Origin of the sequence: Vibrio sp. NFR (assembly GCF_027587095.1) — a bacterium.
GTDB classification, from domain to species: Bacteria; Pseudomonadota; Gammaproteobacteria; order Enterobacterales; family Vibrionaceae; genus Vibrio; species Vibrio harveyi.
On the sequence record NZ_JAPPTN010000011.1, the window covers coordinates 1 to 115343 of the forward strand.

Here is a 115343-nt window from a genome sequence, read left to right on the forward strand (position 1 = left end):
GACAGGACCAAGACCGGTCACATCTACCGTAAAGTTCTCTGGACCTTCGTAGACTTCGTCATCAATCGAAGTGATTCGTACATCGAACTCAGTTAAGCCTGCTGGCACAGTCACTACGCCATCGACAGGAACGGCTACCCAACCTGAACCGGTGTTGTATTCGAGAGTACCGAGGTCGCCTGCTTCGGTATCACCGAGGTTAAGATCCAGTTGAACCTCAACTGGGGCTTCAGAAGCGTTAGTTAACGAGACAACAAAGTTAGCGGTGTTGCCTTCGTTGATCGTGCCTGCATCACTAATAGATACCGTCGGACGGTCATCATCTGGCTCAGGCTCTGGCCCCGTACCATCGTCAACAATGGTTGCGGTACCCGTATCAGTGCCCAGGACAGGACCGAGACCAGTCACGTCTACCGTGAAGTTCTCTGGACCTTCGTAGACTTCATCATCAATAGAAGTGATTCGTACATCGAACTGAGTCATACCAGCAGGAATGCTTACTATGCCATCGACAGGCACTGCAACCCAACCTGAGCCGGTGTTGTATTCAAGTGCGCCTAAATCGCCAGCTTCCGTGTTACCAAGGTTAAGGTCGAGCTGAACCTCCACTGGCACTTCAGAGGCATTGGTCAGTGAGACAACGAAGTTGGCGGTGTCGCCTTCGTTAATCGTGCCAGCGTCACTGATAGATACCGTTGGACGGTCATCATCCGGATCGGGGTCAGGGCCCGTACCATCGTCAACAATGGTTGCGCTACCCGTATCAGTGCCTTGGACAGGACCGAGACCTGTTACGTCTACCGTGAAGTTCTCTGGACCTTCATAAACTTCGTCATCAATCGATGCAATTCGTACATTGAACTCAGTTAACCCTGCTGGCACAGTCACTACGCCATCGACAGGAACAGCTACCCAACCAGAGCCGGTGTTGTACTCAAAAGTACCGAGGTCACCTGTTTCCGTGTCACCGAGATTAAGGTCGAGTTGAACTTCAACTGGGGCTTCAGAAGCGTTAGTTAACGAGACAACGAAGTTAGCGGTATCGCCTTCGTTAATCGTACCTGCATCACTGATAGATACCGTTGGACGGTCGTCATCCGGATCGGGACTAGGACCAGTATTGTCATCGACAATCGTTGCACTACCTGAATCAGAACCTTGAACTGAGTCCAAACCTGTCACACTAACACTGAACTCTTCAGGACCTTCAAACACTTCGTCATCAATAGTAGCAACGCGAACATCAAACTCGCTTAATCCCGCAGGTACCGTAACTACACCATCGTTTGGAACGGCAACCCAACCTGAACCAGTGTTGTATTCTAGGACGCCAAGATCGCCCGTTTCGGTATCACCAAGATCAAGACCTAGTTCTACTTGGACTGGAGAATCAGCTTCATTAGTTAGAGACACAACGAAGTTTGCCGTATCACCTTCATTAACAACTCCCGCATCGCTAATGGATACCGTTGGACGGTCGTCATCAGGGTCAGGTCCCGGGCCAGTACCATCATCAATAATGGTCCCTGTTCCCATTTGAGGAATCGCTTGATTGCCAGTGTTTCCAGACAAAGTAAATGTTTCTGAGCCTTCAAAGAGGTCGTCATCAGTCGTACTAATAGTGACACTGTAGCTTATATTATTCGCTGGCACGGATACATCAAAGCTACCATCTGGATTGATGTTTACGACTTGAGTGCTGTTGTCTTCGAAAGTAATCGTAACAGACGTGTTGGTGTAATCTATTCCACCTTCAGCGCTACCATCAGCCAGATTCATACTGACCACAGTATCGGTCGTACTTAGGTTACTAAGCGTCACATCTAATATGGCTAAATCGCCCTCATTAACCGTAGTATCACTAATAGATGCAACTGTCGGTCTATCGTCATCCGGATTGGGACCGGGACCAGAACCGTCATCAACGATGGTTCCCGTTCCTGACGTTGTGCCATTTTGATTCTCTGTTGAGCCCGATAACGTAAACGTCTCCGTTCCTTCAAACAAATCATCGTCTATTGTATTTATCGTGACATTGTAACTAACCTCATTCGCAGGGACAGTGACAGCAAAACTACCGTCTGGGTTTACATTAACAATCTGAGTGCTGTTATCCTCGAACGTAATAGTGACGGAAGTGTTTGTGTAATCTAATCCACCCTCCGCAGTTCCATCAGATAACGTCATGTTCACCGTCGTTTCTGACGTACTCGGGTTGCTAAGCGTTACCTCAAGCACAGCTTCCTCACCCTCGTTTACGGTTGTATCGCTTACAGAAGTAACGGTCGGTCGATCGTCATCAGGCTCTTCCCCCGGACCAGTGCCATCATCTGTTATTGTTGCCACACCTGTAACGGGTTCAGGTTGGCTCTCCGTACCACCGCTCAATGTGAAGGTTTCGTTTCCTTCAAATACGTCGTCATCAATCGTATCCACCGTGATTACGAACGACTCATCTCCAATGGGGATTGAAACAGAAAACGTCCCATCTTCTCCGACATTTATTTGATCCGTACTTCCATCTTCAAAAGTAATAGTAATAACCGAGTTGTCGTAATCAGCTCCTCCTGTCGCAGAATCATCACTAAGGGATAATGTCACCTCAGTCTCTTGCTGTGTGGGCTGGTCGAGAGTGACTTCAAAAGACGCTTGATCACCTTCGTTTATTGTCGGGCTGGATATGTCCTGAACGATAACCTGAGCAGGGATAATTATTTGTTGGTTGATAAACTCAAGCAACGAAAGCTCTTGAGTTTCTGATAGGGGTATTGCTGTACCGACCGTTTCGAAATCCGTACTAGCAAGGGCCTCTGCGCCTGTACGATCAATTGCTCCAGTCGACTGTGGACTCGAACCATCGCTTTCACCCGCTGCAGGTTCAAAGTCACCTTCAAGCTGTGCAGGGTCTTCCCCGGCTGCGATTGCCTCAATTAGTGCGGTGATATCGTCCGTTACATTAATTGAGCTGCCATCAGGGGCTATTTGTTCGAAATTCAATTGAGAAGTGTCAGACACTTCAGTGATAACCAATTCCCCAGATGCAGGGACCTGACCTGGTTCTAAGGTCCTAATTTCCCCGTCAATTCCAATAACTACGATATTACTCGCAAGCGAGCTAAAGGTTACTCGATCCATAAATCACCCCACCAGGCTTTCAAGTTGTCAAAAGTTTGTCACCCCAACAAATACGACTATAGTTTAGTCAAAATCATCGTGTTTTCTTTGTATATGGCGACAACGAGATGGGAACGAGTTCCATAGGCGGGGATCGTTTTACTTTAGGCGCGAAACAGGTTGTAGGACGCTATGATATTAAGAATTCAAGCTTTTCTTCTGATAAAGGCTGCCAACCAAATGAGCACTCTGGCTCATATGTGCTAAGGTTTTATTAGGCAGATCACTGGATTTTCTGAATAAAAGCCTAGGGTTAACAGAATGTTGATTAATTCATCGACGATAAGCTGTTATTTGTGATGTTTCGTCTCAATCTTGAGATGAAATAACTAAAAAGCTATACAAATTTTCTAGGAGAACCACTGTGAAATGGAATCGACTAAAAATAGCTTGCTGCTGCAGTTTCATTTTGACGTCACCCGTGTTCGGTCAAACTTTAGAGCAAGCCGTAGCGCTCACGTTGAAGAATAACCCAGACATCAAGAGTGCGTTCAATGAGTTCAACAGTCGTAAATACATCAACGAAGCCTCATCTGGAGCATATTTACCATCCATAGACTTGGATGCGGGCATCGGTTATGAAGGGATTGACCCGGCTGAAGAAGTGAGCCGTGGAGACACGGATTTAACACGAAAGGAAGCGTCCATCACTTTAACCCAGCTCATATGGGATGGCAGCGCAACACTGAATGATATGGACCGAACTGCAGCAGATGCTGAATCGGTAAGGTTTCAACTACTCGCTGACGCTTCAGACACCGCGTTAGAAGTAACCAGAGTTTATTTAGACTCAGTGAAAGCGTACGAAATATTAACGCTGTCAGAGAACAACCTTGCAGTGCATAAGAAAATTTACGCAGATATTAAAAAGCGCGTAAATTCTGGGATTGGATCGACTGCCGATTTAACGCAAGTTGAAGCTCGTTTAGCGAAAGCGCACGGTAACTTGGCGGCTGCACAAAACAACCTTTTCGATTCTCATACCATGTTCACTCGTTTAGTGGGTCAAACACCACAAGGTTTGATCTTTCCACGTGCCGATGAAAACTTCCTTCCTTACACCGTGGACGAAGCAATCGGATTAGCATTTGAAGTCCACCCAGTCATCCAAGTTGCGTTAGCTGATGTGGATTCCGCAAAGTTCCAGTACAAACAATCTAAGGGCGTTAACTACCCAACCATCTCAATTGAAGCTTCTCAGACTTGGCGTGATGATGCGGACGGTCTAAAAGGCAGAAGCGACGAAACACTGGCTATGCTCAGATTGCGTTATAACCTTTACAACGGTGGTAGCGACGCAGCGAACTCTGAAAACTTCGCTTACCAACTCAATAAAGCAAAAGACCTTCGTGAAGGTGCATATCAAAATGTTGAAGAAGGTTTAAGGCTGTCTTGGAGCGCATTGGATCTTACGCTGCAGCAAAAAGAGTTCCTATCCGATCACGTAGATTCAGCCGCAAAAACAGTCATTGCCTACGAGAAACAATATCGTATTGGTAAGCGTACCCTACTCGATTTGCTCAACACAGAAAATGAGCTGTTTGAAGCACGTAAGGACTACTTGGATGCCAAATATGCTGAGCAATACGCAAAATACCGCGTAATGAACGCAACCGGTCAACTGCTTAACTCTTTGCGTATCGATATACCACGAGAGTGGCTAGAGAAAGTGGAGTATTAATATGAAAGTAATACCTATTTTTTTCATGGTTGGTTTGATTTCCGCTTGTAGTGGCTCTAATTCAAACAGAGTAACCGGTGATGAATACGAATACATGGAAACACCGACAGCTAACCAGATTGCTGACTTAATCGACGATGACAGAGACGGTGTTATTAATGCACGAGACCTGTGTCCTGGAACACCAGAAGGCTCTTTGATCGATAACGACGGCTGTGGGGAATACGCGAAATCATCCCAAGAAATGCAGATTCGAGTTCTATTTGCTAACGACTCTTCTGAAATCAACCCTGTCTTTGCTCAGCAAATTAGCGACCTTTCTGATTTCCTTAAAGAGTACCCAACAACGTCAATTGAACTGCAAGGTTACACCAGTATCACTGGTACGGATGAATACAATCTTGCCCTTTCGAAACGCAGAGCAGAAAGCGTTCGCAACGAGCTGATTCAAAATGGGATATCACCAGATCGTCTAAGAATCGTCGGCTTTGGTGAAACCAAGCTTGCTGCTCAAGGGACAGATGAAAGAAGCCATGCACTCAATCGCCGTGTAACCGCAACCGTGGTCGGATACAAAGGTGAAGTCGAGAAAGAATGGACTATCTTCACAACGCTACCTAAGAATTAATAGTTAATAATTAATAGTTAAAGCCACTCTGTTAGGTAACCATCTCAAGCAATAACAAAAAAGCCAGCAAGATATCATTGCTGGCTTTCGTTTGGGCTTTCTACACCGAACTGACCAAAGGTACTTCAATCATAGATGAGTGGTAAAACTTGTAGCGCCCCTTCCCTAGTTGTTTTGCGCGGTACACCGCCATGTCTGAGCAATGGAGAAGCGTCTCAATATCTCGCTCTACATCCTCAGTCATCACAACACCAATCGACGCGGTTAGATTAATATCAATACCTAAACGGTCTGCGGTTGCTTGGAGTTGGTGAAGAAACTGATCCAACTTTAATTCTAGCTCTCGCTTACTATTAAACTCTTGAGTTAGAACAACAAACTCATCCCCACCAAAACGACCGATGAGGTCTCGTTTGTGAGCAAAGTGTTCTCGCAAGACTGCCACAAACAACGCAATCACTTTATCCCCAGCCATATGACCATAGGTGTCGTTGATAAACTTCAGGTTGTCCATATCAAAGAAGATACATGCTTTAGGACTGTTACTGAGCGACAGTGACTTTTCAGCGCCACGCAAGAAGTATTCACGAGTCAGCAAGCCACTTCGTGAGCAAAAAACACCATTCCGACTTGCTTGAAGAACTTGTTCAAAATGTTCCTTTAGCTCCATGGACGTGTCGTTGAACACAACTTGGCTCTCTTCTAAAAATCGGTCAAGGGGCTGGGTCAAACCAACCACTTGTTTCCCCATCATACGAGCAATCACAACGTAAATAGCAATGATCATGAGAACATTCACACCAAACATCATGGTGCCTTCACCCAACAAACTGCTGAACTTAGCTTTGGATAACAGAATCCAAGGTGTTCCATCTACTTTAGTGAATTCAACGTAAGATAGATCAAATGGCGAACTGTAAGTAAAGAATCCCCCATTATTTGCCCCGGTAAGTGCTTTCAGATTCCCTTCGCGATCAAACAGCTTCTCATAACCGTAGTTGAATAAGTTTACCCCTACATAGAACTCATCTTTAGAGTGGCTAATGATATTCAGATCTTCGTCCAGCAAAACGCTGTAGATATCATTTTCGCTATCGCTTTGGAGCGCGGTTTGAATTTCGCTAAAATGAATAGAAGCTGAGATGGTACCCATTAGGTCTCCCAATTCATCGAACATAGGGCGACATAACACGTATACGATATTGCCGTTTGAGATATCAGTGAGAACGTCGGTCATCACTGCTTTTTTACTGCGAATCACTTGATGAAAGTAATCTCGATGAGCGATGGAGTGCACCTTATTGTTGTGCGTGCTCACCATGTTCCCGACTCCATCACTAAAGCCAATACCCGCAAGCTCAAAGGCTTGCTTGTAAGGGACCGCACGATTTGCCCGTTCTTGCAACGTAATATCGGGTTCGATGAAGTGTTCGTCTTTGCTCATTGCTCGTAGTAAATCGCGGTATCCATCGACGATGGTTCCTAGGTTGATCTCCGCCGATTTTACATGGTATCGAGCTAGGTTTTTCGCCTCATCAACTTGTTGATACGCCCAATAAGTAAAGTTAGTAAAGAGTGCTATCAACACTATTGGGACAGTGTAACGCAGGGTGACTGACTGAAGACTTCGAGATACGTTCATGATTTAGTTATTGTTATTTGCCATCGATTAGCGGTTTATTTAAGCCTTTTTCCAGCTCATGGGCCTTGAATGTTGGCGTACAGATTTTAAAAAATACAAGTACGTTTACACTACGGTCTCACCAGCAAGAAAATCCGCCAATTATACTCACCCCTGTATATCGAAACAGACATTTTAGTAGTCTTGACGACAAAACATTTTAATCATTCAACAAATGAATTTTGTTTATAAATATCAGTAAATTGAATAATTCTCACTGAATGAGAAACGCAGTTTTTATTGATAGATTTAAAGTTTTATATCCTTAACAAATCGAACTTTTGTCGCAGGTGTCACAGTTTTCATATGGCAAAAGTACGAATTTTTGTGCTGAATTTCTAACAATTGAGATAGTTAGCCTACACTTTTCATATCAACTTATTGGATATGGACGTGCACAGTGGTCGGATCGTTTTCATGGAATAACCTATCGGTAAAACACAAGCTATTTAGCTTGGTTTTCTTACCCATCATTTTGCTTCTCTTTCTAGCCGGACAGCAAGTTCATCGACTATCTAGCCAAGCGCAAGATCTTGAGAAAGCGCAACTGTTCTCTGACTATATGGACAAAGTCTCTTATCTCTATAATTTGCCGAATAACACTGAAGTTACCGATGTTGAAACAGAAATAAAATCGGTAACTCAATCACTCAGCAATGGTGCCAATGGCATTTTCTTGGATAAAGGCGCTGAGATGAAAGACCTTCTTTCTAGCCTCGAAGAAGCGAACCTCTCTCTGTCGGCAGCCACCGACATGGACGAGCGTCTCGATATCGCAGAGTGGCGTGCAGATACCTACAAACAGATTTTATTGGCATTAGAAAAGGTGCCATTCAATGATGCAACCTTTGAAATTCAAGCTCACCTTTCAGCATTGATGCAAATTGAGTGGTTAATGTTCTGGTCTCAAGAAGAAAACCTGCTCAGTCAATATTTGATTTACTCTATTGAACAAAATCAAAGCTATGACGTAGATGTCAGCAGCGAGATCGACTCCTTAGTTAAGAATCAGCAACTGTTCTTAGAACGCTTCGTCACATTAAACGCTAACCAACAGCAAGTTGAATTGCTTATTGAAACCTTCACCAATGACGTCTTTGTACGCAGTCAAGAATTTAGAAGCTTCCTTTTAAATGAAGAAGCACTTAGTACACTTCCACCACAAGAAATCGCAGCTGGTTTAACAGCTCTAAACGGTCGACTCGCTCTGCTTAAGGCGGTCGACAACAAAATGACGGAGCAATTGCAAGCAGACGTAGAACATGCCATTTCCGCGGCAAACCAACAACGACTGATGTTCATTAGCGTCATGTCAGTCATGACAATTCTCGTCGTGAGCTTAGCCGTGCGTTTGGTTCGAAAAGTAACCAGTAATCTTCAACTGGTTCTTGAGTTCTTACGTCGTGACAGTTACAGCGAAGAATCCCCCCTTGTCGAATTAGTCAAAGGTAAAGACGAACTGAGTAAGTTTGCCCAAGAAGTCGAGAGACTCAGTTATGAACGAGAACAAGCCAAGGTTAAATTAACTCAAGCGAAAGAAGACGCAGAGCGCGCAAAAGACGATGCAATTAAAGCAAGCAAAGCGAAAAGCAGCTTCTTAGCCAACATGTCCCATGAAATCCGCACCCCTCTTAATGGCGTTATTGGTATTTCTGAAGTGCTATCTGATACATCATTAACCGCAACACAGCGCGACTATGTTGATACGATTGAAACGTCCTCCCAACTATTACTTAGCTTGATTAACGACATACTCGATTTCTCTAAGATTGAATCAGGTATGTTATTGATCAGTCCGCACTCGACCTGTGTGCGTGAATCCATTTACGATATTGCTTCTATCGTTTCACCAAAAGCAAAAGAGAAAGGCATCGACCTTAAAGTAAACATCAGCCGCAACACGCCTTTCCGCTTAATGATCGACGATCACCGTTTACGCCAAGTCGTAATGAACTTTATGTCTAACGCCGTTAAATTTACTGATAAAGGAACGGTGCTCCTCTCTGTTACAACTCATGTTGTTTCTGGTTCAAATGCCGTAATGGAGTTTTCTGTTCAAGATTCCGGTATTGGTATTGATGAGCAACAACAGAAAAAGATCTTCGAACCATTCGCACAAGAAGATGACTCCACTACCCGCCAATTTGGCGGTACTGGGCTGGGCTTAGCCATCAGCACTCAACTGGTTGAGTTAATGGGTGGGCAAATTCAACTTGAATCAGAAAAAGGCAAAGGTAGCCGCTTCTTCTTCCAACTGAACCCTTCTGTTGTTCAACTCGACTTTGATGCAAAACACACCGCAAATTATGGACAAATTTGGTTGGTCTGCGACGACACCAACATGGAAACAACGCTTCGTGATGAATTGAACTTCTACCGTATCGCTGTTCACCAATCGGTTACGAGTTTAGATAGTTTACCAACATGGATTAATGACAATGAGCACATCATTGTTATCTACGCTGAAACTCGACCAAATGCTGCAATGGAAAGCGAAGATCACTTCAACAAGCTTGAATCGCAGAACGTCCGCTTATGCTTGGTTAAACACCTTCATAGTGACCAATTTGATTTTGGTGAAAGTGTCAGTGCCATCATTACGCAACCTCTTCTTGGGCAACGTCTGGTCAAAGCGCTTGAAAATTGCGAGACCAAATTCAACCAAGCAAATTTACAAGCAGTGGTGGGTACATCAGAACCGTCGCAAAGTAAGATTTTGGTGGTCGACGATAACACCGTAAACCAGAAAATCGCAGGTTTGCATGTAACCAAAGCGGGTTTTACTTTTGACCTAGCAGCAAATGGACTAGAAGCGGTCGAGATGTTCAAAAAGAATCAATACTCCTTGATTCTTATGGATTGCATGATGCCAGTTATGGATGGATTTGAGGCCACGCAGAAAATCCGACAGCTGGAACACGAACAAAATCGCAGTGTGAAGATCCCAATTATCGCGTTAACGGCAAGTGTGGTCGATGACGACATTCAGAAGTGTTTTGATGTTGGCATGGATGATTACGTACCGAAACCTTTCAAAGCCAACATATTGAAAGAGAAATTAGCAAAAGCGACGGCTGTTCCAATCGTTGAAGACAACGTATCGTCTGCCTTCTCTGGTACTGGCATTAGCGCGAAATCTAAACCGCAAGATAAACCGGAACCGACCTCTATCAATACGCTTCCAAGTCGTTCTGAGCGCATTTTGCTTGTAGAAGATAATACGGTGAACCAGAAAGTTGCCTCGTTATTGCTGAGTAAAGCTGGGTATCAGTTTGAGATTGCCGAAAATGGTCAGATCGCCGTTGATATGTTTCAACAAGATAACGGTTTCGACATCATTTTGATGGATTGCATGATGCCTGTAATGGACGGCTTCGAAGCGACTAAAGAAATCCGTGCTTACGAAAAAAATTCGGGATTACCCAAAACGCCGATTATTGCACTGACAGCAAGTGTTGTGGACGATGATATCCAGCGTTGCTACGACTCTGGCATGGATGCATACGTACCGAAGCCTGTCAGAAAAGAAAAACTTCTGCACCAGATTGAAAGCGTCATTTAAGGGGTAATAGTATGGATACCCACTTCTCTATAGCTAAAAATAACGTTCTCAAATCGCTCTCTACAGCTTTGATGGCTTTTGCTTTGCTGATGTCGTTCGATAGTGAAGCTCTCGCAGCCGATAGCTATGCGATTTTTTCCCTCGACTCTAATTTTGATGAGCTCAACATAACCAAAGCGAGAAAACTGTATCGTGGTAAAACCAAGCGTTTACAAGGTAAGCGAATCGAACTGTCTGATTGGCCGGATGCGTCATCTGAACGTTCAGAGTTCTACCGTTATTTACTCAATAAAAACGCGGCGCAAATGAATGCGCACTGGGCTAGCTTGTCGTTTTCAGGTAAAGCTCGCCCACCGAAAGTCATTGATAATTCCAGTATGGAAGCCCTTTTAGAATGGATGAAAGAAAAGCCTAACCGCATTGGGTATGCACCAGTGAGTAGCCTTCCTTCAAATGCTCAAATCCTCTACGTTGTAAGTTCGGAGAAATAATATGAAGAAAACACTCATCGCATCCATCACGGCAACAACACTAAGTAGCGTCGCTTTCCCGAGCTTGGCAGCAATCGAACTCACCGATAACTTATCGTTAAGTGGCTTTGGCTCAACCTCATGGGCGACAACAGACAACAAAACGCCAGTATTAGTGAATCGTTTTATCGATGACGAAAACTGTTATGACTGTGACACCACATTAGGTGTTCAACTGGATTTTTACTACGACGCGTTTAAAGCATCCGCGCAGGTGGTGAAAAGACCGCAAGACCATTGGAGTGACCCGCAACTAGAGTGGGCTTACCTCGCCTATACCTATGGCAATATTGAGTTTCGTGGCGGTCGTCTAAGAATGCCCGTGTTCTTAGCCTCTGAATACTACTATGTCGGACACGCATTTACCCCTGCTCGCCCACCAAATGAAGTTTATGACAGTATCTTAGGCATCACCGCGTTTAACGGCATTTCATTCTTGTGGAACTATGACATCAATGACAGCATGACACTGACGACTACACCATTTGTCGGCTTCCACGATGAAAGTACGGTCGACTTCAATGATAGTACTGAGCTCACCTTCAAGACCAATGAAATGTACGGTATTAACTTCATCTTAAGTGGCGATTACTATCGTTGGAATTTCACGTATTTGGATTCGAACTATGACCAAGAAACCAAGTTAACTAACTTCCCGGTTCAAGCGCCTGATGGCTCAATCATTATTCTTCCGTCATACACTGATAAGTTGAAAAATGAGAGCATTAAATTGTATTCATTAGGTGCTGAGTACGAGTTTGATGCCTTCACGCTAACCGTCGAAGGTCAAACCAACGATATCGCTTCCGCTTGGTACGCTCAAGGCGCGTATAACCTGAACAAATTTACCCCTTACGTGACTTATGGTCAGCAGTTTGATGACCACGAGCACAAGGTTGGGGACAGCTACCTACTTGGTGTGAGATACGATCTTCACTACAATGTGTCACTCAATGCAGAATGGCAACACTTCAAAGCTTATCGCAATGCATCTGGCGCATTCGTCGATACACCAGAGGATGATAATGCAAACATGTACACCATCATGGTGAACTTTGTCTTTTAGCGCCATGGCAGGTCGAGTAATACCGACCTGCCCGCTTTTCCGAAATGCTCAAACGATGTTCATGTAACGGGCTAACCATTAAACATGTTTTGCTCAATCTTACGATCTCTAAAGTAAAACTCTTTATCGTGCTCGCCGATTTCTCGTAATACTCGACAAGGATTGCCAACCGCAACAACATTAGCTGGGATATCCTTTGTCACGACACTCCCCGCGCCAATTACGGAGTTTTCGCCGATTGTCACACCCGGTAATACCACCGAGTTCGCCCCTATCCAAACGTTATTACCAATATGAACTGGGATATTAAACTGAGCGATGTCGCGCCTTAGTTCCGGATCAATTGGGTGCCCAGCAGTCGCGATGGTGACATTCGGTCCAATCATGACATGATCGCCGATATAAATATGAGTGTCGTCAACTAAAGTCAGATTAAAGTTAGCGTAAACATTGTCACCTAGGTGAGTATGGCAGCCCCAGTTAGCTCTCAATGGCGGTTCGATGTAGCAATTCTTTCCAACCGATGCGAGCAAGTGATTCAATATGTTAGAGCGCTTCTCTCCCTCCGAAGGACGTGTTTGATTGTAGTCGTATAAGGTCTCTAGACATTCAGTTTGCATTGCTGCCAACGCTTCATCATTGCAGAAGTACACCTGTTGGCTGTGTAACATGATTTTCTTATCCATTGCCGTTCCTGTTTAGGATGTTCTTTGCAAAAATTTAGCAAAGAGACGCTCAAAGAATCTTGGCAAAAATCATGAAAGTAGCACCGCATCGCAATCAGAAATAAATAATGCCATCAAGCGCACAATTTCACGCGATACGAGCAACAGACAAAAATGGGAGATGGTTAAACACTAATTGAATGGAGATGAGACAAGACGAAAGAATGAAACGTTGAAATGAAAGTTGCCATCAAAAATGCCGCGAAAATTGAATCTTACGGTTTACGTCCAAGTGACTTTGATATGCGGAGTTTAGAGTGTTGTCATTGATTCGAGGTTACTTGGGTATGTTATCAAACGGTCTTATTTCTTCTTTTTGCGGTTTTCTAATCGAGCTTTAAACTTCTTGTTTCGACGCTTTAGAGCACGGAAAAATTTAGACTCTTCGTGATACCAACCTATCACGCTAATCGGAAAGCCCACCAGCATCACGATAAATAAATCCGCAGGAAACTGCTCCGTGATGTCTTTAAAGGTTTGCAGCTCACCGAATATAAACAAGCCAATGACTTTGCCAAGCAGCAACGCACAGCAGATCATCAAGAAAGACTTAATAATATAGTGCCACTTGCCTTTCTTGCGCTCTTCTCGCCAATACACGTATTTGTGCTCGCGGTTGTACATTGCCCCTCCAAGTTCGTGACATTGTCACGGACACTATCGCGAATGGTTACCTATTTTGTTAATGGGCTTAGGCGCATTGCTTACGCACTACTTCTAATCATAGTGCTGTTGGAGGGAGTTGCTTGTCAGACCAATAAGAAATGACGTGAATTTTACCTAGACTGCCACATCTGCTTGTATGAACGGAACTCCTTGTTCGACTCATCCAAACCAAAACGTGCCGCAAGCGCTTCTAACTCTTGCTTATAACGAACAAGTGAACTTTCGTCATCGGTCATAATGGCGAATTCCGCAAAGTGCCCAATGCCTTCTAGATGGTCGAGAGTAATATGGAATGAGCCGATAAAGTAAATGCTGCGTACTTTTTTGGTTTGAAGAATCACTTCGTAGCCCATGTTTCCTAGCATACTTTTGGCAGCATGTGACTTAGTAATATCGGTGGCTTCACAGCGATCCTCTTCCGGTCCTTTGACAATCCAAAGTTTGATACCAGACGGCTCGATTTCTCGGATTACCAGACTTTTTCCTTCATGACTGAGTTTGCGTTCTGGCGTGTCGTAGAACCAATCAGACTCTTGATTGTCTTCAAACATGACTTCATGTTCTAAACCACTCAACACTGCTAAAAAAGCTTGTTTATCTTGTACACGGTATTTCAATTCGACTTCAAACTGACCTTGAAAATGCTGATCTGCACTCATGTGGCAACCTCATTACTGCTCTACACCTCATACCTCTGGGTGTTTCAAAGCAGCAGGATGGTAGCACAGCCTAAGTCGCGAATCTGATAAACAGACCTTTCTTTTAATGTTTACGAAAGACCCAGATTGGTCCTATCAAAAGAAACTGAATATCTTCGAAAAACGAGGGCTTCTTCCCCTCTATCTTGTGCCCGATAAACTGGAATATCCAAAGGATTCCAAATAGCAGCATTGAGATGTGGAGTACCGGCCAACCGAGTATCTCCATTGACCATATCAAGCCAATACACGCAACCGTGTAGCCGATCATCATCATAAATACGCTTAGTGAGAGTCGGAAATAAAAGATCCAAGCTGGTAACGCCGCCAGCCATACCCAATTGAGATTGAACCCAAACAAAGGAATCTGCGGAATGGACCATATCAACCCGACGACAGAAAGAAAGATGCCAGGGACAGCAACTTTATGAATTTTCTGGTTGATTGGATTTTGATGGCTTTCACCGTAAGCTTCTAACCATTCAGAGAGTGCACGCATAACTTCACCTTTAACATCACCATAACATTTATATAGTCGGTGCGAGTTAAAGGTGCGAGTTTTTGTTTATTGATATTGATAATAAGCCGAATATCTGTGAGCAATAACAAACTATCTTACTGATATCCAAATGAAATACGCTGAGCTTTGGTTAATTTGGCGACCACAAGATCATATGAGCGTTCACACAAATTTTGTACTAACCCGTCTTCAGGCGTTACTTTAACGCTTACGTACTCTCTCCCATTTCACTCGGCTAGAATGGCGAGCATCTTCCCTTTGATTTTAAAAACCAACGCATCAGGACCGAACGGAAAGTCACTTTCTGCACACATCAATGTATCGAGAAACTGCGCTAACTATCTAATGCTCGCGATTCATCCCTATCCTAAACCTTTGAATTCATTTATTCATACTGAGGCAATAACAATTTTAATGCCTGATTAACCTGTGCTCTTTCGTCACGAGTCAACGACCCCATTAATTCATGCTGAGCCTGTAAATGTTGCTCAATAAGCGCATCGATCAGTTCAAAACCTTTTGAAGTAAGCTGAACACTCACACTGCGGCGATCTTCTTTGCTGTGCTCGCGAGCGATCAATCCTTTTTTTTCCAGCTTGTCGAGTCGATTGGTCATGGCACCAGACGTCAGCATCATCGATGAGATCAACTCCGAAGGGGTTAAACGATAAGGTTCACCACTACGACGCAACGTAGCTAATACATCAAACTCACCCATTTTAAGATCGTAGCGCTTATGTACCTCGGCAACGTGGTTTTCCATATATTTAGCAATCCGCATTAAACGCCCCATGATCGCCATTGGCTCGGTATCGAGATCAGGCTTTTCCTTAGCCCACTGACTTACCACTCTATCAATTGCGTCCATTTATCCTTTTATCTCCAAAGATATTTTGATTGACCAATTTATTTTAACATAAAGATACTTTACAAGAAGCAATAACGAGCGTACCTTTACAACAAATTATCTCAACGTAAAGATATTTAACATGAACATTTTACTCGCGATGATTCCGGCGTTCTTCTGGGGTACAACGTACGCTGTGACACAGTTTACTTTGCCAGACTGGCCGCCAGTGTTACTTGGTGCACTGCGAGCATTGCCAGCTGGTCTATTGCTACTTGCTATCAAACCTTCTTTACCAAAGAAACAAGATTGGAAGATCTTGCTTGTGCTTGGCACGATTAATATTGCCCTCTTTTTTGGTCTCATTTTCGTGATGGCGTTAACCTTGCCTTCTGCAATCTCTGGTGTGGGTATGATTTCAGTACCTGTCTTTGCCATGCTGTTTGGGTGGGTGGTTTACAACCGCCAACCGAGCCTTATTCAAGGAGTCAGCGGTGCCACCCTTATCGCCCTGGCTTGGTTTTTGTTCGACCCAAGCTCGATTACGCTAAACCCGATCGGTCTAGTGGCTATGCTCTCTGCCATTATGTGTATTGTGATCGGCAGCAGCGTAACTAAGTCTCTAGGTTCAAGAATGCATTGGTGGACAGTACTCACTTGGCAACTTATTTTAGGCGGCGTTGTTTTATCTATCGCGGCAGGTGTACTAGCAAGCATTAACCCTGAGCCATACGTTCAAGCAGTCGAAAACATCACTCTAAGAAACCTAAGTGGACTACTGTGGGTCATCATACTCAACACCGCACTTGGCTACGGCATGTACGTGTGGTTATTGCAGCGTATGTCGGTTGTGGACTTTACTTTCGGTGGCATTGCTAACCCTGTTGCGGGCATTGTCTCTGGTTTGGTTTTAATGGGTGAAAGCTTCACGCCTATTCAATACAGCCTAATGATCGGCATGATTACGATGTCACTTGTGCCTCAGTTGGTTCTTTCATTCAAAGAAAAGCGCAATGTCAGCCTCACTAAACCTTATGAATCCAAATAACGCAGAGCGTTAACAGATCTCATTAATTCACAATAAAAGCCCGAGTTGATGATCGGGCTTTTTGTTGTTTCGTTAATCCCTTCACCTTTATCGTTCTATAAAAAATGCCCACCGAATCGGCAGGCACTTTGTACTGTTCTATACCCAAGTAACCTCGAGATAGTAGATGGCGCTCTTTAAGAGAGCTTCTTCATTTGCATCCCCATAAAGATAAAGCTAATGCCTTCAATCAATAATGAGATACCAACAAAAGTGCCTAGCAATGTAGTCGAGAACGCAGGATCGTCGAGCAACATAAAGAAGTAGCCACCAATCAGAACAGAAATCACGCCACTGAGCACGATCACATTACTGCTTGGTAAACTGCGATTACTTAAGCCGAAAAATACACGGGTTAAACCATTTAGAATCATCACGATCACCATCAACATAGTAATGGTCACCAAACCTGCCAATGGTTTAAACAGAATGAACAGACCGCCGACAATATACAGCACAGCACTTAATACGTACCAAAGCTTCTCTTTCCACACATTAATAGAAAACGTGTGGTATGCCTGAACCAAACCACTGAACAGTAGTACCGCACCTACTATAGTCGATATCGTTACGCCCGCAAGCACTGGCAAACTCATAGCACCAATGCCCATTAAAGAGATAATAACGCCAACGATAACGAAGTATTTCCAGCCTTTAGACAAAAATGTAGGCTGTTGTGATTGATTAGAATTTTCCATTGAATGCCTCTTGAATTAAACGCGAGCCGCCTTCTCAGTCTAGTCTAATAAAACATAGGGAGTTCACAGACTTAACAGAAATACGTGTCCCGTTTGCATAATTGGATGTTAAACCTGTATCACATCATCGGCTATACGCTATTTTTGAATAATAAGTTTCAAGATTGCTGGATTAAACCAGTGCAAAACAAAGAGATGGAGAGTAGGATGAGCGGCTTTCTAACGCCTGTTGCCTGACCTCTTCAAAGAAGTTCTCACTTCTTCATTCAGGTTACATTTTGAGGATGACATTTTGCTCGATCATCACATTCGCACTTTCATAGCAGACAAACTCAGTTCCGTGGGCATCAATAGTGACCCTTATGGCATCGAACTCACAACCGTTTTCATTCTTGCGAGCTTAACCGCAGCAGCGATCAGCTACTTGATAGTGCATCACCTGATCGTGCGGTCAGTCAATAATGTTCTACAAAAAGCCAATAAACCACTCGCTGAAAGCTTGGCGAAGTATGATGTCTTAGAAAAGCTCTCATTACTGATCCCAATCATGGTGTTGGATGTCTTTATCCCTCTCGCCGTAGGTCACTACGATTGGTTAGCGAACATCTTTGACCGGATTCTAAGCATCTCTATTTTAGTCATTTTTATCTGGATGATCTTTGCCCTGCTTGATGCGTTAAATGACATTGCGACGTTTAAAGGCATCACGAGAAGAATGCCGATCAAAAGCTTCGTCCAACTGATAAAACTGTTCACCTTCTTTGTTGGTATTGTGGTTTCCATGTCGATTCTTGCCAACGAATCACCGGTGATTTTCCTATCAGGTCTAGGCGTTGCGACGGGCTTCGTCATGTTGGTGTTTAAGGATACGATATTGGGCTTTGTTGCAGGCATTCAACTATCTGCAAACCGCATGATCAGCCTGAACGATTGGATTCAAATGGACTCTTACGGTGCGAATGGCACAGTAGAGGAAATCTCACTCACCACAGTAAAAGTTCGAAACTTCGATAACACCGTGAGCATGCTGCCTGCTTACGCATTGGTGCAAAACGCCTTCATTAACTGGCAAGGCATGTCAGATTCTGGCGGTCGCCGTATCAAGCGGTCCGTGAATGTTGATGTCACATCAATTCGCTTCTTATCTGATGAAGAAATTGAAAAGCTAAAAAGCATCCGAATCCTTCGTCAGTACATTTATGAAAAATCGCGTGAAATCAGTGATTACAATCAAGAAATGAGTGAGGAACCCGCCTTCGGCAACCTACGTCAAATGACCAACTTAGGTATGTTCCGCGCTTACATTAATGCTTACTTGAAAGCGAACAAAGACATTCACCAGTACATGCTGATTATGGTGAGGCAACTAGAGCCGACACCAGAGGGTATTCCGTTGCAGGTTTACGCTTTTACCAATAATACTGACTGGGCTTACTATGAAGGTGTGCAAGCGGACTTGTTCGATCATATCTACTCAATCATGCCTTTGTTTGGTCTGCGTCCATACCAAATGTTCACAAGTAATGATGCTAAACAAATCGCTTTAGAAAAAGTAACCAGCAAAAGCAATTCATAAGACATCTTAGAGAGTGGAGCTTACTCTTCACTCTCTAAATTTAGGCTAAGACGTTTTCGATCATAACGATGCTCGGCAAGCACGCCCCCTTCTACCTTATATCTCAAGCCATATTTACCAATACAGCCTCGCAACCTTAAACGGGTTAAGTCCGACAAATCAGAAGCAGTGCCAGCTTTATCAACCAACTGAATCCAATATCTCTCCATTTTATCCTTCACGCTACTTCCCCAACTAACATTTATATATTTAGGGAGATTCTGGCAAATATCCGAGGAAGTCTGGATAGCATACGCTAGAACATTTCTGAAAGAATGCCTATGAGAATCGCATAAAACCGAATTAAAAGGCTAAAAACAGCACTTTCTGCCTGATTTTCTAATCTTAGCTATATACCTCGAGATACCTGATTCAGCGAGAACGACTGGGTTTAAACACGCGGCGGCGATTTAAAGGTCTAGTGGGTCTAAATCAAGAATCGGCTACAAAGCATGCAAGCCAAGCCCCTTACTATTTGCAAAGAGTACCCTTTGGGAGCTTGTCGTTGAAAAAGAGAGATTTACGAAAAGATAAGGGAAAGAAAAGGAAAATGATTGAAAGAGAACAGGCTCTCACCTGCTCTCTTGGTTTTATGAATTAAAGACGGATTTCTTCAACTGTAAACGAGCCGTTATCAAGCTGACGTTTAAGCTCCTGCTTTTGGTTAAAGTCTATCTTTTTCAAATCAACCTTTTTAATTCGGCTGTCATGCATGGTTGTGTAGTAAAGCGCACCATTTCCTTGGTCGATCACTGATGTCCATTGAGTGGCACTTGGCAAATTTGGGATATGCTCACGATATTCGGCGTTAAACTCAGTACCAATTGGAATATCGAAGTTGTTTAGAATATGGAACGCTTGAGAGACCGCTTCTTGCGAGTTTTTTGATTCTGGCGCGGTATTAACAAAGAACGCAGCACGAACAAAACGTGATGGCGGCGTAATGTCTCCCGGCAAACCTAAGAAACCAGAGCCAATACCAAAAGATTTCGCTTCAACGTCACCAAACTTGGTCGGCGCACTGGTGCCCGGTTGCAGATGGATGTAGTTGTTCAAGTTCGTTACTTGCCATGGGAAGGTTGGCGAATTAGTCAGTACACCCACCTCATTGTCGTAAATATGTACCTGACCACCATCCATAATTTCAATTACGATGTTGTTGCCTGCTTTATCAGTAACACGCCAATGTCCGGTTGGTGATGGCTGCCCTTTTTCATCGATATACACTGGCACAATATCGATGTTTTTCATTGCGGTTTTCACTTCTTCAACGGTTTTAAATTGTGACAACATCCAACGGACAAAGTCCATATCAGCGATACTATTTGCGCGATCTTTCGGGTTGTAAGCCTTTAAAGAACCGTACCCTTTAAAGTAGAACAAACCAGCTGTTAGCCCTTCTTCGTTAATACCTTCGCCAATAAAGCGGTCATCACTCACTGAAATACCAACAAATCCATATTTGCTCTCCCAGCTTAAACCGTGCTTTTGGTCTGGCATGGTTGATGTGAACGTATAGTCACGCGGGGCGACAATCAGTTTACTATTGAGATCGCTCTCGCCCCACTCAATCGTTCGAGCGTGAATATGGTCATTTGCAGTAGTTGAAAGAGAGATGCCAGTACAAGCGATTGCAGGCGCAATAATACTGGCAGAAAGTGCCATAGCTAGGAGGGTTTTCTTTATCATTTTTAGATCCACCAAGAAGGGGTAACATTTCGCGATTGTATTCCTTTTTAAGTAACTTACAATCGAAAATATATAAAATCGGTAGAATATAGAGAATGAACAACTAAAGCGCTCAAAGTGATTAGCTTTGAGCGGATACCTAGCTAAGACAAAAGACTATAAGTAAAAAGTGACACTGTCATTGATTTCCAAGGTATAAGAAATCGTCCTCTAACCCAGTCCCTCCCAATTGAAATCACAACAACCCCTAGTTATTACAATCGTAACTAATGCCCTCATACATGGTACTTATGTCGATGTACTTTTCGTAGTTCAGGTACGCGACAATTCGAGCATCGGTATTGAACATCAATCGATTTACCGCATGTATCGCATCATAAAGATCTTTACCGTCCACCCCGGCTTCCTTAAAGCAATGTCTGACATAACGGTAATCTTTGTAGATCTCGTATGCCAAGAGCTGATTATTCGCATCGTTACTCGAGAAGTCGTGTTGCAAAATGCTTGAAGAATATTGTACGTAACGCAAAAGAAAATCGTGATTAATTTCACTGATTTTGAGTGCTTTCAACACTGCTTCCACGTCGTCACGGATGTGATTGTGATTCTTGTCGATTCCTAACAATGAATCGGATACGTCCTTCTTAATGGAAGGATTTGATATCACCCTCTCTAACTGCGAACTCATACTTGGTCCAATAATGAGCTCCGCTGAATATATTGGGTGGCTAATGAATAGAAAAAAGGTAGAAGCGATAACGCATCGAGAAATAGACATTTTAATTATCGTTGTATAAAAACAAAATTAAATGCTATCGATTAATGATTGAAAAATGAAATAGACATTTATTATTCCATAATAAATATCAGTAATAAAAGAGCTTGGTAAGTACCAAGCTCTTTTACTAAACAACCCCACTTAATAGTGAGCACATAAAAATTATAATGACAACAGCAAACAGTGGATTACACATTAGTCTATCGTTAATACAACTCGACGGTTACAGCCAGATACTTTGTTTTCATTTACCTTACAAATCGGTGCAGACTCACCGAATGCTTTTTCAACAATCCTGTTGCCTAGACCTAACCCTTGTTTCAGGTATGTTGTTGCGGCATTCGCGCGACGAGCAGACAAGCCTTTGTTATAAGCTTGAGAGCCGACTTCATCAGTATGCCCTTCAACAAGAACACGAGTACCTTCGTCAACCAGTTCCAAGTATTGCGAAATCGCTTGTTTGTGAGTGTCTGTTAAACGATATTTATCAGTATCATAGTTGAGGATCAACGACATCGAGTTCTTATCAAAGGTGCAGCTGTCGGTCGCATTCAACCCTTCAACCTTAACTACTCTCTTATCCTGTACAATAGAGCGTTCTTCATTTACCGTCACCGCTAACTTACCAACAACCTGAGTGACTTTTGTTTCGGAACTTTTAAGAATTTTAGAGCTCACGTAGTTTTCATCATGATTAATACAATTAGCGAGTGCGACATTTGAGGTAAAAATAATCGCGATTGATAATAATTTTTTCATTTTAATCTTTTAATCGTCCTGTCTCTTCGTTAATCAGATTTAATATGTATTTGTAGACATCTTTACCATTTTTTGCGTGATAAATATTTTTCTCGCCAACACAATCACCGAATCCATCGTCCTTTTGTACGTTGTAGTTAACACCTATAACGCCCATAGTGACTTTTGTTTTTTCACCTTCTAACTTCGCGTGTTCACTTTGAAACTTATTTTCTTTGCTAGAAATTCTTTTCTTGAGCTGTTCACAAAGGTTGTGTTCACGCACTAATGACTTCAAGAACTTGTCGTAAACTTGTTGATACTGAATATAACCATAACTGTCTCGATAACTTTTCGTGACCACGTCGTATTTGTTTCTATACGTACTGTTTCGATGGAGATAGTCAGGGAATCGTACGTCTGTATCTGCACCATCAGAAAGGAAGATAAACACCTGTTCTGGGTTACGCTCTTCTTTCTTAACTTTGTCTGCCTCTTTCGCTGCTGCAATCAGACCTAACCAAGAATTGGTGCCGCCACCCCTAGCAGGCATTACCTTGTTCGAATTCAAGATATTGATAAATTCCTGATAGTTGTCTGTTATTGGAATATCTCGTGCCTGATTGTAATAACTAGAGTGGTACACGTTTTGTTCATCCACAGACTGGTCAAACATATCATCGACAATGCTTTGGAAAGATGCTTCTGTGTGAGAAAACTCACTTGCATAGTCGTAGAATTTTAGTCTGCGATCTTTTTTATCGTATTTCACGTTGTAGGCGTTGTAAGTCAACAAGGCAACGCGACTCTTCTTATTCTCACCGGTTTTGAAGTCCTTCAAATCTTCGACAACTTTGGTGATCGTTTCCTTCACCACCTGCATCTGGGTTTTGTTGTTTTGCCCATACCACAGGTTACTCATCGATTGACTGGTATCCAGTATGAAGTAGATATCCACCGGTTGAGGTAAGTATTTCCGGGTGATCGAGTCGCCAGACACTTTGAATTTTGGCTCTACGCCGATTTCATTATGTGAAATCCATGAATCATGCTCAGAGGTCGCAACCACGGTGAAGTCTGCAAATGGCGATAACTCATTGGCTTTCTGAACGCAACCGTCTTTGTACTCACACTTCTTGGTCGATACGTTGATCTGAATGTCGCTAATATTGTCGGTAATATATAAGTCGACAATTCTCTGCGCATAGTCTTTGTCTTCTTGATTGTCTTTGCCTGGACTTGCAATCAAGGCAAGACTCGCAACTTCAGCCGCCTCCTCTATTTTTGAGTGCGCAAGCAAACGTTGCGTATAGCCAACAGAAAACGAGAAAGTGATGATTAATATAGGGAGAAACGAAAGAAATATGATCCCAGCAACCCCTTTTTGCTTAGTGAAGCGCTTCATATTAAATCCTTGCAAATGAATAGGAACTGGTCACGACTTTGATCGGCTCACCGCTCATAAGACCGATAATGTTAAACGGCGTTTTGTAGCAAAGAGACACATGATAAAGAGGAAGGCGTCGGTTTTGCGTGGTCAAAGGCAATAGTTTTGTTGCTTTTTCCACTGTAATTTCCTCTAGATCCGGAAAATTACACCCCGCCGTCATGCCTTTTAAAGCGGTGGTTCTAACAAGCTTCTTATCTTTATCAATCAAAGATAGCTCTATGACTCGCATCCCCAGCTCATTTTCGTCAAAATCTGGTAGTGTGCGTTTCAACATGCCTTTCGCCATATCGAACGAATTGTTCATGTGTGTCTCGCACTGCTTACCTCCTGCGCCACAAATATCGAGCTCATTGGCAAACAACTGTCGGCGTTCACTAATAACACTGACGATCGAATACACAACCCTATCCAACTGCCCTTTTTTATTAACGGCGATGGTGTAGTTGATATGCATGGCAATAATGGAGCCAAAAAAGAGTAAGACCAATGCAAGCTCAACAATAAAAGCACCGGTTTGCTTTGACTTAGTTACCACAACTGATCTCCTCTCCTAACTTGAACGTACAGCGCTCGTACTCCTGAACCGCGACCATCTCGCGACTAATGTTCATGCTTGGCATAACAAAGTTAAACAGAGGCTGATAGGTGAAGCTCAATTGGTATATGGCAATTGGCATGTTGACTGAGTTTTCAGCAGTGTCGCCTTTCTTGATGTTTGGGCATTCACTCAACACTTTTCCACTGCGATTACAATGGATAAAGTCAGTTAGGTTTTTAAAGTAATAAACCGATGCCGAAACCGTTGAGTGATCAACAACTTTTGACCATAGTGCACCACCACTTGATTCAAGCTTGGTTTTTATTACGTCTTGGTAATCAATTTTTTCAGTACTGTGAGAGCTGCCTTGCTTTTTACTGCTCATCACTGCTGTGGTTAATGCATGATCCGTCACACCCATTGAGTACGTTAAAACCGACAAGTCAAACCAAGTAAACAGAACCATTAGTAAAACTGGCAAGCCCATTGCGGTCTCGACCGTCAAACTTCCCTTTTGAAACTTGATCATAGCTCGACGTACCTTTTCTTCGTGTAATCAACAACAAAGGCACCTTTGACATCCATGTTTTCAAGAAATTTCTTTGCGTCATTGATGTCACTGAACTCACCAATGCAGTAACGCTTCCATAAGCCGTGCGTGTAGGAATACACACTTCCATAATTGCCTTTCAGATAGTTTAAGTAATCCGAAGGAATCACCTTATAGGTTGCCAAAACTTGAATTCGGTAAATTGACGGCGCTTTAGGGCGTAAATTTTTTGGATCTAGAACTGAGCGTGCTACGTACTTTGGTTTCAAATCGACTGATTTCGTTTCCATTTCCATATTTTTCTTTTCCTTTACTTTAGCGACCTGCTTTGGTGGAGCTTTTTTCGTTACTTTTTTAGGAAGCGGTTTGACGCTCTGCATGAGTTTTTTCAGTTTGACTCGCGCTTCTTGTTCACTGCTGTCGTGCTTTAACACTTCCAATGCCACATCAGGTCGGTGTGATCGAGTCGAAGCTAATAGAAGATTTGAACGGACTTTTTCATCGTTCGGATTAGCCGCAAACAAGCTGTATAGCAGCTCCATTGCAGGTTCTGGACGACCTTGCAGCATCATCACGACGGCAATATTGTTATTCGCTTCTCGGTCAGACGCGCCGTTTTTCTTGCTGTCGTTGAAGTTGGCGATTGCACCGCTGTAGTCTTTCTTACGCGCTAAAATCTTACCTTTTAATAGATAATAATTACCTTCCGGACCACCATTTTCTAAATAATCATCTAAATAACGATCACTTGCGTCATAATTACGTTTTAGATATTCCAACTTAGCTAAGATATAAATAATCTCTGGGTCTTCGAGGTCTTTTTTCTCAAGAGTATTTATATATAATTCGGCAGACTTTTGATCTTTGTTATCGAGATATAAGTTAATCAGTTTTATCTTATAGCTTGGAACCTCAACCAAATTTGCTTTATAAAACTCGATCAATTGTTCAGTTTGTCCAGAATTAGTTAGTAGTTTTTCTTTGGTTACTAATTCCTGATTGATGGTGGAACACCCACTTAAAAGCAATAAAACAAAAAGGGAGATATAGTTTTTTACATTCATTATCCTAGCATCCTCATTATCCCTGGCGCTGCGATTAGAACAACAATAGGAACCATGATAAAAGTGATCATTGGTATGGACATTTTTGCCCCCATCTTTCCTATTCTTTCTTCCAAATCGAGCATGTTTATTTCTCGAATATCAGAAGCGAGGGAGGCTAATACCGCACCTACTGATGAGCCGTACTTCAAGCTTTGAGTAAGTGTCATAACAAAGCTTTGTGCCTCTGGGGTTGGAACCAGATCATAGAACTCAGTAAGTGCTCGATCCAAACCAACAATTTTGGCTCGTTCTGACGTTTTTTTAACAACATAAGCCAGGTTTTCATCGACTGTTTTTAACTCGTTCGATAAATATTCCAAGCTCGCTTCGAGCGTCATCCCGGTATGCACACACACGTTCATTAAGTCGAGTAAGAAAGGCAGTCGACTACTCACGTGACGAACATTCGCATTCCCTTTCGAAGAGATGTACATATCTGGCGCAATCAAACACACAAGCATCGAGACTGAGAATGAAATAAACGCAGATGAAAATTCCATGTCTCCTTGCATGTAAGAATAGCCAATAAATGCTAAACAAAATAACAGCGGTATAATCTTCAGCAGGTAATAGGCCTGTGCAATAAAATCACTATGAATCCCTGCTCTAACTAAGTTGTTTTTCGTTTCTTCTTTATTAAAAGACAGACGCGAAAGTTGTACTGCTAACTTTTCTGAAAAAGGCGTCTTTTCTTGGGTTGAGTCAATGATCTTTTTTGTCGAAATATTCGCTTTGGTTTTATCAAACACTTTTAATGAGTAATACGCGACAGATAATGAAATAAACAACCCTAATCCTAAAAAGATTAATTTTATATCGACCACTACTTCACCCCTCTTAATATCATGTAGATAAAGAAGAATCCGATAGCTTCACTGATCAACACGTAATAGAAAATAGGCTTCCCCCCATCTTCGAACATCACGAAGTTATAGTTATCTGGGCTTGTGAACTTCAAAATCATGATAAAGATAACTGGCAGAGCCGCGATGATTTTTGCTGAAGCACGCGCCTCTGACGTCAGTGCATTTTTCTTCTTCTCGATCGCCCTTGCTTCAAACATGATTCGGTTGATACGGTTAATGACGTCTTTTAGTTGGCCACCTCGACTCAAGTTGATTCGAATCGTCGCCGCAAAGAAAAAGTACTCAACATAAGGGAACGACGCAGCACTTCGCGCCAATACATCATCTGGGTCTTCACCGATAAGTAGACGCTCTGACATCTTCTTGAACTCTTCGCCTACTTCATTATCAAGCTGAGTACCCACGTATTCGAACGCATGGACAATACTCTGACCCGAGGAGAGCGCACCAGAAAGAATGTTCAGCGCATCCGGGAAGTTATCCTTGAATCGCTGCGCTTGGATGCCACTAAGTTTGAGAATAAACATCACAAACAATATTGGCTCCAAAGCAAGCAGCACTTTCCAATACTCAAACATGAAGAACCAATCGTTAACGAAGTAAACCGCTAATGAAGATCCCGCGAAAAAGCCAATCAATTTGATTCCTGCATTAGGACTCAACAGCTTTTTCAACTGCTTAAATTTATCCTTAATCTTTTTTCGGTAGCTGATATCAAAGCTTTCTGAATCGATAACCGCTCGAGAGCCAGAAACGCCCTCGAACGTATTAGATTGCTCAATGATTGATGTGATTTCTTTCTGTTTTTTCGAATGCCCAATAAACAGAAACAACGCAACTACAACCCATAGCAAAATGACAATCAGCATCATGAGAACAGCTCCTGCAGCGCCCCATCCAAGCCAAAGAACTTCGCGCGCTCATAAATTACAGAGCGCTTAGAAAGACCTGGCGTTCGAAATTCGCCCGAGATTTTGCCTTCATCACCCATTCCGTTGTTTTCAAACCGGAAGATATCTTCCATAACAACGTTGTCACCTTCGAGACCAACAATTTCACTGATAAACAAGAGCTTACGACTACCATCATGGAGTCGTCGTACTTGGACTATCAGGTCAACCGCACTCACGATGGTTCGACGAATCGCCTCAAGCGGTAGACTGGCTGTCGCCATCATTACCATACTCTCCACACGAGCAATCGCATCACGAGGGGTGTTCGCGTGAAGCGTAGACATTGAGCCATCGTGACCAGTGTTCATTGCTTGAAGCATTTCAAACGCTTCACCACCACGACACTCACCAACAATGATTCTATCTGGTCGCATACGCAGGGCGTTGATTACCAAATCTCGCGCAGTGATTTCACCCGTCCCTTCAACACTTGCTTGACGAGTTTCCAATCGAACAATGTGTGGTTGTTGCAATTGAAGTTCGGCCGCATCTTCAATGGTAACGATACGTTCACCACTACCAATGAAACCGGACAATGCGTTCAACAAGGTTGTTTTACCTGAACCCGTACCCCCAGAGATAAGGATGTTGCACTTACAATGGCTGGCAATCGAAAGCAGCTTTGCCATTTCAACCGATAGCGCGCCAAACTGAACCAAGTTTTCTAGCTTGATTTTTTGCTCTTTGAACTTACGAATCGAAATGGATGTCCCATCGATTGCAAGAGGCGGAATAACAATGTTTACACGACTTCCATCTTCCAAACGAGCATCACAAAGCGGTTTTGATTCATCAATTCGACGCCCCACATTTGAGGCAATACGCTTAGCAATGGTGTTGAGCTGTTTCTCGTTAACAAACTGAATTGGTGATTTTTCTACCTTACCGTTCAATTCGATAAAGATGTCCGAAGGACCATTGATCATGATGTCCGAGATTTCATCGTTATCGACCAACGCTTGAAGGGGACCAAGACCTTTCAACTCGTCAAGCAGTGCTTTAACCAGCTCTAAACGCTTTAAGCTACTGATTTGAAGTTGCTTCTTCTCAATAAGAATATTAACGGAGTCTTTTAGCTGGCTCTCAAGCTCCAACGGTTCAACGTCAACTAACGAGGCTGCATCTAAGGCGTCAAAGATCTCATCTCGAATTTCAATATAAACTTCTTTCAAGTGATTCATTTCTTAAACCACGCGAACTTTTTCTGCACTTTGACTTTTTTACCCGTCAACGAATTCACAATATTGGCAATAGCAGGTGCAAACTTAAGCTTTGCCGTATTTTGAATGCCTTGTTGAATAATGAGCTTCTCTAGATTGGCTTCATAAGCAAAATCAATCGCGTCTTTGGCTTTGATTTTCTCTTTCGCCCCTTGAAGCGGCATCATGTAGTCCTTCTGAGATCGCGTCATCGAGAAAATCACTCGATGCTCAGACTTACCCAGCTTCTTCTTGATCGAGTGGTACGCTCTTAGTGACGCCACAGAAGGTTCGCAAACAATAAAAATACGGTTGTATCGGTCACTGATGTCTTCTGCTGTCAGCTCATCAATCGCACTAAGCGGCATGGAATCAATGATAAAGTTGTATTGATCAACCAGTTCGTTAGAGATGCGAAACAACGAATCTACATGATCGCTCAAGCAAGCAACGTTCTTTTCTAATGTGAGGAAGTTGAGCTTATCTTTAACGGGTTTTACATAGCTTCCAGCAATCGCGGCATCCAGTTCAGACTGGTTCAAATCAATGCTGTTTTGCTGCGCTTTTAGCCCTTTTAAGCCTAGAAATATGTCTGAGTTTAGTGCGATGGTGTCATGCTCAACAAGCAAGGTTTTTAAGTTCGCTTGTTGACTCAAACTGTGTGAAAGAAAGGCACTGATCGTCGACACGCCCACCCCACCTTTGCTACCAAGCACTAAGACTCGCTTGGCAATGCGAGACTTCTTCTTAACTGTTGGTGAGAATGTCGCAGCACTTGACTCTTTAAGCGCCCCTAACAAACCATCGAGTTCAGGGTCCCAAAGAATGTAGTTGGCACCCAATGACAGGACTTTATCTCGCATCAGTATTGAGTCCATGTTACTCACTACAATAAGAGAAATGCTGACGTCTAATCTTGAAGAGATCTCCGCAACTTCTGAAATCAACTCACCACATGCTCTTAAGTCAAGAATGACATGTTTTATTTCAGCGTTAGTTTTATGCCAACTTTCGTCATCAATATCGTCGACTTTTAAAGGTGAAGCGAAACCTTCGATTGCATAGAGCTCGTCGATTGCTTGAAGAAAAGCCAAATCATCTGAAACAACCAGATCAATGGTGTTGTTCTTCTTATCTTTGCTTGATGAAGTCGTTTTGAATAGGTTATCTAAATCCATTTTTTACTCCGCCACAGGATTCGTCATACTCAAGCGTCTGTTGTATTCCAAGCTGCACCCAAATGGATGATGTTTAAGGGTGTTGAATGAAACAGCATCACAAGTTTGCTCTTGCATCTTGTGGTATTTCGCAACGATTTTTACGCCTTTGCTTTCGCTGTTTGCGTTTAGGGTATAACGCAACTTGTTTACGCCTTTGGCCTTGATTTCTTTCACAAAGCCATCAACAAACTGACTTTCTTTGGCGTCGTAGTTGATTGCAAATGTCGACTTCGGATACTGAAGATTGATTTGATTGACGAAGTTAACCGATTTATCCATCGCCACTTCTTTGTTTGTGACTCGAAACTCAAAGGTTTCTACAATTGTGTCTACGGTTGTTTTGTTTGGTGTTACCGATACCGAGCAACCCGAGAGTAATACAGAAACCACCAACAATAGGTTTGCCTTCATTAGTTAAAGCCTCCCGCCTTTATCGTATTTTCCAGCTCTTCGTCATCAACATTTGAAAGATCAAGTTTCAACAAACGCTCAAGGTCACTCGTTCGTTTGAACTTCGGCAGTTTAATATCGGTTTCTTTAACAGGATCGACGAGGTTAACTGTCGCTACGATAATCAGCTCAGTCTTTCTTCTTTCAGTATTGGTTTTACTAAACAGCGCACCCAAAATCGGGATATCACCCAGGTAAGGGATTTTGGCTAATGATTCCTGTTCTTCTGATGTCAACAGACCCGCTAGAACAAAGCTTTGACCATCTTTCAATTGCACGGTCGTTTGGGCTTTGCGAGTCCTCAAAGAAGGCACGCTGACTAGACCAGTGTTCACGCCATTTGTCTTATCAATAGAGCTCACTTCCGGTAGCAGTGACAAACGAATGTTTTCAGAATCCGTTACCTTAGCCACCATCGACAGCTTTACGCCGTACTCTTTGTAAGTAACAGAGATGCCGTCGTTATCGCGAACTGTAATAGGAATTTCACCACCAACTAAAAAGCTTGCGGACTCACCGGAAATCACAGATAAATTTGGCTCGGCAAGCACTTGTCCAATGCTGTCATTGCCACTCGCTGAAATAACCGCAACGATATCCTCAGCAGTAAAGTCCAAAATCTTATTGACGAACTGACCAGCAGTACCAACAGTCTTACCGTTTGTTTCGGCGTATGAAACTCCCAATTCGGTCAAGAATGAACTGGAGACTTCTGCAACCGTCAGTTTTACGTTGATTTGCTCTGTCGTGAGAACTTTCAGGTTGTTAATAATGTCTTCATACACATAGCTCGCTGTGTAATCGAGAGGGTCGCCATCTTCGCCGTTTGCGTTAGTAAGCTCAAAAGTATTTCTTTCTTTGCTCTTTTTCAGCATTTCACCTACGTGGCGATACACCTTGTTTTTGATTTCTTCGCTGCTCACGACACCATCAATGACAACCTGCTCACCAATGTTGGTCAGCTTAATATCTTCATCGGGATATCTTGCAATAAGTGTTTGTTTTAAAAGCCTTAAGCTTTTATTTACGACCACTTCTGCGTTGTAAATTTCGTTTCCTGCTCGGTCGTAAGCGATAATGGAAGTGGCACCACGGCCAATGCCGTAAATCACTAATTTCCCGTTTGCGATGACCTTGTAATCCGCAATTTGGGTATCCGCGACAAACACGGTATCAATGTTGCGTTTTACATTAATCGTCTTCGCTGCACCTTTATCAAGGCTTAATAGATCCCCAGCTGACGCGGAAGCTGGGAGAAGCAAAACCAATCCCAGCGTGACTGATAATATATTTTTATTGAACACCCTTAATTCCCTCTCAGCTGTCGAACGCCAAATCGATGCTCAATCAAATCGCTACTTTTGACAGATAAGTATTTATGAACCATCTTTGCTGGAACCAAGGTAATGGCTCCGATCTTCTGCGCCATTTCTAGCTTAAGTACCTGTTTAACGGTCAACGCGATAATCAAGCCATATTCTTCATTTGATGAATCATCATCTTCAGCAACGTTCATCGCTTGCAAGACCAAAGCCCCGTCAATGATGACGTTGCTTGTTAAGCTATCGATATCGGAATAGCCACTTTCTAATAAATTGGATTGAGATGAGGTTGTGGCTACAAAACTGACGCGATCGCCAGGTTGAATAGGAAGCGCTTCCACAATGCTACTGCCTTGCGACAAGTAGTAATAAGGCACTTGGTCTTTTTTAAGTGAAAGATACATGTAATCTTTTTCACCAGGATTAGAAACCAAGTCTGGTGTTAATTGCATACCTTCTTTGACGTCTTTCGCCCATAGCGCACCTGAATCAATCTTAATGCTCGAGTAAGGAACGTATGAATGCTGTTTTGCTTCCGACTCGGGAAACTCACGAATATCTATTGCATTGGCGTTAACCGGCTCAGCTTTGTTTACAGCTTGATTAACGAATGCGACCTCTACAAACACTTCATTTTCGACCACTGCCACTGGCTCAGGCTGATCAAAAAAATCGCTGACGTAGAAAAAAGCCAAAAACATAGTGATGGCAACAAATACAAAAACTAATGCTCTACTCATAGAATAAAAACCTTAAAAGAGAGGGAATCCCCTCTCTAGGCGCTTTAATTTTATAATTGCCCGTTCGTATAATTAAACAGACCCTTTTCCACTATTTTGCAGCGCTACTCATCGAAGTCTTAATTGCAGTCATGGCTTCAGTAAGAGTGTCTGATAATGTGCCATTCTTGAACACAAGCAAAATGATTGATGACATTGCAACCGCGATGATTGCGTATTCCACCGCAGTTACACCACGTTTGTCTGCCTTGAATTTATTACGGATATTACGAAGTTTAGAATTGATATTTAAAAGCATGTTTACCTCTATTTATTTAAATTAGCCACTCATTTAGTGAACGTAGAAAATCTACCTCAATAGAAACAATCACACCAATTAAGCTTTTTTATTCATTTATAAATAGTTGTTATAAACACATGTAATCCGTTACATAATAATTTATTATTAGGAAGCAATTGAATTCCAATCTCCCTCCATTAAAATAGTAAAATGAATTATATAAAATTTATCTTTTGGCTAACCTGCCTTGCCAGCGTGATGTGTATTTTTTATGGTGATATTCGCTATAGGATTGTGAAGCATCGATTCATTTTTCTTATCAGTGTTACCTCACTAGCTAGCTTGTATTATTCTCCAGCTCCTTTTAATCAAGTTCTGGTGAGTACATGTATTTTTATTGCATTCTTTTTGCTTTGGATGATGAACGTAGTTGGAGGTGGGGATGTAAAATTAATCGGTGCACTATTTTTAGGTGTACATAGTGAATATATGTTATTAGCAATGATTGCTATTGGATTATTGGGCGGAATTCAAATTCTTTTGATGTGGATGACGGCCATTTTTCGTCAAACTACTCCTTTTAAAAATGGTATTCCTTACACAATACCGATCGGTATTAGTGGACTTTTTTTCTTTTATCTATCCCTTGTTTCTTGACTATAAATACAAACGCCATGCCTATTTATAATAGGCATGGCGTTTTACTACATTACTTCACAACTGGTCAGTAAGGAAGTGGGAGGTTTTCTACTTACCACTCCTTTAGATGTGAGTCGGAAAGTTTCGGTAATCAAACTTCTTAAACGTTCTTGATCAATTTTCTTGGCTGCCGAATCGTTGCACCAAACATACATCTCAATGTATTTTGGTAATAAATATTGGCTACATTTGTGATCACCTAAGGTCCAACTTGGACAAACGACAAACGTGTTTGCTGCTTGTAGTTCGTTAATCATCAGTCGTGATGATGAGGTCGTAAGCCAATGTTTTACCTTAGAAATATCTACACCAAAAGAATCAAGAAGCACCTCGGCATCTCGCCTAGAAAGAGAGTTGCAAAAGACGATTCGCTCGGGATAGCACTCTTCAGGATCAACCGCGCAGTCACAAGCTAAAATGTATTGTTCTCTGTTTAGGGGAAATACACGCCCTTCCACAGATGTGGTATCACCGATGGCAAACACCAAATCGTGGTTTTCTTTATCGACACAATTAAGGTCGCTATAACTTGTCACAGCCAACTCGACGTCGTTATATACTCTGAAAGAACTGATTACTTTTGCGACTAACTCAGGGGCGAATGAATCAGAAATCGCAATAGAATACCGATCAAACATATCAACTTGAGCCAACTCATCAAATAATTGATCATATAACGACATCGTCTGATCCGTATAATCTAGTAATATTTGACCATGTTTAGTCAAGTTAAAACCATCCTTTCGGTCAAAGACTTCTGCGCCTATAGTACATTCAAGTTTTTTAATATGTTGTGAAACGGCTGGTTGGGTTAAATATAGACTTTCTGCAGCTGCAGTAAAACTTCTATGTCTTGCAACATGTGAAAAAGTGCGTAAGTACTTTACATCAATGGTTCGTTTATTAGCTTTCATTTAATTAACACCAAGACCCAATAATTATCCGATAGTTATAATTGTTATACATCCATAAAGCTACACATTGAGCCAGTTAATAATTGGCTTCCCGCTATAACTCAGCGTCTTATTCTACGTCTAACTATTCAACAGTTGTATAAGAAACACGTTGCTTATTTCTCAAATTTGCAACTGATCAGAGGAGATTTATTCTGGTGTAAATGACTGTTTTATTTATTATTTCGCGTTGCGAAATAATTAGTTAAAAAAAGATAATTTTATAATATTGTGTCTTAATCACCCCCTTTATGAGGCCTAAACCCCCCCTTTATATTTCGAGTGACTACTTAATAATATGCATACAGTTTTAATTTATAACAAACGATATACATTATAAGAACGACAATATTATTAATGGAAATTAAGTCATTATAAGTATCCATGTGTGTGAGTATAAGCTAACGTTATTAAAAATCAATCTAAAACCAACTCATTTATATTCGAACGAAAATAGCAAACGTTTGCTATTTTCGTTCGAATGACCGAGTAAGCATTAAACGACTAAAGAAATGATAATATTATTAATAACATTACATGTAGAGTGGCTATAGGTCATAAGATAAATTTATAATTAGACTTTTGCTTGCTTTTTCTTGCGATATTCAAGTGGTGAGCAATCATTTTCTCTCTTGAATATCTGCCTGAAAAATTGTGTATCAACATAGCCAGAACGACTAGCGACCTCATCAATGGACAGTTTTGTTGATCTCAACAACTCTTTAGCGAAAGACAAACGACCTAGTTGAATAAACTTAAGTGGACTAATCGAGGTCGCATCTTTAAAACGGCGCTTTAATTGCCTCTCTGACAAACAAGCTTCATTCGCTAGGTCGCTGATGGTAACGATGTCCAGATCCATAGTAAGAATCCATTTTTGGATTTTAAGAATTAGCTCATCCTTGTGTTGCATGTAGCGAAAGACATCACAATATGAATGCGAGTTTCCACTCCCTTCTATTGTGCTTAAGAATTGGTTACCTAGGTTTCTAGTCTGTTTTCCGAAGTACTCTTCGACAATCTCCAACATGACGTTTGAGTGAGAGTACGGTCCTGAAGATAAGTAGAGATTCCCATCGATGAGCGCTTTCTGCTCAGTCACTAACATGATCTCTGGGAAAAGCTCTCTAAAAAGGTGGGCGAAGTATGAGTGCATTACCGCTTTGTTCTGCTGCAAAAGCCCCGCCTTCGCAACGACAAAAATACCGGTATCAATGGCAACTATTTTGCTGCCTTTTTTATGTAATTTTTTGATCCAATCAACCAGTGCAGGATCAATCTTATCAAGCGATTCTAATGGGTCTCCTATGGAGCCAATAATTAGTATGTTAGTAAAATCAAAAGATTGCCATTGGGAAGTTGGTTGAACGCTTATCCCTCCTCGACCGCTCAATGGCCGGTTGTTTGGCGTTACGATATGTGTCATGAAACCCGGGAACTCAGCAAACTCAGCCGCTGTTTCTAGGATCTCTAATGAGCTTATTATTGACGCAAAATACCTCCCTGTCGGAGCTAATGCTACGACACGGAGGTTTTTCTTATTGTTTTCCTTCAATCTGCATTCATCCTGTGCATATAAGGCAATGAATTATAATGCTTTTCTACGGAATATCATTCCTTATTATGAATCTGTACAAATTATTACTCTTTGTTCTTAGGCTAATTAGCATCATACACAAAGTAATCCACAAGCCCATTGAGCCACCTTCTTCACTTTTACCAGGATCGGTTTCCGACACAACAGCTTGCTTAACGACCACTTCAACGGTTTTGGTAATGATCGCGCCATCTTTGTCGTTTACCGCCACTTCAAACGTCAGCTTTTCACTTTTCTTGCTGACTTTCGGTAAAGTCACTTCCACATTTGGTGTCTCTGTGGTGGTAAACTTAGCGGTGGTTCCTGAAACTTGGCGCCATTTGAACGAGTGATCAGCTGAGTCAACATCTTTTAGATCAAGGGCTGATAATGTGACTTTGTCGTTTTCTAGACCTTCTTTACGGCTTGCTTTTACCGCAAACGTTGGTTCATCATTGACCGCTTCAATCGTTATTACAGCCGTTGCAGTGTTAGATTCACGCCCGTTTTCTTTCACAATTGCAAATTCAAACTGGTCGTTACCAAAATAGTTTTCATCACTTTGGTAGGTATCGCCATCTAACTTACCATGCTTAGGCGCGGTTTTAATCACGATGGTGTCACCCTTCTCCAATCCTTGCTGCTGACGCAATTCAAGTGCTAAAGGCTTGTCTTCTTGGGTTTTGTATTGAAGGTTGCTCGCTGTGACAACTGGAGAATTGACGGTGATAACAACTTCACCTTCAGCCGTCGTACCAAAATCGTCAGACACTTGATACTTCATCACTGTTCTCTGCTCAGGAATATCTGAAACAGGTACTGAGTAACGAATTTTCTGCCCAGCAATTTCTGCACTGCCAATCGCTGGTTTTGTTGTGATTTTGTCCAACTTAATGGTGTTATTTGCATCAGAAGAACGATCGTTCGCTAATACATCAATCGTAACGCTTTCACCACTCATCAACGTCACAGAGTCTCTCTGGGCAGTAATGCTCGGTTTTGCTTGAGGTTTTTCTAACAAAGCAGCAAACGGATAGTTACGACCACGACCTTCGCTTAAACCATTCGTCTTGTACGTATTTGTAGTACCGAAAAACTGTTTCTTTTTCTGTCCGTTAGACAAGTAAGCATCCAAAAATGAGTAGCTGTATTCCGGCTTTGCGTTTTCTAATTCAATCACCAACAGCTGTTCGCCGTCATCAATCTCAAATGGTGCAGCAAACATCACTCGACCGCCCGAATCAGGAATCGCACCCGATGACACTTCAACTTGTGTATCAACGTTTATAGATGCATTCCCCCAGCGGTTAGTCGTTAAGTCATACTTAAACATGCGGTAGCGCATATCGGCATTTGGCTGAATTGGTTTCGCATACAAGTAGAAACCTACCAATGTCTTGTAACCTTCGTTGTTATCTAACCCAAACCCTATTGTGTTATTGCGTGAGTCTTCATAAACGTAAGTTCTTGACAGTGAGGTGATCCACGCCGATTTATTGTTTGAAGAAGGAATTGACGCTCGTAGCGATCCATTTTGCGCTGTGCTCGCAATATCATTAATTGAGATATTGGTTTCGCGCCCGCCAGTGATTGTTTTTAGCGAAGGCGATGTATCGTCCGTAACTGTCACTACATTGCTTGAACCAGGGAACACGTCCCCCTGATCAGACCAACCACGCGTTTGTAATTCATCAAGCCCATCCGCTTGGAAAACCTGTACTTGCATTGGACCATTGTCGTTAAAGCGATTGTCCACGCTCACTGCTGTGATTAGTAGCCCTTCACCAGATAACGCACGGTCATATTGGTTTTTGCGGCGGTTTTCGAAGTACGCTCTAGGTCCTTGTTGCTTCAAGTAAGGGTCGAGATACATCACTCCCTCGCCTTGTGCCGTTTCAATGGTCGCGGAACCAGAAGTATCAATGACCTTAGGTTTAATGAAACCAGCAGCTTCCTTACTCCATGCCAGCATATTGACCGGAGTTTCCCCTGCGTAGCTATCGCCTTGTTTTCTTGCCCAGCTTCCTCCGCCCATAAGACCCCATTGGCCCACGGAACCAGAATGCTTGTAGGAGTATAAATCCGGTAGTCCAAGCATCAAGTGTCCAAGCTCATGGGCAATGACCCCCATCGTAGACTGATGATTGCCTTGGAAGTCCGCAAACAAACAGTAATCACGGATCGTCTTACCATCGATCTCAACTGTATTGTGACTGAAGCGGTGAGGCCAGATATATGGTGAGTTAATTGAGCCCGCAGATTTATCGTATCCTGCAAATACAAACATCACCGACAGCTCATCAGGGCTAATTTTGTCATCGTTGTTATCGTCGTAAGTCGACAAATCTACGTAACGATCTAACTTATCGTAAGCCGCCTTGAACGCCGCTTTTAGCTTACCATCACACGTCGAATCATTTTTTGAATGGCAATTCGGATGTGCAATGTCCAGCGTAATATCGATAACACCATCATTCGCTGTGCCTTGTGTTTCTCTTGCCGGTTCAACGATATAACGTCCGTAACTGTTCTTGTGGAAGTAGTCTTTGACGCTTTGTTGGTTGTCACCAAAAATCACATCGGTAAAGTCGTTCACAAACGCTTCATCATTGAAGCTTACTTGGACAACCAACAAAGGCTGATGCTTTGGGTCATCTGTCGCGTTAACCGCTCGAAGTGGCGTTTGCTCAAAATAGGCATCGCTTAGCGGATCAATACGACTAGCAGGTACTAAAGAGGACGTCGGACTGACTTTTTCTTTTAACAGTGCTTTCACTGATTGTGGTGTTTCTAATTTGGCTTCCACACCAATTGAAGTCGCAACAAAGCGACCATCAACCACTTCGTGTTGACCATAAAACCATCCTGTATCTTCGTCATAGACGTAGATAATGCCTTCCCGGTCTTGATACCAAAAAGATTCTTGGTCGCCATAAAGTTTTAGCTCTTTCCTAGAGCCGTCATTTAATTGGAATTCATGCCAAGTAGGTGCAGGTAACGTATTAGCATGGGCAAAAGAAGCCATCAGTGTACTGATGATCGGAAAATATATTTTTTTCATATACTCGTCGACTAAGGTTAAAAAGTGACGTTATGTATATCAAAATCAATTTTTCCTTCCCAATTAACAATTCTACTAACGTTATAAAAAATGGTTATCTGATTAATATCACATTTAAATATCCTCAAGGATCATAAGACATATTTATTTTCTTATTAAATCCTATTATTTAACTATGGATTAGTAAAAATATATATTTAAATCCCATTTTAATTACAATACTAATTCTATGAAAAATATTACAACCGCATGTCTTCTTTTATCCATGCTTGGTGTTTTAACTGGATGTGGTGGCGATGATTCTTCCGGAGGTGTCACGACGGTTCCTATCGCTGATGTGGATTCCGGCGATAAAAATGATGACACCACTGACGCAGATTCAGATTCAGATTCAGATTCAGATTCTACAGCAGATGATGACGATACGGATACTGTCAACGATGACGACACCGTTACCGATGATGATACAACATCAGACGATGATAAAGACTCAGATGATGACACTACGGGTGATGATGACTCTACCAAAGACGACGGAACCACTGACGACGATACTGACGTAGATGACGATACCGAGCTTTTCCCACACAAAGGAAAATGTACTGTTACGGAACTTAACCTTGACCGAGTTAATATCGAATCACGTGTCGCCAACAGCGACTACGAGTGTATGAGAACTTGGTTCTCCCCTTCTGCTGAACAAGCAGATACCGTTTTTAGCACATTGAGTGTCACACGAATTAACGCTGGCTTAAAAAAAGCAATTGAAGCTTATAAAGGGAAAAAGGAACAAGCTCAGCAGATTTATTACTTGGGCGAGTTTATCAAAGCAGCGTATAAGAACCGACACGACACGTTTGCACGAGACTTACAGCCTTTCCCTTCGGAATTGGGCGCAGAGATCGCCGCTACGATCCAAGAGTTTTTACGCTCACCACACGCATTAACAGATGGACGTGAACAACAAGAAGCACTGGCATCCATGTTGATTGTTGTTGATAGCATTAGACAACTTGCCATTGCCGCTCCCGATGTTTTCGCTGTTCTCGATACCTTTTCTGAAGACAAAAGCGAGAGCTACTATTATCGCAAAGCGATCAACAATGTTTTTATCGCTATGGCAGGGCATTCCCAAACCAAAGCGTTTTACGATCTTATCGAGTCTGACCCACGTTATATTCATCGTTTGAGTGCTTTTATAACCCACAACGAATGGGCGATCGGAACGGATTCTGAACAATTACTCGGCAACGCCGCACGTGAGCTCGCTAGACTTGTCAAAACCCAAGATGCGAGCACAAAACAAGTCGTCATCGATACTTTACGTAGCTTGTTGGCACGTTACCCACTCGGTGGTAAATCGGACCGAATATGGGTTGGTATTGCTGAAATGGTCAATGCTTATGCGCCGGATTACCTAGAACAACTCGGGCTTGGTAATGCGAAGCAAGATCTAAAACAGAAAATCATGACATTCAGTTACGACTGTCGTGGACCTGCGCAAATACTCGCTCAGGAAATGACTGAAGCTCAAGCAGTGACAAGCTGCGAAACATTGAACCTGAAAGAAGATGACTTCCACCAAATTGTTAACACGGGATATCAGCCTGTCGCTGATGATCATAGCGACAGTGTTGACGTTATTGTTTTTAAAACCAAAAACGACTATTCAACCTACTCTAGCTTCCTATTCGGCAACACGACCAACAACGGCGGACAATTCCTCGAGCGAGACCCTTCCAAGCAAGGAAATGTACCTCGATTCGTCGCTTATCAAAACGGATGGGATGACGACTTTTCGATTCTAAACTTAGAGCATGAATACATTCACTATTTGGACGGACGATTTAACCAATACGGTGACTTCCACGAGACAATGCGCGAAGGTAGCATCGTTTGGTGGTTGGAAGGCTTCGCTGAATACATGCACTACAAAGACGGCTATACTGCGGCATTAGTACTTGGTAAAGACAAAACTCACACTTTAGATGAAGTGTTCCGTACCAACTACAGCGACGGTTTGAATCGTGTTTACCGTTGGGGCTACCTAGCCGTACGCTTTATGTTAGAAAAGCACCCTGAAGACGTAACCGAGCTTTTGGGATATTCACGTACCGGACAATACAAAGAGTGGGTTAAACTCCTTGAACGACTCGGTCCTGCCTACAATACAGAGTTTCACTCATGGCTAGATGAAGTAACCAAAGACATCGATGACACGGACATTTCTAAGCCGAAGCCAAAAGAAAAACCGAAGAAAATTGAGCTCAATACCAGCGTTCAAGTTAGTGGTGAAAAGTTCGCAGAGAAACTTTTCTTCGTCGACGTGACGCAGAGCTTCAATCAATTGGAAGTATCGATTACCGGTAGCGGTGACGCCGATTTATATGCTTGTTATGACAAAGTCTGTCACTACTTTGAGTACGAGTGGACCAACTTTACTCATGGCAGTAACGAATCCATTTCGATTCCAAAGAATGAAGACGGCACCATAAAAACGGGTCAATACTATTTCAGCATCAGTGGTCGTGACGAGTTCGACGTCGAACTATCAGTGGTCGCGAAATAAGCCACTCTCAACCTTCATTAAGCACCTGCTTTCCTTACGGTGCTTAATGAACATTAAATATAATTTATAGCGCTATTATAATTCTTAATTTCCTGAAGCAATTACTTTGGATATAAAATGCAAAACAATGCTTAAGTGTAACGTCGTAATATTAAATTGAAAAAGTGAATAATATGCAAAGGAATAAGCCTTACCTGCCTAACTTCAAATTGACTGACTTTGATATAGAAACATTAGCACAACCTATCATTTGCCCTAAAAGTCAAGAAATTCAATATTACGAAACGTTATCGAAGATTTGTACTTTTGACAAAAATAACATTAATAACGACGTCTTCTTTTCAATTGTAGATAATTCGTTTATTCAAACGCTCGCTTTACAGCAAATTCAATTTTCTCTCGCCCAATACCCACACCAGCGACACTCATTTAATATTAAGCTTTCATGTTTGGCTGACGAGCACTTTGTACAAAAGCTCTTAAGCTTCAACGGAGCCAAGTTCGCATTAGAAATCAGTGAGCTTGATTGCTATACCGAATCGAAAGAAATACACCATAACTTGTCGCAGTTACAGGCAAACAACATCGAAATTTGGTTGGATGATTATCATAGCAACAACAAACTCGCCAATATGTCGCTCGACACCATCTTTTGGGACCGTATTAAAATCGACAAAAGCTTCCTCAAGTACGCGGATCTAGAGTCTATACAAGCGTTAGAGTACTTCTTAGCACCATTTTGTTCTCGTGGTTTGATTTTTGAAGGTGTCGAAGACACTCAACATCATGAGATGCTTAAAGAGTGCCACTCTTTGGTCCAAGGCTACCACTATTCGCGCCCTTACCCATTGCAGTCTGAACAAGCTGTTTCGTTGTGTTCTTAACAAACGTCTTTCTTTTCCTAGCCATTCCTCCAGATAACGAAACGCCCAAAGATTCCCTCTTTGGGCGTTTTCATTTTCAAGCCGCGTTCAAACTCAATCATCCGTAATCTAGCTAAGGTATTGATCTCAGTTTGCACATCCAATTTATGTTGTTTCAGGTCAAGTAACCACACTATAAACATGGAAATATTACCTTTCTGATACAACACTTAATAAAAAGGAGGTGCGTATGAAAAGATTCAAAAACATCTTGTTCGTTAGCCAAGGATTGGCTGGCAAAAGTGACTCACTGGAACAAGCAATGAAACTTGCCACAATCCATGACGCTCGCTTATCTGGGCTTATCGTGTGCCCTGAGATGCCATCCAATATGCGCGAATACCAACAGACCTACGAAAATTCTCTGATAGACTCACTATTTACTGACATTAAAACCGCACAGTTGAATGATCCTTTCTCTGACGATGTAGAGCCGTTCCCAATCAGCGTTGAGAGTGGTGACAAACCTGTTGTCTCTATCATTCAACAAGTTAATAAACACCACTACGATCTGGTAATCAAAGATGCTGAGCCACTGGATGAGGGAACAAAAGGGTTTAAAGCGCTCGATATGAAATTATTGCGTAAATGCCCTTGCCCTGTATGGCTAAACCGAGCAGCAAAACATGTAACGGTATCGAAACGAGTGGCGGTGGCTATCGATCCCATCATTTCCAGTGAAGAGCAACAAGAGTTAACAGTTCATCTTCTCCAGTTAGCCCACTCCATCGCAGACTCCTACAACCAACAATTGCACATCGTGTCTTGTTGGGAGTATCAGATGGAAAGCTATCTAAGGCATCATATTTGGATTCAGATTGAAGATGAAGTGCTCGATCAACAAATCGAGTCTCACCGAATCGCACACCGTGAAGCATTGGATTCCATCATCCAAATTTCTGAAATTGATGGTGAGTTCTTTATCCATCACTTACACGGCTCCGCTGATGAGCAGATACCAAACTGGGTCAATAAAGAGGATGTAGATGTGCTTGTAATGGGCACCATTGCTCGAACGGGCATTCAAGGTATGGTCATTGGTAATACTGCCGAGAATGTCTTGCAGTCACTTGACTGTTCTTTGGTGGCGTTAAAACCAAAGAGTTTCGTTTCTCCCCTTTCGGTTTGAGTCAAAACACCAACACCTGGAGGGAATATAAGGACGAAATATGCCTATATGCCCAAGTGACTTCAAGGTATGGATTCTGCGCGTTACGTTAGATTTGAACCCAAGGAACACAGGTTGCAACGGTCATTAAAAAAGGATGCCACTTGGCATCCTTTTGTTTTAAATCACTAAAGCGCAATTAAACGTCGTAAGTTGTCGACGCTGTGTTACCGCCTGTACCAGTCCAGTTTGTGTGGAAGAATTCACCACGTGGACGATCCGTACGCTCGTAAGTGTGAGCACCGAAGTAGTCACGTTGAGCTTGAAGCAGGTTCGCTGGTAGACGAGCAGTTGTGTAACCATCTAGGAAAGATAGCGCAGAAATCGTACATGGCATTGGGATACCAGACTCTAGAGATTTCGCTGCTACTTTACGCCATGCCGCTAGGCTGCCTTGTAGGATGTTTTTGAAGTACTCATCAGAACCTAGGAATGCGATATCTGGGTTCGCTTCGTACGCATCACGAATGTTGCCTAGGAACGCAGAACGGATGATACAACCACCACGCCACATTAGTGCTACGTTACCGTAGTTTAGGTCCCAACCATTTTCGTTCGATGCTTCGCGCATTAGCATGAAGCCTTGAGCGTAAGAGATGATTTTAGATGCCAGTAGTGCTTGACGTAGTGCATCAACCCACTCTTGCTTGTCGCCTTCAACTGGTGTGATTGTCTTACCGAATAGAGACTCAGCTTCAACACGTTGGTCTTTCAATGCAGATAGGCAACGAGAGAATACAGATTCAGAGATAAGAGTCAGTGGAATACCTAAGTCTAGTGCGTTGATACCAGTCCATTTACCAGTACCTTTTTGGCCCGCTGTATCTAGGATCTTCTCTACTAGTGGTTCACCGTCTTCATCTTTGTAGCCAAGGATGTCAGCAGTGATTTCAACAAGGTAGCTATCTAGCTCAGTCTTGTTCCAATCTGCGAATACAGCTTGCATCTCATCTGCAGACATACCAAGACCATCTTTCATGAACTGGTAAGCTTCGGTGATAAGCTGCATGTCGCCGTATTCAATACCGTTGTGTACCATCTTAACGAAGTGACCTGCACCATCGTTACCAACCCAGTCACAACAAGGCTCACCAGCGTCAGTTTTCGCTGCAATACCTTGGAAGATAGGCTTAACAGCTTCCCATGCTTCAGCAGAACCACCAGGCATAATAGATGGACCAAAACGAGCACCTTCTTCACCACCAGATACACCAGTGCCGATGAAGTGGATGCCTTTTTCACGTAGTGCAGCAACGCGACGGTTTGTATCTGGGTAATTAGTGTTACCACCGTCAATAATGATGTCGCCTTTGTCTAGTAGAGGTACTAGAGCTTCGATGAACTTGTCTACAACTTCACCTGCGCGAACCATCAACATCACTTTACGTGGCGCTTCTAGCTTCTCTACTAGTTCTTCTAGAGAGTATGCACCGATGATGTTTGTGCCTTTCGCCGGACCTTCCAGGAACTCGTCTACTTTAGCAGCAGTACGGTTGTGAGCCACAACTTTAAAGCCGTGGTCGTTCATGTTTAGGATAAGGTTTTGACCCATTACAGCAAGGCCGATTACACCGATATCACCTTTCATTGTTTCTCTCCAATTGTCTTTTATTCGACCAGCGACCGTCTTAAACGATTTTCGCCGCTGCGTCTAAATCTAAATACCATTCCGTCAGACCCGATGTCGCTTGGATCTTCGCCGCCGGATATGGAAGTACGCGTGCTGGTGAGCTGTTAATCTCTTCAATGATATCTGCTTTACCAGCACCAAGTACTAAGTAACTGATGCGCTTCGCTGCTTCTAATACGCGTGCCGTCTTTGATACGCGAATCTGACCAGACTCAGGATGAGACGCCAACACTGATAGGTTCTCATCATCGTAGTTTGTCTGACCCGGGAACAGTGATGCAGTATGACCATCTGCGCCAACACCAAGCAAGATCCAATCAAACACAGGAGTGCCATTTTCAGTTGGAATCACTTCTGCCATCTCTTTCGCAAAACGTTCTGCTTCTACTTTTGGCTCTTCTTCACCACGGATACGGTGAATGTTCTCAGCAGGAATATTGACCTGCGTAAAGAGTAGAGCATTTGCTTCGCCATAGTTGCTTTCTGCATCATCAGGCGCAACGCAGCGCTCATCACCCCACCAGAAGTGGAGGTTTTGCCACTGAATTGACGTCGCGTAAACCTCTGTTGCCAGAAGCTTAAACAGCATTTTAGGTGTGCTGCCGCCAGAAAGAGAGATGTGAACAGGTCGGCCCATTTCGCTAAACGCTTTCATATCGTTAGCAAGGCTTTCTACTACCTGCTCTGCTGTTTGGTAGATCTTGTGGTTGATCATAGTTCGCAGTAGTCCGTATCTGTTAGGTTTTTACAAGGGAAACGCCATGCGCGGTTAGCTCGCTGTAGCAAGTCGTCCGCTTCTTTTGGTCCCCATGTACCACATGCGTATCCGAATAGCGCTTGTGGGTCTTGCTTGAAATCTAGAATTGGTTGCACGTATTTCCAACACGCTTCAACCGCATCGCTACGAGCAAATAGCGTCGCATCACCATTTAAGGCATCAAGAAGTAGACGCTCATAAGCAGTCAGCATTTGGGTTTCTTGCAGATCAGCGTAATGGAAGTTCATTTTCACTTCCTTCGCTTTAAAGCCTGCGCCCGGCTCTTTCAGACCAAAGCTCATTTGGATGCCTTCGTCTGGCTGAATACGAATAATCAGCTTGTTCTCTGGTGCGTTTTGTCCAAACACTGGGTGTGGTGTTTGTTTAAAGTGGATAACCACTTCTGTCACGCGAGTCGGTAGACGCTTACCTGTACGTACGTAGAAAGGCACGCCATTCCAACGCCAGTTGTTGATGTAAGCTTTCAGACCGATGTAAGTCTCAGTACGAGAATCGTCTGCTACGCCGTTCTCTTCACGGTAACCTGGAAGTTGTTGACCACGAACTTCAGACGCCGTGTACTGACCCAATACAAGGTCGTTGCGAAGTGCGTCTTCATCCAGTGGTTTAAGACACTGAAGCACTTTCACGACTTCATCACGCATCGCGTCAGCATTGATTTGTGCAGGTGGCTCCATACCAACCATTGCCAGTACTTGTAGCAAGTGGTTTTGGAACATGTCGCGAACCGCACCTGAACCATCGTAGTAACCGCCACGCTCTTCTACGCCTAAGAATTCTGCGCCTGTGATTTCCACGTAATCAATGAAGTTACGGTTCCACAACGGCTCAAACATCGCGTTAGAGAAACGAAGTACAAGCAGGTTTTGAACCGTTTCTTTACCTAGGTAGTGGTCGATACGGTAGATCTGATGCTCTTGGAAGTGTTCGTGGATCTCTTTATCCAGTGAACGCGCTGATTCAAGGTCGTACCCGAATGGTTTCTCAATGATCAGACGCTTCCAACCATCTTCCTCATTGTTCAGACCGTGAGCTGCAAGGCTTGCAGGAATCACGCTGTATAGGCTTGGTGGCGTTGCAAGATAGAAAAGCGTATTACGTTGTTCGAATTGGTATTCGTTTGCCAGTTGGTCTAAGCGTGTCGCCAACTTGCTGTAATCTTGTGTGTCAGAAGTATTGATTGCTTGGTAATGCAGGTGATTGATAAATGCATTAAGCGTTTCTGGCTCAGTTTTCTCCATTTCCTGAAGCGATTTTTTCAGCTTTTCGCGGTAAGAATCGTCGCTGTACTCAGTACGACTTACGCCAAGAATGGCAAAATTCTCTGGAAGCTGTTTGTTCGCATAGAGGTGGTAGAGAGCAGGAATTAACTTACGGTACGTAAGGTCACCTGAAGCACCAAAAATAACGATGCTGCTGTTTTCTGGTATTACCATCATCTTTCCCTTAAAAACGAGGTACTTATTGTGTGCCCGGATACGGCTAAAGGATTGAGCCAACCCTATCAATGGCACTCAAAAATAGAAAATTGGTCTTACCTATTACGTTGATAGGTAAAGCCTATAGTCTCAAATCACTACAACTACTGAGCCCCTTAAACATAGTCTGGTTCTCAACATTTGGAGGTCATATAAGACGCTTATGTCTCTCGAGTACAACCTTGCACTCTTCGGAGGAGATTTCCGACACGGGGGCGTATTGTCTACGACTATTTGATTTACATCAACACTTGGCGGTGCAAACGTTTAAATAATTTACACAAATCATCATAATTAATTGAATTAAAAGAAATAAACACCCTGCCCAGTCTAGTGATAAAATTTAAGCAAAAACTCTAAAAAGATTATTTATTGTTCAACTTTGCAATCCATTACATAAGCTCTGTGCACTATGCAGAATTTACAACTCTACTTCATAGTTGTTGATAATGATACTTAATTAAAGATAATGGAGAATTCTATCAACACACGTTAGGACTGCTATGAATCAGGGCTCAGCAAAACAGCAATCGACGCATCGTATTCAAGGCGTATTGGATTACATTCATAGTAATCTTGATTCCCCTTTGAGCGTTGATGACATCTCGCAACAAAGTTGCTGGTCTCGCTGGCAGTTGCAGCGCGTGTTTCAGCAGCAAACAGGACTTTCGGTTGCAAACTACGTTAGAGAGCTTAAGTTAAGCTACGCAGCAGAGCGATTAGTCGGCGGAAGTGAGCGCTCTTTGGATATTGCGCTGGAAATGGGGTTTGCCTCCGAGCACGCATTCAGCCGCGCATTCAAGCAGATGTTTTCTGTCAGCCCTCGCGAATATAGAAAGAACCAACAGTTATCAGGGTTACGTAAACCATTTACGTTACGCCACCTTCCAGAAGCGTCGCACAATGACGGGCACTTTATCGAAGTAAAGATAGAAACGAAACCAAGCTTTTATCTACAGGGGCTTTCTCAACCAATCAGCGGTTTGTTCTCCCCTTCTCCAAACTTCCATTACAAAGTCCCGCAGTTGTGGCTTCAGCTTTCTCTTATTGCCGATCAAGTCGAAGAGCCACCAGTTCGCCATCTCGGTGTTATTGATGTTACCCACCCTCACTTTGATGGTTCGAATCTTCAATATTGGGCAGGTTATGAACTCGACGACAATGTCCATTTACCAAGCATTCCAAATGCAGTGTCCGATCAACTAGAGACATTATTCGTACCACAGCAAACTTATGCCGTGATCACTCACATCGGTAAGGCAGCGAAACTTGCGCAAACCCTTGAGTGGTTCATCATGTGTTGGTTACCTGCTTCAAATTATCGCGGTGTCGATGGGTATGAGCTTGAAAATTATCCGGCAGACTACCAGCCAAACAGTGATAACGCCCAAATGCAATACTGGTTACCCGTAGAGCGTTGTTACAGCCGATACTCGAAGTAAGAGAAAAGTCCTATCCTTTAGAGCGAGTTGCACCAAATTGTTAACTTTTCTATTTTTCCTATCTATAAAATACAAATAACAATCATTATCAATAACTAGAAAAAGTAGTGGAATCAGGAAAAATGGAAACCCCGATTAAATTTCATCGCTCAACACTTGCAGTTGTTGTTTCTGCGCTGATCGCAGGACACGCTGTTGCTGACGAAGACGTAACTCAACTCGAAACAATGACCGTATTAGGTAAGACTTACCGAAATACGGCAACAAAAACGTCATTAGAACCAGAAGAAACCCCACAGGCAATCACCATCATCACGAAGGATGAAATGGATTTACGCGGAGTGAGCACGGTCAGCGAAGCACTTCGTTACTCATCTGGTGTAAATACCGAACTACGCGGTGGTGCCGTTACGCGTCTAGACCTATTCAATATCCGTGGTTTCATTAACTACACCAACTTCTACGATGGTCTCCCTCTCTTATTCAACGGTTGGAACTTACAGCCACAAATTGATGCAGCTGCGGTTGAGCAAGTTGAAGTGTTCAAAGGACCTACGTCTGTTTTATATGGAAACATTCCACCAGGCGGCATGGTCAACATCATCGCAAAGACTCCGCAATCTGAGCCAGCTAACACGGTATCAGTCAGTACTGGCACCAACAGCCTGAAAGAAGTGAACTTCGACACCACGGGGCAAATTGGTGATTCAAACGTGAACTACCGCATCGTAGGGATGGCGAAACAGCGAGATGGGCAAGCAGAGACATCAGAAGACGAGCGTTATCTGATTGCGCCGTCATTCGACTGGCAAGCGACAGACAACACGCTTGTTAATGTCAACGTGTACTACCAAAACGATCCTTCGGCAGGTATTTACACCACAGTTCCAGCAGCGGGCTCCGTTCTCGATAACCCACTCGGTTCGTTGTCTCCTGATACTTACTTGGGCGACAAAAACTGGAACACCTATGAACGTGAAGTGTTGATGATTGGCTACAAAATTCTGCACGACTTCAACAACAACTGGCAGTTCTTGCAAAATGCACGCTACATGACAGCTGACTCGTACCAAGAAAACACGTACAACAGCCCATTAGCCGCTGATAATCGCACGATTGGTCGTAATGCTTACCTCACGGATGAAGACTCAACTTCATTTGTGATTGATAACCAATTATCAGGCTACGTTGCCCATGGCAATTTCGAGCATAACTTGCTACTTGGGTTAGATTACCAATACCTAGATTCTGATGTGAAATACAAAGACACCTTAGGTTACTCACTTACGCAAGACATCTTTAATCCTAATCACAATCAGATTGACCGCGACGCTCTAAAGTTCGCTTACCAGCAGGCACTGGATATCAAGACGAAACAGCTTGGCGTTTACTTCCAAGACCAACTTCGCTACAACAACCTTGTGATGATTGCCGGACTTCGCTGGGATAAATACGAATCCGACACCAACACTGTGAGTGATTACCTAGGCACAGTCACACCGAGCAAGGAAAAGCTTGATGAAAACAACGTATCTTTCCGAGTTGGTGCGTTATACGAGCTTGATTTTGGTCTGTCTCCTTACCTGACTTACTCAGAGAGTTTTGAACCAATCGCGGGGGCTGATGCATCAGGTAAAGCGTTCGACCCTTCTACTGGTCATCAATGGGAGCTGGGCTTCAAATACGCCCCTCTGGGTGGTGACGTATCAGGCAACCTAGCGCTGTTCCATATCACCAAGAAAAACGCGATCTTGACCGATCCTAACAACCCATACGCACCGCAATACCAAGCTGGTGAAGTGGTTTCTCAAGGTGCAGAGCTAGAAGCGAAATGGCAAGCAACGCCGCAAGCTGACCTAACGCTAAACTACACCTATATCAATATGGAAATTAAAGAAGACAGCTATTACCACCAAGAAGGCAAAACGCCAGTGTGGGTACCAGAACAAACCGCTTCTTTATGGGCAAATTACTACTATGAAGGTACTTTAACAGGGCTTCGCACTAGTGCTGGCGTTCGTTACGTAGGTAAAACAGAAATGGATGCACAAAATAGTGACCAAGTGCCAGATTACACCTTGGTTGACCTAGCGGCGAGCTATGACTTATCGGCGGCTTCACAATCACTCGACGGCGCAAGCGTCACGCTGTCTGCGAGCAATATCTTTGATGAGGAATACTACAGCTGTTACGACAAGAACAACTGTTGGTTTGGTGCTGAACGATCTATCGAAGCGAAGCTTGAGTACAAGTTCTAACGCCTAACAAGCCGCTCAAACAAGGTCTTTTTCGAGAACATAAAAACAAGCTGTATATTTCACAAATGAAAAGCGGTGGCTACCAATAAGCCACCGCTTTTCATTTCTCTTAGCTTTTACTACAGAGCGCTTCTGAACAGTATTTAAAGTTCGAGTTGAGTTACCTTGTCACTTTTCTGTAGCAACGCTCAGGTCGCCCTACCGTGCCATAATTTAAGTCTGCCTCTAATTCACCAGAACTGATCAAGTATTCCAAATAACGTCTGGCCGTTGTTCGGCTGGCACCAATTTGCTCTCCAGCGTCATCCGCCGTATACATCTCTTCACCGACGAACAATCCTCGAATTTTATCCAAAGTTACCCCATCAATCCCTTTGGGCAATCTGTGCGACGACGTGTCTGGTACCACATTTGATTGCAGCATCTTATCAACTAAATTCTGGTCCAAGCTTTCTGCGACATGGAGTTGTTGGCGTTGCGAAATGTACTTTTGCAATGCAGCCTCCAACCTTGGAAACATCACTGGCTTAAGCAGATAATCAACTACACCACCTCGCATCGCTTGTTGCAGTGTATCTACGTCTCTTGCCGCGGTAATTAAAATCACATCACAAGTTTGATTGTTCGCACGAAGCGTATTGAGGATCTCTAATCCTGTTCCATCGGGTAAATACACATCCATGAGCAGCAAATCAGGCTTGAGCACCTCAAGCTGTAATTCTGCTTCCATCCGTGTCGTTGCAATGCCCACCACTTCCAAGCCAGAGAGTTGGCTCAGATATTTATGATGTAGCTCTGCAATGGCAATATCATCCTCGATGATCATGACTCGCGTTGCCGTATTCATACTTGTTCTTCCTTAGGCAAATACACGGTAATTCTCGTTCCATGTTCTGTATTTGGTAGCATCTCAACATAGCCGTGATAACGCGTCGCCAGTTGATTAACAAGATGCAATCCCACACCTCGATTCTGACGCGACTTGGTTGAAATGCCCTTTTTCAAAAGCTCTTGTGGCTCAATGTTTTCCGGCAGTCCACACCCTTGGTCGACAACCTCTAAAATCACTTCGTTGCCATAATCACTGATCGACACATCAATGCTGCGGCGCTCTAATGCAAACGCAGACTCAACACGAATAGAAGACAGCGTCGCATCGAAAGCGTTGTCGATTAGGTTGCCAAGTACCGTGACCAGATCTTCTGCATTTAACCACTCAGGTAATGGCTCCAATCGACTGCCTTCTTCTACCACTAACTGTAATCCCAGTTCACGTGCACGCTCGGTTTTACCCAGTAACATGCCAGCAATAAGCGGGTCTTTGATGGTATCGCGTAAAAACTCTATCATCGCTTGATAGTGTGCTGTCTCTTGCCCAATCAATTGTTGAACCGCTTCGAGTTCCCCCATCTGAACCAATCCGCTGATCGTATTGAGCTTATTTCTGTGCTCGTGAGTCTGAGAACGAAGCAAATCAGCGTATTCTTTAGTTTGCGAAAGCTGTTCAGTAAGTTCGTTTATTTCATCACGCAGACGGAAACTGGAAACCGCACCGACGATTTTTCCTTCGACGTAGATTGGCGAACGGTTGGCAATTAAACGCTTGTGATTAAGGAAGATCTCGATATCGTGATCTTCTTGCCCTGTTTCCAGCACGGTATACAAATCGCTGTCTCGCAGGGTATCTGTCAGCGGTTTATTCAGAGCCGATTCCCTTTCAATACCTAAAATCTGACACGCACTTCGGTTGATGGAACGCAATACACCTTGGGCATCAATACTTAATACCCCTTCTTTAATAGTGCTCATGGTGACGTCGAGTTCACCGTACAAACGTCCAATTTCCTCTGGTTCAAAACCCAAAATGGCACGCTGAAATTTTCGGGATGCATAGTTGGAAACAATCGCGTTGGCAGCAACAACGATCAATGCCATTAAGATAAGGAATGCAAAGAAAGGCTCGATGCGGTCTTGTAAGCGTTCCAGCAAATAACCGACCGAAACCACACCAATGATGTTGTCTTGTTGATCGAAAATTGCCGCTTTACCACGGACGGAATAACCCAATGATCCTTGAGCCGTCGAGATGTATGACTTACCTTCCACCAGCGCTCGTTGGTTGTCGCCGCCTTTCATTGGCTTACCGATGCGCTCGTCGACAGGGTGAATCAAACGCACACCATTTTTATCCCCAATCACAATGAACGCAGCACCAAGTGCCTCAGTCATTTCACGAAACCGCTGTTGATAAGGATCGGTATTCTGAGACTCAATCATTTCGCGAACAATATGAGAAGTAGACAAGAAACGAGCAACGCCAAGCGCTTTCTCCCCCATCTCTTGTTCTTGGTCGAATTTTAGGTAGGTAAAGCCCGCAGCCACCAGAATAAGAAGTTCGATCAAACCCGACAGCGTCATAATAATAAGCATGCGCTTACGAAAGCTGATCCGACTCCAACTCATTGATATTTCCTTTATCTTCGCCAGTTTTCCACGTCACTGTGGCACACTTGCCTAAGTTAACACTGAGTTAACATGCTCGCTCTAATCAAATGACAAATCTGTGAACAGACGAAACGTTCTGAACGGTTTACGGTTAATTTGTAGGCGTGCCGTGCTTTCTTCAGTTCGAACAAACCCGTTCCAACACTTAGCTTTGTCACTCATGGCTCATTTAGCGCATTTATAGCCGCCGTGAAATATCAAAATTCAATCATAATGCTAACGAAATAATGTTGTAATTTATTCAACATCATACATAAATTGCCATCTAAATCTTGAACATGATCACACCAAATTTAGCGGTTTTTGAGGCGTTTTTAGACTTTCGATCGTATAATTTTTAGTCAAGAAGCCTAGCAGAGCTTCGAACAAAGAAAGCAGCCAACTGGAAGTCTATTTAACGCTCAACACTTGCGTCAGTAAATTGAAGATACATTGATAAAAATACAAATACTGACCGTAGGACAACCACTTAGACACCATCTGCAATTGCAATAACTATAAACAGAGGTGCTTTTATAGTTAGAAGGAACACCAAAACATGGAACGCGATACATTTGGAATTTGCCTGAATAAGGCTATGCTGTCAGAGAATATGTATTCAACGTTTACGCACGTCAGGGCTTATGAAAAGAGTGACACCAGTTCTTCTGATCTCAAGGTGCTGCTTTCATTCCCACAGATGAGTGGTAAAGACTTACTGAATACTATGCGAGGCTCTCGTCAGCTTGAGTGGAGAGCAGAATTTCACTGCCCTTCGATGAAGTGAATCAGTACAAGTCACACAACAACGGTGCGTCCAGCTAAGCCCCACCTAACTGGGCGCAACATTTAACCAACATTTCTTTTGCCCAATCACTTAACACTTTGTAGTGAATACTTTATATTAGAGCTTATACTCTAAAGAAAAGTAGCCACTATGAAACAAACCGGAAAGTTCTGGATTTTGGGTCTTCTCAGCAGCTCAATTTCTCTTGCCTGTCACTCGGCTCCCATCACATTCGATGATGCATGGAATTTGTTGTTAGAAAACAACTATTCCCTTAAAGCACAACGTGCCAATGTTGAAAGCTACGAATACCAACAAAGCGCAACTGATAACCTCAATTTACCGCAAGTCAGTATTGGTGCGAACTACACACGCTTAGATACCGACGTAACACTGTCTGGTCAGCAAATTCTCGACAGCACTGGGCAACACATTAGCGTGCCACCTGTTTTCCAACCTATTTTTAGCGCTCTTGCGAGTACCACATCGACGATCACCGAACGCGACATCTTCTCTTCTTCGATTCGTGCTATCTGGCCGATCTTTACTGGCGGTCGCATCAATGCAGCTCAAACCGCCGCGGAAGGTAAAACGGACGAGGCAAAAAGCCAACTCGCAATGGAGCAGCAAGCTCGCTTTGAAGATCTCTCCAAATACTACTTCTCGGTCGTGCTTGCCAAAGAAGTATTAGCAACACGTCAAGCCGTAGAAAAAGGCTTAACCAAGCACCGTGATTTTGCGATTAAAATGGAAGAGCAAGGTCAAATCGCCCGTGTTGAGCGCCTTCAAGCGGAAGCGTCATTAGACAAAGCTAAGGTCGAGACGCGCAAAGCTGCCAGTGACCTGAGTATTGCTCAAGCGGCTTTGGGCAAGATCTTAGCGCAGAGCGATTCTGTAGAACCTTCAGAAACGCTGTTTATCAACAACAACCTTCCACCGTTGAGTGCGTTTGTTGATCAAACACTACTGACCTACCCCGGCTTAGATTTGTTGGATGCCAAGCACAAACAAGCGTCGAGCTTAATCAAAGCCGAGAAAGGCAAATACTATCCGGAAGTTTACCTATACGGTGATTACAGCCTATATGAAGACGATTCCCTTGCCAGCCAAATGAAACCGGATTGGCTAGTGGGTGTTGGCGTTAACATCCCTCTGATTGAGTCCACTGGTCGTAGCGAGAAAGTAAAAGCAGCACAAAGCATGGTCACCCAAGTAAATGCGCTGAAATCACAAGCGAAGCAAGACTTGTCGCTTCTGGTACAAAAGACCTACCTAGAAGCACAACAAGCCATTGATGAAGTGCAAGGTCTAGAATCTAGTATCGCCCTTGCGGACGAGAACCTACGCTTGCGCGAAAAAGCATTCACTCAGGGCTTATCGTCCTCTTTGGATGTCGTTGACGCGCAACTGTATGTCGCCAGCGTAGAAACACAGCAATCAGCGGCACGTTTCCGTTATCTGATTTCATTAACCAAACTATTAGCACTGAGCAGCGAAATGAACAGCTTCGCTCAATACCAACATACTGCTTACGTTCCAGCATCAGCATCCAAAGAGGCAAAATAAGTCATGGCAGCAAAATCTCTAAAACCCGCTCTACTATCACTTTGCGCTTTGGGTGTCGCTTCTTGGGTTGGCTACCAGTTCTACCAAGCATATCAACCAGAACCGGCACGTTTACAGGGGTTGATTGAAGCGCAGCAATACAGCATCTCTTCTAAAGTTCCTGGTCGTATTGATGAAGTCATGGTGCGCAAAGGCGATGATGTCGAAAAAGGTCAGTTGATCTTTACCCTTCACAGCCCAGAAATCGAAGCAAAATTGGAGCAAGCCAAGGCAGGTGAAAAAGCCGCTGGCGCATTGGCCCTAGAAGCAGAAAAAGGGGCACGAGAGCAACAAATCCAAGCCGCAAAAGACCAATGGTTGAAAGCGAAAGCGGCTGCAGATTTGATGGAAAAGACCTACCAACGTGTAAACAACCTTTATAAAGATGGCGTAGTCGCGGAGCAAAAACGCGACGAAGCCATGACGCAATGGCAAGCATCTAAATACACAGAAAGCGCTGCATTCCAAATGTACAACATGGCGAAAGAAGGCGCGCGTAGCGAAACCAAAGTCGCAGCAGCAGAGAAAGCACGCATGGCGGCTGGCGCAGTAGCGGAAGTAGAAGCGTACGCCAAAGACACGCAAATCTTCAGCTGGTTTGATGGTGAAGTTTCTCAAGTTCTACTGCAAAGCGGCGAACTTGCACCTCAAGGCTTCCCGGTTGTGACGGTTATTGATACCCAAGATTCTTGGGCAACACTGAACGTACGCGAAGATTTGCTCAAACACTTCACCAAAGGCACGACCTTTAAAGCTTACCTACCAGCATTGGATAAAGACGTTGAGTTTAAAGTCACCCATGTTGCCGTAATGGGCGATTTCGCTACATGGCGCGCGACAGACGCATCGAAAGGTTTTGATCTTCGCACATTCGAAGTGGAAGCTCGCCCTACCCAACCAGAGCCTGAGCTACGCATGGGCATGAGTGTTGTGGTTGAGCTGTAATCGCGTTGGCTTAAGATTATGACGATTCAAATCTCACAACGACAAATCCTGCGGCGCGATAAGTGGTTGTTATCTTGCCTGACATGGGTGCCGATCTTATTGGCCGTCACTATTTGGGGTGTTTTCTCTGCAGGTATTGCAAGAGATCTCCCGATTGGTGTGGTTGATTTGCAGCACTCGCAGTTGTCACGCAAGATGATTCAATCTCTTGATGCCTCTTCCACTCTTTCTGTTGATTATCACTACACTAGTTCAACAGAAGCGAAGAACGCGATGATCGAGGGTGATATCTACGCTTATGCTGTGATTCCCCCTCAATTCGACCAAGACATTCTTTTGCATCGACAACCGCAACTATCGGTCTTCTTTAACAGCCAATACATTTTGGTTGCCAAGTTGATTAACTCAGCGGTCGCGCAGTCTCAAGGGTATTTTGATGCGCAGCTAGAAACCATGGGTAACCTAGCAAAAGGCAACACCACAACACTTGCAGCTATTGGTCAAGCCGTGCCGATTTCCACCCAGATTACAGCCTTGTTTAACCGCAACACCAACTACGCTCAGTTTTTGGTAACAGCGATTGTTCCGGCGATCTGGCAGATCTGTGTCGTGGTCAGCACCATTTTGATCCTCGCAGCGCATTTTCGTCTTTATGGAAATGGCAACAACAGCTTCGCGTTCTTAGGCGATCGCCCTTTCACTCGACTAAGCAAAATTCTAAGCCAGTACATTCCTGTCTTTATGGCACAAGGCGCACTGTTCTTAGTCTGGTTCTACATGGTGCTTGATTGGCCGATGGAAGGCAGTTATCTGGTGATGCTATTAGCGCAGTTCGTAACGACTATCGCATGCATCATCATGGGAGCATTGTTCTTCTTCCTATCGATGGACCCAGCTCGCGCGATGAGCTTTGCTGGCGCATTTACCGCGCCTAGCTTCGCGTTTATGGGTATTACTTTCCCCGTTTCAGACATGAATGCTCTTGCCCATGCATGGAGAGGATTGCTGCCAATTACGCATTACATCGAAGTTCAAGTGGACCAAGCAAGCTACGGCGCAAGTGCGGCACAATCTATCGGCTCACTCTGGCCGATGGTTGGGTACATTATCCCGCTGCTGATGACGGCAGCTTTATTAGCAAAACATCGCAACACAGCTTTGCTAAACAGCGCATCTTCAACAGATAGCAAACAGGAGGTTGTATGACACTGTGGCAACTGATTAAAACAGAACTTCGCTCAGTGATGACCAACCCTGTCGTGGTACTGACGGTCTTTGGTGGCGTGGTATTTTACTCCTTCTTATACCCACTTCCATACGCACAACAAACACCGAGGGAACAGCCAATAGCGATTGTGAATCTCGATGGAAGCCAAACCAGTCTAACCTTAGAGCGCATGGTCGATGCCACGCCTCAGGTTAAGGTAGTGACACGTTTACATACTATTGCCGATGCGAAACAAGCATTCTTAAACCGAGAGATAACTGGCTTCTTGGTGATTCCAGAACACTTCTACAAAGACTTGATGCTTGGCAGCAGCCCTACTCTGGCTTATGCCGCCGACGCTTCTTACTTCTTGGTGTACGGCACAGTCGTCGAAGGTTTAGCACAAGCTGGTGGTACGCTTGGCGCTCAAGTTAAAGTAAGCAAGATGGTAATCGATGGAGTGCCACTAAGCATGGCGAGCCATGACTACTCTGCAATCAAACTCAACATGAAGCCAACCTTCAACCCAACCATGGGCTACATCGAATACGTAGTGCCAGCGGTGTTTGTATTGATCCTTCAACAAACATTGATCATGGCAGTCGGGTTGCAAACCGGTACTCAGCGCCATGGTCGTGGGTATTGGTCACAGGTGCCAACGGGTGCTCTGTTGCTGGCCAGAACCTTGGTCTTCGTTGCTATCTACTACTTGCTCAGCGCCTACTATTTTGGCTTCAGTTTTGAACGCTTGAACGTCAATCATGTTGCCAATGCCGGTGAATTGTTGACCTTGCTGTTGCCGTTCTTGCTCGGCTGTTGTGGTTTAGGTTTATGGCTCGGTTACTTGTTACCAAGACGCGAGTTGGTGACATTGGTCGTGCTGGTTAGCTCAATGCCATTAATCTTCTTAGCAGGCTTTATTTGGCCGGTTGAGTCGATTCCTGCCCCGCTGCTTTGGTTTGCTGATTTGAGCCCGAGCACGTGGGCAATCAAAGGCTTTTTAGCACTCAACCAAATGGGCGCAACGTGGCAACAAGTCGCTAAACACTGGACTGCTCTTTGGGTGCTTACAGTTCTTTGGGGCGGCGTTGCTTACTGGATTGCCAAACGCAATACCAAACCAGTAGTAACAGAAAGCTTAGGTTAACGGCTGTTTATCCAATAAAGCAAAGGGGCTCACGTAGCCCCTTTTTGTTTGTGTGGGTGTTCTAGTGACAGAGTTGAGTAGAAGAGTTGTTGGCTCGTTATTGGACAAAATTGAGTTAAGTAATATGCCTTACTAATTTTGGTGGTAAATAAACTAGTTGAAGTATAGAAGTTTCACTCGCATCGATAACTGTTCAATATTGCTGATGCAGGTAATTTTTTAGCTCCAATGGAAAGGATACACTCCTGTGTCCCTCACTTGGTCACACATGAGGTTTTATGTCACCTAACACTATAAGTTGAGGTTAATGGCATCCACGCGAACCTATTGCTACCTTACTGCTCATGAGCCTTTTCGTAAGATTGTTCTTGAAGAAGTTTAAGAGATTTTTGATACATTCTAAGTGCAGTTTGGATGTTACCATTTTTTCTTACATCCTCACGTAATCTCTGTGTTTGCCTCATCATGAATGAAATTCTTTTATTTAGAGTGTTGCGTTGCTCGTTATCCCATTTATGGTAATGTACAGCCACTACACGATATATCCCACTAGTTGAGGTATATGGATGCCTATATTGAGTGTTATCTATGCACTGATTTTTAATCATATCAAATGCCTCAATACAATTATCAAATGCTAGCAACGCACTACCAGACTCAGTAGCTTCAGATATGAGATGTCTCGCGTAAGTCGTATAAATCTGATAAGGAGCCCACTTGCCTTTGAATCCCTTTTTGCGATTGAAATTTTTGCCGAAAGCAAGTGCATTTTCAAGGTGGTAACCAGCAGTTGTATGATGTCCTAGACTATGTTCTGCTATCGAGTATTGTAACCAAAATAGTGGGTGTTCTGAGAAGTAATCAATATTTTGGATTCTCTCATAGAAGTCAACCAATGCAGCTTCTCGGCCTACATTAGGCAACAACTTTTCTATTTGACCAAAGTTTACGAGTCTTTCGCAAAGCCAAGTGTAATCTAGGTCTGACTCCATAAGGTACTCTAGATTTTCAATCACGGTAGCAATGACTTCCGTAATCTCACTTGTACTATCGGAGTTATTAAGAATATATCTTGCTACAATCGAAGACTTGAAACGGATTTCATTGGTTTCAAAATCTATAATATTTCGCAACTTTTTATCTTTAACCAGCGCCTGATAATCTTTGTTGTCAAATCCAAAACAATAACCTAGCAAGTTTTCATTAACAGACAGTTCTGACATAGCGAGATGCTTTTCACTTACTTCAAAGCGATTCCCACTACTTTCAATCCGAGACTCACTCGTACTCTTGATACAAGTAAGTATACAAATCAAAGTTAATACATCTTTGTAAAATGGATTACTTGTAAAAGGTTGAGTGATCTCTAGTAGTTTGTTCTGAATATTTTTTGACTTTAATAGCTCGAGAAGTAAGTCTGAGAGACGGGATTTACATTCACGCCTAATAAAACTGTTTTTTTCGAGGTTAGAATCGTCCGCTCTCAAGCCCCATACAGCCCGTTTATTAAAGAGCTCTACGAACCTATTTATCTCACTTTTATCTAAGTGCTCCACATCAAAAAGGTGAGCTTTACCCCATTTTTCACAATAGTCCAAAGTAACATCAGAAGAAACTTGGAAAGTATCTGTTCTTTCAGCAAGTACAATTGAGCATCCACTACTCGCGTTTTCAAAGAAAGCATGGACAGCGTCTTTGTCTTTCTGATAACTGTCAATTATCAAAACAAATGGATCTCTACGATTACAAAGCTTGACGACTTCACTTGTAGCATTGCTAAAACCAACTCTATGAAAAACATCAATACCTGAACGATGAGCTTGTATCGCTATACGCTGTAAGAGGACTGTCTTGCCACTACCAAAACCACCATGAACAAATACACCAGCGCCTCCCGAAGATATGCAGTGAAAGATTTCATCTTCTATTGTTCTTGCGACTGTATAACGCCCGTCCTCAGTCGCAGATTGTATGTAATTGCTATTTACCTCACCTTGGACAATTAATGAAAGAAAGTCGTCAAAAGTAGATTTGGATTCAGCTCTTCTTTGGTTAAGTTCAAGCCTTTGAAAATATCTATAGGACTCTCTTTTTTCTGTTGGTTTCCAACTCTTTTTTCGCTCTTTTATTTTTTCTATGAGGCCTTCAATTCCGATCTTTAGCACTTGCCCATATTGAGAAAGCTCAAACTCGCTAAGCTCGTCTAACTCTGGTCGATCAACAAAAAACACTTTTCGCTTTATTCGTTCGATTGAGCTGATAAAACGGAGGACGTCAATATCTGCAAGAGAGTAACCTAGAAAGATGATCGCCTTTGCGTTATTGAGATCGGCTTCAAATACACGTGATACAGGACTATCATTGAATATCTTTGATGCATAATCACGACTTGTGAGCACAAAGTCATCAGGTAGATTGAATGTTGAAGATCCTAGCTTACCATTGATATGGATGACTTCCTGCGATTTTGACTCACTCCTTCTAGTTTTCGTGTCATAGGTATTTATTGTATAACTTGAAAAAGCTTTATTTATAGACGCGCAAGATTTTTCATACGAGTTCTCATAATTAGTTGTCCAAACTCTAACCCAGTCAGGCTCAGCAATTTCTTTAAAACAAGTTGCGACTGATTCGACATCCAAGTGCGCGCGTAGGAGCTTTACTAACGTTGATTCCCCCCTTTTCTCTTTATAAAAATTACTCAACTTATCTAACGGGACGCTTTGTGTTATCCCCAAATCTTCTTTTATTATATTTTCTAGCTCAGATCCCACTGGCAACTGCCTACCAAATTTGTTGGTAGACAGTTTGCTCGATCCTGCTCCTAGAAAAAGAAGAGCCTCGCCATTTAGAATTGCGTCAATAGCCTTTTTGTAATTCATTTCCATTGGTATCACTCTTAGCTCCTTTGTTAAAGTTGCATTCGGAAATGCTATATTCACTTACATTATCTCACACGCGCACACCCACCATACGCACCTATGCAATATAAGTAATATTGCATTGAAATGAGTTGCACTGCAAAATTTTAGTTCACAAAATCAGGTACTAGGGCTGATTTGCCCTTTGACAAAAACTAGGTAATTAATTTTAAGGCTCATTGAATAAATGAGAAATGCTCACAAACTTTTAAACAATACCTTCTTAGTTATTTTCTTGATCAACTCATCTCTGGACAAAAACGGCTTAGTTCAACAGAACTAAACCGTTTCTATCAGGTTAGAAAAAGGTTCTTCAAACCATAAATCGTACTATGGGCCTACCTAACGAAAGCTTGGGATAATTGCTGGAATCCCCGGAAGTAAGCCCACCAATGCCATTACGCTTGTTAGTACAATAAACATAATGCCAGGCAACACCCAACGGCTCATTTTACTCAGCTCTCCACTACGTTCTTTACAGCCGACTAAGCCTAAATTATCTAGCAACATGGTGAGAGACCAGCCAAATGCAGGGTTAACGAGCGCTGAAGAAAATACAACAATCGCCGCCGATTGAGTGGTTTTCCCTTCACGCGTCATTTCCATTCCTGCTTCTAGCAAAGGAACAAATACTCCAACAATGAGCGCAACACAAAGTACAGGTTGCCAGATCGCTAAGTCCATTGGGTAGCCCCAAACCGCGGCGATGATACAAAACAGCGCCGTCAGCAAAGCGCCAGCAGGAATGGGACGCTTAGCGATCGCCGCCGGAACGATGTAAGTTCCCCAAGAAGACGTAAAGTTAGTACCACCGAGCAGAGAACCGAACGTCTGACGAATGGAAGCGGTGGTCATGGTATCGTCGATGTTCATATGTACTTTTTCTGTACGTTTTGGATAGCTGATTTTTTGAAACACTTGATGCCCTAAAAAATCAGGCGACCACATGGCTACGGCTAAAATAGCAAAAGGCAATACCACCATGAAATGCTCAATCGTAGGTAAACCTAGCATCCAACCCGTATCTTCCCCCCACCAATACATCGGATTCATATTAGGTAAGCCGGGCTCGGTTTGAAAAGAAAACGGAGCGCCCATAGCAAAAGCTAAAGTACCGCCTAGCAAGCAACTAAGAGGAACCGCTAGCCAACGCTTACGAAAGTGTTCCAGTAATGCATATAAAATAATGGTGCAAAAGATCACAACAAAAGCAATGTGGCTCATCCATATTCCCTCTGCCCATGCGAACAACTTTTTGACTTGAGAGACGGTTCCAACAAAGCCAAGGTAGAGCAATAAACCACCACACACGCCTTTACTGGTGAGATTTGCCAACATGCTGCCACCTTTACTGATGGCTAACAGTATGCCAAAAGCGCCAATCAACAGACCAAAGGCCATTGGGTGCCCGCCTGCTGCAACGACGATAGGAATTAATGGGATGAGCGGGCCGTGTGTACCCGCGAGGTTTGCGGTCGGCAACAGAAAGCCTGAGAAAAGAATAATGAAAACAGAGGCGATGAGTAGTTCATAACGTACATTTTCTAAAATAAAGCCTTCATTCAACCCTAGCGCTCCGGCAAAGGTTGCGGCAATGGCTCCCACCATAACAACTTTACCAATGGTCGCGGCCATCGCTGGAATGGTGTCTTCTACCTCGAAGCGATAATCTTTAAACGGCAAATTGGGACGCCAACGTTTAGGCGCCATGATTTGCAACTCGTGCTCTAAATATTGTTCTCGGGACTCAAACTCCGAGCTAGGTTTATGTTGTTGTTCATAAGTGAGTTCACCCTCACTGGCTTTAGGCTTATCTGTTCGAATATGTACGGACTCTAAAGTGCTGCTCATTGTGATTCCTTTCGTTCACACTCTAAGGTGTGTTTTTCCAACCAACGTTGTTTCTCAGTAAACGAAGATTAAGCAAGTCGTTGTCTCTATATTCTCTACGACAAGAACTCGATAACTGACGTTTATGAACCCTTTAAATTAAGTTGCTAGTACCTTATACCAAACGAAAAAGTACAAATAGTCTCAGATGGTTAGACATTAGTCGTAGGGTTCGGGCCAACGGTATGAGCGTTGTGATGGGATCTGATAGACCTAGCTCAAGGTCTTTGGTGAAAGCGAACGAAAGGTGTGGAAGCCTGGTGAGCCAACAGCAACAGAAAGCTTGGGTTAGCGGCTTTTTATCCAATGAAGAAAGGGGCTCACGTAGCCCCTTTTTGTCTGCTGATTCATTTATCGCAATTAGTCTAACAGCGCATCAACTGGATAACATTTTTCGAAACACTCGCTGCTTCAATGTCTTCCAGCGCACCAGCAACAAACCAATGGCGATTAGGATATAGATGGTTGGCTCTGCTACCTCTGATTTCACCGACCAATAGAAATGAATCGGCGCCAGTATCGCGACCAAGTAAACCCAGTTGTGCAGCTTTTGCCATTTAGGCCCCATTTTACGTTGTATAGATTGAGTCGAAGTCACCGCCAGAAGTAACAAGATAACCCACACTGCTGCACCAACGGTCAAGTAAGGGCGTTTGACGATTTCAGAGGCAAGCAAACTCCAATCTAACCCTAAATCAAGAACAGCAAACGCAACCAAATGAAGCACTGCCCAGAAAAAGCTGTAGAGCCCGAGTAGTCGTCTGACTCGAACTAACAATCCCTGCTTGGTCCAACGCGCAAGCGGAGAAACCAACAAGGTAATAAACAGCGTATTCAGCGCGCTAATACCCGTGTAATGGATAATGCCTTGAACAGGGTCGCCACCTAAGTTGTCGGTATTAATCGCAATAACCAGCAGACCTAAAAAGCCTAAAGAGACAAGATGGATAAGGACCTTAAGCGCAATGATGTGTTTTGGCGTCAGCTTTCTCAATAGAACTTCCTCAGGTCCATATTCTTATAGAGATGCGCCACCTCTTCCTCGTAACCGTTGAACATCAATGTTGGCTGTCTGCGAGTACTGAGCACACTGCCCTCACCGATGAAACGCTCGCTTGCTTGGCTCCAACGTGGGTGGTCAACATTTGGGTTCACATTAGCGTAAAAACCGTATTCATTTGGTGCTAAACGATTCCACGTTGTTGGCGGCTCTCGGTCAGTTAAACGAATTCGAACAATAGACTTAATGCTTTTGAAGCCATACTTCCACGGTACAACTAAGCGAAGTGGCGCACCGTTTTGTGGTGCAAGCGTCTTACCGTATAAACCGACAGAAATCAGTGCGAGCGGGTTCATTGCTTCATCAAGACGAAGCCCTTCGACGTAAGGATATTCAATACTGCTAAACGAGCCTTGAGCTGGGAACTGTTTCGGGTCGTAGAGGGTTTCAAAAGCAACGTATTTCGCGCTACTTTTTGGATCCGCCATTTTGATGATGTCTGCTAGAGGAAAACCAATCCACGGAATGTTCATTGACCATGCTTCGACACAACGTAAGCGATAGATTCGCTCTTCTAGTGTGAACTTGTTAAAGATGTCATCGTAGTCGAGCTTAATCGGGTTATTCACCAAGCCGTCGATCTCAACCGTCCATGGGTCAGACACAAATTCAGAAGAGTTTTTCGCTGGGTCAGATTTATCGGTACCAAACTCATAGAAGTTATTGTATTTTAAAACCTTGCTCTCAGGAGTAAGAGAAAGATCCGCTTGATACTGTTGTGGCTTAGTCACACTAAGGTCAATTCGATTATCTGAGACTGGCTTTTCCTTTGAAGAGAAGATATCCAAAATACCAGCTTGTGCATTCGCAGCGAGTGGCATACCGACAACCGCAATACCTAACTTTTTCAGTATTTCGCGACGCTCTTTATAGACGGACTCTGGCGTCGCTTCGTTTTCAGATAAAGCCCAGCGATGATTCTTCTTAATCCACATAATCTTCCCCGAATGTGTTCATACTTTAGTAAATAGCGAACTGGTAATACGTTGATTAAGACAGACCGTAGCAATGGCAGTTCTATTTCATAGAAAACGAAAAACCGATATGCATATAAGTTTGCAATTACTATTCAGCCGCACTGTGGAACACGCAACGACTTCATTATTAACCAAATCTAAAAACTGATTTAGGGATTACCCCTCTTATCATTAACAATCACAACTCTATACTGGCATTGTTCCCAAACTTTCCAATCATGAGCCTTGTGATGCTAGCGATTTCCTCGACTTTAAAATCCGTTCTCGAAAAAACACTGCCGTTAACGGTCGGTCTCTTTGCGATAATGTCAGTACAACTTATTGATGCAGTGTTTATCGGCAAGCTTGGTGTAAACGAGCTTACGGTGCAAGGTATTACCATGCCTTTCCAAGCTGCATTTATCGGCATTCAAGTCGGCATCGGTGTCGCGGCAACATCGATCATTTCTCATGCTTTTGGTGCAAATGACACACGACGAGCTACCAATACGGCTTCACTTGCATTGCTTGTTGGCAGCGCTTTTATCGCACTTATTGGAGTTACATTGTGGTTGATGGAACAAAGTGTGTTTTCCGCATTTATCTCTGTGGAAGACGGCGGCACCCAGTATCAGCAACTCGAAGTGTTATTTGGTCAGTTCTGGGGCTTGTGGTTGTTGAGCGCACTATCGAGTGCTGTGCTGTATTTGATGACCTGTGTTTATCGTGCGAATGGTGACACTAAAGTCACTGGCTCCGTTTTTGTCATCGCAAGCCTTATCAACCTCGTACTTGATCCAATCTTTATGTTCGTTCTTAACATGGGGATCGCAGGTGCAGCACTAGCATCTATGCTTGGTTTTGCCATCAGCGCGGCTTACATGATGCAAAGAGCCAAAGGTCGCCACTGGTTCGCTCCTTTCTCTTGTGCTTTAGCCAGCAAAGAGGATTTCAATCTACTGATCAAAACCACGATTCCAACCATGATGAACCAAATCTTACCGTCAGTCAGCGCGTTCGTGACCGTGATGTTCATCGCTCATCTTGGTGCCAATGAAATTGCGTTTTGGAGTTTGCTCAACCGAGTCGAGAGCTTCTTGCTAATCTTCACATTGGCGCTCACCATGTCGTTACCACCAATGATTGGCCGTCAGCTCGGTGCCGAACGTTTCGATTCAATCCAAGCGCTTGTTCAATCAGCTTCTCGCTTTGTGATCTTGTTCCACTTGGTCATCGCGACTTTGTTAGTGGTAAGTTTACCAATCATTGTTCCTCTACTATCGGCGGACAACACAATGCAAGATTGGTTGAAGCTAGCTCTTTGGGTGATTCCGTTTAGCTACGGTCCTTTAGGCTTATGTATGGTTGTCACTTCAATCTTCAACGCATTGGGTAAACCCAAAACCGCCCTTTTCGTTTGCTTTGTTAGATTGCTGGTGCTGTACATCCCAGCGATTGCTATTGGTTCGTTACAGGGTGACATTTTTACTATCGTCATTGCGGCAACAATAGCGAATGTACTCGCTGGATTGTTTTCATGGTTACAGTTAACGAGCTATGCAAAACAATACTTATCCGCTACTCATGCCCTCATGATGAAAGTGAAAACAGCAGAACACCGATAATCAATAGTATCTTGGATATTTCGAGTGATTAAATGTGTTAGTCTTGGTGAAATAAAGCAAATATGGAACCTGTTTTTATGCTGGGTAAATTCACTAAGGTGATTGACCATTTCTCTGATATGGGTGTTCCACCTCAAACGGTTAAACCCTTGTCAACTCAGTTTAAATTGCTCTCACTAAACCCATCAGATATTTTGCTCGCACAGGGATCTCAGCAGGACTATGGCTATTTTATCCTGTCCGGAATACTTAGAGCTTGTCATTACGGTGAGAACGGTCTTGAACGATGCAAAGAGTTTTATTTTCAAGATGAGCTATGCTTCCTCTATTCAAGTTGGTTGCAGGGAATGCCTACCCAATATCAAATTGAAGCTATTACAGCAGCAGAAGTAATAAGGGTCCCTCTGAATTTACTGACATTGCCTTCGTTCTCACAAGCCAAAGTCACACTGTTACAGCAACAATTAATATTCAAGGAGCAGAAAGAAGCCCTTCTATTACTCCACACACCCGAGCAAAGGTATCGGCACTTGCTGCAGTATTGGCCACATTGGTTAGCCAAACTTAATAACATTCAGATAGCCAGCTATATCGGTATTAGCCCTGTCAGCCTATCGAGATTGAAAGCCAGAATTAAAAGCTAAATATTAAAAGTAGGAATTAACTAAAGTTAATTCCTACCTTAGGATACATACGCATAATCCCACCTCCATATTTATTCTAAATTTTGTAGGAGGGAAGCATGTCGGCATTTCTTTGGTCCCAAATATTGATAGCAATCGCCATCGTATTCGATCTGATATCATTTCAATTTAAAAAAAGGCAAAAAATTGTCTGTTGCTTATGTGCATCTGGCATCTTGATTAGCACCCACTTTGTTCTACTAGAGCAATGGACCGCCGCAAGCTTAATGTTACTCGCGAGTATCCGCTATTTCACTAGTATCTTTACTACATCGAAAAGGTGGATGTTTCTGTATTTAACCTCTGCGTTAATGATCACTGTGATGACCTTTGTTGACTTAATCAATTTGCTTAGTTTTGGCGGAACGCTATTTCAGACCACAGCTGCATTTTGTAAAAGTGATCAACGTTTGCGGCAATTAATGATTGTCGGAACTTTGCTCTGGCTAATACACAATTACCTTGCAGGCTCTCCTACCGCTGTACTAATGGAGCTGTTGTTTATTAGCAGCAATCTTATCGGCTATTATCGTTATTATGGGATACGCCAAGGTCTGTTGACTCAGAAGAAATCTGTATAAACATATGCCAATATTTACGACAAACAACATGAAAAAAAGAGCGAACTTAGTCGTTCGCTCTATGGCATCTAGCTCATTGGACTACTCTTTAGACCAAGCAAACTTTTCAAATACTTTATCTACTGGGGTGTGAGCAACATGGTTTACGTAGTTACTAATCACTTTTTGCGATAGACCAAGGATCACTTCCAGAACCTGTTGCTGACCGTAACCTGCTGCAAAAAACGCTGCTAGTTCTGTTTCTGATACATTGCCACGCTCACGAACGACAGCAAGAGTAAAGTCTTTTAGTGCTTGAAGCTTTTCAGTTGGCATTGCTTCATCATTACGCAATGCTTCAGTCAGTGCTGGGTCTACTTTCATTGAGTGCGCGATCCCGGTATGTGCAGGAACACAGTAGTGACATTCGTGCTCAACGTTGATGGTTTGCCATACCACTGTTAGCTCTTCAGCGTCGAATGATGTATTAGTGAATTGCTGATGCAGTTGCGTGTACGCCGTTAGGATTTGAGGAGACTCAGCCATTACCGCGTAAAGACCCGGAATCATACCCATTTGCTTTTGTGCACCTTCAAGGATTGCTTTGCTTTTTTCTGGTGCAGACTCAACAGTGTGTAGTTTAAATTCGTTCATTTTTCTCTTTCCCATTCTCTAACTTATTAACTTTACTGACTTATTTCACTTCTGGCTCTAGCAGGACTTTGGTTACAAACAAACGAACCGCTGGCGCTACAAGGGCTAAAACTAACAGTGCAGATGGCACCATTTGTGAAACTGCGTTTAACCATGCATCGAAGAACATACCGTTTGTAGGTAACGCCTTAGCAACCATGATAGCTGGCATGCTAAGAAGCATAGTTGGTAGAACCATAGAAACCATTAATGGGTACTGGAACTTGCGCGGAAACTTTTTCATATTTGACTCTCTTGTACCTTACTTCGATTGGCTAATTGATGGGGCTATATTAGCCCCGACCATCGCAATCAAAAATAGACAACATTGAACTTGAATCTTTCATATTTGAATGATTAACTCAAAGTGTCATTCCCAAGAGCGTTCAATTATGAAAGCAAAAGACATCTCCAACCTCTATCTGTTTTGCCAATCTGTCGAGTGTGGCGGCTTTGCTGCAGCGAGCCTTAAAACACACGTTTCAGCCCCAACGCTGTCAAGGGCGGTGGCAAGCCTCGAAGATAAACTGGGTGAAAAACTGGTACACCGTAATGCAAAACAGTTCCAACTCACGACGGCAGGCGACGAATACTACCAACGCTTCGCTGCCCTATTTATGCAGTTAAATGATGAATGGACGCAGCTTTCGAATAGCCAGCCAGTATTGACGGGTGAAATCCGAGTCTCTTGCCCTGAGCCATTTGCTGATAATTTCCTGCAAAAAATGGCGATTGAGTTTATGCAGCTTCACTCAGAGGTATCCGTAACCATTCAATTTAGTGCAGGCACTGAGCGTTTCTTTGATGAGCAGATTGACCTTGCGATTGTAACGACCCCACCTCATGCCAGTCATTTAATACAGCGTCGGTTATTTGAATCACCATTAATGCTCGCAGCATCACCCAGTTATATCGCAAAACATGGTCAGCCAGAACGAGCAGAAGAGTTGATTAACCATCAGCTACTCTCAGGTAATAACTTGCCGTATTGGGAGCTAAAAGAAGATGGCAAAGCGATCCGTATTCCTTATCAGCCTCGTTACTCAATCAGCAGTCTGCGGTTAAATATTGATGCGACAATAGCAGGAGCTGGGATCTGCATGATGCCAAGAGCCGCCTTTGAAAAGCATGCAGAAAGAAAAGAGTTGGTAGAAGTACTGCCAGAACTAGAATACCCAACGGGTAAAGCATTCTTGGTGTGGGCAGACAGAAAGCTGATAGCGACCAGAGTGGTTGCCTTTAGAGACATGATTTTTGAAAGGTTTGGGCAATCGGCAGAATTTCTGGCTTCGATTCACTCAGAGCGAAATTAGTAGTTGTTGTATTTATGAAATGCCTATTTATAAATGAAATGCGCCAGACTAGACAAGCTAATCTGGCGTTTGTTTTGTTACTTTAACGACTACTTTTTACGAAAATATAGGAATGCATTTAACCAAGCTAACCCAAGAATAATCAGCGTCATTACAGGTGGCTTAGACTGAAGTGGTAGCACTTCGGCTGGCACATTTGGCAATAGGTGAACATACACCGCGACAATCATAATTGCGGTAGTTAACAGCGCTGATAACTGCATGGCTTTATCTTTAATTGGTGCTGCGAGTACCTTATTGCCAATCATCACCACAAGTAGCAGTAAACCTGCAAAAATCTCACCTAATTGACCCATCCATCGAGACAAAGTAGGAAAAGGCAGTTCACTTAACGCAATCTGTTTTGCGAACATAGTCGCAAACGGGTCAAAGAATTTTACGGTTCCCGCCATCACCATAAAGGCACCGAGAAGACCAGTTAGGATCTTTTGAACTTTTGTTCCTGCGCTGTCGGCTTTGTCATAATTACGAACCAAAAAAACACTCGTAACGAGTAGCATCGCGCCGATAAGAGATAATTCAAGAACTAATTGTGATGTGCTCATAGCAAACCTTCATTATGTGTTAGCAAGTTGATGGCGCTATTCTACGAAATACAATAAACCTCAAAAATAGACAGATTTGATTTTTATCCGTTCAAAAATGCAAGATTAAATATTACCTCTAGAGCCTTTAAGTGAGCCGTGCGATTTGCTCTCTTACGGTCTCTAAAGCGGACTGCAATTGTGGGCGGCTTAGTGGACCTGCAAGTGATATTCTCACCGCTGCTGGCACTTCATACCGACCCACGGCAAACATTTCTGCTTCTCTCACTCTGACCCCATGTTTCAACAACGATTGGTTAAAGTGATACCCTGTTAATGGCTCAGGCAAAGGTAACCATACATTGTAGCCAGGGATGCCAATCTGGATTTCGGGAAATACAGCCTTCCAGATCCGATGACGCGCACTGAGTTCCATCGCGATCTCTTCGTCCACCGCCTGCATCGCTTCGCTGGTTAACCAACGACAAACCAGATCGATTATCAAAGGGCTAACATACATACAGCTAGCTCGTAGCGCTCGTTGCAGTAACTCTTTGAAAGACAATGGAAGAATGATAAAGCCCAGTCGCAATCCACCCGCGAAGTACTTAGAAAAACTGCCCACGTATAAGGTAATATCCGGAGCAATAGCGACTAAAGGACTCTTTCGATGGGATGGCGGGCAGTAGAGAACGTCGTCCTCAATAATCAACACATTGTAACGACGGCATATTTCTATGATTTTTAGTCTTCGGCTATCTGTTAATTGAGCTCCGGTCGGGTTTTGTATTCCCGGCGTGAGATAAAGCAGTTTTGGGCGATGCCTCTTACAGTGCAATGCCAGATCTTCTGGATCTAATCCATGTTCATCAACTTTTACTGGCACTAGCTTTCGTTCGGATTGCTGACATGCATAGATGAACTCTGGATAACACAGCCCTTCGGCAAGAATAGTATCTTTTGGACGGCTTAATGCTTGAATAATCAGCGAGATCCCGTGTTGCCCTCCATGAGTCCACATTAGACGCCGTGCGTCAATATCGATATTAAACTTGCTCATCAGCCATTGTCGAAGAGTCTCGTTATGACCCTGAATGCCATCAGCGGAGTAGTAATCCAGCACGGCTGCCTGCGCGATCTCCTCGTGAGATAACTCTTTCAACGCATTCGCCAGAAATTTCGGCTGCGATAATAACAAAGGTCGGCAGCGCGCTAAATCAATGCCTTGTTCTTCCAATACCGGATGATAAAAGTGGTTCAGTTCAGTTTCTCTGTTCCGAACATAAGTTCCACTTCCTACTTTTGGCTCTGTTAAGCCCCTCCGCTCAAGCTCCTGATACGCCCTCGTCACCGTTCCAACCGTCACACCCAAGCGATAAGACAAAATACGCTGAGGGGGTAATTTCATATCTGGTTCGAGTTCACCACTCTCTATCACCTCAGCAATCGCATCAGCCAGTGCCATAAACTTAGGTCCGGAACGACCCGATATATCAGGGACTAACATTGTCTCTCTCCGAAGGGGTACAATTAATTCTTGTATTCAGGATAAATAAGGCCTGACGAAAATGAAATCAAAGAATTGTCACCATGACGCATTAAATGTAGGTCTCTCTCACTTCGCCCCTTTACTCTTGGCTCAGCAGCACTTATTTGAGAGGAAAGGAAATGACAACATTATGGGACCTAATGCCAGCGATGAGTTTATTTGCGTTTGTTACCGCCATCACGCCCGGTCCAAATAACTTATTGCTCGCCAACTCAGGGGCACAATTTGGTGTCCGGAAATCATGGCGACACCTAATTGGTATCCGTATTGGTGTTATCGGGTTAATTCTGCTTTGCGCGTGTGGTGCCGGCGTTGCTCTCCAGACTCATCCAAGTTGGTATCTCGCCATAAAATACATCGGTCTGGCTTACATGTTCTGGTTGATAATAAAGCTATTGTGTACCAACTCTTTCGCGGGTAAAGCCACCAAAAGCAAACCAATCAACGTAACTCAGGCTACGTTGTTTCAACTAGGTAATATGAAGGCTTGGATGGCATCACTTGCTTTGGTCACAAGTTATAGCCTCCCCTCTAGCTATTGGTTATCTGTCGCATTGATTACTTTCGTGTTTACGACATTCGGACTGTTTGCCAATATGACTTGGGTCTGGGTTGGTCAAAAAATCCGTGTTTATCTCAATACCACATTAAAGCAGCGTATGTTCAATATCAGCCTAGCAGCGATAACATTCATATCATTGTTACCAGTGTTGGAGCACTCAATCTGAGTACTAACGGTTAAGTAATACTGGCTGGTGAATCAAAAGAGATAAAACGCCCACACTGCTGAACAAGTGTGGGCGTTTTTGATTTTGGCGCCGTACCGAGTAACTGGATGAGCTCAATACTCTTCTGCGCGCTCTACAAAACTGGGACGTGGTGCGCTTCCACTTTTGTTTTATGAATATGGCTCATCTTATGGGTATTAACGAAATCTGTTCCATCCGCAAATTTCTTTTTCACGCTATTTGTCAGTATTGTAATGGTGTTACCAAAAACGGCGTCAGTGTGGCGGGCATATTCACACATCGTTGTCTTAACGCCACGTTCAGCAAATTCCTTCTCCATCTTACGAGAATAAGTAACGAATTCAGCCGGCGTGATTTGCTCGTCTAATTTCGCATTATCTACAACCTTGCTTATCACCTCATTTGGCGTTAGTGATTTATCGAGATTGTCTAAGATCTCCACTGCTTTTTTAGGGTGCACAGTTGGCGCTCTTTCACAGGTGTACAATCCATAGAGGAACTCGACAACCATTTCGATCGCTTCTTTGTCGTGTCCACCCATCAGATAGCTTCCGTTACCTACAGCACCGCCAGAAAATTTGCTCTCGCCGTTGAGATGCTTAGCTAAATTGCCGTCTGGCTTGATGCTGACACCGATATCGAAGAAGTAATCTCCGGCATTTAGGGCGAGTAAGGAGACCATGTTCTTTGCAAAGGCAGGACTACCGTAGTTGATACTTGCCTCATACAGCTCTGTCATCTTCTTCGCAATGGCAGGTGTTGCCATGTTTTTCTTCGTCAGTAATTCATCAACTGAAACGAATTTAACATTCTCAGGAAGCTCTACACGTGAGTCGTAACAGGTTCGACCTTTCGTACGTCTATCGACATAAATAACGTGTTTCACCTTTGGAGTGACTTTAGCATTACTAATTACATTCAGCAGACCATGTTCTTTTTCAACACTTGGAATAACATTGTCCTCGCCACTTTCTGCTTTTGTATTGACCCAGCAATAAGCAACTGTCTTGGTCGGTAGTTTGGAAAAACTCGGTTTTGCACACAACAATGAACTGAGACCACTCTTTTTCTTTTTTTCTTTTAATGGCGTTAGTGCGACGTCGGTGTTTTCGTTGTTGCGCTCAGCAAGGACTCTTTCTCGGTTAGCAGCCCAGCGTTTATTGTCTGCTTGCGTAACTTTTAGTTCTTCCCTTCGAGCTATACGTTGTTGTTCAGCGCGCTCTTGGACGGATTGTTGTGCTTGTTCGGTGTGGTCACTTGGAGGAGATTGATATCGCATTAAGTTTGCCCTAATTACCAAATGTAAGAATTTGTTACAATATGATAAATTTGACACTTAGAATAAAGAGTGGTGATGAAGTAACCGTTCAATAAGGTATTATTACTAAACAAAAGCTCATTATGAAGGGGAAAATTCATTTATTTTCTCTTCAACCTGTTCGCTATTAATACGTTAAAACCAATAAATAATTTATAGTTAAGGTCTCGTCAACGACATTTAAAAAGGGACTCAAATGAGTCCCTTTTTAGTTTCAAATCATCTTAAGCATTCGCTAGTTTTTGTAGCTCTGCTTTGTTTGCTTCTAACCAGGCTTCAAAGCTTTGTGGCTGCTTACCAGTTAGCTTTTCAAATGCCTCACTTGTGCCGTCTGAATAGTTTCCACGGTTGTGTTTGTCCATTGTTACACATAACTCTACGATTGGTGCAGGCAATTCAAACGACTCTAACTGTGCTTGGTAATCCTCATCAGACAAGTTCACCATAGTGGTCGATGTACCCAACACTTTATCTATCACCTTCGCCATTTCAGCGTGTGTCATAGATTGCGCACCGTTCATTGGAAGTATAACTTTACCTTGCGCTGGTTTTACTAATGCAGATGCCGCTGCAAAAGCCAAATCTCTACGTGATAACTGAGCCGAGCGACCTTCTGCTGCCGACGTCAACCAATGACCCGATTGTAGAATGCTTGCGAAGTACTCTGCCAAGTTTTCAAAATACCAATTGTTGCGCATGATGGTGGCATGAGGGATGCGACTTTGTTTAATCGCATTTTCAGTAGCTTCATGCTCATGAGCAAACATCACTGGCGAACTCTCTGCAGAAGGCATCGACGTATAAGCGATATGGCTCACCCCTACTTTTTCCGCTGCCGCTACAGCATTCAAGTGTGCTTGAGTACGAGGACCAGAAGCGTCGATGCTAATAAGCAGCATGCTGTCTGCGCCGAGAAATGCTTTCTCTAGTGACTCTGGGCTAGAAAAGTCTGCTTCGCGAACATCCACACCTTGGCTTGCTAACGCTTGCAGTTTGTCTGCATGGCGAGTAGTTACAATCAATTGGCTTGGTTGAACATTTAGCTCTTCAAGCAGTGCTTTTACTACTTGTGAACCTAGTTTACCTGATGCACCTGTTACTAGAATTTTGCGATCTGACATGATGGTTTCTCCATTCAATTCTTAAATAATTTCTTTTTAATAACGCGGAGATGACCAAGCTGCTGTGCCTCCCCGCTGTCGATGGAGACACTATATCGTTTGATGATTGATAGATAATTACCCTTTGATTAAACTGATTGTTAATTACTACTAAACAATAGTGAATAATAAGAACTTCCGGACAATAAGCTATATGATTTCACTCGATGACATGCTGGTCTTTGCTAAAGTGGCAGAGAAACAATCCTTTACTCAAGCAGCGGATGAGCTTGATATCGGTAAAGCGCGTGTATCGCAGATCGTCTCTAAACTTGAGCAAGCGCTAAATACACGTTTACTGCATCGCACTACTCGCTCTCTTTCATTGACCGACGCAGGGTTGCGTTACTATGAGAAATGCAAACTGATTGGCGATATTGCATCTGAAGCGAATGCAGAAACGCAAGATGCTAACCAGATTCCAAGCGGTACGATTCGGATATCCACACCTAGCTCAGCGATGGTGGATATACTGAGTGAGTTCATGCACCTCTACCCAGAAATCAAACTCGATATTATTGAGAGTGACAGTTACAGCAACCTGATTGAATCTCGTTGTGATATTGCACTGCGTGCCTCTTCCGCCCTTGAAGATTCGAGTTTATATGCAATCAAGCTTGGTTATTTCCGAGATATGCTTTGCGCTACCCCAACCTATCTAAGCAAAGTTAAGGCGGTATCCACACCTGAAGATCTCTTAACACTGGATTGGATTAGTCACCATATCGTTCACGGTGATAAGCAGCTTACGATGACCAATAACAAAGGTCAGGTGACACGTTTGATTCACAGCCCAAAGGTACAAGTGAGAACCGCTGCGACAGTCAAAGCGTTCGTTCTGAATCATCTTGGTTTTGCCATCATGCCGAGCTTTATGATGAAGGAAGAGTTAGCGCGAGGAGATCTCATACGTATCCTACCTGATGTGCACGATTTAGAAATTCCGATTTATGCGGTGTACCAAGAGAAAGCGCTAATGCCGCTAAGAGTACGCACACTGATCGAGTTCTTAAAACAAAAGAGTGATGCGTTTGAATAACGTCAATCACGAGTCATCAAAACAGCGCCATAAAGCAAAGCCCACCGACAAGTGGGCTTTGTATTTTACTGCTATCGATACTTTCTACTATGCGTAACAGTGACTAGTAACTCGCTTGGATGCTTACACCGTTGTAGCTTGAATAGCCTTGAATCATTACGTGGTAACGTCCGCTTTGAGTGGCATTAACTGTACATGTCTCACTGTTGCCGTATCTGAAAGGTCGACAATCCCAAGCATTAAGCGTTGGCTTAGAGCCAAAGCGTAGATACAAATCTGCATCACCGCTGCCGCCATACATTTGTACCGTTAGACGTTGCCCTGCTTCTACATCTACGTAGTAATAAGCTACCTGCCCTGTTGAACCGCTCAAGCCACTCACTGGCACACCTGAGGTCAATTTACCTTCTGGATCTGGCGTTGGATCGGGACCACCACAATCTTGACCACAATCAGCATCCGTTAAACTGTAAAGCAATTTATTCACACTGCCTCTTGTGTCCGTGACTTTGCCACTGGTTGCGCGCTCAACGATCAGCGCTTCCACTTGGCTTGGTGAAAGTGCACTGTTTTCTTGGAGATAAAGCGCAGCAACACCAGCAACATGTGGGGTTGCCATTGAAGTGCCACTTATCGTCTTATAACCGCCATCATACCAAGCAGACTTGATTTGTGATCCTGGAGCAAAAACATCGACACAGCTACCCCAGTTTGAAAAACTAGAACGTGCGTCAGAGCTCGTCGTCGAGCCGACAGTAACACCAGAAGAAACACGCGCAGGTGAGTAGTTACAGGCATCAGCATTGGAGTTACCAGCTGCAAGCATAAAGCTAACGCCGGACTGAACTGCGCTTTGCACTGCGCTATCAAGAGCAACAGATTGCCCACCACCTAAACTCATGTTGGCAACCGAAGGACCAGAAGCATTGGCAGCTACCCAATCAACACCCGCAATAACGCCGGACGTTGAACCTGAGCCAGAACAGCTAAGCACTCTGACACCAACAATGCTCACGTTCTTTGCCACGCCATACAAAGATCCGCCGATCGTGCCCGCTACGTGTGTGCCGTGTCCATTACAGTCACTGGCATCCGCATCATTGTCGACAAAGTCATATCCCGAAATGGAGCGTCCGGCAAATTCAACGTGCGAGTTGTTCACACCCGTATCGATAACGTAAGCCGTTACGCCCGTTCCATCAAAGTTGGCGCTGTAATTGTTATTGAGAGGCAGGCTACGTTGATCAATTCGGTCTAGCCCCCAAATTGCATTACTTTGGTTTACTTCTGCCGAGACTATTGGGTCTAGTGTGAGAATTCTGTCTTGCTCGATGTATTCAACACGTGGATCAGCACGTAACGCTTTCAGCTGTTCAGGAGCTAACGTCGCAACGAAACCGCTGATCGAATTGTCGAATACTGATTCCACTTGTATTGAGTACAAACCAGACATTCGGTCCACAGATTGTTGTGTGAACTGCTGTAATTCAAGTGAATTATTCATCATCATTTGAGGTTGATGAAATACAACGATATAACGATCAGCGATGGCGATGTCTTTAGGCGCAAGCATCAGTGACGCTGGTGTCTGCGCTAAATCCGCATTATTTGGGAGTTCTGTCGATTGCGAAAAAGCGAGAGAAGAATGGAAACAGAGTGCCGAGGTGATACAACAACTTAGTAGTTTCTTTAACATAGAATGTTCCTTGAAATCATAGTCTTGTTGATTTTTACCTAGTACCAAACTGTCAACACGAAAAGACAGACAATCAGCGTAGTACGCTCAATACGTGCTGCAGTGACGTTACACCATCAAATTAGACAATGAGCAATCATATGCATAATTGATAATAATTCGCATACTCAAAAACATGATCAATGACCAAGCTTTATTGAAATTGAAATGTAAAAGCCCATCTAGATTTAGAGCAAAATCCCTAAAATGGAATAACTCTAAACATCGGAGTTGTTAGTTGTTAAATATCCTCTATCCAACCTAAGCTAGCGAGATAAAACCTTCAATCGTGGACTTTGCTAGGGACTCCCTCCTATGGTTCTCACTTAATTGCATAATTGACCTAAATCAACGAACCATTCGTTTATATTCTTTACATATTTGTAAATAAAAAGTAACCACCACCGCTGAAAGCAAGCAAAATCAAATCGTGCAAACTTTGTTCGCTTTTAACATCGTTTTTTGCCATAAAAACCATCGATTTTTTGCATTTTATAGAAAAAAACGATTGCTATACCGTGACTTCCAGAGCGTACCAATAAGAAGTACGCCGCCCTAGTGAGAGTGAAAAAATCACTTAAAAAGGAAGTTATTATGAAAACTCTTATAGCAGTGAGCGTCTTGTCAGTCCTATCTTTCGGTGCTTATGCTGAGCGCCAATCCGCAGAACCCATTAAGGTGATCGAACCGGTTGCTGGTCTTAATGCGAAAAAGGTAGAACTGGGTAAAACGTTGTGGTTTGAACCTCGATTATCCGCCTCCAACACCATTTCTTGTAACTCTTGCCATAACATCGCAAAAGGTGGCGTCGATAACCTACCAAGTTCCATTGGTCATAAATGGGCGATTGGTCCTATCAACTCACCAACGGTGTTTAACTCAGACTTAAACTTCGTTCAGTTTTGGAACGGACGCGCCAAAGATTTGCAGGAACAAGCAGCAGGTCCAATTGAGAACCCCCTCGAAATGGCATTCACTCACCAATTGGCTATCGATACGCTAAAATCGATTCCTCAATATCGTGAGTGGTTTAAAGAAGCTTATGGCAGTGAGACAATCACCATCGATAATGTAACCGATGCGATTGCGACGTTTGAGCAAACGTTGCGTACACCAAATGCGCCGTTCGATCTTTGGTTGAAAGGCGACGACAACGCACTAACAACAGCGCAGGTTGAGGGTTATAACTTATTCAAGGCAAAAGGTTGTACAGCGTGTCATAGTGGTCCATTGGCTGGCGGGCAAATGTACCAAAAAATGGGCTTAGTGAAGCCATTTGCAACAGACAACCCAGACATAGGGCGCAAAGCGATCACGGGGAATGATTTCGATAAGTTTGTGTTTAAAGTACCGACACTGCGTAACATCGAACTCACCTACCCGTACTTCCACGACGGCTCTGTTTGGGATCTAGAAGAAGCAGTAGCAATGATGGCTGACCTTCAGCTTGGTCAGAAGCTGACGAAAGAGGAATCGGTTAAAATCACTGAGTTCTTACGTTCGTTAACCGGTGATCAACCAGAGGTGACTCTTCCTCACCTACCTCCTTCAACTAACGAGACTGCTCGCCCGAATATCTAAAGATAGACATTTTAAATACACAAACCGAGCAACTGCTCGGTTTGTTATTCATCAATTTAGTTCAAAGGGGTGACGCCATCACTAGAAACTAAATAGTTATTGATGACTCGTCCATATGGATCAAATGCAGTGTGAAAAATTCGAACCACATCATCACTTGGCGAAGAAGTAACTTCTGTCTTACCGGTCTCGATATTCATTCTCGTACCAACGCCAACATGGTTGGGGAAAAATACATACAGATCACCTTCAACCACAAATTTGTCATCACGTTGCCAATCATATAAAAACGACGCCTTAGAGCCATTAACATCGACTAGCTTAGCTAGATACGGTCCCATAGCTTCTTTGCCCTCTGGCGGTTGAGTTAAATAAATGGTTTTAGATAATTGATGATCAGAATATACGTAAGTCACGGTGTACGCTTTATTCAGAGCAATATCATCCTTCCCTAACTCAATTGGGTATCCGTCTAAAAGACCACTAACTCTGTTATGGCTATCAACTAAGTGACAAGTGTTATCTGAAGGCTCACGATATATTTTGTCTAATTTAATCTCCGCATTCGTCGGAGAGGTAACCGTGACATATTGTAGCCCTGGAAATACCTCATTTAATGAAGGTAGACTGTCAATAAATTCTTCAGAACCCCATTGCCAATGACCTCTGTCTAGACTGATTGTACAATCGCTTGATGAAAGGAAACCCGTTGCTTCGAAAACCCATCTAAACTCGTCTTGCGGATACCAGTTGTATTCGCTTGGCGCTGCATTGAGCTTGTATAGCGCATAGAAAGAAGTCGGAAATGGCTTGTCATCACCTAGGAATTTCAACTCACCATCGACAAACTCAAACCATGCTTGATCTCTAGAAATGCTAGATGCAGTGCTTGCTTCAAAGGCAGTAGTATAGCCAAGTAGGTACTGCTGTGTTTCAGGTCGACTTTCAAGGATAATTAGGTCACGGTAACGCTGTAGGTTTGGATTATTCTCTGCTGGTAAAATATCGAAGTAACGCTCGTGTAATGACTGATAATTGCTTCCGAACCAATGGGCATTAGGAGAAAGAAGAGATTCAAAAGCAACCTTATCCTCTCTCAACAGAATCATTTCTTCTAATATTTCACTAGCTCTATGAATGACTTTCAAATCGCGACTTAACTGTTCAATATCACTACCGGAAGGAATTAGTGAATAATTAGACCAAGATTCTTTATAAGAGAGTTCAACAGAATAGTTCTTATTAGGTATATAAGTTATTACCGCCCTATCAGTTTTGTATTCTACATCTAGTGTAGAAAGCACACTGTCTAAATTGGTAAAGTCTGCCTTATACTGTTCCGAAAAGAAGTTCACATTAACTTCCACTCCTGCAGCAATCAATAACGGCTCAATAACTTTAACCAACTCGCTTTGTGCATTTTCTATTGCGTCTTTCGTAAACAGGTTTTTATACGTATCGAAGTTATCAAATGTCAAATCGGCATCCACACCCGTAACTTTACTTACAATGAGTCTTGTTAAAGCAGATAGATTCACTCGTGAGTCATTGTTATCAAGCAATAAGGAGTATTCAACATTAGACTCGATACCATGAAAGCCTGTTATCTTAAGCAACACTGGATACTCAATCTCATCGGCATTCTGTATCGAAAATACGCCATCTTTAACAACATTGATAACATCATGCCCAAATAGCGCTTTTGGAGAACCACTAAAGGTCACATGCCCTTTTATCGCACCCCCATTAGAAGCTAGACCATTTATCGTTCTATGTTCAGCCTCAACTTCGTTATTCTTTGACTCAGTACCACAACCCGCCAAAGCCATTAACATTAGCGCACAAACTGACTTATTATTTAAACTCATAGTTAATTTCATAAAATCTTAAAAAGCTCACTGTTTTAAAACAGTAAAAAGGGGCGCGCATTCTATATCATCAATACACCTACAGATAGAAAATAAAAGTTTTTAATTTGACAAATTACATTTATCAAATTAAAAGTTTTGAGTGATTAAAAATAGAGCTTGTTCTTATTTAATAACCTTTAGGCATTCTTTTTATTAAAAAATCAAACTTAACAAACCGTCTCATCTAGCAAACATAAAGCTTTTTCAGCTTGACCTTCATACTGCCCCCTAACCGTTGCATACCTCATCGCATGCGCTCACCCTATTTTTATTAAGAAATACAATGTAATTGAATCTTTTTGTACGAACTTCCAATAATATGTCGATTCGTTGGATTAAGTTCGAGGTCTAAGGATAGAGCAAGATGGGATTCAAAACTGTTCAAACACAATCACATTATGTCGATGGCATACTCGTCACTGCCGAATATCACCGCCTGTCGACAAGATTTACCTTGCGAATTGGCGAAGAGATCCTCTATTCAAAACGGCTTTATGCTATTGCGTTTAGAAATGCCCCAATGACCATTAACAACCAGTGTTATCGTGTTAGGGTCATTTGGTGCTTAATTTGGCGAGCAAGGTTAACTAAAGAAGACACAGTGGTGATAGAAGAACTGATTGATAAACGACGCTCAAAGTCATTATTTACACTTGTATTCTCTACTATCATGCGAAGTTTAAAGTATGTATTCAGTTAAGCAGTTTCAAATAGAGATTCCCCGTATTTAAAACTGCAACATGATCAGGCAAGTCGATTAAGCAACATTCACCGATTTTTTCGCTCCGCGGTCTTGTACAAAAAACTCGCCATGTAATGCGCAAATCGCTTGTTGGTATTCATCATCACTGACGACAAACTGCACATTCACGTTTCTCATTGATGAATGGAGTGCTATCGGTGTGACTCCTCGATTCATCAGGGCTAACACGCCTTTCGCCAGTGTTTTGTTAGTATCAATTTGAGAGCCAATCGCAGAAATCAGCGCAACCATTTTACCAGTAATAGAAGCTCGTGGATGGCGTTTTTCCGCCTTATAGAGCACTTTATTTAAGCTATCGACACTGCCACCTAGGTAATACGTTATTGAATTCGCATTCATCTCTTTACCGATAAGATTGACGCGGGCATCAGCAATGATTTCCATCAGTTCGTAACTGACATTATCCACTTTTCCAACCATGGTTTGGTCGAACAGGTGAAGCGCAAATACTTTCTGCTTACCCGCAATAATTTCAATGCGGTCACTTTCCGGACGATAATCCGCAGAGATCAGAGTGCCCCTGTGCTCAGGTTCAAAGGTATTTTTGATCTGCAATTCAATACCACTTTCGCGAAGACCTGCGGCGGCATTAGGGTGAATGGCTTCCATACCAAGGTTTGCCAATTGATCAGCCACATCATAATTCGTAAATCCAATCGGATTGACACTGTCGACACCGACCACTTTTGGATCGGCAGAACTTAAATGGTATTCCTTATGAATAATGGCTAAATCGGCTTTGACTGTTGCTGCAATTCGGCTGAAAGTCATCTCGCTGTAACCACGGTCATACGTATGCATCAACCCTTCTTTGCAGTACGCGTAACCTGTCACGATTGGAAGTTCTTGGGTAACATCAATCCCTTCAAAGGCTTCATGTATTGTGTCATCCAAGCTTAGAGGCTGCTGATTATCCCAACCGGACAGATCAACAAAAGTCGAATTAATCCCCATGTTCTTGAGCTTTAATGCCGTATTGTAGGCACTGTGTGCTTCACCAATTGAAGAGAGAAACTCACGGATTTGAGGTAAGTAATGACGCAGAGAGAACTGCCCGTACTGACAAGTTTCTAGGATGTTAGTCACGCAAGTTTTTGCTTCTGAAATGCGAGACCTAATGAACTTATCAGCTCTCATGCGATTCATCGGGTCAGCAAAAATGTGCTCGTTGGTCAGGAGCATACGGCTTTCAACATACGCTAACGCGTCTTGCCACGCTTCATCTCGTTTGGCTATCAATTGGTAGACACCCGGTTTACTGGTCTTTTTGCATTCCAATAGTGCATCGGTCATTCCGCCATAAGCAGAGACAACAAAAATACGGTTATATGGATTTTGTGGACGAAGGAGAATATTGTCGAGCACAGCATCAAATGCTGTCATCGATGTACCGCCGATCTTTTCTACGGTAAGTGTCATGATGGGCCTTAATGGTTGGTAATTTGAAAGAATGGATAAGAAAAAGAGGCGAAACCTCGCCCCTTTAAAACCTTAATGGGTTAATCAACGAGAGGATAAACGCCGTTTTCATCGTGAACTTCTGCGCCTGTGATGGGCGGGTTGAACACACAAGCCATGGTCATTTCTTTGTTTTTATAAGCTCGTAGATAGTGCTCGTCATGCTTGTCTAGAATATATAGCGTACCCGGTTTAATTGGGTACGTTTCACCGCCGACTACTTCGATCTCACCTTCTCCACTCATACAAAATACAGATTCCAAATGGTTCTGATAATGAATGTGCGTTTCCGTACCCTCATAGATGGTCGTGATGTGAAATGAAAAGCCCATGTTGTCATCTTTCAAGAGCATACGGACACTTTCCCAGTTATCCGATACCACGCGCCTTTCGCTATTGCGACACTCGTCGAGTGTTCTAACGATCATGATCTGTTCCTTATTTATGATGCTTGTTTGAAGTGTTTGTTTGCGATGGCTTCAACCGAGCCCTCGAAGATATTAAGCCCTTGGGTAAGTTCGGCTTCAGAAATGGTCAATGGGCAGAAAAACTTCACCACTTCATCATTTGGGCCTGCGGTTTCAATGACCATACCATTGTCAAAACAGCTTTTTGCAATGTTGCCTGCGATGTCACCACTCTTACATTCAATACCAATCATCATGCCGCGACCTTTACGCTGCACGAACAGCTCAGGATAACGCTGCACGCAACGTTGGATCACGCTCTCGACTTTGCTGGAACAAGATTTGATATGAGCTTCAAAGTTACTCGTCGACCAATAGGTTTCTAGCGCTTTGGTTGCCGTTATGAAAGCATGATTGTTACCGCGAAACGTTCCGTTGTGCTCGCCTGGTTTCCATTTATCTAATTCAGGTTTGAGCAAAACAATCGCCATTGGCAGACCATAACCGCCAATAGATTTTGAAAGCGTCACCATGTCCGGCTTGATACCTGATGGCTCAAAGCTAAAGAAAGTACCTGTGCGACCACACCCAGCTTGGATGTCATCAACAATCAGTAAAATATCGTGAGCTTCGCACAGCTTACTAAGTCGTTGCAGCCACTCGTTGGAGGCAACATTCAAACCGCCCTCACCTTGCACGGTTTCCAGTAGAACTGCCGCTGGCTTGTCCATGCCTGCCGAATTGTCAGTCAGCATGGTTTCAAATAATTTCAGACCATCAATACCCGCATAGCCTTCGAATGGAATTCGCGTGACGTTGTTTAAACTTGATCCCGCTCCTTGACGGTGGTGTTGATTACCCGTCGCTGCAAGCGCACCTGTCGTACAGCCATGAAAACCATTAGTAAAGGCCACAATGCTGCTACGACTCGTTACTTTTTTGGCGAGTTTGATGGCAGCTTCAACAGCGTTAGTTCCCGTTGGACCTGTAAATTGAACTTTGTAGTCCAGCGCTCTTGGTTGAAGAATGTATTGGTTTAACGCTTCAAGAAAGGCGGCTTTTGCTTCTGAATGCATGTCCAAGCCGTGTGTAATGCCATCCATTTCAATGTATTCAAGCAACGCTTGCTTAAGTACTGGATTGTTATGACCGTAATTGAGAGATCCCGCTCCAGCAAGAAAGTCGAGGTAACGTTCACCTTGCTCTGTTTCTAACCAGCAACCTTTCGCACTACGAAAAACAACCGGAAAACTGTTTGAGTATGAACGTACGTTGGATTCCTGCTTTTTAAAAATATCCATGATAAGACCGTTATTTGATTCCTATTAGTGGGTTTATTTGAGGGGGATACGATACAAATATTCAGTATCGTGCTTGCCTTTAAAGTGTTTATCTTCATCCAAGAAGGTGGTCACTTCACCGTCATTGCCATTTTGCGCATCAAGCTTTTTGAATAATGCCCAAGATGCATCATTTGCCTTGGTGATCGTGGTTTCAATGGCATTAACATTTTCGAGAACTTCTCGGTCAAGAATGTTTTTGAGCATTTTGAAAGCCAATCCATTGCCTCTAAATCGCGGTGCGACGGCGACTTGCCAAATGAACAATACATTGAGCTCATCCGGTTTCTGATAACCAGAGATGAAACCAGCGATCTCACCTTTGTGCTCGACGAGAACACAGGTTTTGCTGAAATGGCTAGATTGGAGGAAGTTACAATATGAAGAGTTCATATCGAGCGGCGGACAATCTGCGATTAAACCATAAATATCGTCGCCATCAGACACGACAGGTTCACGAAAAATCCATTTTTTGCTTGGGTCTTCTCCAATTTCTGGATACATCACCCAAGGTGCTGAGGTAATCATATGTAGATACATATCCTTCGTACACTAATTAAATTTCCTTTTTATTATGCACACTGATTGTGCATAAAAATCAAACCAACCGGCTCTAAATACCCGTTTATTTGATCCAGATCGCACTAAGACAAAGTGCAGATGATTTTAAAAATAGTTTGAGCTCTAATGTATTTATAGGGTTAAGAATATTTTTAGACAGATGCGCCGCACCTTATCGATATTGTGGCGTAAAAAAAGCTTTGAACAGGAAGAAAGTCGTAGCCAATTTCCGGCTAGATATGAAGAATTCAGAAAAGAAAACGGCACGTTGAGACGTGCCGTTTTTTTAGTTGTTATGAAGGAAGCTCAAACTACGCTTTCGCTTTCTTCATTGATTTTGATGTTGGGCGAGGTTCATCCATTAAACCTTTCACTAGAGATACCGTTGCAACCAACAATACGATTGTGAATGGTAAACCAGTTGTTACCGCCATTGCTTGTGCAGCCGCTAGACCACCGCCAAGCATTAGCGCGATTGCAACTAAACCTTCGAATGTACACCAGAACACACGTTGAGGTGTTGGTGCGTCCACTTTACCACCCGCTGCAATCGTATCGATTACAAGAGAACCAGAGTCCGCTGATGTGATGAAGAACACCACAACCAGAATAATACCCACGATAGAGGTTATTTGAGACAGAGGCATCACATCTAGCATCGCGAACAGTTTAAGTGGAAGCTCTGCATCAAATACCGCTTGGTAACCATCGTTCACGTATTGGCTGATCGCCGTACCACCGAATGCCGTCATCCATAATACACACACGGTTGATGGGATCAGGATTACACACACGATAAACTCACGAACGGAACGACCACGAGAAACACGCGCGATAAACATACCTACGAATGGTGACCATGAAATCCACCATGCCCAGTAAAACGCCGTCCAGCCTTGAGAGTAATTCACGTCTTCACGACCGAATGGCATCGATAGTGCTGGAACATTCGCAAGGTATGACATGATGTTCTCAAAGAAGCCCGTCATGATTGCGAGCGTTGGACCCACGATGATCACGAACAATAGCAATAGTGCTGCTAAACCCATGTTGATTTCAGACAGACGTTTTACACCACTATCTAAACCCGCAACTACCGAGATTAACGCTAACGCCGTAATGATCACGATAAGCACGACTTGCGTTGTCTCTGTCATCGGGATGCCGAACAAGAAGTTTAGACCTGTTGCTGCTTGTGATGCACCGTAGCCAAGAGAAGTCGCAAGACCAAACACAGTTGCAACAACTGCTAGGATATCAATAACGTGACCAACCCAACCCCAAACTCGCTCGCCGAAAAGAGGATAGAAAATAGAACGCATCGTTAGAGGCAAGCCCTTGTTGAACGAGAAGATCGCTAAACCAAGAGCCAACAGTGCGTAGATTGACCAAGGGTGAAGTGCCCAGTGGTAAATCGTCGCTGCCATGCCTAGTGCAGATGCCGCCGCGGTATCCCCCTCTGCTGCGCCTAATGGAGCCCAGTCAGTACGGATACCATTCTCAACGTTCACGCCGCCAAGTGCAGCACTGAAGTGAGACATAGGCTCAGATACGCCGAAGAATACCAGACCGATACCCATACCAGCCGCGAATAGCATCGCTAACCAGCCCGCGTAAGTGTAGTCTGGTGTTGCTTCTGTACCACCGATACGAACGCGACCAAGTGGCGTTACGATCAGAATCAAACACACCACGACAAACACGTTGCCCGCAGATAGGAAGAACCAATCAAGGTTAGATACAAGCCAACCACGCAAACCCGCAAAAAACGGTTCTACTTGTTGTCGGAAAGTCAGTGTTAACACTACGAACAGGATGATCGACATGCCTGAAATAGCAAACACACGGTTGTGAATATCAAGTCCGAAAGGACCTACTTTTAACGCGACGTTATCCTGACCAATCTGGTAATCAGTATCGATCGGGTTCACCTTACCGTCGGGGCGCTGTATACCGCCATTATTGTCGGTGCTCACGATTTATCTCCTTAAAAACGTGGCTAGATTAAATTCAAATTAAGCTTGTGTAGGAAGCTGAGTGATGACTTTCTTGTGTCACTTGCTGCAAAGCTTATGTGCGATCGTTGTGTCGCTTTTAGAAGGGTTGCTCTACTTTATAATTTTACCCTCAACCGCTATGATATCGCATTGCATTTTGTTATCAGGACGACTAATTATTTTTGTTGTCAATTCACCGAACCACTATTGCCAAACCACGGACAATGGCATGTCACCGTCAAAGTGATACTGCAGTTGTGCCTGCAACAACTCGGCGGTTGCAAGTGCATCCGTAAGGGCATGATGAGGCTGATAAACAGGTAAATGGTAACGCTCACGCGCATGTCCGAGTCGCACAGACCCAGGCTTTTTACCTTTGAGTTTATTTAACCAACCTTCACATTGCCGACGCTGAATTGCATATTCGATATCCAAGGTGTCAACGACTGGAAATTGAATCCCCTCACCTATACTGTTTAACAAGGCATTATTGAAGAATTGTCGCTCAATGTTTTTGTAGTGCACGACCACAATCTTACCTGCCAACGCATCAAGAATGGCATCAAGAATTTGTTCAAGTTGAGGTGCATTCTTCACTTCAGAATCGGTAATGCCGTGAATCACCACCGACTCTTCATTCAGTTCCCGATTTGGATTCACAACCCAATGACGAGAGCCACTGCACTGTACGCGGTCCAGGGTAAATGGTACCAAGCCTATGGTGAGAATAGCGTCTTCCTCTGCGTTTAAGCCAGTAGTCTCAAAATCGACGGAGACAAACGGTACCTCTTTTAGTGGCGTATCACCATTCACAATAGGCGTAGAGTAATAACGTTTTAATCGAGTATCTTTCGCTTGTTCGGAAAGTTGCTCGAAGAAAACCGCCCAATCGGGGGTCTGGCTGGTATCAAGCAAATCTCGACTATCTTGCTTCTGTTTAGAAAACCACATCATTTGCCACTTCTCTGGTAACGGAACTTAATGTAGTTCTGTGCGTTGCTTAGGATTTGGAATGCAGCTTTTAAGTTGCGACGCTCAAACTCCGACATTTCTTCTGGCTCGATGTTGTTATCGGGCTCTTCCCCATTTTCAATATCCAGCGCTTGATGTCGGATTCGCACCATGTAGATCAACTCCATAGCGTCTTTTAAATCCATGCCGCGACCTTTCGGTAAGATGCCCGCATTGTTGATGTCATCCAAACGCTCAAACGAGTTTTGCGAACGAGAGCCAATCGCCAACGCGTGCACCCGAATCAGATCCGCCATTGGTGCGGTACCACGACGCTTCAAGTTGATGGAATTGCGATGACGTCCGTCTTTCTCCATCACAAAGTCTTTGAAGAAGCCTAGTGGTGGTGTACGACGGATTGCGTTATAAGCCATACAAGCCAAGAAACGATTGTTCTTCTTAGCACGACGGACAATGAACCCGCTCAGTTGCTCAGCCCATTTCACGCGTCCATGTACACCAAGTAAATCGAAGAAAATACTGCTATGCAGAAGTCGTTCTGGCGTTGGATTATCAATCCAGTTCGCAAAGCACTCTTCCCATTCTGAGCGCGTTTTACGCCATTGTGGGTTAGTTGCCATAATGTCGCCAGTACAGTAGGTGTAACCGCACTCGGCTAATCCATCACAAACGAATTTCGCGAACTGAGCAAAATACTCACCATGCAATGTTGGGTCGTAGCTGTTGTCTAGAATCAGCGCGTTGTCTTGGTCTGTGACGATAAGCTGTTCATCACGCGCCATGGAGCCCATCGCCAACAAACAATACGGGATGGGCGCAGGACCTATTTCTTGCTCTGCTAGCTCTGCCAATCTTTGTTTAAAACTGCTGCCAATAACCGACATCGCTCGTCCAACCATGTGCGCATTTGCGTCTTCGCTCACCATTCGGACAAAGCAGTCTTTCACTTGTTTAGATACCGCTTTGAGATCTTCTACCGAGTTTTGCTGGAAGATAGAACTCACTAGCAACAAGCTGTTTTGCGACTCATAACGGACGATATCCGTCATGCTGATTACGCCAATCGGCTTTTTATCTTTTAGGATTGGAAGATGATGGACGTTGTAACGCAGCATTGTCAGCATAGCTTCAAACACGTAAGCACTGTAATCGAGCGACACAACATCGTAGCTCATCACTTCACTTACAGGAATATCGCTGTCTCGACCTTCAGCTAAAACGCGAACGCACAGATCTTTCTCGGTCAAGATACCAAGCAGTTGGTCATCGTCGTCTTCAGTAATGTCTTCTTGCGCGCGGACAATCAAAAGCGCAGTGACGCCCTCTTCTGCCATTAAGATCGCCGCTTCACGAACCGTTGCACTGGCTTCTAGCGTCACTGGCTCACGACTTAAGATCTTGCGCGCTTTCGCAGTCGTAAAGTCATGCCCATCTGAGTGGTTTGATACAGCGGTACGCAGCCTCGCGCTGTCTTCCAACTCCATGAAATCGGCGAAGTTCTCAAACTCGTCACATAGCTCCGTAAAGATATTCTCTGGAATGCAGTAAACCAAGGTGTCTTCAATCGCTTTGGCTGGCATACGGACACGGTTGTTCATCAACAACCCCATTTGTCCAAACAAACCACCAGCATCAATACGGTTGTACAACTCCCCTTTACGGCGGAAGATTTCCACCACACCACTGCGGATCATGTATAAATCACGAATGTCATCGCCTTTCTTGAGAATGTCCGTCCCTGCGCGGTAATAGGCGACTTCGGCATTCATTGCGATGTTTCTTAGGTGCTCTTCCGGTAAATCATCAAAAGGTGGGTATTGGCTAATGAAATTGAGTACTTCTAATTGCTCGGCTTCCATTCTTTATTCCATGCATTGCCTAAACTAAGGCGATAAATATCACCAAGAAAATAATCAGACAATAAATAAATTGAGACGTCAGATAAAAAGCTGTGCAACCGTCGAAAAGCGGAATAATGACTGATGATTATTGAAACGAGTGTGTCTAAAATTGCTTGTTTTCATCTAAAAATCAGCAGTAAAAAACACAATGCATTCACGCGATAAATATTTACTTTAAAAGCTCTCGCAATCGTTTTCTTGTGATCTAAATTACATATTGAACGCAAGAACAAAAATCCGTATATTGCGCGTGCCTACGCGGCACACCCTACAATGCACAACGCTATCCTGCTTCCACTGGTGCATTGATATTGGTGTTTAATTACTTCCATGCAAAACAAACCTTCCTCTTTTTCTCGCTTTTTTAAAGAATCGGGCGCTTTGTTACACCTATCGATCCCTATCATTCTGATGCAACTTGCCACTCAGTCGATGGGCTTTATCGATACCACAATGGCAGGACAAGTGAGTGCTGCCGACCTTGCTGCGATCGCACTTGGCACCAGTTTATGGCTACCCGTTTCGCTATTGCTTCGCGGCATCATCATGGCATTAACACCTGTTGTGGCTTACCACCGCGGCGCACAAAGTTTAAATAACGTGCGTATCGCGTTTATTCAGATGCTTTGGTTGTCTGCGTTTGTCAGTGCGATTCTGATTGTTTACTTACTACTTGGGGAAACCATTCTCGTTGGCTTAGGTGTTGCACCTGAGATCATCCCTATCGCGAGTGATTACGTTGTCGCGTTGGCGTTTGGTGTTCCAGGCATTGCGCTTTTCTACACTTTGAATGGCTTCTGCGAAGGGATGAACAACACTCGCGCACCGATGTTGATTTCAGTGATTGGTTTGTTGGTAAACATCCCTGTTAACTACATTCTGATTTACGGAAAATTCGGCATGCCGGCTCTGGGTGCGGTTGGTTGTGGCTGGGCTACTAGCTTGGTTTACTGGCTAATGTCTGCCCTGCTGTTTAGCTACATCAAGAGCCATCACCACTATAAAAACATTCTTCACTTCGCAGAATTAAAACCAGTATGGCAAGAGATCAAACAGCTGTTCAAACTCGGGATGCCGATTGGCTTAAACATTGCGGTTTGTGGCAGTATCTTCGCGGTGATTGCCCTGTTGATTGGTCGTATTGGTGCGGAGAACGTTGCAGCGGCGCAAATAGCACTGAATATCTCTAGCATGACGTACATGATCCCAATGAGTCTTTCATTTGGTATCACGATTCGCGTTGGTCATGCATTGGGTGAACAAAAGCTTGAAACGGCCTCTCACCGCAGTTTGGTAGGCATTATTACTGCCGCGCTACTGTCGTTGATTTCAGTCGGCTTCTTCTTGCTGTTCCCAGAGTGGATCATTCGTTTGTACACCACAGATCCTGTGGTTTCAGCAACAGCGGCTACGCTGCTGATGTTTACTGCGATGTACCAATTCAGCGATGCACTGCAGACCTCTGCAAACGGCGCTCTGCGTGGCTACAAAGATACTAAGATCCCAATGATTCTGGCAATTCTTGCTTACTGGGGCTTGGCACTTCCATTGGGTATGTTGCTGGGTATCACCGATGAAATCGTTCCTGCCATGGGCGAAGAAGGCTTCTGGATTGGTATCGTGACAGGATTAACTACCGCGGCAATTGCAATGCTGATTCGCTTGGCGCTAGTGATTAAGAAGTACAATCAAACTGCAGAAACGAATACGGCGTCACAACCTGAGTTAGCGATTCAATAACGACGAGTGCGTTTATCGTTTTCAATTAGAAAGGCTCACTATCGTAGTGAGCCTTTTGTTTTCTGGCTTTCCTAACCTTGTTTACTCACCGTTGAGCTATTACCAGTATCGTTGATTCTATAACCGAGCTCGGTAACTTTCTGACGAATTTCGTCGGCTTGTTGATACTCCTTCTGCTTTTTCATTTGCAAGCGCAATTCAACCAATTCCAAGATCTCGCGAGGAATTGCTTCTTCCTCTACCTTATCAAGTTCTAAACCAAATACACGGTCAAAGTAGCGTATTGTTGCCTTTTTATCCGCGTCGTTTAATGCGCTTCCAAGTAACTCCCACATTAATGCAATCGCTTGTGGCATGGCTAAATCGTTGTTAATGATTGACACAAAACGCTCAACAAACGTTTGGTCGACTTTGCCACCTTCTGGCAATGCCAACACTTTTGCTTTCAGACGCTTAAAAGCGGTTTGTGCGGCGTCCAAGCTCTCCCACGAGAAACTCAAATGACTGCGATAATGACTGGTCAGCACCAGATAACGGTAAGCTAAAGGGTCATAGCCTTTCTCGATTAATGCTTCAAGACGAAGCGATGTACCCGATTTAGAGACCTTCTCTTTATTCAATTGAAGGAAGAAACCATGCAGCCAGAAATTCGCTTGTACGTGCCCATTCTTCGCTTGGCATTGGGCTATTTCGTTAGTGTGATGAACAGGGATATGGTCTTCCCCACCGACATGAATATCGAATACTTCCCCAAGGTACTTCTCTGCCATCGCAGAACATTCAATATGCCACCCCGGAAATCCCACACCCCACGGACTTTCCCACTCCATTTGTCTTGGTGTACTACCGCTAAACTTCCATAGCGCAAAATCGGTTGAGCTCTTTTTCTCTGCCATTTCGACACGGATGCCCGCCTCTAATCCTTCGCGATCCAGTTTGGCAAGTTTTCCGTAATCCGGAAGCTTCGCTGAATCAAAGTAAACACCGTCTGAGGTTTGATAGGTAAAGCCTTTTTGTTCAAGCTCTTGTACAAACTCAATCTGTTCCTCTATATGTTCTGTAGCACGGCAAATGACCGAAGGGCTAATGATATTGAGGCTTTTCAGGTCACCTAAAAACGCGTCTTCAAAATACTTTGCAATCGCCCAAGCAGATTTGTTTTGTTTCCTTGCCCCCTTCTCCATTTTGTCTTCGCCAGTATCGGCGTCAGACACCAAGTGACCAACATCTGTGATGTTCATAACGTGATTTACGACATAACCATTGAGCTCTAGCGCGCGTCTTAAAACATCGACAAACAGATAGGTTCTTAAATTCCCAGCATGAGCGTAGTCATATACCGTCGGACCACACGCGTACAAACCTACTTTTCCTGATTCGATGGAATTGAACGGCTCAAGAGTACGTCCCAGTGTATTGAAAAGTTGTAGTTTTTGTTGGCTCATATTGTTATTCCTTTAAATGCAAAAAGACCGCGGATGAAAACATCTGCGGCCTTTAATATGTCGATGAAATTTTTACTAACTAATAGATACGCGAAAGCCGCCGCACGTTTTGGAAGGTGCAGCAGCAGAAAGTCGAGGTAGAAATCGCGAAATAGTTCATAGCTATTACCCTAAATAAGAACTCTATCGAAATCAACCCATGAATATTACCTCCCCCAACGGAGCAAACTTCGTAGCGCATGCCATATCGCATTACGCCTCCTTACAAAGCCGTACCAATCATTACAATTAAATTTATAGATAAGCCTTATATTTCACGTTTGTTTCACGTTTTCTTTGATACAAGACGCATCATAAAAACCAAACACATCAGTAAATTAGGGAATATTTATGAAAAAGCCCACCTTTGGGCCTTTACAGCCTGTTGCTGTATTTGCGCTATTTTCGCTTGTCTTTTTGTCCACTTCGCGGATTTTATTAGCCTTTTGGCTCTCTGACCGGATCGAATCTTTTAACGACCTTATTTACATTCTTGGTCAGGGTTTACGCGTCGATTTTGCAACGATTTGTTGGTTGTTTATCCTGCCAGGCTTACTATCTGCGCTGTTACCGGTGACCGGTAAGATTGGTGAGTGCTGGAAATGGTTACTCCGTTGTTGGATGGTCGCTGGTCTATGGATCTTGGTATACATGGAGCTTGCTACCGCTCCATTTATACAAGAATACGATCTTCGTCCGAACCGTTTGTTCGTGGAATACCTCATTTATCCGAAAGAAGTATTCAGCATGCTTTGGACTGGCTACAAGTTAGAACTGTTCATCGGCACGCTTGGTACGGTTATTACGCTTTTCTTAGGTTGGAAATGGAGTAAGAAACTGACGGATAACGCTCAGCAAGTAAACTGGAAATGGCGTCCTGTTCTTGCAATTTTAGTGGTTCTGATTGGTGTCGCTGGCGCTCGTTCATCTTTGGGTCACCGCCCTCTTAACCCTGCAATGGTGGCATTTTCGAATGATCCTCTAATGAACGATCTGGCACTCAACTCTTCCTATTCACTGTTGTTTGCTGTCAACAACATGAAGTCAGAAAAAAGCGCAGAGCAGTTTTACGGAAAAATGGATGATCAGAAGATGCTCGACATCGTTCGCGCCTCTTCTGCTAAGTCTGATTTTGATCCATCTTTACTTCCAACCATGAACAGCAACCAAGCAACATATCAAGGAAAGCCAAAGAACTTGGTTATCTTGCTTCAAGAAAGTTTGGGCGCTCAATTCGTTGGTTCTCTGGGTGGTCTTCCTCTTACGCCTAACTTCGACAAGTTGATGAATGAAGGCTGGCAGTTCACTCAGATGTACGCAACGGGTACGCGTTCTGTTCGTGGTATCGAAGCGGTGACAACAGGTTTCCCACCATCACCATCGCGCGCAGTGGTAAAACTAAGCAAAAGCCAAACAGGTTTCTTTACTATTGCTGACTTACTGAAAAACCGCGGTTACCACACTGAGTTTATTTATGGTGGTGAAGCAAACTTCGATAACATGAAAACCTTCTTCTTCGGTAACGGCTTCGACCAGATTGTGGAAGAAAAAGACTATGAGAACCCAGAGTTTGTTGGCTCTTGGGGTGTAAGTGATGAAGATCTTTACACTAAAGCGGACCAAGAGTTTGAGCGCTTATCGAAAACTGACAAGCCTTTCTTTAGCTTAGTATTCAGTTCGAGTAACCACAGCCCATACGAATACCCAGAAGGTAAGATTGAACCTTACGATGCTGAGCATATGACGCGCAACAATGCCGTTAAATACTCAGACTATGCGATTGGTACGTTCTTTGATAAAGCGAAAAAATCTTCTTACTGGGACGATACTATCTTCATCGTCATTGCTGACCATGATGCTCGAGTATTCGGTGCGAACTTGGTGCCAGTGAAGCACTTCCACATTCCTGCTTTAATCATTGGTAAAGACATCAAACCGCGCAAAGATGACCGCATTGCAAACAACATCGACATGCCACCAACACTGCTGTCTTTGATTGGTATCGATGCAAAAACACCGATGATCGGTCGCGACCTGACTAAGCCTTTGGCTCGTGAAGATGAACGTGCAATGATGCAATATGACAAGAACTTTGGTTACCTAACCCGAGATAACCTTGTTGTATTCTCTCCGGGTGAGAAAGTATCAACAATGCAATACGATTTTGATAAACAAACCATGGAGCCGATGGACGTTGATCCAGCCGTTATTGAACGCGCGAAAGCCAATGCACTATTTGCTTCTAAGGCGTACCAAAACAACTGGTATGCATCCAAAGCGGTTCAGTAGTCATACCAAACATTCATTGAGCTATAAATGAATAAAAGGAGCGCCCAATGCGCTCCTTTTTGTTTTCTCACATTGTTGTATTCTTAGTGTCTGCAGTCCCTATTCAAGCCACATGTTTTTCAAAGACATCACACCCATTCGGTCAGTTTCTGCTCCATGCAGTTCTTCAGATTGAGAGTAGACAATGTGCTCTCTCCAAAGCGGCGCATAATGGTAGTTCTGTATCAACCAATCCTCCGCTCGGAATAGCTTCTCTAGCAATCCATGACTGTCTTCACTTTCACGCATCAATCCATCAACGAACTGCACTAAACTGTTTTTCTCTTTCTCGCTCAAACATCGAGTAAACGCGTCACTGGCAAGCATCCACTCGTAATACTGATAAGCTCGGTCATCGCCAAATACGTAACAACCATAACCGACATCAGCGATCGCACGTTTCTCGTCGTCTGGACTTTGAATCGTCCACTCAACACCAAGCTCGGAAAGTATCTCAATGAGTGGATCAAGCTCTGGCTTCAAGTTCTCACGAATTTCGATCACCACTGGACGCTTTGGCTTTGTCATTTGGCTTTCAAACAAGTGAAAACCTTTGTCTTGGTGCTCGTTCATCAGACTATTTGCTAACTCTACGCGCTGATCAGCATGCTTTCTAAAGTGATGAACAATCCAAGCACGCTCTTGCTTGCTCAATTGGTTTTTGTGGTAGAAAAAATGAAGGACAGAACAACCATTTTGCTTACTGTGATCATCTCCGACATTATCAAGATGAATCGCGCGCTGCATTTGCTGAATGTGCGCATGACCCACTTTGCTACAGGGTGACAATGACCAAAATTCAGCCATATCAATCAACCCACCAATGCCAAAATACCGAGGATTTCTTTTGAGTGTCCAATGGTGACTCTCCAATCGTTCCGCATAATAGGGGCCTGTTCCAATAGGCTTATGTGGCTGTTCACAATCCATAATTGCCGTGTGTTTATCACACAATAAATTGAGGAATACAGGGTCATTTTGACGTAGATAAAACGTCACCCATTGCCCTTCGACATTGATAGAATCAAGGTGGCGAAACAGGACCGAAAACGGATGAGCCTCGTTTAATCTTCGCTCAAAGTTCGCTTTAATATCAGTGCCGCTCAATCGCTTGCCATTGTGGAAGGTCACGTCACTGCGCAAGCGAATTCGAACGTGGTCTCCCTTATTTTCAAATGCGTGCGCAAGTTCGGGCAAGATGCTTTGAGAGTGAGGGTCAAAACGCAGCAATGTATTGTAAATGCTATCTATTAGCATCACCGAACGCACAGAGTGAGCTTGATGTGGTCGCCACTCTGGTAATTGATAAGGTGCGATATAAACCAGGGTATTTTGCTTGTTCAGTTCGGTTTGCGCATCACCCAACCACAGAGGCAAGTTTTCTTGAAACACCAATTCGCCATCAAACTGCTCTGCAAGTTGATGTGCTTGGTTGATTTTTCCCGCTTTAACCCATTCTTCTAATGCCTGCTTTAACGCCTCTTCAAACGTCACAAGTAGTGTGAGCGTGGACACGTTTCCCCGCCCCTTACCCGGAGCCCAAGTCACCCAACCATATGATTCCATTGCCACCATTAATTTACTGACATTTCGATCGCTACATTGCAGTTGTTCTGCTAGTGATGCGATGGTGACTGGCTTTCTCTCCTGAGTTTGATAGTGCCGACTCAATTGACGTAAGCGGCTCAAATGCGAGGTAGATTTAAAAGATGAACTATCCATATTCATGTGTTCGTTATTTGTTCCCAATTAGACTTTCATACTATCTCTAAAGTCATACAGGAGGTCAATATGAATACCATTTACTACTCTTACTATACATTAAGTGCCGAGCGCCATCGAAATACACCAAAACCAGAACCAGTAAGAACCAACCAATCTAGAGTGAGTTCATTCTTTCAAACTGTGTTTTCGGTCTTACTCTTTGTGTAAGCACGGATCGTGATAAGGAGCGCCCGACGCGCTCCCTTTTGTTTCACTGTTTCACTAGTATGGTGCTAGCCGGTTTTCTTTTGCTTGACGAAGGCATTAACGTTGCACTCAGTAGTGCGACCCCCATCCCACCGGCAAGGATGAAATACATCAATACAAACTCTTGTGTATGAGCATAGGTAGAAGCAATAAGCCAATACGCGATAGGTCCGGTACTAAAGCTTAATGTGTACTTAACGGCGTAGATCCTAGAGCGCCATTTCGCATCGGAATAACGGCCAATAAGCCAATCGTTCACCGGTATTTGCGCGTACGTACACAACATCAAACCAACAAAAACCAGAACCAAAGACCATTCATGAGTAACCGTCGCCAATAGCAGGAATAACAGCTGCCCACCAGTAATGCAGGCGAGCAGCTTTTTGATATCAACACGATCTATCAACTCACCCACAACAAGCTGAATAAACGCAGCACAGACAAAAATAGAGGTGGTCAACGTGCTTGAAAGGCTCAACGATTGGCTAAACTGTGCGTCCATGATTTTTGGTAACGAGGTCGTAGTAGATTGAAAGACCAAACCACCGAAGAAGACAATCACCGCCACACAAGCGAACAGCACTTTGAGTTGTCGCAAAGGTATCGTTACGTCGTCACGTATATTTTTCACATGTTCGATACCGGTAACGTCTTTCGATGCAAACCAGTACATAACGCCAGTTAACAAACATACGATACCTGGAATATAAAATGCGGCTTGCCAAGAGAACCATTGGCATAACAAAGCGGTCCCCATTGCCGCAAATGCCAAACCTAAGTTGCCTGCCAGCCCATTTACCGCGATAGCCCTGCCTGTTTTGTTTGCAGAGCTGAAGATAAGTGCAATACCAACAGGATGATAAATCGCGGCAAACAAGGCAATGGCGCAAAGCCCCAATCCCATTTGCCATGGCGTTTGCGCGAGAGCGGTAAGTAACGCAGAGATGCCCATCCCAAAGTAGAAAACGATCATCATGCCTTTTCGGCTCCAACGATCCGCTAGCCAACCAGCCGGTAGCGACATCACGCCATAAACCAACATGGCTGCACTTCCTACTTGAAGTAGTGTGGCGTAACTCATGTTCCATTCTTTATGCAGCGTTAGTACGACAGAAGGAAAAATGAGCAAGAAATAATGATTAAGTGAGTGCCCCACATTAAGGACACCCGCGTGAATTGAGTGGTTCATCTCGACTCCAAACAAAATAACGGAAAGCTAATTAATGACAAGCTCAGTTTATCTGGCTAGCATTTGGCGTATAGATTCCATCGAGACAGGTTATTGCTCAAATGAGCCAAAACGTCAAAGCCATCAGTTTGGACGCCAGTATCAATCGCTTAGAGGCGGTGGTCATTCCCAAGCACTACCCCAACGGGCACGTCATTGACTGGCATTGCCACCAACATAACCAATTGGTGTACGCCAGCAGTGGAGTGATGGCGGTCGAGACAGAATTGAAGTTATGGGTCGTTCCGCCTCAAAGGGCTGTGTGGATCCCAGCGTATGAGAAACACAAGGTCTACATGTATGGGGATGCGGCGATGAAAAACGTTTACTTGTTGCCAAGCATCGATATTGAGCTGCCAAATCAGAGTGATGTTCTCAATGTGTCACCAATGCTGCGTGAGATGATCATTCATCTTTCTGAGCAACCTGCCGATCAAGCAAGCACGGAACCGTATTGGCGTATTGTTCAGGTTATGTTGGATCAGTTGAAAGTCGCGCCACAAGCGTCCATTCAAATCCCTCTTCCCAACAACGCCAAACTCGGACAAGTATGTAACTCACTGTTGGAGACCCCTGCGGACAATCGTTCACTAAAGCAATGGGCAGAAGAAATTAACGTCAGCAGCCGTACTTTGAGCCGCTTGTTTCGTAATGAAGTTGGCATGTCTTTCATCGAGTATCGTCAACAAGCAAGATTATTCCACTCTCTGACTTTGTTGGCGCAATCTCACCCTGTCACTACCGTTGCATTTGAGTGCGGCTTTACGAGCGTAAGTGCTTTTAATCATCTATTCAAACAAAGCTTTGGGGTGACACCGGGCCGCTTCTTCATCAATTGATATTGAGGACGAATAAAGCCCGTATTTGATGCAGAGTTCGAACGGTCGATACTCCGAGTACTTGACATCCTTATCATCTGAAGATTCTACCAGATACGCCATTTGCGTATTTACTCACTAAAAGGACGTAAATAATCAGAAAGATCGGTTAAAAATGTGCATTTTAGGCATTCCCATTCAGTCAGCAATAAATTAGACTCAAATCAATGCCCAAGAAGTTTGAATTATTGATAAAAAGGAATGCCCATGAGCTCAAGTATGATCCTTAATGAATCGCTGATTGTAAGTGGCCGAGATATCCCACTAAAAGAATTGTTGTATGCGAAACGTGTACTTGATAATTACATGGCAGTAGCAAAAGAAAGTAGTCCACTAGAACTGCTCACCGAAATGAAGTCTGCAGCAAAGCAAGTTGAATACTTCACCACTGACGATAACCCTTGCGAAGCACGTAATGTTATCAGTGGTATGATTGACCAAATCGACAGCGCAGAGTCTTTCGATGCCTTTAAATCACTGGCTGGTAAACCGTCTCAAGCGTTGAATGAACTGATTGAAGACCGAGCACAATTGATTAAACATGAACGTGAATTGCTATTAGCTTCAGGTTATGACGCTTCTCGCATCTAATCGACATCGAATTAGAGTTAATCCGTTCTGACGGATAGACACAAAAAAGGAGCTCATTGAGAGCTCCTTTTGTATTTCTTAATCACCAAGCTGGGGAGTGAAAAGCGCTTGCTCTACAGTCCCATCTCTGCCGTGATGTCTTTGATCTGTTTTAGGTCCATCTTGTGAACTTCAATAAGTTGGTCAACTTGGCTTAAACGAGAATTTGCTTCATCGTGTCGGTCACACGCGTCTGATTTCACGTCCCAAGACTTGCCCTCTAGGAAAACGTCACACTCTTTTTTCAACGTTTCGATCTTAGGCAATAGCGATTCACGCTCCTTCTCTAGAGACTCCAACTCTTGCGAGATTTGCAGCTCCTTACGGAACACTTCACGTGAACGCTCAAAGATGGTCGCTTGCATATCGGCTTGGCGATTAAGCTTATCGTTTTCACTCTTAGTGGTACTTAGCGTCGCTTTCTGTTCTTTCACTTGTGACTCAAGTGAAATATTCACTTTTTCTACTTCAGTTAACTGCGCTTGAAGCGCTTTTAGTTCCGCTTTATGAGCTTCTTCTTTTTCTGCCAATAACGTCGCGACTTTTGCATCGATTTCTTTATCCAAGCTCGCTTCGCGTGTTTTCACTTGAGAAACCAAATCCGTCTTGTCTTGTGCTAGTGCTTGGTACTTTTCTTCCAACACTTGGTAAGTGGACTCCCACTTACTTGCTGTCATTGCCGACCCAGCCAAACCACCAAATGCCAAACCCAGTACTGCCGCAATGGCAATATAAATGTGGGTACGCTTATCGCGCTCCTCAATGACAACTACTTCGTCTTGATCTTCAATATTATTCTGAGAAGTCACCGTATCTTACTCCAAGGACTCTACCGGTTTGCTAGCGAGTGAGTTCCGCAATCATGATTGACGCGGTATAAATTAAAAATGCGCTGATCAGCGTAATGACCGTCGCTTTTTGGACTTTTTCATTGGTACGATAACGAAATAGCACAAACGCTAATCCAATCAATACCGCAATGGCTAACAATCTAGTCATACCGCCTCCTTGTCCAATAATGTGAACTTATCTGATTCCATAGACAGTTTCGCAAAGAAACATTGTAACCTATTTCTACGTCGCTTACGGTCAACTTAGCGTAGATTTTGAAGCGATTGCTCCCGTTTTGATCAATTTTCTATTCTAAACTGAATAACTTATCGACACAGCTCTACTCGCCCATCGTTCAATCGAATTAGATTTCGGCCATCCATACAAGTAAACAATGAACAAAAGATTGACTCATTTGTTTAATTAATCGACAAACCTATGAAATTAAGACCACAAAGTCCGCATAATGTGTTGAAAATAAATCGTCATTTGGTGTTGAAATGGTAACAAAACATGATAGAGTTCACACGTTAATGGTGACCAGCATCATTAACTAACCTTTACTCATTTAATTGAGTAAATGTTCCGATGAAGACTGCAGGAGAGTGGTTATTAACTAAATTTTAACATTTAGTTAGGGTAACTCGCCGAAGAATTAACTATTTCAGGTGCTACCTTGGTAGCGGGGACTGTAGTTGGAGGAACCTCTGGAGAGAACCGTTAAATCGGTCGCCGAAGGAGCAAGTCCCGCACATGTGTGCGGGGTGAAACTCTCAGGCAAAAGGACAGAGGAGTGGAAAGTAACAACCTAACTATTTGGCGTTCCCGCCTTATTTTGTTTTGAATAGCATGGCTATTAGAGATCCTTGATCTCGTCCTTTCCCTCTTCTCCTTATTAGTTGTTTTATTAAGGGGAAATCATGAACGACCTACAATCTTTACTTCAAACCATTGATAACTTTGTCTGGGGTCCACCACTGCTGCTTTTGCTTGTGGGAACCGGTGTTTACTTCACTTTTAGCCTAGGCTTGATCCAGTTTAAACACCTACCAACTGCGTTAGCGATGGTATTCAGTAAAGATAAGTCATCTGATAAACAGGGTGACGTTTCTAGCTTTGCAGCGCTATGTACTGCGCTGTCTGCAACTATTGGTACAGGTAACATTGTTGGTGTTGCAACAGCAATCAAACTTGGTGGTCCTGGTGCCCTATTCTGGATGTGGCTAGCTGCCCTATTTGGAATGGCAACCAAATACGCTGAGTGTCTTCTTGCTGTGAAATACCGCCGTGTTGACGACAAAGGCCAAATGATTGGTGGTCCTATGTACTACCTGCAATATGGTGTTGGCTCGAAAGCGCTAGCTATCATGTTCGCGGTATTTGCACTGGGCGTAGCCTGTTTTGGTATCGGTACCTTCCCTCAAGTGAATGCAATTCTTGATGCAAGTGAGATTTCTCTTGGTGTAAACCGCGAGCTGTCTGCCTTCATCCTGACGCTATTAGTGGCATTCGTAACCTTGGGCGGTATTAAGTCGATCGCTAGCGTTGCAGGTAAAGTCGTGCCAGCAATGGCGCTGTTTTATGTGCTAGCGTGTTTGAGTGTGATCATCATGAATGCAGACCAATTGCTAAATGCAGTTGAGCTTGTATTGGTGTCTGCATTTACTTCGACAGCGGCAACTGGTGGTTTCTTGGGTGCAAGTATTATGCTGGCAATCCAATCTGGTATCGCTCGTGGCGTATTCTCAAACGAATCTGGTTTGGGTAGTGCGCCTATGGCTGCGGCTGCTGCGAAAACGGATTCTTGTGTTAAACAAGGTCTGATTTCTATGACGGGTACCTTCTTCGATACCATCATCATCTGTACGATGACTGGTCTTGCTTTGATCCTTACGGGTGCATGGCAAAGTGACCTTGCAGGTGCAGCGATGACAACACACGCATTTGCGGTTGGTCTTAACGCAGAGACATTAGGTCCAATGCTGGTGTCTATCGGTCTTATGTTCTTCGCATTTACCACCATTCTTGGCTGGAACTACTACGGTGAGCGCTGTGTTGTATTCCTATTCGGTACAAAAGCAGTACTTCCGTACAAACTGATTTTTGTTGGTTTGGTGGCTTCAGGTGCTTTCCTTCACCTAGATATGATTTGGCTACTGGCTGATATCGTAAACGGTCTAATGGCAATCCCTAACCTAATTGGTTTAATTGCTCTGCGCCACGTGGTGTTGGAAGAGACAAAACTGTTCTTCAAACCGTCTTCTCAATCAGATGATTTTGATGCAGTAAAAGCCTAATCCAAGTTAGAAACGTGAAGTTCACTTTAATTAAGAGCCCCCTAAGTTGAATGACTTAGGGGGCTCTTCTTATATAGGTATACCCAAGTGACTTCAAGATGCAGGATTCAGAGCGTTGTCATTGATTCGAGAGTAAGGAAAACGACGCAGTGTAATAACTAGATCTTTAAATCGCCGCCGCGTCTACAAACCAAGTCATTCTAGCTGAACCTAGCATCTCGAGGTTACTTGGGTATATTACATTTTACTGCGATACATTCGCTTTAGAAAAAGCCTAGCGGATTGACGTCGTAGCTGATTAATAGGTTCTTCGTGTTCTGGTAGTGATCGAGCATCATCTTATGGGTTTCTCGACCAATGCCTGATTTTTTGTAGCCTCCGAACGCAGCATGTGCAGGATACGCGTGATAGCAGTTAATCCAAATGCGCCCTGCTTCGATATTACGCCCCATGCGGTAAGCAAGGTTTTGGTCGCGCGTCCACACACCAGCACCCAAACCATATTCCGTGTCATTGGCAATCGCTAGCGCCTCTGCTTCGTCTTTAAAAGTAGTCACAGCAATGACCGGACCAAAGATCTCTTCTTGGAATACGCGCATCTTATTGTGACCTTGTAACAAAGTCGGTTGAATATAGTAGCCTTGCTCCAAGTCGTTTTCCTGTTTCGCCACATCACCACCAAACACGACTTTGGCCCCTTCTTGGCGTCCGATTTCTAGGTAGCTCAGGATCTTATCGAATTGTTCTTGCGATGCCTGTGCCCCCACCTGAGTGTCAGTATCTAATGGGTTACCTTGTTTAATGGTCTTCGCGCGCTCCGCAACCTTGGCAATAAACTTGTCGTACACAGATTCATGTACCAAGACACGTGATGGACAGGTACACACCTCTCCTTGGTTAAAGAACGCAAGCAGCGTGCCTTCAATACACTTATCTAGGTATTCATCTTCATGATCAAACACATCTGGGAAGTAGATATTCGGAGACTTACCACCAAGCTCAACGGTTGATGGAATGAGATTCTCTGCTGCGCATTTTAAGATATGGTTACCTACTTCGGTTGAGCCCGTGAATGCCAGCTTTGCAATTCGGTTACTGGTTGCTAGTGCTTGCCCTGCTTCTGAGCCAAAACCGTTGACCACGTTCACCACGCCTGCTGGCAAGAGATCACCAATCTTTTCCATCAGAACGAGAATCGAAGTTGGCGTTTGTTCGGCAGGTTTGAGCACCACACAACAGCCAGCAGCCAACGCAGGAGCAAGCTTCCACGCCGCCATCAACATTGGAAAATTCCAAGGAATGATCTGTCCTACAACGCCAATTGGTTCAGGGAAATGGTAGCTTGCAGTGTGTTCATCAAGCTCAGCCGCACTGCCTTCTTGAGCACGGATACAGCCTGCGAAGTAACGGAAATGGTCGACCACTAAAGGAAGATCCGCCGCCAGTGTTTCGCGCACAGGTTTACCATTTTCCCATGTCTCTGCTACCGCAAGTTCTTCAAGGTTTTGTTCAATGCGGTCTGCTATTTTCAGTAGAATGTTGGCACGCTCAGTAACGCTGGTTTTGCCCCATTTTGCTCTTACATTGTGCGCTGCATCCAATGCAAGGTTGATGTCTGCCTCGCTAGAACGAGCAACCTTACAATACGCTTGACCATTGATTGGTGACGTATTATCGAAGTACTCCCCACCCCTCGGTTTCACCCATTCGCCACCGATGTAGTTGTCGTAATGTGATTTAAAATTCACGACGGCATTTTCACTACCTGGCTGTGCATAGATCATAACTCTTCCTTTTGTTCTCGTTCAGTTTTTTGTTTTAAACAACCGAGTGTTCAACTCAGCGATGTTGTCACTTCATTACTCAAGTCACATGCCAACAATACACGTCTTGTTGTTAATTAAATGTAAAACTATGATTACCAAGCGATAACAAACTAAGTGAGTGACGTTTGAGCGGATGTATGGTGTGAACACCAGTGTTCAAGTGTTCCAAAATGGCACACCCTCACTGTGACAAAATGGTACAGTCATGGAACTTCAACACATTACCAACAACAACTGGCTTTCTACTTCATGGGACAGAAGTGAACAAGCGGGTTTAAAACAGCGACGTCGACCTGACGATATTCGCGTCACTTCTGCGTTTCTGCAGGACAGACGCCACCAGCTTAACTTCTTAATCGATGCCGTGAAGCGGTTTGCCCTGCCTTTGTTTAATCAGTTGTTTGCGCACAGCGACAGTCGGTTAATACTGACCGATGCGGATGGCGTGATCATCGGTAGCTGGGGGCAACCTAAATTCCGAGAAAAACTGACCGAAATTGCGCTCAGTTCTGGCGCGTGCTGGCAAGAAAAACTGAAAGGCACCAACGCCATTGGCACTGCTTTAGTAGAAGCCAAACCGGTGTCTGTTATTGGTGATCAGCACTTTATTCAACATCATCGCTTTATCAGTTGCTCAGCAAGTCCAATCTTTGATCATTTGGGTAACTTAATGGGCGTATTGGACATTACCAGCGAAGAGAAAAAGCACGATTTCTCAACGCAAGTACTGGTCCAGAATATGGTTCAGCAAGTCGAAAACCAACTCCTCAATCAAATCCCTCAAGGACATATTCGAGTCGATTTAGCATGCGAAAAAGGGTTACTCAGCAGTGGGTGGCAAGGCATTATCATCGCCAATGAGGAAGGGCAAATCCTTGCGCATAACCAAGTCGCCTCGCAATTGCTTGATCAACCGAATGTGATTGGACAATCTCTGGATTCGATACTCGATAATTCGCTAAGCCGTCAATCACTGGTGTTTAAAACTCAACCTCTGTCAGAGAGTAAAACGTCTTCCCGCTCTCTTTCTGCATCCAACGATCTTCATTATGGCGACACCACGGTCGAGCATTGTTGGCAACAAGCAAATCGCGTTATCGACAAAGACATTAGCTTACTTATTCTTGGAGAAACCGGTGTAGGGAAAAACGAATTCGTCAAAGCGTTACACAAAAACAGCCAACGTAAGAGTGGTCCTTTGGTATCAGTTAACTGTGGGGCATTACCCAAAGACTTAGTTGAATCTGAACTGTTTGGCTATGTTTCAGGTGCATTCACTGGTGCAAACAGCAAAGGATATCAGGGTAAAATCCGCCAAGCGCACAACGGCATCTTGTTCTTAGATGAGATTGCAGATTTGCCTCTAGAAGCGCAAAGCCGCCTACTCCACGTGTTACAAGACAAAACCGTACTTCCTGTTGGTTCAAACCAAACCATCCAAGTTGATACACAAATCATCGCCGCAACACACAAAGACTTAGAGTTGTTGATTGAACAAGGCGTATTTCGTCAGGATCTTTACTACCGTCTCAACGGACTTATCGTCGAGCTACCTCGCTTTGAAGAGCGCAATGATAAGCAAGCACTGATTGAGAACATTCATCGACGCCATTCTGATTCGGAACAGACCATTTGTCCCCACCTTCTTTCATTGATGATGACTTACGTGTGGCCTGGCAATCTGCGAGAACTCGATAGCTTAATCAAAGTCTCTTCATTGATGGCGCAAGGAGAGCCGCAACTAGAATTTAGCCATGTGCCAAATCATCTTGCTAAGAAGCTTAGTCATACCAGTATGATTGAAGACGTTAGCGTGCCGAAAACCAAAGATATGCGTTCGACTGTCGAAGATAAGCTGGTAAAAACTTATCAAGCGAACCAAGGTAATATCAGCAAAACCTCACGCATGTTGGGATTAAGCCGCAATACCATTTATCGCAAGCTTAAAAGCCTTGGGATGCTCAAGTGATAGATGTTCAGAGATAAAAAAAGAGCACCGCTTCGGGTGCTCTTCTTATTTTGAAACCTAGCCTTACAGTCCGCCTTCTTGCTGCGCCTGTTTTACTAAAGCCTGACGTTGAGTTTCCGTTTCAGATATCACTTTCTGTTCCTTGTGTGTTTCCTGATCCATATCAGTCGGAATGAAAACAAAGTACTTGTTAAGAGTCATCGTAAGAACCTCAATTATTAGTGTTAAATCACCTTCTTGGTAAATGTAAACAACACCAGCAAAAACAACTTATGCCGGATCCTTGTTGTAGGTTTCAAAAAATAGAGGATGTTTGACCATCAAACATCCTCCATATGCAACCTAATTATAGGATGAGTTCAAGGGCTTACCTAGCACTGTTTTTCACCTTTTACGCAATCTTAGTTTCGCCTTCCGATTGAGCACATCATACTCTTACAAGCTAACCCCATGTCACAAAAGGAAAAATTGTTTTAGATTTTATTGGAACAGAGGATGAGAGACACCGATACTTAAAGCTCAATAACCTCAGGTACTGAGCTCGTGAAAAATACTATTGATTTGAATTTGTATCGCTTTCTTTATCTACTCAGCCAGCAAAAATCGCAGGCGAAAGTGTGTCATACCCTCGACATTAGCAAAGCGACATTCACACGACAATTGGCTGAATGCCGTCAAAGATTTGATAACGAACTCTTCAATGCAGAAAAAGGCATTTATACCCCAACCCTGCTTTGCCAGCAGCTGTGTGAAGTCATCGGCGAACCATTAGAACGCCTAGAACAAATCCCCCAGCTGGCGCAAAGCTTCAATGCAAATCAGCAAGCCAATGAGTACATATTCAGCATCATTAATCCGTTATCTGGCATGTTGACGACCCCCTTAGTCTCCGCCCTTACAACGGAAGATCAAAAGCCGAAGATTTCATTTATTGATTGGTCGATAGAAAGTATTGAAAACCCAAAACGAGGGGCCGTCGTCATTGGAATTGGCGGTTTTCCAAATGAGCTCAATGAGAGAATGGTTGAGCGCAAAGTTGCTTCTGTTCCCATCTTTGCGTACGTGAATGATCAACACCCACTTAGCCAACATAACGAGCTAGAGCTAAGTGACATTGAAAACCTCGAGACGGTGCGCGTGTCTATGGGCTCTCTTGATGTCAGTGCGTACTATGAACGAATGCGAAAACTCACTGGGGTAAATTTGGAACAGAAACTAACGGTCTCTTCTATGGCGGCAGCGCTTGATTGCGTAAAAGTCAGCCCGTATGTATTTGTCGGGATGCACATTAACGATGATGCCCTACCAGAGGACGTTCTCCGATTGCCTTTAAGGCTGAATGCTAAACCAATGATGTTTGATGTGGGCGTTCAATATCACCGAGCATTCTACCAGCACCCGATCATTGCTCAGGTAGAAGCCTTTATTAAACAAGCACTGCAAGAAACAAATTAGAACGACTATCACTTGTCGTCGCAAATAAACAATCCCTCAAACAAGACCAGACAAAGCCGCAACAGAGCCATAAGAACAAGCCAAAAACAAGCAACCGGTCTATCAATTGACCGGTTGCCTATTCAATTATCTTACTTCACTTCCGTGATATCACTAGGCTTCCACGAGCCGTCATACCAAGGTTCTAATGGACCGTAGACACGCAAGATAGTGAACCAGCCTTTGTTCGGCACAGTCTCAATCCAGTTTGCTTCTTTGCCTTTTGGTGCTTTCGGACCAAAATACAAATCAATCGAGCCATCTGCATTTGTCATCATGTCGTCGCGTTTGTCGTTCTTACTCGGGAAAGGTTGACTGGTCTGTAATTCCGAACGCGTTTGTGTATCGTAAGCCACAACTGACCAGAAGTTCTTCGCCGGAACATTCGCAGGAATGGTCAGCTTGTAGTTTTTGCTGCCATCAAAGAACTCTCCCTGAGCAGATTTATCAACGATTGCGTACTTAGAACCTTTACCAACCATTTTGAGCGCCATTGCCGGCGTATTAACCGTCGCCATATAGAAGAAATAAGTGCGCGCATCTAGGTTGCGACCACCGTTGCCTTCTTCAATCAGCCATTGGTAATCATTACCAATGAACGCTGTCTTCCAATTACGATCATCCCAAATGTAAGCGTTCTGGGTACGAGGATTAAACATCAACGCTCGTGCGGTTGCATTACCTATTGCTGCACCATCTTCCAATATGCTCTGCATTCGTGCATCTGGGACAAACGGCTTACCTTTTTGTATGCCGATGGTCGCTATCAGTCCACGCATTTCTGGGTCGATAAACTCAATCGGTTCTTTGTCGATCACCGTTTTGATTTCATCGTAAAAGTGCTCATCATTTGCATGAATGGTATTAAACGATTTACCACTACCAGAGATGAATTCCATCTTCGGCGGCTCGCCTTTCTTAGATAATGGATAAATCTTTAAACCACTATGGTATGAATTCACCGCCGCGTCTGTTTTACCGTCTTTCAAAAAACCACGAGCAATAAACCAGTTCACGTAACTTGTTGATTGAGAAACGTGATACCCCTCTGGCACTGGACCTTCATAGTTCGGAGGCAAAATAAGGTATTTGCCACCCTCACCTTTATCTGGTCCTACAACGCCCATGTCCGTCACAAAACGAAAGAATGCATCATTGACGGTCGTTGGTCCCATACCCGGTGGGATTTCGACCACCGTTGGACCATCACGCTCGAGATCGAGAAATGCGGACGCGTATACCGTATCTGTATTTCCGGTTAAGAACAGCGGATTCGAATCCATCAGATCATCAAACAGCATCACCTGATTGGATGTGGTTAACCCCATTTTCTCATGCCCGACTCTTAACGCTTCCAGGGATGCCATAGGAATCGCGTTCATAAACACTTCTGTTGCTCGCATGGTATCGAGGTTGTTGTATAGCGTATCCATCGTCTTCTGGCTTGGTACGCCATCCTTGAAATTCAAAGTACCAATGCTGGTTTCAACCTTATCAGGTGTCATGATACTGGTAGGAATATCTGTATTGTACGCATTCGTGCTTGCCAGAACAGATGATGAAACCAGTAGGCTAGTGATAACAACGACACGTTTAAGTTGAGTCTTGAACATAAGAGTTTCCTGCTTTGTCAGTGGGGATGCATTAACTGTAGCCAAAGATGGGAATCAATTTTGACGCTCAGCAGAATCAAAAATGTTGGCATAGACAATGAGCAATGAAACTCATATAAAATCACAAATAAAAAACTGTCTACCAGGTCAATATTTAATCTTTTTTGAGAAATATTTAGCCTGTTTTTTGGGTAAATTCCCCCCAGAAGAGAGACAATACGAATGCGGAGTGAAAGCACTCTGGTTCTACCCACTAAGCTTTGGGAGGCGTTATGAAAAGTAACAAACTTGGTCATGTAATGTCATTCAGCAGAATGTTTTCCTTCATTGCCTTTCTGACTGCCACATTCGCTTGGGTATTAAGTATGTATGCCCTCTTCACGGTTTCCGTCGTGGCACTCTTCGTCAGCGGACTGCTCTACTTGAATGACAAGTTCGGTCATCACCCAAAAGGCAGTACAAAAGAAAAGAGCGCTTAGGCGCTCTTTGAGTTTCAAGCTCTTACATAGCACTAATATCACTCTGTCCGTTCGTTTCAGCCTATTGTCTTTATTTATTCCCAAGTGACTTCAAGATCCAGAATTCAGGGCGAGGTTACTTGGGATAGGGACGATTTTCTGCCCATATTTGCATTTGGTGATATCACCTCACTTACCCCGTCAGTTTATGAACGACGTAAAAAAGCCACTGTCTTTAACTCAAAACAGTGGCTTTCATGCTTGCCTTAGCCAATTCCATTTGGCTACAACCAATGATTAGTTAGCTGGACGCCAAACGCCCCACTTATCTTTTTGGTAAGCCGCTTGTGGGTTATCACCACCTTTAATCCACCATTGTGCTTTCCAATTTTGGTCAGCATACGCGACAACTTCACCACCTAGGTAAGTTTTTGCTGAATCCCATGCGTCATCGCTTGGGTCTGGTGTTGGATCAGGATCTGGCGTTGGCTCAGGGTCTACACCACCATCGTCGACAATCACTTCAAACGTAAATGTCTCTGCACGTTCGCTGTTTACTGCGTTCGCAACAAACGACAAGGTCTCATTCTGCGTAATCGCACGAGTATCAACGACAATCGACGCAGTGCCGTTATTTTGAATACTCACAGAAGAGCCTTGAGTTTGAGTTAAGTTCGCAGCTTCGCTGGTAGAAATCACCACTTTGTCCCCAGCGCTAACTACTTTGTCGCTCTTCACTAACTCGTAGATGTCACCTGCCAATGGTTCAACATTACCGTCATCACCATCAATCACTGAAATCACACCCGACGCTCGACCATCTTTCGAGTTAAAGAAGTTGCGTGATGGATCGTTTTGGAAGTACATGTAATGAGACATTTCTTCATGCCAATCACCAATGAACACCGCTCCATCTTTGAACTCTTCGTGCCAACCATTGATCTCTGACGCCAATAGACGTTGCCAGTCGTTGATGTTCGATGAATTCACTTCAATATCGAAGCTACGTGCGACATCTCCGTATTTATTGATGATGTCATACTTAACCGTATCACCAAGGTCTGGGCCAACAAAATTAACTGGGATGTATAGCTCACCTTTCACGAGATCTGGTTGAGGTGTTGGCTCTGGTGGAGGCGTTTCGCCGCCCACAATAGTGATGTCAGAACAGTTATAGAAGCCTTCACCCGCCGCATCGTTACGCTGCCAGCGCACAAAAAGAATCGCGTCGCCTGAACGATCAGAAGGGATGGTCACATTCATGCGGTATTTACCACCTTCAACTGGGACATTACCTTCGGTTTGAATCAAATCAAGATCGCTCCACGCCAACGCTTTGCTTAGGTCTGCATTTGGTTTGGTTAGGTAAAACTCCCAAAACGACGGGTTATGTGGTGCCGTCGCATTAAATACAAATTCGAATGTACCCGTATTTAGCTCTGTGCGAGTCCACGCGGTGTGTGGTGCGCCCATGCCCTTTTTCTGAGGGTCATTTGCGTAACACAACGTACCATCTGGAATCGCCGCTTTCACTGCTGCCATATTGTTGTAATCAGTAATGTTCTTCGCGTATTCGTTGCGCTGAACAAACGGATAGGTACCAGAAATTTCTTTTGCTTGAGCACAGGCTGCATTTGGTGGGTTACCAGACCAAATTCCGCCTTGCTCGTAACACGTGTTTTGACGTGCACTAGGAAACTCTGACCAGCCATGAGCATTGGCTGCTGTTGGCAAGCCAGATAGCATTGCCATACCTACTGCTGCTTTAAGAATGTTTTTATTTGCTTTCACTTTTTCACTCTCTACCATTTTATTATGCAAGTCAGCCACAGCGGATACTTTATAACCACTGTCACCTATTGCGTGTTTATAGTTTTAATCTGGAAACAGTTAAAAAGAATATACGTAAATTTTATCAATGAAAGTTTTGAGGTTATTGATAGGAATTAACATCACAATTTTAAATACCCTGACATTAACTAACCGAATTATCACCAAAGCAATATAACCCTATTTTTCATCAACTTATAAGGCTATAAAATTTCAAAACATATTTATAATTAGAGTAATTACGTTATTAAACAAACTTATAATAAACATTAAA

The 115343-nt window shown here is 43.5% G+C and carries 93 protein-coding genes, 1 pseudogene and 1 riboswitch; of the genes and pseudogenes, 33 read left to right on the forward strand and 61 right to left on the reverse strand.

Annotated elements, in window-relative coordinates; genetic code table 11:
- A partial coding sequence (locus tag OH463_RS19070; RefSeq protein WP_333482792.1) for a Calx-beta domain-containing protein occupies window positions 1–3135 on the reverse strand: 3135 nt, incomplete at its 3' end.
- Window positions 3136–3538: 403 nt separating this feature from the next.
- Between OH463_RS19070 and OH463_RS19075 the strand changes: the two genes are divergently transcribed.
- Together OH463_RS19075 and OH463_RS19080 are read left to right on the forward strand one after the other, a co-directional pair.
- Window positions 3539–4855, forward strand: a complete 1317-nt coding sequence (locus OH463_RS19075; protein WP_026138255.1) for a TolC family outer membrane protein — start codon at window positions 3539–3541, stop codon at window positions 4853–4855.
- A 1-nt stretch (window position 4856) separates the two neighbouring features.
- Window positions 4857–5483, forward strand: a complete 627-nt coding sequence (locus OH463_RS19080) for an OmpA family protein (RefSeq protein ID WP_005445925.1) — start codon at window positions 4857–4859, stop codon at window positions 5481–5483.
- A 100-nt stretch (window positions 5484–5583) separates the two neighbouring features.
- Here the strand turns inward: OH463_RS19080 and OH463_RS19085 are convergent, their stop codons facing one another.
- Window positions 5584–7125, reverse strand: a complete 1542-nt coding sequence (locus OH463_RS19085; RefSeq protein WP_269992128.1) for a diguanylate cyclase — start codon at window positions 7123–7125, stop codon at window positions 5584–5586.
- A 439-nt stretch (window positions 7126–7564) separates the two neighbouring features.
- On the opposite strand from OH463_RS19085, the gene OH463_RS19090 reads away from it, so the two are divergent.
- Genes OH463_RS19090 through OH463_RS19100 form a run of 3 tightly spaced genes read left to right on the forward strand, consistent with a single transcriptional unit; the run spans window position 7565 to window position 12322 of the window.
- Complete coding sequence (locus OH463_RS19090) at window positions 7565–10726, forward strand: response regulator (protein WP_269992130.1); 3162 nt, start codon at window positions 7565–7567, stop codon at window positions 10724–10726.
- A gap of 11 nt (window positions 10727–10737) precedes the next feature.
- A complete protein-coding gene (locus tag OH463_RS19095; protein WP_005445931.1) occupies window positions 10738–11217 on the forward strand; it encodes a hypothetical protein in 480 nt (159 codons plus the stop codon).
- A gap of 1 nt (window position 11218) precedes the next feature.
- Complete coding sequence (locus OH463_RS19100; RefSeq protein ID WP_005445933.1) at window positions 11219–12322, forward strand: porin; 1104 nt, start codon at window positions 11219–11221, stop codon at window positions 12320–12322.
- Window positions 12323–12393: 71 nt separating this feature from the next.
- Here the strand turns inward: OH463_RS19100 and OH463_RS19105 are convergent, their stop codons facing one another.
- The 6 genes and pseudogenes from OH463_RS19105 to OH463_RS19130 all read right to left on the reverse strand — a co-directional run bounded on the left by OH463_RS19105 (window position 12394) and on the right by OH463_RS19130 (window position 15799).
- On the reverse strand, window positions 12394–13008 hold the full coding sequence (locus tag OH463_RS19105) for a sugar O-acetyltransferase (protein ID WP_005445935.1): 615 nt from the start codon (window positions 13006–13008) through the stop codon (window positions 12394–12396).
- A 342-nt stretch (window positions 13009–13350) separates the two neighbouring features.
- Window positions 13351–13671 carry a hypothetical protein gene (locus tag OH463_RS19110; protein ID WP_005445937.1) on the reverse strand — a complete coding sequence of 107 codons (321 nt, stop codon included), beginning with the start codon at window positions 13669–13671 and terminating at the stop codon, window positions 13351–13353.
- 152 nt (window positions 13672–13823) lie between these two features.
- Window positions 13824–14372 (reverse strand): class IV adenylate cyclase, encoded by a 549-nt coding sequence (locus OH463_RS19115; protein WP_047516717.1) that lies wholly within the window; start codon window positions 14370–14372, stop codon window positions 13824–13826.
- 103 nt (window positions 14373–14475) lie between these two features.
- A complete protein-coding gene (locus tag OH463_RS19120; protein WP_005445940.1) occupies window positions 14476–14910 on the reverse strand; it encodes an Mpo1 family 2-hydroxy fatty acid dioxygenase in 435 nt (144 codons plus the stop codon).
- A 116-nt stretch (window positions 14911–15026) separates the two neighbouring features.
- Window positions 15027–15245 (reverse strand): annotated as a pseudogene (locus tag OH463_RS19125) (MmcQ/YjbR family DNA-binding protein).
- Between the two features lie 71 nt (window positions 15246–15316).
- A complete protein-coding gene (locus OH463_RS19130; RefSeq protein ID WP_005445949.1) occupies window positions 15317–15799 on the reverse strand; it encodes a MarR family winged helix-turn-helix transcriptional regulator in 483 nt (160 codons plus the stop codon).
- 121 nt (window positions 15800–15920) lie between these two features.
- Here OH463_RS19130 and OH463_RS19135 point away from each other — a divergent pair, with 121 nt between their 5' ends.
- On the forward strand, window positions 15921–16826 hold the full coding sequence (locus tag OH463_RS19135; protein ID WP_269992131.1) for a DMT family transporter: 906 nt from the start codon (window positions 15921–15923) through the stop codon (window positions 16824–16826).
- 176 nt (window positions 16827–17002) lie between these two features.
- Here OH463_RS19135 and OH463_RS19140 read toward each other — a convergent pair whose 3' ends face one another.
- A complete protein-coding gene (locus OH463_RS19140; RefSeq protein WP_009697518.1) occupies window positions 17003–17563 on the reverse strand; it encodes an HdeD family acid-resistance protein in 561 nt (186 codons plus the stop codon).
- Window positions 17564–17855: 292 nt separating this feature from the next.
- On the opposite strand from OH463_RS19140, the gene OH463_RS19145 reads away from it, so the two are divergent.
- Window positions 17856–19139 carry a mechanosensitive ion channel family protein gene (locus tag OH463_RS19145; protein ID WP_050940828.1) on the forward strand — a complete coding sequence of 428 codons (1284 nt, stop codon included), beginning with the start codon at window positions 17856–17858 and terminating at the stop codon, window positions 19137–19139.
- 20 nt (window positions 19140–19159) lie between these two features.
- On the opposite strand, the gene OH463_RS19150 is transcribed toward OH463_RS19145, so the two are convergent.
- From OH463_RS19150 to OH463_RS19225, 16 genes are all read right to left on the reverse strand, one after another.
- Complete coding sequence (locus OH463_RS19150) at window positions 19160–19348, reverse strand: hypothetical protein (RefSeq protein WP_005445954.1); 189 nt, start codon at window positions 19346–19348, stop codon at window positions 19160–19162.
- Between the two features lie 427 nt (window positions 19349–19775).
- Window positions 19776–20867 (reverse strand): linear amide C-N hydrolase, encoded by a 1092-nt coding sequence (locus tag OH463_RS19155; RefSeq protein ID WP_049536043.1) that lies wholly within the window; start codon window positions 20865–20867, stop codon window positions 19776–19778.
- A 247-nt stretch (window positions 20868–21114) separates the two neighbouring features.
- Window positions 21115–21555 carry a hypothetical protein gene (locus OH463_RS19160; RefSeq protein ID WP_017818106.1) on the reverse strand — a complete coding sequence of 147 codons (441 nt, stop codon included), beginning with the start codon at window positions 21553–21555 and terminating at the stop codon, window positions 21115–21117.
- Window positions 21556–21840: 285 nt separating this feature from the next.
- Window positions 21841–22404 carry an OmpA family protein gene (locus OH463_RS19165; RefSeq protein WP_005445957.1) on the reverse strand — a complete coding sequence of 188 codons (564 nt, stop codon included), beginning with the start codon at window positions 22402–22404 and terminating at the stop codon, window positions 21841–21843.
- Window position 22405: 1 nt separating this feature from the next.
- On the reverse strand, window positions 22406–23788 hold the full coding sequence (locus OH463_RS19170; protein ID WP_005445959.1) for a TadE/TadG family type IV pilus assembly protein: 1383 nt from the start codon (window positions 23786–23788) through the stop codon (window positions 22406–22408).
- Between the two features lies 1 nt (window position 23789).
- Window positions 23790–24368 (reverse strand): tight adherence pilus pseudopilin TadF, encoded by a 579-nt coding sequence (gene tadF, locus OH463_RS19175; RefSeq protein WP_017190205.1) that lies wholly within the window; start codon window positions 24366–24368, stop codon window positions 23790–23792.
- A complete protein-coding gene (locus tag OH463_RS19180) occupies window positions 24358–24900 on the reverse strand; it encodes a TadE family protein (RefSeq protein ID WP_029788146.1) in 543 nt (180 codons plus the stop codon). The genes tadF and OH463_RS19180 overlap by 11 nt, the downstream gene beginning before the upstream one ends.
- Window positions 24897–25985 carry a tetratricopeptide repeat protein gene (locus OH463_RS19185; RefSeq protein ID WP_061065036.1) on the reverse strand — a complete coding sequence of 363 codons (1089 nt, stop codon included), beginning with the start codon at window positions 25983–25985 and terminating at the stop codon, window positions 24897–24899. The genes OH463_RS19180 and OH463_RS19185 overlap by 4 nt, the downstream gene beginning before the upstream one ends.
- Window positions 25985–26851, reverse strand: a complete 867-nt coding sequence (locus OH463_RS19190) for a type II secretion system F family protein (protein ID WP_258455475.1) — start codon at window positions 26849–26851, stop codon at window positions 25985–25987. The genes OH463_RS19185 and OH463_RS19190 overlap by 1 nt, the downstream gene beginning before the upstream one ends.
- Window positions 26851–27765, reverse strand: coding sequence for a type II secretion system F family protein (locus tag OH463_RS19195; protein WP_049535983.1), 915 nt, complete (start codon window positions 27763–27765; stop codon window positions 26851–26853). The genes OH463_RS19190 and OH463_RS19195 overlap by 1 nt, the downstream gene beginning before the upstream one ends.
- Window positions 27762–29027, reverse strand: a complete 1266-nt coding sequence (locus OH463_RS19200; protein WP_269992143.1) for a CpaF family protein — start codon at window positions 29025–29027, stop codon at window positions 27762–27764. Before OH463_RS19200 ends, OH463_RS19195 begins: the two co-directional genes overlap by 4 nt.
- Window positions 29024–30223, reverse strand: coding sequence for an AAA family ATPase (locus tag OH463_RS19205; protein ID WP_017190208.1), 1200 nt, complete (start codon window positions 30221–30223; stop codon window positions 29024–29026). The genes OH463_RS19200 and OH463_RS19205 overlap by 4 nt, the downstream gene beginning before the upstream one ends.
- A 3-nt stretch (window positions 30224–30226) precedes the next feature.
- Window positions 30227–30676 (reverse strand): hypothetical protein, encoded by a 450-nt coding sequence (locus OH463_RS19210; protein ID WP_005445974.1) that lies wholly within the window; start codon window positions 30674–30676, stop codon window positions 30227–30229.
- Window positions 30676–32019, reverse strand: a complete 1344-nt coding sequence (locus OH463_RS19215; RefSeq protein ID WP_017190209.1) for a type II and III secretion system protein family protein — start codon at window positions 32017–32019, stop codon at window positions 30676–30678. The genes OH463_RS19210 and OH463_RS19215 overlap by 1 nt, the downstream gene beginning before the upstream one ends.
- Window positions 32020–32021: 2 nt before the next feature.
- Window positions 32022–32777, reverse strand: coding sequence for a pilus assembly protein CpaB (locus OH463_RS19220; protein ID WP_017190210.1), 756 nt, complete (start codon window positions 32775–32777; stop codon window positions 32022–32024).
- Window positions 32778–32868: 91 nt separating this feature from the next.
- The gene (locus tag OH463_RS19225) at window positions 32869–33075 is read right to left on the reverse strand and encodes a Flp family type IVb pilin (protein ID WP_005445979.1); all 207 of its coding nucleotides are present in this window, start codon (window positions 33073–33075) and stop codon (window positions 32869–32871) included.
- 192 nt (window positions 33076–33267) lie between these two features.
- Between OH463_RS19225 and OH463_RS19230 the strand changes: the two genes are divergently transcribed.
- Window positions 33268–33714, forward strand: coding sequence for an A24 family peptidase (locus tag OH463_RS19230; RefSeq protein ID WP_061065040.1), 447 nt, complete (start codon window positions 33268–33270; stop codon window positions 33712–33714).
- A 47-nt stretch (window positions 33715–33761) separates the two neighbouring features.
- Here OH463_RS19230 and OH463_RS19235 read toward each other — a convergent pair whose 3' ends face one another.
- The 3 genes from OH463_RS19235 to OH463_RS19245 all read right to left on the reverse strand — a co-directional run bounded on the left by OH463_RS19235 (window position 33762) and on the right by OH463_RS19245 (window position 39346).
- Entirely contained in the window at window positions 33762–34670 is a 909-nt protein-coding gene (locus OH463_RS19235) for a LysR family transcriptional regulator (protein WP_009697503.1), read from the reverse strand.
- 613 nt (window positions 34671–35283) lie between these two features.
- Window positions 35284–36264 carry a GlxA family transcriptional regulator gene (locus OH463_RS19240; protein ID WP_017190213.1) on the reverse strand — a complete coding sequence of 327 codons (981 nt, stop codon included), beginning with the start codon at window positions 36262–36264 and terminating at the stop codon, window positions 35284–35286.
- 46 nt (window positions 36265–36310) lie between these two features.
- Window positions 36311–39346: a M6 family metalloprotease domain-containing protein gene (locus OH463_RS19245; protein WP_269992150.1), complete on the reverse strand. Its 3036-nt coding sequence runs from the start codon at window positions 39344–39346 to the stop codon at window positions 36311–36313.
- Between the two features lie 265 nt (window positions 39347–39611).
- On the opposite strand from OH463_RS19245, the gene OH463_RS19250 reads away from it, so the two are divergent.
- The 3 genes from OH463_RS19250 (at window position 39612) to OH463_RS19260 (ending at window position 43967) form a co-directional block, all read left to right on the forward strand.
- Window positions 39612–41915, forward strand: a complete 2304-nt coding sequence (locus tag OH463_RS19250) for a M9 family metallopeptidase (protein ID WP_269992325.1) — start codon at window positions 39612–39614, stop codon at window positions 41913–41915.
- Window positions 41916–42088: 173 nt separating this feature from the next.
- Window positions 42089–42799, forward strand: coding sequence for an EAL domain-containing protein (locus OH463_RS19255; protein ID WP_269992152.1), 711 nt, complete (start codon window positions 42089–42091; stop codon window positions 42797–42799).
- A gap of 229 nt (window positions 42800–43028) precedes the next feature.
- On the forward strand, window positions 43029–43967 hold the full coding sequence (locus OH463_RS19260; RefSeq protein ID WP_269992154.1) for a universal stress protein: 939 nt from the start codon (window positions 43029–43031) through the stop codon (window positions 43965–43967).
- Between the two features lie 178 nt (window positions 43968–44145).
- On the opposite strand, the gene gnd is transcribed toward OH463_RS19260, so the two are convergent.
- The 3 genes from gnd to zwf are packed head-to-tail and all read right to left on the reverse strand — an operon-like array spanning window position 44146 to window position 47850.
- Window positions 44146–45594 carry a decarboxylating NADP(+)-dependent phosphogluconate dehydrogenase gene (gene gnd, locus OH463_RS19265; protein ID WP_005445995.1) on the reverse strand — a complete coding sequence of 483 codons (1449 nt, stop codon included), beginning with the start codon at window positions 45592–45594 and terminating at the stop codon, window positions 44146–44148.
- 40 nt (window positions 45595–45634) lie between these two features.
- Window positions 45635–46351 (reverse strand): 6-phosphogluconolactonase, encoded by a 717-nt coding sequence (pgl, locus tag OH463_RS19270; RefSeq protein WP_009704055.1) that lies wholly within the window; start codon window positions 46349–46351, stop codon window positions 45635–45637.
- Window positions 46348–47850, reverse strand: coding sequence for a glucose-6-phosphate dehydrogenase (zwf, locus tag OH463_RS19275; RefSeq protein ID WP_005445999.1), 1503 nt, complete (start codon window positions 47848–47850; stop codon window positions 46348–46350). The genes pgl and zwf overlap by 4 nt, the downstream gene beginning before the upstream one ends.
- Window positions 47851–48395: 545 nt before the next feature.
- Between zwf and OH463_RS19280 the strand changes: the two genes are divergently transcribed.
- Complete coding sequence (locus OH463_RS19280) at window positions 48396–49334, forward strand: helix-turn-helix domain-containing protein (RefSeq protein ID WP_009697495.1); 939 nt, start codon at window positions 48396–48398, stop codon at window positions 49332–49334.
- Between the two features lie 122 nt (window positions 49335–49456).
- Window positions 49457–51592, forward strand: coding sequence for a TonB-dependent siderophore receptor (locus tag OH463_RS19285; protein ID WP_269992155.1), 2136 nt, complete (start codon window positions 49457–49459; stop codon window positions 51590–51592).
- 160 nt (window positions 51593–51752) lie between these two features.
- Here the strand turns inward: OH463_RS19285 and OH463_RS19290 are convergent, their stop codons facing one another.
- Together OH463_RS19290 and OH463_RS19295 are read right to left on the reverse strand one after the other, a co-directional pair.
- Window positions 51753–52439: a response regulator gene (locus OH463_RS19290; RefSeq protein WP_029788136.1), complete on the reverse strand. Its 687-nt coding sequence runs from the start codon at window positions 52437–52439 to the stop codon at window positions 51753–51755.
- On the reverse strand, window positions 52436–54055 hold the full coding sequence (locus tag OH463_RS19295) for an ATP-binding protein (protein ID WP_269992156.1): 1620 nt from the start codon (window positions 54053–54055) through the stop codon (window positions 52436–52438). Before OH463_RS19295 ends, OH463_RS19290 begins: the two co-directional genes overlap by 4 nt.
- Before the next feature lie 580 nt (window positions 54056–54635).
- Between OH463_RS19295 and OH463_RS19300 the strand changes: the two genes are divergently transcribed.
- The 5 genes from OH463_RS19300 to OH463_RS19320 all read left to right on the forward strand — a co-directional run bounded on the left by OH463_RS19300 (window position 54636) and on the right by OH463_RS19320 (window position 59767).
- The gene (locus tag OH463_RS19300) at window positions 54636–54863 is read left to right on the forward strand and encodes a hypothetical protein (RefSeq protein ID WP_005446009.1); all 228 of its coding nucleotides are present in this window, start codon (window positions 54636–54638) and stop codon (window positions 54861–54863) included.
- 150 nt (window positions 54864–55013) lie between these two features.
- On the forward strand, window positions 55014–56429 hold the full coding sequence (locus tag OH463_RS19305; protein WP_269992157.1) for a TolC family protein: 1416 nt from the start codon (window positions 55014–55016) through the stop codon (window positions 56427–56429).
- A 3-nt stretch (window positions 56430–56432) separates the two neighbouring features.
- Entirely contained in the window at window positions 56433–57413 is a 981-nt protein-coding gene (locus OH463_RS19310; protein WP_005442193.1) for an HlyD family secretion protein, read from the forward strand.
- An 18-nt stretch (window positions 57414–57431) separates the two neighbouring features.
- Window positions 57432–58619, forward strand: a complete 1188-nt coding sequence (locus OH463_RS19315; protein ID WP_269992160.1) for an ABC transporter permease — start codon at window positions 57432–57434, stop codon at window positions 58617–58619.
- Window positions 58616–59767: an ABC transporter permease gene (locus OH463_RS19320; RefSeq protein ID WP_009703302.1), complete on the forward strand. Its 1152-nt coding sequence runs from the start codon at window positions 58616–58618 to the stop codon at window positions 59765–59767. The genes OH463_RS19315 and OH463_RS19320 overlap by 4 nt, the downstream gene beginning before the upstream one ends.
- A gap of 335 nt (window positions 59768–60102) precedes the next feature.
- On the opposite strand, the gene OH463_RS19325 is transcribed toward OH463_RS19320, so the two are convergent.
- From OH463_RS19325 to msrP, 4 genes are all read right to left on the reverse strand, one after another.
- A complete protein-coding gene (locus OH463_RS19325) occupies window positions 60103–62655 on the reverse strand; it encodes an SIR2 family NAD-dependent protein deacylase (RefSeq protein WP_269992162.1) in 2553 nt (850 codons plus the stop codon).
- A 375-nt stretch (window positions 62656–63030) separates the two neighbouring features.
- Window positions 63031–64539: a DUF3360 domain-containing protein gene (locus OH463_RS19330; protein ID WP_269992164.1), complete on the reverse strand. Its 1509-nt coding sequence runs from the start codon at window positions 64537–64539 to the stop codon at window positions 63031–63033.
- A 415-nt stretch (window positions 64540–64954) separates the two neighbouring features.
- On the reverse strand, window positions 64955–65572 hold the full coding sequence (gene msrQ, locus OH463_RS19335; RefSeq protein WP_269992166.1) for a protein-methionine-sulfoxide reductase heme-binding subunit MsrQ: 618 nt from the start codon (window positions 65570–65572) through the stop codon (window positions 64955–64957).
- Window positions 65569–66573 (reverse strand): protein-methionine-sulfoxide reductase catalytic subunit MsrP, encoded by a 1005-nt coding sequence (msrP, locus tag OH463_RS19340; protein WP_005446028.1) that lies wholly within the window; start codon window positions 66571–66573, stop codon window positions 65569–65571. The genes msrQ and msrP overlap by 4 nt, the downstream gene beginning before the upstream one ends.
- Before the next feature lie 272 nt (window positions 66574–66845).
- Between msrP and OH463_RS19345 the strand changes: the two genes are divergently transcribed.
- The 3 genes from OH463_RS19345 (at window position 66846) to OH463_RS19355 (ending at window position 69483) form a co-directional block, all read left to right on the forward strand.
- A complete protein-coding gene (locus OH463_RS19345; RefSeq protein ID WP_239210915.1) occupies window positions 66846–68219 on the forward strand; it encodes an MATE family efflux transporter in 1374 nt (457 codons plus the stop codon).
- Window positions 68220–68296: 77 nt separating this feature from the next.
- A complete protein-coding gene (locus tag OH463_RS19350; RefSeq protein WP_269992170.1) occupies window positions 68297–68863 on the forward strand; it encodes a Crp/Fnr family transcriptional regulator in 567 nt (188 codons plus the stop codon).
- Between the two features lie 98 nt (window positions 68864–68961).
- Complete coding sequence (locus tag OH463_RS19355; protein WP_050925867.1) at window positions 68962–69483, forward strand: YgjV family protein; 522 nt, start codon at window positions 68962–68964, stop codon at window positions 69481–69483.
- 81 nt (window positions 69484–69564) lie between these two features.
- Here the strand turns inward: OH463_RS19355 and OH463_RS19360 are convergent, their stop codons facing one another.
- Both OH463_RS19360 and OH463_RS19365 read right to left on the reverse strand, forming a co-directional pair.
- Window positions 69565–70116, reverse strand: a complete 552-nt coding sequence (locus OH463_RS19360; protein ID WP_017818085.1) for a carboxymuconolactone decarboxylase family protein — start codon at window positions 70114–70116, stop codon at window positions 69565–69567.
- Window positions 70117–70156: 40 nt separating this feature from the next.
- Entirely contained in the window at window positions 70157–70399 is a 243-nt protein-coding gene (locus OH463_RS19365; RefSeq protein WP_017818084.1) for a hypothetical protein, read from the reverse strand.
- Window positions 70400–70547: 148 nt separating this feature from the next.
- Here OH463_RS19365 and OH463_RS19370 point away from each other — a divergent pair, with 148 nt between their 5' ends.
- On the forward strand, window positions 70548–71468 hold the full coding sequence (locus OH463_RS19370) for a LysR family transcriptional regulator (protein ID WP_049535959.1): 921 nt from the start codon (window positions 70548–70550) through the stop codon (window positions 71466–71468).
- 89 nt (window positions 71469–71557) lie between these two features.
- On the opposite strand, the gene OH463_RS19375 is transcribed toward OH463_RS19370, so the two are convergent.
- Together OH463_RS19375 and OH463_RS19380 are read right to left on the reverse strand one after the other, a co-directional pair.
- Entirely contained in the window at window positions 71558–72073 is a 516-nt protein-coding gene (locus tag OH463_RS19375) for a membrane protein (protein ID WP_047516805.1), read from the reverse strand.
- Window positions 72074–72200: 127 nt separating this feature from the next.
- Window positions 72201–73559 (reverse strand): aminotransferase-like domain-containing protein, encoded by a 1359-nt coding sequence (locus tag OH463_RS19380; RefSeq protein WP_269992175.1) that lies wholly within the window; start codon window positions 73557–73559, stop codon window positions 72201–72203.
- Window positions 73560–73720: 161 nt separating this feature from the next.
- Here OH463_RS19380 and OH463_RS19385 point away from each other — a divergent pair, with 161 nt between their 5' ends.
- Window positions 73721–74329: a LysE family translocator gene (locus OH463_RS19385; RefSeq protein WP_045489164.1), complete on the forward strand. Its 609-nt coding sequence runs from the start codon at window positions 73721–73723 to the stop codon at window positions 74327–74329.
- Between the two features lie 133 nt (window positions 74330–74462).
- Here the strand turns inward: OH463_RS19385 and OH463_RS19390 are convergent, their stop codons facing one another.
- Entirely contained in the window at window positions 74463–75629 is a 1167-nt protein-coding gene (locus OH463_RS19390) for a hypothetical protein (RefSeq protein ID WP_005446043.1), read from the reverse strand.
- A gap of 263 nt (window positions 75630–75892) precedes the next feature.
- Complete coding sequence (locus OH463_RS19395; RefSeq protein ID WP_050939718.1) at window positions 75893–76789, reverse strand: SDR family oxidoreductase; 897 nt, start codon at window positions 76787–76789, stop codon at window positions 75893–75895.
- 193 nt (window positions 76790–76982) lie between these two features.
- Here OH463_RS19395 and OH463_RS19400 point away from each other — a divergent pair, with 193 nt between their 5' ends.
- Window positions 76983–77867, forward strand: a complete 885-nt coding sequence (locus OH463_RS19400; RefSeq protein ID WP_269992177.1) for a LysR family transcriptional regulator — start codon at window positions 76983–76985, stop codon at window positions 77865–77867.
- Between the two features lie 103 nt (window positions 77868–77970).
- Here the strand turns inward: OH463_RS19400 and OH463_RS19405 are convergent, their stop codons facing one another.
- Window positions 77971–79563 carry a S8 family peptidase gene (locus tag OH463_RS19405; RefSeq protein ID WP_029788120.1) on the reverse strand — a complete coding sequence of 531 codons (1593 nt, stop codon included), beginning with the start codon at window positions 79561–79563 and terminating at the stop codon, window positions 77971–77973.
- A gap of 633 nt (window positions 79564–80196) precedes the next feature.
- Here OH463_RS19405 and OH463_RS19410 point away from each other — a divergent pair.
- A complete protein-coding gene (locus tag OH463_RS19410) occupies window positions 80197–81183 on the forward strand; it encodes a cytochrome-c peroxidase (RefSeq protein WP_005446048.1) in 987 nt (328 codons plus the stop codon).
- A gap of 56 nt (window positions 81184–81239) precedes the next feature.
- On the opposite strand, the gene OH463_RS19415 is transcribed toward OH463_RS19410, so the two are convergent.
- The 8 genes from OH463_RS19415 to OH463_RS19450 all read right to left on the reverse strand — a co-directional run bounded on the left by OH463_RS19415 (window position 81240) and on the right by OH463_RS19450 (window position 92450).
- On the reverse strand, window positions 81240–83051 hold the full coding sequence (locus tag OH463_RS19415; protein WP_269992181.1) for a hypothetical protein: 1812 nt from the start codon (window positions 83049–83051) through the stop codon (window positions 81240–81242).
- Window positions 83052–83850: 799 nt separating this feature from the next.
- Entirely contained in the window at window positions 83851–85275 is a 1425-nt protein-coding gene (locus OH463_RS19420; RefSeq protein ID WP_269992182.1) for an aspartate kinase, read from the reverse strand.
- Between the two features lie 80 nt (window positions 85276–85355).
- Window positions 85356–85742, reverse strand: coding sequence for an ectoine synthase (locus tag OH463_RS19425; protein ID WP_005446054.1), 387 nt, complete (start codon window positions 85740–85742; stop codon window positions 85356–85358).
- A 14-nt stretch (window positions 85743–85756) separates the two neighbouring features.
- A complete protein-coding gene (gene ectB / locus OH463_RS19430; RefSeq protein WP_269992184.1) occupies window positions 85757–87022 on the reverse strand; it encodes a diaminobutyrate--2-oxoglutarate transaminase in 1266 nt (421 codons plus the stop codon).
- 33 nt (window positions 87023–87055) lie between these two features.
- On the reverse strand, window positions 87056–87589 hold the full coding sequence (gene ectA, locus OH463_RS19435; RefSeq protein WP_199450060.1) for a diaminobutyrate acetyltransferase: 534 nt from the start codon (window positions 87587–87589) through the stop codon (window positions 87056–87058).
- Between the two features lie 344 nt (window positions 87590–87933).
- Complete coding sequence (locus OH463_RS19440; protein WP_005446060.1) at window positions 87934–89598, reverse strand: BCCT family transporter; 1665 nt, start codon at window positions 89596–89598, stop codon at window positions 87934–87936.
- A gap of 225 nt (window positions 89599–89823) precedes the next feature.
- Window positions 89824–90573: a 3'-5' exonuclease gene (locus OH463_RS19445; RefSeq protein ID WP_269992188.1), complete on the reverse strand. Its 750-nt coding sequence runs from the start codon at window positions 90571–90573 to the stop codon at window positions 89824–89826.
- On the reverse strand, window positions 90570–92450 hold the full coding sequence (locus tag OH463_RS19450) for a DUF294 nucleotidyltransferase-like domain-containing protein (protein WP_269992190.1): 1881 nt from the start codon (window positions 92448–92450) through the stop codon (window positions 90570–90572). The genes OH463_RS19445 and OH463_RS19450 overlap by 4 nt, the downstream gene beginning before the upstream one ends.
- Before the next feature lie 372 nt (window positions 92451–92822).
- Between OH463_RS19450 and OH463_RS19455 the strand changes: the two genes are divergently transcribed.
- Window positions 92823–94232, forward strand: coding sequence for an MATE family efflux transporter (locus tag OH463_RS19455; protein ID WP_069218098.1), 1410 nt, complete (start codon window positions 92823–92825; stop codon window positions 94230–94232).
- 71 nt (window positions 94233–94303) lie between these two features.
- Here the strand turns inward: OH463_RS19455 and cysS are convergent, their stop codons facing one another.
- On the reverse strand, window positions 94304–95677 hold the full coding sequence (cysS, locus tag OH463_RS19460; RefSeq protein ID WP_009697461.1) for a cysteine--tRNA ligase: 1374 nt from the start codon (window positions 95675–95677) through the stop codon (window positions 94304–94306).
- Between the two features lie 390 nt (window positions 95678–96067).
- On the opposite strand from cysS, the gene OH463_RS19465 reads away from it, so the two are divergent.
- A complete protein-coding gene (locus OH463_RS19465) occupies window positions 96068–98005 on the forward strand; it encodes an LTA synthase family protein (protein ID WP_005446071.1) in 1938 nt (645 codons plus the stop codon).
- A 99-nt stretch (window positions 98006–98104) separates the two neighbouring features.
- Here OH463_RS19465 and OH463_RS19470 read toward each other — a convergent pair whose 3' ends face one another.
- Both OH463_RS19470 and OH463_RS19475 read right to left on the reverse strand, forming a co-directional pair.
- Window positions 98105–99772, reverse strand: a complete 1668-nt coding sequence (locus tag OH463_RS19470; RefSeq protein WP_080585331.1) for an SgrR family transcriptional regulator — start codon at window positions 99770–99772, stop codon at window positions 98105–98107.
- A gap of 247 nt (window positions 99773–100019) precedes the next feature.
- Window positions 100020–101204 carry an MFS transporter gene (locus OH463_RS19475; RefSeq protein ID WP_269992197.1) on the reverse strand — a complete coding sequence of 395 codons (1185 nt, stop codon included), beginning with the start codon at window positions 101202–101204 and terminating at the stop codon, window positions 100020–100022.
- 101 nt (window positions 101205–101305) lie between these two features.
- Here OH463_RS19475 and OH463_RS19480 point away from each other — a divergent pair, with 101 nt between their 5' ends.
- Together OH463_RS19480 and OH463_RS19485 are read left to right on the forward strand one after the other, a co-directional pair.
- A complete protein-coding gene (locus OH463_RS19480; protein ID WP_269992199.1) occupies window positions 101306–102082 on the forward strand; it encodes an AraC family transcriptional regulator in 777 nt (258 codons plus the stop codon).
- 246 nt (window positions 102083–102328) lie between these two features.
- Window positions 102329–102712, forward strand: coding sequence for a hypothetical protein (locus OH463_RS19485; RefSeq protein WP_005446079.1), 384 nt, complete (start codon window positions 102329–102331; stop codon window positions 102710–102712).
- A 113-nt stretch (window positions 102713–102825) separates the two neighbouring features.
- Here the strand turns inward: OH463_RS19485 and OH463_RS19490 are convergent, their stop codons facing one another.
- Together OH463_RS19490 and OH463_RS19495 are read right to left on the reverse strand one after the other, a co-directional pair.
- Window positions 102826–103560 (reverse strand): hypothetical protein, encoded by a 735-nt coding sequence (locus OH463_RS19490; protein ID WP_009702107.1) that lies wholly within the window; start codon window positions 103558–103560, stop codon window positions 102826–102828.
- 31 nt (window positions 103561–103591) lie between these two features.
- A complete protein-coding gene (locus OH463_RS19495) occupies window positions 103592–103750 on the reverse strand; it encodes a hypothetical protein (protein ID WP_005446082.1) in 159 nt (52 codons plus the stop codon).
- 529 nt (window positions 103751–104279) lie between these two features.
- Window positions 104280–104381: riboswitch (glycine riboswitch) on the forward strand.
- A gap of 121 nt (window positions 104382–104502) precedes the next feature.
- On the opposite strand from OH463_RS19495, the gene OH463_RS19500 reads away from it, so the two are divergent.
- Window positions 104503–105879 (forward strand): alanine/glycine:cation symporter family protein, encoded by a 1377-nt coding sequence (locus tag OH463_RS19500; RefSeq protein ID WP_005446084.1) that lies wholly within the window; start codon window positions 104503–104505, stop codon window positions 105877–105879.
- A 263-nt stretch (window positions 105880–106142) separates the two neighbouring features.
- Here the strand turns inward: OH463_RS19500 and exaC are convergent, their stop codons facing one another.
- Window positions 106143–107663 carry an acetaldehyde dehydrogenase ExaC gene (exaC, locus tag OH463_RS19505; RefSeq protein WP_050922522.1) on the reverse strand — a complete coding sequence of 507 codons (1521 nt, stop codon included), beginning with the start codon at window positions 107661–107663 and terminating at the stop codon, window positions 106143–106145.
- A gap of 247 nt (window positions 107664–107910) precedes the next feature.
- Here exaC and OH463_RS19510 point away from each other — a divergent pair, with 247 nt between their 5' ends.
- Window positions 107911–109674: a sigma-54-dependent Fis family transcriptional regulator gene (locus tag OH463_RS19510; protein WP_269992205.1), complete on the forward strand. Its 1764-nt coding sequence runs from the start codon at window positions 107911–107913 to the stop codon at window positions 109672–109674.
- A gap of 63 nt (window positions 109675–109737) precedes the next feature.
- Here the strand turns inward: OH463_RS19510 and OH463_RS19515 are convergent, their stop codons facing one another.
- On the reverse strand, window positions 109738–109875 hold the full coding sequence (locus OH463_RS19515) for a hypothetical protein (RefSeq protein WP_005446090.1): 138 nt from the start codon (window positions 109873–109875) through the stop codon (window positions 109738–109740).
- A 342-nt stretch (window positions 109876–110217) separates the two neighbouring features.
- On the opposite strand from OH463_RS19515, the gene OH463_RS19520 reads away from it, so the two are divergent.
- Window positions 110218–111129, forward strand: coding sequence for a LysR family transcriptional regulator (locus OH463_RS19520; RefSeq protein WP_188015102.1), 912 nt, complete (start codon window positions 110218–110220; stop codon window positions 111127–111129).
- 131 nt (window positions 111130–111260) lie between these two features.
- On the opposite strand, the gene OH463_RS19525 is transcribed toward OH463_RS19520, so the two are convergent.
- Entirely contained in the window at window positions 111261–112781 is a 1521-nt protein-coding gene (locus OH463_RS19525) for a DUF1254 domain-containing protein (RefSeq protein WP_269992210.1), read from the reverse strand.
- A gap of 272 nt (window positions 112782–113053) precedes the next feature.
- Here OH463_RS19525 and OH463_RS19530 point away from each other — a divergent pair, with 272 nt between their 5' ends.
- Window positions 113054–113260 carry a hypothetical protein gene (locus OH463_RS19530; protein ID WP_005446094.1) on the forward strand — a complete coding sequence of 69 codons (207 nt, stop codon included), beginning with the start codon at window positions 113054–113056 and terminating at the stop codon, window positions 113258–113260.
- Window positions 113261–113536: 276 nt separating this feature from the next.
- Here the strand turns inward: OH463_RS19530 and OH463_RS19535 are convergent, their stop codons facing one another.
- Window positions 113537–115048: a lytic polysaccharide monooxygenase gene (locus OH463_RS19535; RefSeq protein WP_026000338.1), complete on the reverse strand. Its 1512-nt coding sequence runs from the start codon at window positions 115046–115048 to the stop codon at window positions 113537–113539.
- Between the last annotated feature and the right edge of the window lie 295 nt (window positions 115049–115343).

Coding starts and splice junctions, on each gene's coding strand:
- OH463_RS19080 (WP_005445925.1), top strand. CDS start 4,857: ATGAAAGTAATACCTATTTTTTTCATGGTTGGTTTGATTTCCGCTTGT.
- OH463_RS19085 (WP_269992128.1), bottom strand. CDS start 7,125: ATGAACGTATCTCGAAGTCTTCAGTCAGTCACCCTGCGTTACACTGTC.
- OH463_RS19095 (WP_005445931.1), top strand. CDS start 10,738: ATGGATACCCACTTCTCTATAGCTAAAAATAACGTTCTCAAATCGCTC.
- OH463_RS19100 (WP_005445933.1), top strand. CDS start 11,219: ATGAAGAAAACACTCATCGCATCCATCACGGCAACAACACTAAGTAGC.
- OH463_RS19105 (WP_005445935.1), bottom strand. CDS start 13,008: ATGGATAAGAAAATCATGTTACACAGCCAACAGGTGTACTTCTGCAAT.
- OH463_RS19110 (WP_005445937.1), bottom strand. CDS start 13,671: ATGTACAACCGCGAGCACAAATACGTGTATTGGCGAGAAGAGCGCAAG.
- OH463_RS19115 (WP_047516717.1), bottom strand. CDS start 14,372: ATGAGTGCAGATCAGCATTTTCAAGGTCAGTTTGAAGTCGAATTGAAA.
- OH463_RS19120 (WP_005445940.1), bottom strand. CDS start 14,910: ATGCGTGCACTCTCTGAATGGTTAGAAGCTTACGGTGAAAGCCATCAA.
- OH463_RS19130 (WP_005445949.1), bottom strand. CDS start 15,799: ATGGACGCAATTGATAGAGTGGTAAGTCAGTGGGCTAAGGAAAAGCCT.
- OH463_RS19135 (WP_269992131.1), top strand. CDS start 15,921: ATGAACATTTTACTCGCGATGATTCCGGCGTTCTTCTGGGGTACAACG.
- OH463_RS19140 (WP_009697518.1), bottom strand. CDS start 17,563: ATGGAAAATTCTAATCAATCACAACAGCCTACATTTTTGTCTAAAGGC.
- OH463_RS19150 (WP_005445954.1), bottom strand. CDS start 19,348: ATGGAGAGATATTGGATTCAGTTGGTTGATAAAGCTGGCACTGCTTCT.
- OH463_RS19155 (WP_049536043.1), bottom strand. CDS start 20,867: ATGATAAAGAAAACCCTCCTAGCTATGGCACTTTCTGCCAGTATTATT.
- OH463_RS19160 (WP_017818106.1), bottom strand. CDS start 21,555: ATGAGTTCGCAGTTAGAGAGGGTGATATCAAATCCTTCCATTAAGAAG.
- OH463_RS19165 (WP_005445957.1), bottom strand. CDS start 22,404: ATGAAAAAATTATTATCAATCGCGATTATTTTTACCTCAAATGTCGCA.
- OH463_RS19170 (WP_005445959.1), bottom strand. CDS start 23,788: ATGAAGCGCTTCACTAAGCAAAAAGGGGTTGCTGGGATCATATTTCTT.
- OH463_RS19180 (WP_029788146.1), bottom strand. CDS start 24,900: ATGATCAAGTTTCAAAAGGGAAGTTTGACGGTCGAGACCGCAATGGGC.
- OH463_RS19185 (WP_061065036.1), bottom strand. CDS start 25,985: ATGAATGTAAAAAACTATATCTCCCTTTTTGTTTTATTGCTTTTAAGT.
- OH463_RS19195 (WP_049535983.1), bottom strand. CDS start 27,765: ATGATGCTGATTGTCATTTTGCTATGGGTTGTAGTTGCGTTGTTTCTG.
- OH463_RS19200 (WP_269992143.1), bottom strand. CDS start 29,027: ATGAATCACTTGAAAGAAGTTTATATTGAAATTCGAGATGAGATCTTT.
- OH463_RS19205 (WP_017190208.1), bottom strand. CDS start 30,223: ATGGATTTAGATAACCTATTCAAAACGACTTCATCAAGCAAAGATAAG.
- OH463_RS19210 (WP_005445974.1), bottom strand. CDS start 30,676: ATGAAGGCAAACCTATTGTTGGTGGTTTCTGTATTACTCTCGGGTTGC.
- OH463_RS19220 (WP_017190210.1), bottom strand. CDS start 32,777: ATGAGTAGAGCATTAGTTTTTGTATTTGTTGCCATCACTATGTTTTTG.
- OH463_RS19225 (WP_005445979.1), bottom strand. CDS start 33,075: ATGCTTTTAAATATCAATTCTAAACTTCGTAATATCCGTAATAAATTC.
- OH463_RS19230 (WP_061065040.1), top strand. CDS start 33,268: ATGAATTATATAAAATTTATCTTTTGGCTAACCTGCCTTGCCAGCGTG.
- OH463_RS19235 (WP_009697503.1), bottom strand. CDS start 34,670: ATGAAAGCTAATAAACGAACCATTGATGTAAAGTACTTACGCACTTTT.
- OH463_RS19245 (WP_269992150.1), bottom strand. CDS start 39,346: ATGAAAAAAATATATTTTCCGATCATCAGTACACTGATGGCTTCTTTT.
- OH463_RS19250 (WP_269992325.1), top strand. CDS start 39,612: ATGCTTGGTGTTTTAACTGGATGTGGTGGCGATGATTCTTCCGGAGGT.
- OH463_RS19255 (WP_269992152.1), top strand. CDS start 42,089: ATGCAAAGGAATAAGCCTTACCTGCCTAACTTCAAATTGACTGACTTT.
- OH463_RS19260 (WP_269992154.1), top strand. CDS start 43,029: ATGAAAAGATTCAAAAACATCTTGTTCGTTAGCCAAGGATTGGCTGGC.
- gnd (WP_005445995.1), bottom strand. CDS start 45,594: ATGAAAGGTGATATCGGTGTAATCGGCCTTGCTGTAATGGGTCAAAAC.
- pgl (WP_009704055.1), bottom strand. CDS start 46,351: ATGATCAACCACAAGATCTACCAAACAGCAGAGCAGGTAGTAGAAAGC.
- zwf (WP_005445999.1), bottom strand. CDS start 47,850: ATGGTAATACCAGAAAACAGCAGCATCGTTATTTTTGGTGCTTCAGGT.
- OH463_RS19280 (WP_009697495.1), top strand. CDS start 48,396: ATGAATCAGGGCTCAGCAAAACAGCAATCGACGCATCGTATTCAAGGC.
- OH463_RS19285 (WP_269992155.1), top strand. CDS start 49,457: ATGGAAACCCCGATTAAATTTCATCGCTCAACACTTGCAGTTGTTGTT.
- OH463_RS19290 (WP_029788136.1), bottom strand. CDS start 52,439: ATGAATACGGCAACGCGAGTCATGATCATCGAGGATGATATTGCCATT.
- OH463_RS19295 (WP_269992156.1), bottom strand. CDS start 54,055: ATGAGTTGGAGTCGGATCAGCTTTCGTAAGCGCATGCTTATTATTATG.
- OH463_RS19300 (WP_005446009.1), top strand. CDS start 54,636: ATGGAACGCGATACATTTGGAATTTGCCTGAATAAGGCTATGCTGTCA.
- OH463_RS19305 (WP_269992157.1), top strand. CDS start 55,014: ATGAAACAAACCGGAAAGTTCTGGATTTTGGGTCTTCTCAGCAGCTCA.
- OH463_RS19310 (WP_005442193.1), top strand. CDS start 56,433: ATGGCAGCAAAATCTCTAAAACCCGCTCTACTATCACTTTGCGCTTTG.
- OH463_RS19315 (WP_269992160.1), top strand. CDS start 57,432: ATGACGATTCAAATCTCACAACGACAAATCCTGCGGCGCGATAAGTGG.
- OH463_RS19320 (WP_009703302.1), top strand. CDS start 58,616: ATGACACTGTGGCAACTGATTAAAACAGAACTTCGCTCAGTGATGACC.
- OH463_RS19325 (WP_269992162.1), bottom strand. CDS start 62,655: ATGGAAATGAATTACAAAAAGGCTATTGACGCAATTCTAAATGGCGAG.
- OH463_RS19330 (WP_269992164.1), bottom strand. CDS start 64,539: ATGAGCAGCACTTTAGAGTCCGTACATATTCGAACAGATAAGCCTAAA.
- msrP (WP_005446028.1), bottom strand. CDS start 66,573: ATGTGGATTAAGAAGAATCATCGCTGGGCTTTATCTGAAAACGAAGCG.
- OH463_RS19345 (WP_239210915.1), top strand. CDS start 66,846: ATGCTAGCGATTTCCTCGACTTTAAAATCCGTTCTCGAAAAAACACTG.
- OH463_RS19350 (WP_269992170.1), top strand. CDS start 68,297: ATGCTGGGTAAATTCACTAAGGTGATTGACCATTTCTCTGATATGGGT.
- OH463_RS19355 (WP_050925867.1), top strand. CDS start 68,962: ATGTCGGCATTTCTTTGGTCCCAAATATTGATAGCAATCGCCATCGTA.
- OH463_RS19360 (WP_017818085.1), bottom strand. CDS start 70,116: ATGAACGAATTTAAACTACACACTGTTGAGTCTGCACCAGAAAAAAGC.
- OH463_RS19365 (WP_017818084.1), bottom strand. CDS start 70,399: ATGAAAAAGTTTCCGCGCAAGTTCCAGTACCCATTAATGGTTTCTATG.
- OH463_RS19370 (WP_049535959.1), top strand. CDS start 70,548: ATGAAAGCAAAAGACATCTCCAACCTCTATCTGTTTTGCCAATCTGTC.
- OH463_RS19375 (WP_047516805.1), bottom strand. CDS start 72,073: ATGAGCACATCACAATTAGTTCTTGAATTATCTCTTATCGGCGCGATG.
- OH463_RS19380 (WP_269992175.1), bottom strand. CDS start 73,559: ATGTTAGTCCCTGATATATCGGGTCGTTCCGGACCTAAGTTTATGGCA.
- OH463_RS19385 (WP_045489164.1), top strand. CDS start 73,721: ATGACAACATTATGGGACCTAATGCCAGCGATGAGTTTATTTGCGTTT.
- OH463_RS19390 (WP_005446043.1), bottom strand. CDS start 75,629: ATGCGATATCAATCTCCTCCAAGTGACCACACCGAACAAGCACAACAA.
- OH463_RS19395 (WP_050939718.1), bottom strand. CDS start 76,789: ATGTCAGATCGCAAAATTCTAGTAACAGGTGCATCAGGTAAACTAGGT.
- OH463_RS19400 (WP_269992177.1), top strand. CDS start 76,983: ATGATTTCACTCGATGACATGCTGGTCTTTGCTAAAGTGGCAGAGAAA.
- OH463_RS19405 (WP_029788120.1), bottom strand. CDS start 79,563: ATGTTAAAGAAACTACTAAGTTGTTGTATCACCTCGGCACTCTGTTTC.
- OH463_RS19410 (WP_005446048.1), top strand. CDS start 80,197: ATGAAAACTCTTATAGCAGTGAGCGTCTTGTCAGTCCTATCTTTCGGT.
- OH463_RS19415 (WP_269992181.1), bottom strand. CDS start 83,051: ATGAGTTTAAATAATAAGTCAGTTTGTGCGCTAATGTTAATGGCTTTG.
- OH463_RS19420 (WP_269992182.1), bottom strand. CDS start 85,275: ATGACACTTACCGTAGAAAAGATCGGCGGTACATCGATGACAGCATTT.
- OH463_RS19425 (WP_005446054.1), bottom strand. CDS start 85,742: ATGATCGTTAGAACACTCGACGAGTGTCGCAATAGCGAAAGGCGCGTG.
- ectB (WP_269992184.1), bottom strand. CDS start 87,022: ATGGATATTTTTAAAAAGCAGGAATCCAACGTACGTTCATACTCAAAC.
- ectA (WP_199450060.1), bottom strand. CDS start 87,589: ATGATTACCTCAGCACCTTGGGTGATGTATCCAGAAATTGGAGAAGAC.
- OH463_RS19445 (WP_269992188.1), bottom strand. CDS start 90,573: ATGATGTGGTTTTCTAAACAGAAGCAAGATAGTCGAGATTTGCTTGAT.
- OH463_RS19450 (WP_269992190.1), bottom strand. CDS start 92,450: ATGGAAGCCGAGCAATTAGAAGTACTCAATTTCATTAGCCAATACCCA.
- OH463_RS19455 (WP_069218098.1), top strand. CDS start 92,823: ATGCAAAACAAACCTTCCTCTTTTTCTCGCTTTTTTAAAGAATCGGGC.
- cysS (WP_009697461.1), bottom strand. CDS start 95,677: ATGAGCCAACAAAAACTACAACTTTTCAATACACTGGGACGTACTCTT.
- OH463_RS19465 (WP_005446071.1), top strand. CDS start 96,068: ATGAAAAAGCCCACCTTTGGGCCTTTACAGCCTGTTGCTGTATTTGCG.
- OH463_RS19470 (WP_080585331.1), bottom strand. CDS start 99,772: ATGAATATGGATAGTTCATCTTTTAAATCTACCTCGCATTTGAGCCGC.
- OH463_RS19475 (WP_269992197.1), bottom strand. CDS start 101,204: ATGAACCACTCAATTCACGCGGGTGTCCTTAATGTGGGGCACTCACTT.
- OH463_RS19480 (WP_269992199.1), top strand. CDS start 101,306: ATGAGCCAAAACGTCAAAGCCATCAGTTTGGACGCCAGTATCAATCGC.
- OH463_RS19485 (WP_005446079.1), top strand. CDS start 102,329: ATGAGCTCAAGTATGATCCTTAATGAATCGCTGATTGTAAGTGGCCGA.
- OH463_RS19495 (WP_005446082.1), bottom strand. CDS start 103,750: ATGACTAGATTGTTAGCCATTGCGGTATTGATTGGATTAGCGTTTGTG.
- OH463_RS19500 (WP_005446084.1), top strand. CDS start 104,503: ATGAACGACCTACAATCTTTACTTCAAACCATTGATAACTTTGTCTGG.
- exaC (WP_050922522.1), bottom strand. CDS start 107,663: ATGATCTATGCACAGCCAGGTAGTGAAAATGCCGTCGTGAATTTTAAA.
- OH463_RS19510 (WP_269992205.1), top strand. CDS start 107,911: ATGGAACTTCAACACATTACCAACAACAACTGGCTTTCTACTTCATGG.
- OH463_RS19515 (WP_005446090.1), bottom strand. CDS start 109,875: ATGACTCTTAACAAGTACTTTGTTTTCATTCCGACTGATATGGATCAG.
- OH463_RS19525 (WP_269992210.1), bottom strand. CDS start 112,781: ATGTTCAAGACTCAACTTAAACGTGTCGTTGTTATCACTAGCCTACTG.
- OH463_RS19530 (WP_005446094.1), top strand. CDS start 113,054: ATGAAAAGTAACAAACTTGGTCATGTAATGTCATTCAGCAGAATGTTT.
- OH463_RS19535 (WP_026000338.1), bottom strand. CDS start 115,048: ATGGTAGAGAGTGAAAAAGTGAAAGCAAATAAAAACATTCTTAAAGCA.